Here is an 88,016-nt window from a genome sequence, read left to right as displayed (position 1 = left end):
CCAGAACCACTCACGCGGTCCCCGCTCGGAGGCGCTCATTTCGTTTTGTTGTGCTTCGTTCGTTGTGTCTTAATTCTTTCAGCCGTTCAAGTCCCTGTCAAATTGACCGGACCCGCTCGACCTGCAGGAATTAAGCCGCGCCCCCTTTCGGAGACAACCCCTCTAACTTACCAGCCCATCCGAACAGATGCGAAACCATCGAAGGATGACCCTGAAGGTAGTGGGATTTGCCGGGCATCTTCGAGGCTCTGGGAGCCCCCTCGATCGCCCTGCGGGAAGCAACTCTAGCAGCCTGCCGCACCCACTCAGGCCTACTCAGGTAATCAGGAGGTTCTTCCCTCACCACCGGACCCTCAAACCTCTCCCATCGACCTCCTGGTCGACACCCGGGGTCAAGCGGTCGGCAAGTCATCCGCAATCGTCCCCAGATACGAAGTACCTACGAGCAGACTGCGCTCTGGGAGGTGGCCGCAATGACCCGGTCGGAGTTCGACGACATCCGCGCGTTCCTCGCCGATGAGGCGACGCACGCCGGAGATCTGCTGCGAGTCGCCAGGACTCTGATCGACGACTTGGAGCACGCCCGCATGCGCGAGGCCGTCCTGCGCACCCACTACCTGCGCCTGCTGACGGCGGCGCGGGCGACGGTGGCGGCCGACACGGTGGACGCGCCCGATCCTTTGGCGTTCATCAAGCATGAGCTGGCCGAGCGCGGCCAGTTGCCGGAGGACGGGGAGGCCGTGCATCGCATCCTGTCCGACGCCCGTACGGCGGCCGCGCTGCTGGCCTGTCTGGAGCAGCCGGTCCCGCAGCGCCCGCGCGGCATGCGCCTGCGCCGCTGCGTCGGAACCGGCCGCACCCTTCCCCGATAGCCCCCTGCGCACGCGGCCGGGCAAGGCGTCGTTGCCGCCCGCTGACGCGATGCCGACTTCCGACATACCCGCCCTTGGCGGACCGCCTGTAAGACTTCGCATATGTGGCAGCGGGGGCTGAACTGGGCGGCAGTCGTCTTGGTTGGGATATTTGGCCTGATGTGGGTCGGCATCGTGATTTATGCCGATCATGGGTCATCCCTCTGGATGCGCATCGTGCAAGTCGTCTTCGGGCTCCTGCTGCTGGGCTGGGCCGTTCAGCGAGCGGTCCGGATGGTCAGCAAGGCGTGAAGAGCCATGGAAGACGACAACATCTATCGCATCAGCCGAGACATGGGTGACGATCCACAGACTTCGCTCGTGGACATGTACCAGGACAGGCTCCCCTACCGGCACCGGATCGCCGAGATCGACGACGAGGTCTCACGGGGAATCTCCCGATGGGTACGCGAAGAGGACCCACGCGAATCCGACACCTACGTGAACCCGTTCGAAGACCCCGGCCCCTACGTCGACGAGGACGGCTGGAACCGGTAACCCATCCCCGGCTCGGTCAGCAGGTGCACCGGATGCGCGGGATCGCGTTCGAGCTTGCGCCGCAGCTGGGCCATGTACTGGCGCAGGTAGTGCGTCTCCTTCAGGTAGGAGCTGCCCCAGACCTCGGTCAGCAGCTGGCGCTGGCTGATCAGCTTGCCTGGGTTGCGCAGCAGGATCTCCAGGAAGTGCCACTCCGTCGGCGTCAGGCGTACCCCTCCCGAGATCGTCTTGCCGGCGAGGTCGACGACGTGGTCACCCACCTGCACCGTCGCGTTCTCCCCGTCGTGCTGTCCCGTGCGGCGGGTCACCGCGCGCACCCGCGCGAGCAGCTCGTCGATGCTGAACGGCTTGGTCACGTAGTCGTCGGCGCCGGCGTCGAGGGCGTCCACCTTGTCGGTGCTGTCGGCGCGCCCGGACAGGATGATGATGGGGACCGACGTCCAGCCGCGCAGGCCCTGGATGACCTCCACGCCGTCTAGATCGGGCAGGCCGAGGTCGAGAATGACCAGGTCGGGATGCCAGTCGGCGGCCAGGCGCAGCGCCGTGCCGCCGTCGGGCGCTACCGCGACCTCGTACTGCCTGGCCGCCAGGTTGACGCGCAGCGCCCGCAGGATCTGCGGCTCGTCGTCCACCACGAGGACGCGCGTCACGTGGCCCGCCGCAGCGAGATCGTCATGGTCAGTCCTCCTCCGGGCGTGTCCTCAGGGACCAGCGTGCCGCCCATCGCCTCGGTGAGGCCGCGGGAGAGCGCCAGGCCGAGGCCCACCCCCGCGTGATTGTGGCGATCACCGAGCCGCTGGAACGGCAGGAACACCCTTTCATGCGCATCCGCCGGAATGCCGGGGCCCCTGTCGACGACCCGGATCTCCACGTACTCGCCGTGCCAGCTCGCGCTGACGAGCACGGGCTCCCCGTCCCGGCTGTAGCGGACGGCGTTGGCCATCAGGTTGACGAGGACCCGTTCGAGCAGCGCGGGGTCGGCCTGGAGCTCCGGCAGGTCCGGCGGGATGTCGCTCACGAGTCGGTCGCGCACGGGGCCGAGGTCGTCCACGGCGTGCGGCAGGACGTCCTCGATCGCCACCGGTTCGAGTCGCACGCCGAGTGCTCCGGCCTGGAGGCGGCTCATGTCGAGCAGGTTCGAGACGAGCCGGTTCAGCCTGATCAGCGACTCGTCGGCGGTGGCGAGCAGCTCGGCGCGATCTTCGTCCGACCAGGTGACGTCCGTGGCGCGCAGGCTCTCGACCGCGGCCTTGGCGGAGGCGAGCGGCGTACGGAGGTCGTGCCCCACGGCGGCGAGCAGCGCCGTACGCATCCTGTCGGCCTCGGCCAGCGGCTCGGCCCGGTCGGCGGCCTCCCGCAGCCGCTGCTGGCGCAGCGCGACCGCCGCCTGCGCCGCGAACGCCTCCAGCACCCGCCGGTCGCTCGCCTCCAGCAGCCGCCCGCGTGCGGCGAGCACGAGCCGGTCGTCGATCGCGACGTCGGTGTCGGCCGTTCCGGGGCTCGTGGCGGGCAGCCCGCCGGTGGTGGCCACGACGCGCCATTCGCCGGGCTCCTCATCCCGTTCCAGCAGGGTCACCGCGCTCAGCCCGAACGTCTCCCGCATCCGCGCCAGCAACGACGGCAGCGCCCCCTCACCCCGCAGCACGTGACCCGCCAGCGTGGACAGCACCTCGGCGTCGGCCCGCGAGCGCGCCGCGTCCCTGCTGCGCCTGGCCGCCAGGTCCACGACCGTGCTGACCATGGCCGCCACGAGGACGAAGATGGCCAGCGCCAGCACGTTCTCCGGCTCGGCGATCGTCCACGTGTGCAACGGTGGCGTGAAGAACCAGTTGAGCAGCCCGAACCCGAGCACCGCACCCGTCAGCGCCGGCCACATGCCGCCGGTCAGGGCGACACCCACGACGAGCAGCAGGAAGAGCAGGATCTCGCTGGGCAGCGACAGGTCCGTCACGCGGAGCCCGGCCGTGAGCAGCGGCATCCCGAGCAGCACCAGCGCCCATCCGGACAGCCGCCGCCTGCGGGTCAGCGCGGCCCCCGACCTCGGCCGGTAGCGGCCCGCCCCGGTCGCCTCGTGCGGGACCATGTGCACGTCGATCGACCCGGACAGCGCTGTCGTCGTGACGCCCACGCCCCGCGTGAGCAGCCGCTTCCTCCTCGACGCCCCGAGCACGAGCTGGGTGGCGTTCACGCCACGCGCGAACTCGAGCAGCGCGCGTGGCACGTCGTCGCCGACCACCTGGTGGTACGTCCCGCCCAGGTCCTCGACCAGCGCTCGCTGGCGCGCCAGGTGGGCGGGGTCCCCGTCAGTGGTCAGCCCGTCGGCGCTGGTGATGTGCACGGCCAGCAGGTCCGCGCCCTTGCCCTTGGCCGCGACGCGGGCGGCCCGCCGTACGAGCGTGTCCCCCTCCGGCCCTCCCGTGAGGGCGACCACCACACGCTCGCGCGCCTCCCACGTGCCCGCGATCGAGTGGTCCGTACGGTAGCGCCCGAGTTGCTCGTCCACCTTGTCCGCCACCCAGAGCAGGGCCAGCTCCCGCAGGGCGGTCAGGTTGCCGACGCGGAAGTAGTTGGCGAGCGCGGCGTCCACCCGCTCGGGCAGGTAGACGTTGCCGTGCGCCAGCCGCCGGCGCAGCGCCTCGGGCGACATGTCCACCAGCTCGATCTGGTCGGCCCGCCGCACCACCTCGTCCGGGATGGTCTCCCGCTGCGTCACCCCCGTGATCCGCTCGACGACGTCGTTCAGCGATTCGAGGTGCTGGATGTTGACGGTGGAGACCACGTCGATCCCGGCGTCGAGGATCTCCTCGACGTCCTGCCAGCGCTTGGCGTTGCGGGAGCCGGGGACGTTGGTGTGGGCGAGCTCGTCGACCAGGGCGAGCGTGGGGGCGCGTTCGATGACGGCGGCGGGGTCGAGCTCGGTGAACGTCGCGCCCTTGTACGTCATGGTCTGCCGTGGCAGGACCTCCAGCCCGTCGAGCAGGCGGGCGGTGCGGGCGCGGCCGTGGGTCTCGACGAAGCCCACGACCACGTCCTTGCCGCGCTCGCGGGCGCGGCGCGCCTCGCTGAGCATGGCGTACGTCTTCCCCACCCCGGGCGCCGCTCCCAGGTAGACGCGTAGCCGCCCTCTGGGCCTGCCTCCCATTCCTCCAGGTTAAGGCTGGTACGGCGGCGCGACCCCCCAGCCCCAGTGCGGCACCGGGGCCTGCGGCGGTGGCGTCGCGCCCGGCTGGGAGTTGTGTCTGGCCAGCCGGGTGCCCCATTCGATGTAGCCGGCGAACGCGGCCCTGAACTCGGGGTCGTCGGGCAGCCCGGCCTCGTCGGCCGCGTCCATGAGCAGGTTCACCCACCGGCGGCGCTGCGGCTCGGTGATCGCCTTGCCGAGGTGGTGGCGGAGCATGTTCGGGTAGCCGCCGCGTTCGCTGGTGTAGCGGTCGGGGCCGCCGAAGACCTCGCTCAGCCACATCGCCACGTGTTTCGGGTGGTCCGGGTCCATGTGCGCGAACAACGGGCCGATCAGGTCGTCCTTGACGACGCTGCGGTAGAAGATCTCGGTCAGCCGCTCGAAAGCCGCGGTGCCGCCCGCCCACTCGTAGAGTGTCGGTGCTGCCTTGTCGGTCACGTAATCATGTAATCACCGCGCTGTGCGGCGGACAACCCCTCGCGCGGGCGTTCCGGTGCCGGGGAAAAGAAAAATCCCCGGCCGCCGGATGATCCGGCGACCGGGGATTTCGTTTGGTAGCGGGGACAGGATTTGAACCTGCGACCTCTGGGTTATGAGCCCAGCGAGCTACCGAACTGCTCCACCCCGCGTCGGTGTGTTAGTACTTACTATACAGGCCCGGAGGAGTGCTTTGACCGCAACCCTCCACTCACACAGAAGCCCGGGTTTCCGTTTCCGGAACCCGGGCCTCCGAGCTGGTAGCGGGGGCAGGATTTGAACCTGCGACCTCTGGGTTATGAGCCCAGCGAGCTACCGAACTGCTCCACCCCGCGTCGTTGTCGTGCTCCTTAAGGCTATCGGGGACGCGGGGTGGGCGCAAACTGAATGGGCTAAGACGTGTTTCCGGTCGGCGATCCCGTCGGCGACGCCGTCGGGGACGCCGGCGGCGAGGCGCTCGGTGACGCTGCCGGCGAGGCCGTCGGCGACGCTGTGGGCGAGGCTGTGGGCGACGGCTGCGGCTGCTGCGCGTTCGCCCCCTCCAGCGCCTGCAGCGCCTCCTCCAGTCGCTTCTGGGCGTCGCCGTAGGCGTCCCAGTCGGGCGGGCTGGCCTGCAGGGCCTTCTGCGCGTCCGAATAGGCCTTCTTGGCGTTGGAGATCGCCGTGTTCAAGGCCGCGTTGGCCGTGTTGGGCTGGGCCTGTTGCTGATCACTCGGCTGTTGCTGTTGTTGCTGTTGCTCACCGCCGAAGACCTCCTGGAGCGCCTCCTCCAGTGTTCGTGCTACACCGATCTTGCTGCCGAACGACACCAGGACCCGCTGCAGGATCGGGTACGGCTCCTGCCCGCCGCCCGCGGCCACCTGGATGTACACCGGTTCGATGTAGACCAGGCCGCCTGCGTACGGGAGCGTCAGGAGGTTGCCGTAACGGACCGACGAGGCACCCACGCCGAGCAGGTTGAGCTCACCCGCGAACCGGCTCTGGAAGGAGTTTTGCGCCTGGCCGGGGCCGGGGATCGGCGTGCTGGACGGCATCCGCAGGATGCGCATGCGCCCGTAGTCGGAGCCGCCCGACGAGTCGACCGCCATGAACGCCGCCAGGTTGGGCCCCTGCCTCGGCACGAAGGTCGTGGTCAGCGAGAACGCCGGCGAGCCGCCCGGCATCGTGGTGGTGAGGTAGTAGGGCGGCTGCTTGATGTTCTTGTCGCCCTGGGTCGGGTCGCCCGGGACGTTCCAGAAGTCCTGGCCGCTGTAGAAGGCGGCCGGGTCGGTGATGTGGTAGCGCGACAGGGTGTAGCGCTGCACCTTGAACAGGTCTTCCGGGTAGCGCACGTGCTGGCGCAGCTCGGCGCTCATCTCCGTGGCCGGGCGTATGACGCCGGGGAAGGCGTTGCTCCAGGTCTTGAGCACCGGGTCGTTGTTGTCCCAGGCGTAGAGCTTGACCGTGCCGTCGTAGGCGTCGACCGTGGCCTTGACCGAGTTGCGCATGTAGTTGATCTTGTCGCTCGGCTGCTGGGCGATCACGCGGCGGTCGGTCGTCGTGTCGCGCGTCATGTCGCCGAGGCTCTCGCTCTGCGAGTACGGATAGTCGTTGGAGGTCGTGTAACCGTCGACGATCCACTGGATGCGCCCGTCGATGATCGCCGGGTAGGGGTTGCCGTCGAGCGTGAGGAACGGCGCGACCTTCTGGACCCTGTCCCGCGGGTGGCGGACGTAGAGGATCTTGGAGTTGTCGTTGACGTCGCCGGAGAGGACGATGTTGGCCTCGCCGTATTTGGCGGCGTAGAGCAACCGGTTGACGAACGAGCCGACGGGCACGCCGCCCTGGCCGGTGTAGGTCGTGTTCTTCTGGCCCGTGCCGCCCGTCTCCGGGTAGTCGAGCTCCTGCGGGGTGTTCGGGTTGCCGCCCGCGATGACGTATTCGGCGGAGGCCGGGTCCTCGCCGTAGTAGACGCGCGACTCCTTGAGCTTGGTGCTGTTCACCAGCGGGCCGATGACCGGCATGTCCTTGGCGTCGTAGGCGGGCAGGCCGCTGGAGTCGACCTGGTTGCCGGGCGCGGCGACGAAGCCGTAGCCGTGGGTGTAGACCAGGGCCCGGTTGATCCAGTTGTTCTGGCCCTCGGGCGGGCTGGTCAGCTCGCGGACGCCGACGACGTGGTCGATCAGCTTGCCGGTGCTGTCGGGATAGCGGTCGACGTCGAGCGAGTCGGCGAAGCTGTAGAAGCCCCTGATGCGCTGCGTCTGCTCGTACGTCGAGGACACCAGGGCCGGGTCGAGCAGGCGTACGCCGGAGACCGAGGTGTCGCCGTTGGCCTGGACCTTGGTCGGGTCGGCCTGCGCGTTGTAGGTCTCGACCTCGGTCTTGTCGACGTTGTACGCCTCCCGCGTGGCCGCGATGTTGCGCTGGATGTAGGCGGCCTCCTTGCCCTGCTGGTTGGGCTTGACCTGGAACTGCTCGACCAGCGCCGGGTAGACGCCGCCGATCAGGATGGCCGAGAGCACGAGGAGGCCGAAGGAGACCCCGGGCAGCATGCCGCCGGGGCGCACCACGCCCGCGAAGAAGAGCGCGGCGCAGATCAGCGCGATGATCGCGAGGATGGTCTTGGCCGGCAGCACGGCGTTGACGTCGGTATAGGAGGCGCCGTGGACGAAGCCCCGGTCGGAGAAGACCAGCCCGAAGCGGTCGATCCAGTAGGCGACGGCCTTGAGCAGCACGAAGATGCCCAGCAGCGCCGACAGGTGGATCCGGGCCGCCCTGGAGGCGTGCACGCCGGGCGACTGCAGGCGGAACCCGCCGTAGAGATAGTGCGTGATCGCCGCCAGCACGATCGAGATGATCACGGCGGTGAACAGGAAGTTCAGCACCATCCGGATGAACGGGTAGTCGAACATGAAGAACGAGATGTCCATCCCGAACAACTGGTCCTGCTTGCCGAACGACGCGCCGTTGATGAACTGCAGCCACGTCTTCCACTGCCCCGAGAACGAGGAGCCGGAGAAGAGGGCGAGCAATCCCATGCCGACGATGAAGATCAGCTTTCGGTGGGGATCGAGCGCCATGCGGTAGCGGTCGGCGCCGCTGCCCCCGCCGAACATCGCGGGCCCGAACATCGGCCGGGTCCGGAAGGCCAGCAGCATGTTGCCGCCCGCGATGCCGACCATCAGCACCGCTCCGACCAGGAACAGCACGATCTGGGTCAGCACCACGCCGCTGAAGACCGAGGTGAAGCCGGTCGAGTCGAACCACAAATAGTCGGTGTAAATACCGGAAAAAAGGAAGAACAGCGCAACAATCGCCACAAGGGCGATCGCCACAGGCAGAAGCAGTCGCGGTCGGCGGGGCAAGCGCATTGCCCTGCCGGCTCCTGGGGTCCGGAAGCTCAAGGCCAACCCCTCGTCGTAATGAAGAAACGGTCCGTGTCTGGCAACCTACACCGCGGTGCCAGCCCTACGACTAACGCACGGCGATCGCCAGAAGTTTCATCCGGCCTCGCATGCGGGCACGTTGCCCTTGCCCGTGCGCAGCGCGTCGAGCGCCTGCACGGCGTCGTGCAGCGTGTCCGCCCTGACCAGCCGCAGGCCGTCAGGGACGGCCTTGGTGGCCTCGGCGCAGTTTCCGGCGGGGGTCAGGAAGATCGTGGCGCCGGAATCCTTGGCGCCGACCATCTTCTGCGCGATCCCGCCGATCGCGCCGACCTCGCCGCCCGGGTTGATGGTGCCGGTGCCGGCGATCTTCTTGCCACCGGTCAGCTCGCCGGGCGTGAGCTTGTCGAGTATGCCGAGCGAGAACATCAGCCCGGCGCTGGGCCCGCCGACGTCGCCCACGTTGATGTCGACGTCGAACGGGAACTCGTAGCCGGTCTGCATCTTCACGCCCACCAGGGTCTGCCCCTCGGGACCGGCCACGGTCGGCACGGTGATGTCGACCTTCTCCTTGCCCCGCGTGACGTTGAAGGCGACGCTCTCGCCAGGTTTGTGCGTCTTGACCGTGTCGGCCACGACGGTGACGTCTTTGGCCGCCTTGCCGTCGACCGAGTTGATCTCGTCGCCCTTCTGCAGCTTGCCGTCGGCGGGCATGCCCTTCTCCGTCGAGGCGACCTGCACGAACGCGCGGAAGGTGATCTTGAGCTCGGTGAGCGCGGCGGCGGTGGCCGAGTCTTGGGAACTGGTCATCTCCACCGTGTTCTCCTCCTCGACCTCCTTCTGGGTGCGGTCGGGCGCGAAGATGGTCTCCTGGGGGACCACGGCCACGGTGGGGTCGAGCCAGCCGCGCAGGGCCGTCAGCAGGTCGATGTTGGCGGCGGGCCCGCCCTGGTAGGCCACCGTGACCAGGCTCAGCGCGCCGGTGGTCGGGTAGGTCTGCCTGCCCTTGATCGAGATCACGGGCTTCTTGTCGACCTCGCCGATGGTGTTCTCCGTCGGGCCGGGGCTCAGCACGACGTACGGGACCGGCCTGAACGCGCCAGTCACCCCGAGCGCGAGGACCAGGAATCCCGCGAGCAGCAGGGTCAGGGCGCGTCGTGACATGTCGATGAGCCTATTCGCCGGCGCCGACCCACTCGGTCTCGCCGTCGGCGAACACCTGATGTTTCCAGATGGGGACCTGCGCCTTGAGATCGTCGATCAGCCGGCGCGCGGCCTCGAACGCCTCGCCCCTGTGCGGCGCGGCGACGGCCACGATCACGGCCGCGTCGCCCAGCTCCAGATCGCCCACGCGGTGCACGGCGGCCAGCGCCGTCACGGGGAAGTCGGCCGCCACCTTCTCCGCGACCTGCCGCAGCTCGGCCTCGGCCGACGGGTGCGCCGAGTAGGAGAGCCGGGTCACCGGCTTGCCGTGATCCTGCTCCCGCACGGTGCCCACGAAGAACGTGGTGCCACCGGCGGCGTGGTCTCCCACGGCGGCCAGCACCTCGTCGACGGAGAGCGGGGTGTCGCGTATGCCGAGCAAGCGGATGACGTCCACGGAAAAAGCCTAACCTTTACGAGCGGCGCTTCTTACGCACCTGGCGAACGATCGCGGCGGTGCCGATGACGGCCACGGTGGCCCCGGCGGCGGTGAGCGTGGCCTCCTTGACCGGCAGGCGCCGGCCGACCACGGTCGTCCTCTTCTCGCGCAGTTCGAGGAGTTGCTCGAACTGCGGCCTCGTTCGTCCACGACGGCTTCCAGCCGGCCTCGCGCAGCGCCGCGCAGGCGACCACCCACGGGTAGACGACGTAGTGCAGATCGGTCGCGGGGGCCGGGGTGATGCCGAGGCGGTGCAGGCGCTGGGCCGTGCCGAACGTGAGCCCCGCCGGCAGTTCGAGGCTGCGGATGCCGGACAGCTCCTCGACCTGCTCCTGCTCCAGCCAGCCGTCGCAGCCGACCGCCACCACGCCGGTGACCACGCCCCGCGCGGCCAGTTCGAGCGCCGAGACCAGATCGTCGATGTGGCAGAACTGCCAGTGGGGGCTGCAGCCCTTGACGGTCAGGAGCCGGGGCGACTCGAAGTGGCGGGTGATCACGGTGTCGACGCCGGGGCCGACGACCGCGGCCGGGCGCAGGACGGTCACCTCCAGGCCCGGATGGCTGCGCAGCGACCTGCGTACGAGGGACTCGATCTCCAGGAAGTCGCCCACCACGCCGGTGTCGGGCTCGGCCGCCACGGGGGCGTCCTCCGGCAGCGGCACCTCGTTGTCGGGCGCGGCGCCGTAGACCATCGCGCTCGTGACCAGCACCACCCGGCGCACGCGCGCGGCCGCGCTGGCCGTCAGCACCGTCTGGGCGGCGCGCAGGTTGTACGCCCGCCGCTCGCCGGGGTCGGAGTCGACGGCGTAGTCACCGGCCAGATGGACCAGGACATCTATGTCGGAGATCCGGTTCGCCAAGAGCGGATCTCGTACGTCGATCACCCTCCACGTGGCTTCCTGGACGTCGCCGCGCTCGTCGTCGATGGCCACCACTCTGCGGAAATCCGCGGAGGATACGAGCCTTGCGAGCACTTCGCGGCCTAGGCCGGAGGCCGCGCCCGTTACGGCGACGACGGGTTGGCGCGGGCGTTTCGAGGTAGGCACCAGGTCCTCACTTTGCACTGATCCGCCGTAGGACGACTAACGTGGCGGATGTGGACTCCTCCATCCTGCACGAGGTAGAGCGGTGACTGACCTGCCAGGTCGCGAAAACGACCCCAACGAGAACCCGTTCGCCATGTTCGGCAACCCTGAGCAGATGGCTCAGGCGATGCGCCAGTTCGCCGACATGCTGTCGGCGCCCCAGGGTTCGGGCCCTGTCAACTGGGACATGGCGAAGAACATCGCCCGGCACGCCGTGGTCGCCCAGGGCGACCCGAGTGTCATGGAAGGCGAGCGCCGCCAGATCGTCGAGGCGCTGAGCCTGGCCGACCTGTGGCTGAACGAGGCGACGACGCTGCCCAGCGGCGTGTCGAACCCGCAGGCCTGGAGCCGGTCCGAGTGGATCGAGAACACGATCCCGATCTGGCGCAAGCTCTGCGAGCCGATCGCCGAGCGCATGGTCGAGACCATGGGCGGCGCTCTCGGCGGCTCCGGGCTGCCCCCGGAGGCCCAGCAGATGGCCGGGCCGCTGATGGGCATGCTGAAGCAAATGGGCGGCATGATGGTCGGCCAGCAGATCGGGCAGGCGCTCGGCTCGCTGGCCCGCGAGGTGGTCGGCACCACCGACATCGGCCTGCCCCTGTCCGACACGGCCGCGCTGCTGCCCGGCGGCATCTCCTCCTTCAGCGAGGGCCTGGAGATCCCGGCCGACGAGATCAGGCTCTATCTGGCGCTGCGCGAGGGCGCGCACCACCGGCTGTTCCAGCACGTTCCGTGGCTGCGCTCGCACCTGCTGGGGGCGGTCGAGGAATACGCCAAGGGCATCACGGTCGACACCTCGGCGCTCGAGGAGCAGATCCGCGGGCTCGACATCAACAACCCCGAGGCCATCCAGGAGGCGCTGAGCGGGGGCAACCTGCTCAAGCCCGAGGAGACCGAGCGGCAGAAGGCCGCGCTGGCGCGGCTGGAGACGATGCTCGCGCTGGTCGAGGGCTGGGTGGCGACGGTGGTCGACCAGGCCGCCGAGGGCAAGCTGCCCTCCGCCGTGGCGCTGGCGGAGACCGTACGCAGGCGGCGGGCGACCGGCGGGCCGGCCGAGCTGACGTTCGGGACGCTGGTGGGGCTGGAGCTGCGGCCCAGGCGGCTGCGCGAGGCCGGGGCGCTGTGGCGGGCGCTGGAGAGCGAGCGCGGCCTCGAGGGGCGCGACGCGCTGTGGGGCCACCCCGACCTCATGCCGACGGCCGACGATCTCGACGACCCCGAGGCGTTCGTACGCGGTGAGGCGGCCTGGGACATCTCCCAGCTCGACACCAAGCCCAACGACGAGGGTGATGACGACGGCGAGGGCGGCAAGAGTTGAGCCTGCACGCCGACGCGGTGGCGGTGCTGTCCTCGTGGACCGCGCCGACCGCCGAGGAAGAGGCGCTGCGCACGCAGTTCCTCGACCACCTGAGGACGCATGACGACGCGATGCTGCGCGAGTGCGTTCCCGGGCACCTGACGGCGACGACCGCGGTGCTGTCGCACGACGGCGCCAAGGTGCTGCTCACGCTGCACCCGAAGGCCAAGATGTGGCTGCCCATGGGCGGTCACTGTGAAATTTCCGACACGTCCCTCGCGGCGGCTGCCCTGCGAGAGGCGTGGGAGGAGTCGGGAATTTCCGGGCTTGAGCTGCTGCCCGGGCCGCTCGCGGTCGACAAGCACGCCGTGTGGTGCCATCCGCCGCAGAGCTGGCATCTCGACGTCGAATACGCGGCGGTGGCGCCTCCCGGTGCCGAGGCCGTGATGAGCGACGAGTCGCTCGACCTGCGCTGGTTCGCCGTGGACGAGATCCCGGAGCTGTCCGACGAGGCGACGCGGCGGTTGGCCGCACGTGGACAGGCCGCGCTCAGCTCGGGTGCACGCGTGCTTGGCTAGAGTCCATTGGGTCGTTCCAACTGGGGGGCTTGTGTGGAGACTTCGGCGGTCGGCGGCACCATCGTGACACCCGTACGCAAGCGCCGGAAGTTCCCCGCAACGGCGTTGACCTGGGTGGCCGTGACCCCGTTCGCGGCCTGGGCGGTGGCCAGGGTGGCCGGGCTGGAGCGGGGCTCGCTGCCCACACAGCTCATGACCGCCACCCCCTACGCCGCGGCGGGCTCGCTGGTCCCCCTCCTGATCGCCGCCGTCGGCCGCAAGCGCGCCGCGACCGCCGTCGCGCTGCTCGCGACGACGGCGCTCGGCTTCAGCGTGCTGCCCAGGGCGCTGGGCACCGCGGACAGCGCGGGCGGCAGGCCGCTCAAGGTCATGACGATCAACATGTTGTTCGGCCGGGCCGACATCGCGACGATCATGCGGCTGGTCCGCGAGTTCGACCCCGACGTGCTGAGCACCCAGGAGCTGACCCCCGGAGCGGTCTCCGACCTCGACACGGCCGGGCTCAAGGAGCTCATGCCGCATCGCGTGCTCCAGGACGAGTGGAGCGCGGGCGGGAGCGGGATTTACTCCAAACACCCGGTCGAGGCGTTGTGGGACCTGATGCCGCCGGTCGGGCACCAGATGCCCGCAGCGCTGATCTCGCTGCCCGGGGGCCGGCCGATCGAGTTCATCGACGCGCATCCGTTCCCGCCGCTGGGCCCGCAGGTCAGCGAGTGGAACCAGGCGCTGGCGGCCTTTCCCTCCGCCTCCGCCGACCGGGTGCGGATCATCGCGGGCGACTTCAACGCCTCGCTCGACCACGCCGCCATGCGCGGGCTGCTGTCGCGGGGCTACAAGGACGCGGCCGACCAGGTGGGGGCCGGGCTGATCCCGACCTGGCCGGCGAACAAGCGGGTGCCGCCGATCATCACCATCGATCACGTGCTGGTGGATCAGCGGGTGGGGGTGCGGGAGGTCAGCGTGCGCGACGTGCCGGGCACCGACCACCGGGCCGTGCTGGCCGAGCTCACCGTGCCCTGATCAGGGCCCTGGTGTTCTCCCAGCCTTCGAGGCCGGGGTCCAGGCGTTCGACGTCCTCGCGCGTGCGCAGGCGGTGCCAGCCCGGGGTCGTGGCGACCTTGCGCGGGCCGGGGGCCTGGGCGCGCAGGTCTTTGACCACGTCGTACGCGTCCAGATCGGGCTCCGCCCAGGCCGGCAGGGGCAGCGCGCAGGCCATGGCCACGGCTCCGCCGTTCTCCGCCGGGCAGATCGCGATCTCGGCCCGGCCCAGCTCCCTGAACAGCTTGCCGACCAGCAGAGGCGGCAGGTCGGGGGCGTCGGCGTTGATCACGGCGGCCTGGTCGGCCTGGAGGCGTCCGAGCGTGAGCTTCAGCGGCTCGCCGTCAGGGATGGTGATCACTTCGGTGCCGGGCCAGACGATGTCGTCCAGGCCGGGGACGCTGGTGATCAGCACCGGGGTGACGAGCTCGAGGCCCGCGACCATCTCGTAGGTGTCCTCCGCCACCGCCTCCAGGAACTCCCTGGGATCGACGCCCGGTGGCGCTGCCTGCGCCATGTGCTGTCTCACCAGGACCGCGACGATGCGGGTCAACACTCCTCCGGTGCCGTGTGGGCCGCGGCGGAGAACCCCTCGAGGAACCCGCGGGCCCGCTCCGCCTTGGGATACTGTTCTACCAGTGCCCAGAACTTGGGCCCGTGGCTGGGCACCAGCAGGTGCACCAGCTCGTGGATGATCACATAGTTGATGACCCACTCGGGCAGGCCCTTGAGCCTGGTGGAGATCCGGATCGTACCGGTCTCCGGGGTGCACGAGCCCCAGCGGTGCTGCTGGTTGTCGACCCAGCGCACGCTCACCGGGTCGGGCTCGCCGTCCAGGTATTTCGCGGACAGCTCCTTGGCCCGCTCCAGCAAAATCTCGTCGGTCGGCCTTCGCCGTTTTTCCTTCGCGGCCAGCCGATCCAGCATCCGGCTCACCCATTCATCCGCGTCTTCGCCGCTCAGCCAGGCGGGCAGGAGCACGATCGTCTTGTCGCCGTCGCGGTAGGCGGAGACCGTACGCCGGCGACGAGAACTGCGACGAACCTCGACTGTCTCGGGGGGCACATATGCACGGTAGCCGAGACTGGCGAAATTCCACAGAGGGTGGACGTTGTTTCTGCTGGTCAGATGATTAAGAGCCGGTGAATTTGGGCATGCGCCTTTCCCGATGGGCGGCCAGGCCCTCGATCATGTCCGCGGAGGCCATGGTCACGGGCTGGGCCAAGGATTCCCACCTCAGGGCGGCTTCCATGTCCTGATGGTCGTGGTTCAGGGCCACTTTGGTGAGCCTGGTAGCAATCGGAGCGTTCTGCGCGATCTTCGCCGCGATGCCCTGAACTTCCGACATTAGGTCATTTTTCGGGAAAGATTGATTTACTAGCCCTTTATCTACCGCTTCCGTCCCGGACATGCTGCGACCGGTCAGCAACATCTCCCGCGCCACGCCCGCGCCGGCCCTCCTGGGGATCAGGTACGTGGCCGCCATGCCCGGGTGCAGCCCCAGCGACGTGAACGGGGCCAGCAGCTTGGCGTCGTCGGCGGCGTACACGAGGTCGCAGGCCAGCGCCACGCACAGACCCGCCCCCACGGCCGGGCCGTTGACGGCGGCGATCGTGGGGATCTCGAGCTCTGCGATCATCAACCAGGTGCGGTAGAAGGCCAGCATGCGGTCACGCAGCCGCGGCACGGTCTCGGCGCCCCGCTCCCCGATCCACGACAGGTCACCGCCGGACGAGAAGGCCGTCCCGGCACCCGTGACGACGAGACAGCGGGCCTCGCGGTCGGCGGCCAGCTCGGACATGGTTTCGCGCCACTGGGCCGTCATGGTGTCGGTCATGGCGTTGCGCATGTCGGGGCGGTTGAGGGTGATGAGTACGACTCCGTCGTCTTTGCGATCAACCAAGAGCTCGTTCATGCGGGGAAGCGTAACCCGCCCGCCGCACGTTCGATCGCCCGCGACCACCTTCCTGCACCCTTCCCCACCGCCTTTGTGAGCCGGCTGGACCGCCTCCACTGAGCCCCCGCTCGTCCACAGGCTGAGCCGCCCCGCCCGTAGTTATCCACAGCTGCAGCGGAACCCTCTCGGGATCTTGTTCAGGCGTGGAAACCTTTCCCGCCATGAGGCCACGTGTGAAGCCCACCCTCCGGCATATCGTCCGCGACGAGCACGCCATGCAATACGGCGTGCACCCCCTCCGAGCAGTCATGCTGAGCGGCTTCACCCAACCCGTCCTCCAGTGGATCGAGGGCCTCGACGGCACCCGCGACCTGGAGTCCGTCCTGCGCGACGCGGCCCTCGCCGGCCTCGACGAGGACCGTGCCCGATCCCTGCTCGACCAGCTCACCGCCCAGGGCGCCCTCCACGACGCCGCGGCCGGCCCCGGATCTCTCCGCGACCTCCCGCTGGCGGAGAGGGACCGCCTCAAGCCAGAGCTCGACGCCCTCGACCTCGGCTCCACCGCGCCGGACGGCATGATCGCCCTGTTCGAGCGCCGCCGGGCGTCGCGGGTGCGCGTCTACGGGGCCGGCCGGGTCGGCGCGCAGGTCGTCGCCCTGCTCGCGGCCGCCGGGGTGGGCAACATCCGGGTGATCGATCCGGGCAAGACCCGTCCGGCGGACATCACGCCCGGGGGCCTCACGTGGGCGGAGGTCGGCATGCCCCGTGAGGCGGCGGCGGTCGCGGTCGTCAGGAGACTCACCTCGGGCGGCCCGGCATCCGCCGAACCCGACGAGCTCGACACCGCCCCCGCCGAACCCACCGCACCAGACCCGACCCGTGGAGCCACCGGACCAGGCCGCCGTACCGGTGTCACCACCCCACCCGGCCAGGCAGCCCCCGCCGCCGGCAGGGCTGGAGGGGTCGCCGGATCCGCAGCCGGCGCCACGGGGAAGCGCGGTGCCTACGACGACCACGGTTCGAGGAGGCCACGGGAACCGGTGAAGGGGCGTGACTCCCGGAAGGCAGCCGGCTCACCGACCCAAGCCGTGGGGCCCGCGGTGCATCCCACCGAGCGGGCGAGCGACGACACCGGGGAATCCGGGAGGTCCTGCGAATCGTTCCGACCCACGGTGAACGCGCTGGCCGGTGGGCCGTACCTCGCGGACAGGTCCGACCGCCCCGACCTCGTCATCCTGGCACCGGTCACCCCTCTCGACGGGGTGCTGATCAACGACCTCAACTCCTTGCGCATCCCCCACCTCCTGGTGTCCGCCTTCGAGGGCCATGGGACGGTCGGCCCGCTGGTCCTGCCCGGGACCACGGCGTGCCTGCACTGTCTCGACCTGACGCGGCGCGACCGGGACCCCGACTGGCCGATCGTCACCGCCCGGTTGGGCGGCTACCCGCCCGGCGAGATCGCGTGTGACGTGGCGCTCGCGACCGCCGTCGCGGCCGGGGCGGTCGGCCATGCGCTTGCTCATCTCGACGGCAGGGAGTCCGCTGTGACCAACGGCACAATCGACGTAACCCCTGATTGGCGCTGGAAAAGGCGGTCGTGGAGGGCCCACCCGCAATGTCGTTGTATGCGAAACAATCCATATTCGCTAAGAATGGTCATGGCACCCAACCGCGACTGACGTGCTCAGAGGACGACCACGAAGGGGGGAAGCGGTATCTCGCCGAGGTTCCGCGCATCAGTGTGAGCGATCTTCCGCGCCGTGCTGTCACGCGTTCGGCCAAGCTGGCAGCCCTTCCACTCGGCTTCGCGGGCCGCGCCGCCCTCGGGTTGGGCAAACGTATCGGCGGCAAGCCGGCGGAAATCGTGGCCCAGGAAGTGCAGCAGCGCACCGCCGAACAGATCTTCAAAGTGCTCGGGGAACTCAAGGGCGGCGCGATGAAGCTGGGCCAGGCGCTGTCGATCTTCGAGGCGGCGCTGCCACAGGAGATCGTCGGGCCCTATCGCGCCACGCTGACCAAACTGCAGGACGCGGCGCCGCCGCTTCCCGTGTCCACGGTCCACAAGGTGCTGACGGAGCAGCTGGGTGACGACTGGCGGGAGCACTTCCTGTCGTTCGACGACCAGCCGACGGCGGCCGCCTCGATCGGCCAGGTGCACCGGGCCGTGTGGCATGACGGCAGGGAGGTGGCCGTCAAGATCCAGTACCCGGGGGCGGGCAAGGCCCTGCTCGGCGACTTCGCGCAGCTCGCGCGCCTGGGCAAGCTGTTCGGCGTGCTGCTGCCCGGTCTCGACATGAAGGCCGTGCTGAGCGAGCTGCGCGAGCGGGTCGCCGAGGAGCTCGACTACCTGCGGGAGGCAGAGGCTCAGCACGCCTTCGCCCTGGAGTTCCACAACGACCCCGACTTCCACGTGCCGGACGTGGTGGCGGCGAACGAGATGGTGCTGGTCAGCGAGTGGATGGACGGCACACCGCTGTCGCGCATCATCACTGAGGGCACCCAGGAGCAACGTGACCGGGCCGGCCTGCTTTTCGTCCGCTTCCTGTTCTGCTCCCCCGCCCGCGTCGGGATGCTGCACGCCGACCCCCATCCGGGCAACTTCCGCATGCTGGCCAACGGCAAGCTCGGCGTCCTCGACTTCGGCGCCGTCAACCGGCTGCCGGACGGCTACCCCAAGGCGTTCGGCCAGCTGACGCGCATCTTCAACCAGGGCGACATGGAAACCGTCACGGCCGGCCTGCGGCAGGAGGGCTTCATCCGCGAGGGCATCGAGATCGATCCTGACGCCCTGCGTGCCTTCCTCGCGCCGTACGTGGAGCCGACGGCGGTGGAGGAGTTCACGTTCAGCCGGGAGTGGCTGCAGGCGCAGGCGGCCAGCGTCACGGACCTCCGGCCGACCAACGTGATCCGCCAGCTCAACCTGCCGACGTCGTACGTCCTCATCCACCGGGTCCATGCGGCGGGCATCGGCGTGCTGTGCCAGCTCGGCACCACGGCCCGGTTCCGGGACGAGGTGATCCGCTGGGTGCCCGGCTTCGCCGACGACCCCGACCACGACCCCGACCCCAACGACGAACCCCTGGCCATCGGCTAAGCACACTTACGTCAGCCCCGCCCCGGTCGTTTCCGTCCTCACGACGTGCAGGCAGTCCACGGGTCGAGAACGCCTCCGGCGGTTCCGCCAGTCCGGAGTTGCCGCCGGTCCCGGGATTGCCGACGGTTCCGGGGGTACTGGGTCTGGGAGTGAGGGGTGCCCAGGCAGCCTGGCCACGATCACAGCCTCGTGGGGCCGACAGCCATCCCTGGGCCGGTCCCCGTAGCGGTCTCCGAGCCTGTGCGGCGCTTCTGATCATCCTTGCCACCGTGCTCGGCCGGGATCCGCGCCCCCATGGCCTGACGAACGCCGAGACCCGCACCGTCGGGCAAGGGACGCACTCCCACGCCGAGACCCGCACCGCCGGGCAAAGGACGCACTCCCACGCCGACGCCTTCCGCAGGGGCTGAGGGTCGCCGACCTGCGAGGACGGGGCGCCCCTGTGCCGGATGAAAGGCGCTGAAAGGGCGTTGCAGGGGATTTCCAGCACCGCTCGACACTCTGGCGTTGCTCGGGGCCGAACAACCGGCCCCATCACCCGGAGGAAACCCCCATGTCGAGCTCGTCAACCCCCGTCCGCCTGCTGGCCGGTCTCGCGTTCATCGCCGCGACGTTCTCCTTCACCGCCCTGGACGTCGCGGCCACGCCCCAGGCCGCGTACGCCGCCAGCTTCCCGGACGGGAAGATCACCCGGTCCGAGGTGCTGGCACGCGCCCAGAACTGGGTCGACCGCAACGTCCGCTACAACCTGACGCGCTGGCCCAACACCCTGGTCACGGACGCGGAGGGGGACAACAAGTACGGGCCGGACTGCTCCGGCCTGGTCTCCATGGCCTGGCACATCACCGCGAACTCCGGCAAGGGCGGCAACAGCACGGTCGATTTCGAAGGCTATTCCGGAAAGATCACCCTGGGGAGTCTCCACGACCTCAAGCCCGGGGACGCGATCCTCCGCGACGGGCACATGGAGCTCTTCGCCCGATGGAAGAACGAGCAGGACCACTCCCAGGGAGCGTGGACCTACTCCCTCAACGGCGGCAACGACTCCGACGGCGACGGATGGGAGGACGACTGGGCCAAGGGCCCGGCCGTCAACTCCCACGGCAAGCGCGGGGACGAGTCGTGGGCGAGCATGCAGACCTACACGCCCATCCGGTACCGGAACATCGTCGACGACCACGTACCCGTACGCGGCGCGGACTTCAACGGTGACGGTATCGGCGACATCTTCTCCGAGACGACCGGCACGCTGACCATCTGGAACGGCAAGGGCAGCAACAACTTCACCACCCACCAGGAAGTCGGCGGCGGCTGGGCGGCCTTCAGCAAACCCGCCGCCGGCGACTTCAACAACGACGGCATCGGCGACCTGGCCGCCATCAAGAACGGCAGCACCCTGCACATCTGGAACGGCCAAGGCAACAACACCTTCAGCACCGCCCACGAAGTCGGCGCCGGCTGGGGCCCCTACGACGGCACCCTGACCTCGATCGGCGACGTCAACCGCGACGGCCACGACGACATCGCCGCCATCAAGGACGGCAGCACCCTCCACGTCTGGAACGGCCAAGGCAACAACAAGTTCGGCCCCGCCACCCCCATCGGCCCCGGCTGGGCAGCCTTCAGCAAGCCCATCGGCGGCGACTTCAACAACGACGGCATCGGCGACCTGGCCGCCATCAAGAACGGCAGCACCCTGCACATCTGGAACGGCCAAGGCAACAACACCTTCAGCACCGCCCACGAGATCGGCGCCGGCTGGGGCCCCTACGACGGCACCCTGACCTCCCTCGGCGACGTCAACCGCGACGGCCACGACGACATCGCCGCCATGACCGACGGCACCCTGCACATCTGGAACGGCGAAGGCGACAACAACTTCGGCCCCGCCACTCCCATCGGCCCCGGCTGGACCCCCTACTTCTAACCCGGCGATCGAAGGGCCGGATCCTCGGGATCCGGCCCTTCGGTCTGCCCGGACGAGGTGACCCCGAGTTCGTCTCCCTCACGCGCGTCGTGGCCGGCGAAGACGGCCGTCGCCTCGGCGATCACGAGCTCCGCCGCCGTGGTGTCGCCGCGCGCGGCCAGCACGGCCGCCAGATCACGCTTGGCGCGCGCCACGGGAAGCGGCGTCCGGAGCTCCTCCGAGATGGCGATCGACTGCATGAGGTGGGCCTCGGCGAGATCCAGCTGGCCGTTCGCCAGATGGAGCTCGCCGATGGTGCGCTGCATGAGAGCCTCGCCGTACCGGTCGAAGTGGCTTCTGCACACCTCCAGGGCGTCGAGGAGCTGCGACAGGGCGGCGGCTCCGTCACCCTGCCGGATCCGCACCTTGACGAGAGACTGCACCGCGAAGGCGGCCATGAGCGGGTCGCCGGCGCGGAACATGTCCAGGGCCCGGGCGCTCAGCTCGACTGCCTCGGCGTAGTGGCCCAGGGCGCGATGGACGAGGCTCGTGGTGCGCAGCGTGAGCGCCTCGCCGCGCCGGCTGCCCGCCCGGCGGTAGGCGTCCAGCGCCTGGTCGAGCAGCGGCCACGTGGCCTCGTACTCGCCGAGTTCGAGATGGATGGCGGCGGCCATCCGCGAGGTCGCGCCGATCGCGGAGTGGTCGCCCAGCCGCCGGAAGATCGCCGCGGATCTGGTCAGGTACCCGAGTCCCTCACGCAGCCGGCACTGTTCGCGGCAGGCGGTGCCCATGCCCGCGAGGGCGACGGCCTCGCCCCTGACGTCTCCGGTTTCGGCGAACAGCGGCAGGGCCGCGGACAGGTACTCGTGCACCTGGTCGAAGCGGTCCAGCTTGTAGTGGATGTGGCCCAGACCGGCGAGCAGGACCGCCTCGCCGGCCCGGTTCCCGGCGCGCCGGGCGGCTGCCAGCGCGGCCTCATGGCTGGTGCGCCATTCGCTCAGCCGGTTGGCGTTGAATACGTGCGAGAAGGACAGCGCCGCGGCCAGGTCGCAGGCGGCGACGTCCAGGTCCAGCGACGCGGCGCGGGACACGGCCACGATGAGACAGGGCGCCTCGGCGTCCAGCCAGGCGGCCGGATCCGCAGCCGCCCGGGCGGCGACGAGGTCGTCGACCGGGCGGGCGGACGCGTAGTCGCCGCGCAGGATGACCTCTCCGGAGGGCACGCGGGAGTCGATCCTGTCGATGAGCCAGAGCCAGCTGCCGAGGGTGCGCGTCACGGCCGCCGACCGCTCGTCCGCGGTGTCGTACGCCTCGGCGCATTCCGCCGCGAAGACCCGCAGGAGATCGTGCAGCCGGTAGCGGGGCTGCCCGGTGGCGTCGATCGCGGCGAAGTCGACGAGCTGGGCGTCCACCAGGCGCTCGGCGATCTCTTCAGCGTCCGCCGCCGGCACGTCGAGAAGCGGAGCGATGAGCCACGGCGCGAAGTCGGGCACCCCCAGCAGACCAAGCCGGCGAAACGCCGCCCTGCCCTGCTCGTCCAGAGCCCGGTAGCTCAGGCTGACGCTGGCCCGGACCTCCACGTCCCCGGCGGTGAGCTCGTCCAGCCTGCGGCGCTCGTCGGTGAGCCGGGCGGCCATGGTGGCCAGAGGCCAATGCCGCCGCGTGGCCAGGCGCGCGCCCACGGTCCGCACCGCGAGGGGCAGCAGGCCGCACAACCGGACGATCTCACGGGCGGCTCCCGGCTCGGCGGCGACGCGGTCGGCCCCGGCGACGGCGCCGAGGAGGGCGAGCGCGGCCTCACCGTCGAGCATGTCGAGGTCGGTCAGATGCGCGCCGGCCAGGCCGGCGAGCCGTCCCCGCGAGGTGACCAACACCGCGCAACCGGCCTCGCCGGGCAGCAGCGGCCGGATCTGCTGCTCGTTCCGGGCGTCGTCCAGCACCACCAGCACCTGTCGCTGCGCCAGCAGGCTGCGGTAGAGGGCTGCCCGCTCCGCCGGCGACTCGGGCTGGGCCTCGTGCTCGACGCCGAGCGCGCGCAGGAAACGGCCGAGCACCTCCTGCTCGGTGGCCGGGGTGTCGCTCGTGCCGCGGAGATCGGCGAAGAGCTGGCCGTCCGGATAACGATCGGCGACCCGGTGCGCCAGGTGGACCGCCACGGCGCTCTTCCCCACGCCGCCCTTCCCCGAGATGATCACCACGGGCGGTGCCGTACGGCTCGCGGCCAGCATCGGCGTCAGCTCTCCCACGACGTCGGCCCGGCCCGTGAAGTCCGGCACGTCCGGTGGCAGCTGCTTGGGCACGAAGTGCCGCCTGAGATACGGGGGCGCCGCGCCGGACAGGGCCGGATCACCCCGCAGGACGGCCTCCTGCAACGCGCGTAACTCCGGGCCGGGATCGAGGCCCAGCTCCTCGGCCAGCGTCGTCCGCCCGTCGTCGAAGACCGACAGGGCCTCGGCCGAGCGGCCCAGCCGGTACAGCGTCGTCATCAGCTGGCCGCGGATTCGCTCCCGTGTCGGATGGGCGGCGACCAGCGCGGTGAGCTCCGCCACCAGGTCGCCGTGGCGGTCCAGGAGCAGTTCGGCGGCGATGCGTTCCTCGATGACGGTCAGGCGGAGCTCCTCCAAGCGAGCCGCCTCCGCCTGAAGGGCCTCGCCGATCCCGCCCAGCGCGGGACCGCGCCACAGCGCCTCGGCGGCGCGCAGCGCCTGCTCGGCGTCCTCGTGCCTGCCCTCCTCCGCGGCCAGCCGTCCGTCCGCGACGAATCGCTCGAACAACTGGAGGTCGAACCGCTCGCCGTCCAGGAGCAGCAGATAGCCCGGAGGGCGGGTCACGATCGCCTCCGGCCGCAGCCTGCGCCGCAAGGAGGAGACGTACGTCTGGACCAGCTCTCTGGCGGTGCCGGGAACACGATCGCTCCAGATCAGGTCCACCAGCCGATCGACCGACACCACCCGCCCGGGGCTGAGGAGCAGCGACGCGAGGAGTGCCCGCGGCTTGGGCCCGCCCAGCGCCACCCGTTGCGCTCCGTCCCACACCTCGACGGGCCCCAGCAGGCGAAATTCCATCGATACCTCGCATCCGTGGAATTGCAGCGAACTTACAGCGGGGCCCCTCATGCTCGATCGAAACACGAGTGAAGGACCGTAAGACATGACAGATGAATCGATCGTGCTGATGTCGGACCGCCGGCTCCTGGCCATCCCGGTGATCGAGTGCGGTGAGCCGCTGTTCGACCTGCGCAAGGTGCCGGAACTGGCGCTCGACGACCGCCAGGCCGACGGCGCCGGCGCGTACGCCCGGCTACGCATCGGCCTCGTCGATCGGCTGCTGTCGGTGAACGAGCTCCTGCCCGCGAAACACCGGCTGCTGGTCGTCGAGGGCTACCGGCCCCTGGCGCTGCAGCGGCACTACTTCACCCGGTACGCCGCCGAGCTCCGCGACGCCAACCCTTCGTGGAGCGAGGAGCAGGTCCACACCCAGGCCAGCCGCTCGCTCGCGCCGCCGGAGGTGGCGCCGCACGTGTGCGGGGCCGCCGTCGACCTCACGCTGATCGACGCCGACGGTGCCGAGCTCGACATGGGCACCCCCGTGAACGCCGGACCGGAGGAGAGCGGCGGCGCCTGCTACACGCACCATCCGGCGATCTCCTCCCAGACGCGAGCCAACAGGCGTCTGCTCGCTCAGGCCATGAGCGCGGCAGGCTTCATCAACTACCCGACAGAGTGGTGGCACTGGTCTTACGGCGACAGGTACTGGGCGCTCACGACGGGTGCCCCCGCGGCCCTCTACGGGCCGCTCGACTGGAACGGCTCATAAGAGCTGGCACGCCGGGGCCCCCGCCGTGATGCCCGCGCCCGCAGCCAGGGTTGCGCGGTACGCCACCGTACGACGTTCCGGTATATCGCTGGTATGTCGCACCCGGCGCCGTCGGGCGACACGCCCGTGTCCTGGGCACGCCCGGATCACGGGCACGTTTCCCGTCATGGGCACCGGCCGCGTCCGTGAGGATGCCTGTGCCATCGGGCTGGCCTCACCCGTTTCAGGGGAAGGCGGCTTGGGGAGATGGCGGGAGTTCCGGGATTCCACTGTCAAGCAGTGACTACTCTGTGTAAGTATACGAGTGCAAACCGTTACTCTCTCTTGGGAGAACACCAATGCACCGACCCGTGCGGCTGTTGGCCGCCACCGCCCTGGCGACCCTGGGCCTGCTCGCCGCCGCACCCGCCGCGAACGCCGTCCTCGATCCTGCTCGTGCCGGCGAGTGCCTGGCTGCGAGCGCCGGTGAACTGACGACCATGGTGGATCCGACCGCGGCGGGCACGCCTGCCGAGGTTCCCGCCATGCACTGCATCACCACTCCTTGATCGCACGACAGCGTCGTGCAGCGCGCCGAGCGGTCGCGGCACCGTCGTGGTGGCCGCGGGCAGGGCGCGCGTGAGTCTGGTGATTTGACCGGGCTGTCCGCCACCACCGTTCCCGTCAGGTTTTCGATCTTCCGCACGGACCTCATGGGTGGCGGCGGCGGGCAGCTCGCCGGCCGGCCGGGCACTCGCTCGCACATGCCCTGCCGGCCGGTACCATCCCCGCGGCTTGCCGTTCAGGGTGCGAGTCGTGCCTGTTCGGGGTGGGGCGTTCAGGTGAGGCCGGACAGGAGGGCTTGGACGCCGTCTTTGAGAATGCGCTCGCCCTCCTCGCCGGAGTTCAGGAACCAGCCGGGGAGCGGGCTGCGAAGCGAGCAGGTCAGCTCGATGCCGACGAGGCCGTGGATCGTGGTCCACACCAGGTACGCCGAGCGCTCCGGGTCCGTCGCCCGGATGAGGCCGGCCTCGGCCGCTGCCGAGGTGGCGGCGGCGAGCGGGTCGAAGCACAGGCGCAGGGCGTCGTTGCGCTGCTCGGGCGAGGGGTCGAAATCCGGGACCGGGCGCTCGAACATGAGCGCGAACAGGGCAGGGTCGGCCAGGGCGAACTGCCTGTAGCCGTACGCGACCCCCATGATCCGGGCCAGCGGATCCGTGCGACCGTCCAGGGATCGGGTCATCGCCTCGTGAAGGAGGTGGAAGCCGTGCTCGTAGATCGCTTCCAGCAGGCCGGCACGGCCGCCGAAGCAGGTGTAGATGCCCATCGTGGAGGTGGCGGCGGCGTCGGCCACGCGGCGGAGGGTCAGGTGGAGCGCGCCCTTCTCGCGTAACACGCGCAGGGCCGCGTCGAGCAGGTCCTGGCGCAGCGCGCCGAGTTCTTTCGAGGTGCTTACGGCTCTCGGCACCCTCTCACCATATCTGGCGATAACGAGCATCATAACGAGTGTTATCACCGAGAAGAACAAGAGGGAGGACGCCCTACATGAGTGTTCATCGGGTTGCCGCGGTGGCGGGGTTCGCCTGCGCCGTGTTGCTGTTCGTCAACTCCGCCCGTCGCGCTGGATACCTGCCGGAGACGGCGCTCACCCATGCCATCGCACCGTTCGGGGCCCTGACGGGATTACTCGCGATCACCGGCATCTACCTGCTCATTCGCCGCACTTCCGGCACGCTCGGGCTTGTCGGATACGTGCTCAACTCGGCCGGGCTGGCCGGGGCGTTCGCGATCGAGTACACGCTGCACTTCGTCTTCCCCTACCTCGGCGGCGGCGTCGTGAGCGGGCTGCTGACCGGGGGCACCGGGCGGGCGTTCCTGGTCACGTCGGTCGTCCTGCTGGTGGGGGTGGTGACGTTCAGTGCCGCCGCGATCAGGAGTGGGGCCATGCCCGTGGTGGGCGTGCTGCTCTACGCCGTGGGCATGGTGCCCGGGTCGTTGCGGAACGTGGTGCCGTTGCCGGTCTATCTGGCCGGGCTGGTGATGGCGGGGGTCGGGGTCGCCTGGATGGCGGCGCGGCTCTGGTCGGCCACGGAGCTTGCGGAATCTCAGGCGTCCAAGAGGTCTGGAAGGTCCGCGATGCCTTCGGCGTCCTGATCGTCCGCAGCAGCCACGGCGTCCGATGCCGCAGCGCGGTGGCGAGCGATCGGTGCGGCGGGGCGGGTGGTCCGTCCGTGGGAAGGCACGGCCGGGAAAGAGAAGAGCCGGGCGCCGGCCGGCGCCCGGCTCTCAGGAGGGATCCGAACCGGAGATCCTGCGCCGGCGGCAGGATCTCCGGGGTCAGATCTGGCGGCTCAAGGCCCTGCGAAGGCGGTCGTTCGCCCGCTTGACCTCGCGCCGCGCCCGCTGCACGCGACTGACGCGCAGGATGAGGCGCTGTTCGGCCGCCTCGCGGTGGAGGGTTTGTATTCGGTCATTTACCAAGTCATGAATCAGATCCGGCACGGCAAGGCTCCTCGTCGAATGAACGCTCATCGGTTTGTTCACTTTCTGGTGGTAGGTCCGGTGTTCAGGCAGCGACCGGGTGCTTGCGGGGACGCCCGCGCGGACGCTTACGGGGAACGATCGTTCCCCTGAGGATCAGCTCGCCACCCCAGACGCCCCACGGCTCCTCGCGCTCGAGCGCGCGGGCCAGGCAGGCCTTCTGGATCGGGCAGCCGCCGCAGAGAGCCTTGGCGAACTCGACGTCCTCCGGCGACTCGGCGAACCACAGGTCAGGGTCGGTACGACAGGGGATCTTGGCTTCGTCGATCAGGTCCATGATCGTCTTCGCCCCCATCTGCTTCTCCTTTTGATCGATCTTTTTGATCTTGGTCGGGCACCTCGTAGGTGGTCGGGGATCACGGACAAACAAGAAGGCCGCGGATCCTGTGTGCGGATCCGCGGCCTGGAGGCGGTTGCTTGCCGGTCAGGTTATGACCGGAGCATCCCTCCAGGGTTGCGGACCGCACAGTCCACCCTTGGTGAGCTGGCTGGTCGGCAGTTCGATACGTGCGTTGTAGACAGGAGCGCCTTGCTTCACGACAGCGGCACCGAAGTGGGCGTGCGCATAGAAGGCGGCGGCCTGGCTACGGGCAGACTTCTCCTGCCGCGGCTTGGCGGGACCATCGACGAGTCTCACCAGGTCACGGCATGCGGAGGCGCGCCACTGCGTGGCCGACATCTTGATGCTGATCACCGGGGCTCACCTCCACTCTTGGGATCGTCGGAACAGGAGTGTCCGACTCGCTTGACCATGACCCTAAACCGGGAACCCGGGAAGGGGCAACATATTTTCTACCTGCGATTTCGTGTCTACTTCATCACGCGAATCATGGCTTCCTGGACGACCGAGACCACGAGTTCACCTGACGCCGTGTACATCTCCCCGCGGGCGAGCCCCCGGGCCCCCGCCGACCACGGGGACTCCTGAGCGTAGAGGAGCCAGTCGTCGGCCCGGAAGGGGCGGTGGAACCACATCGCGTGGTCCAGCGAGGCGCCCATGACGTTCGAGGCGCCCCAGGCCATGCCGTGTGCCAGCAGTATCGTGTCGACCAGCGTGAAGTCGGAGGCGTACGCGGCCAGCACCACGTGCAGGAGCGGGTCGTCGGGCAGGTCGGCGTGATAGCGGAACCACACGTTGGTCTGGGCGCTGCGCAGCTCCGGGTTCGCGTACGCCTCCCAGGTGAGCGGCGAGGCGTACCTGGCGTCCACCGGGCGGGGGCGCGAGAGCCAGTCGCGCAGGTCCGGGTTGTCGCCGACCAGCTCGTACATCCTGTCCTGGAACGTCGGCAGCGTCTCCGGGTCGGGCACCGCCGGCATCGTCAGGGCCTGGTGCTCCACGCCCTCCTCGAAGACGTGGAACGACGCGGACATCGTGAAGATCGCCTTGCCGTGCTGGACGGCCACGATGCGGCGCGTGGTGAACGAGCGGCCGTCGCGGAGGCGTTCGACGTTGTAGACGATCGGGATGGACGGGTCGCCCGGCCGGATGAAGTAGGCGTGCAGGGAGTGCACGTTACGGTCCTTGGGCACCGTACGGCCCGCCGCCACCAGGGCCTGCGCCGCCACCTGGCCGCCGAAGACACGCTGGATGCGCTCCTCCGGGCTCCTGCCCCGGAAGATGTCGAGCTCGATCTGCTCCAGGTCGAGCAGGTCCAGCAGCTCCTTCAGCGCCTCGTTCACGCGTCCGTCCCCCTTGTGTTTTCCGATTCTGGGACAAGTCTGACGTGTCGCCCATTCACGCCCAAACGTGGGCCTGGCTTGTCTGATGATTCCCTGTCGCAGTTTCGCCGTTGTTACGGCACCCGGCTACGAAGCGCGGCACAGGGCGAGGACGGCCTCACCGTACCGGTCGATCTTGACCTTGCCGACCCCCGCGATCGACAGCAGCTCCTGCTCCGTGGCCGGGGCCCGCTCGGCGATCGCCTGCAGCGTCACGTCCGTGAAGATGACGTAGGGGGGCACCTTGCTCTCCTTGGCCGTGGCGGTGCGCCACGACTTCAGGCGTTCGAGCAGGGCCTCGTCGTAGTCGGCCGGGCAGGTCGAGCAGCGGCCCAGCTTCTGCTCGGCCGCGACCACCAGCGTCTTGGCGCACACGCGGCAGCTCACCGGCGCGGCCACCTGGCGGCGTTCGCGGGTGGACGGGGCCACGCGCGGCGGCGACGAGGCGCGGCCGGTGAGGCCGTCGAGGAAGCGGGACGGGCGGCGGCTCTTGCGGCCCCCGGGCGCGCGGGCCAGGGCCCAGGAGAGCGAGAGGTGCTCCCGGGCGCGCGTGACGCCGACGTAGAGGAGGCGCCGCTCCTCCTCGATCTGCTCGGGGGTCTCCGCGTAGATGATCGGCAGCATGCCGTCGGTGACGCCGACGAGGAACACCGCGTCCCACTCCAGGCCCTTGGCGGCGTGCAGCGAGGCCAGGGTGACGCCCTCCACGGGGGGCGCGTGCTGCTCGGAGGCGCGGCGTTCGAGCTCGGCCACGAACGCGGGCAGGTCGGCCCCGTCCGCCGCCATGTCCTCGGCCAGGTCGGCCAGGGCCTTGAGCGACTCCCACTTCTCCCTGGCCTTGCCCCCGCCGGGCGGGGACGGGGTCAGGCCGATGCCGGCCAGGATGTGGTGCACCTCGCCGGCCAGCGGCTCACCGGCCGCGGAGCGGGCCGCGCCGCGCAGCAGGACGACCGCCTGGCGCACTTCCGGGCGTTCGAAGAAGCGCTCGGCGCCGCGCAGCACGTAGGGGATCTCGGCCTTGGCCAGAGCCTCCTCATACGACTCCGACTGTGAGTTGACGCGGAACAGCACGGCTATCTCGCGCGACGGCACGCCCTTGTCGAGGAGCTTCCTGATGGCGCGGGCCACGCCGGCGGCCTCCGCGGGCTCGTCGTCGTAGTCGTTGAACACCGGCCGGGGGCCGTCGGGGCGCTGGGCCACCAGCTCCAGGCGGTGCGGGGACTTGCCCTTGGCGATGACGAGGTTGGCCAGATCGACGACCTGGGGGGTGGAGCGGTAGTCGCGTACGAGCTTGATGACGGCCGCGTCGGGGTGCTCCACCGCGAACCCGGTCAGGTAGCGCGGGCTGGCGCCGGTGAAGGAGTAGATCGTCTGGTTGGGGTCGCCGACCACGCAGAGGTCGTCGCGGCCGCCGAGCCAGGTGTCGAGCAGCAGCTTCTGCAGCGGGTTGACGTCCTGATACTCGTCGACCACGAAATAGCGGTATTGCTGGCGGATCTGCGCCGCCACCTCCTGGTGCTCGGTCATCACCGCCGCGGTCAGCTCGAGGATGGTCTCGAAGTCGACGAGGTGACGCTCGCGCCTGATCCGCTCGTACGACTCGTAGAGCCCGGCCACCTCGTCGGCCGCGATCGGCGGCGTGCGGTGATATTTGGCGGCCGCCGCGACGTAGTCTTCCGGGCCGATCTGGGTGACCTTGGCCCACTCGATCTCGGAGGCGATGTCCCGCAGCTCGGAACGGTCGGGGCTGCGGCGGACCTGGCGGCACGCCTCGGCCAGGACCGGGAGCTTCGACTCGATGACCGACGGGGCCTCGCCGCCGATCACCCGCGGCCAGAAGTAGGTGAGCTGGCGCAGCGCCGCGGCGTGGAACGTGCGCGCCTGGACGCCGGGGGCGCCGAGCGCGCGCAGCCGCTGGCGCAGCTCGCCCGCCGCGCGTGTGGTGAACGTCACGGCCAGGACGCTCTGCGCGTCCACGACTCCGCTGCGGACCGCGTACGCGATGCGGTGGGTGATCGCCCTGGTCTTGCCCGTGCCCGCACCCGCCAGCACGCACACCGGCCCGCGCACGGCCTCGGCGACCGCGCGCTGCTCGGGGTCGAGTCCGATCAGTACGTCGTCCGAGTTGTTCACCCGTACATCCTTCCAGCCGGTGGCGGTGAAGCACCTTATTCTGGCAACATGCGGGCCGACGTATGTTCCTAGTCATCGAGATGCAAAGAACTGGTCTCTTCCCCCACAATGGGGCCGACCACGTGCATGGGGGAAAGGAAGGCCGTGCGAACAGCGGTTTCCGTGAGCGTTCTCGCGCTCGCTGCCGTCGTGCTCACACCAGTCACCGCGAGCGCGGCCAAGGACCCCGCCCCCGGCCCCACGGTCAGCAACCCCGTGGACGCTGAGGGGCTCGGCGGGTTGTCCGTGGAGACCGTCCAGTACGGCTCCCACCAGCGCCAGAGCATGGACGTCTGGTGGACGCCCGACGGCCAGGAGCGGCCCGGGATCTTCCTCGTCCACGGCGGCTGGTGGTCCAGCGGTGACAAGAGGTACATGAAGGAGATCACCCGCGGCTACGCCGAGATGGGCTACACGGTCTTCAACCTCAACTACCGCCTCTCCGGCGACGCCGCCTGGCCCGCGCAGCGCACCGACGCCCTGGCCGCGATCGCCATGGCGCGCAAGCATGCCGACAAGTGGGCGTTCGACGCGGGCAACTACGTGCTGGTGGGCTTCTCCGCGGGCGGGCACATCGCGGCGGCCGTGGGCACGTACGGCGACGGCATCAACGGGCTCAAGGGCGTGGTCGGGCTGTCCCCGATCATCTCGCCGCTGCGCGCCTACTCCGACGGCGAGAAGGCCACCGACCCCAACAAGCGCAAGCTCCGCACGGCCGCCATCAAGCTGGCCGGCGGCTGCGCGCCCAAGGGCAAGTGCTCGCGCGTCTGGGCGAGCATGGAGGTGGCCTGGCACGCCAGCCGCAAGGACGCGCCGATGCTGACCATCCATTCGGCGGAGGAGTTCGTGCCGCCGGTGCAGAGCCAGCTGCTCAAGCAGATGCTCGGGCAGGTGGGCGTGCCGGTGACCGTGTTCACGGCGCCGGGGGTCAACCACAGCTCGCCGCTCTACCGGGAGCCGGGTGTGGCCGAGCGGGTGCAGGCGTGGATCGCCGAGCGGATCGGGTAGGGGACCGGACCAGGCAGATCCGGGATTAACCAGGCACCGGGCGTTGTTGCACCGATCGCCTGATTCCTTGACCTTGGAGGGTGTCCCGAGATGGCGCTCACGATCTACAGCACCACCTGGTGCGGCCCGTGCAAGCGGCTCAAGTCCCAGCTCGCTCGCGAGGGCATCAGCTTCGACGAGATCGACATCGAGCGTGACCCGTCTGCCGCCGACTTCGTGATGAGCGTCAACAACGGCAACCAGGTGGTGCCGACCGTCGTGATCGACACCCCCAACGGTCGCGTGGTGCGGACGAACCCCTCGGCCATCGAGGTCAAGGCACTGCTCGAAGCGGCCTGACGGTCACCAGTCGCCGACGAGCTCGCCGCCGTACCAGGTCTCGATGAGGCGGCGGGCGATCGACACGGGAGGCGGCAGGCGCAGCTCGCCCGACTCCAGCGCCCGTGCCATCTCCTCCCTGGAATACCAGTGCGCCTCGGCGATCTCGTCGGCGTCGGGGGTGAGCGCGGTCGTCATCGCCTCGGCGAAGAAGCCGAGCATGAGGCTGCGCGGGAACGGCCAGGGCTGGCTGCCGAGATAGCGCGGGTTGGTGACGACGATGCCGACCTCCTCCGCGACCTCGCGGACAACGGCCGCCTCCAGCGACTCCCCCGGCTCCACGAACCCCGCCAGGATCGACAGCCGACCCTCGGGCCAGTGCGGCCCGCGGGCCAGCAGGCAGCGGTCGTCCGCGTCGCGGACGAGCATGATCACGGCCGGGTCGACGCGCGGGAAGTGCTGGCTGGAGTCCTGCGGGCAGACGCGGATGTGGCCGCCGGCCGCGACGTCGGTGCGGCTGCCGCAGCGCGGGCAGAACTCGTGCGTCGAGTGCCACGCCTCCAGCGCCACGGCGTAGACCAGCAGGCCCGCGTCGCGGTCGCCGAGCAGGCCCCCCGCCTGGCGCAGCCCGGCCGCCACCGGCTGGCCCTCCGGCGTGTCACGCAGGGTCATCGGGATCGTGACGCGGCCGTTGAGGTCGCCCTTGGGCAGGCCCGGCAGCGGCGCGGCCACCGCGAAGTAGGCGACCCCGTCTTCGAGGCCCAGCAGGTAGCGCGGCCCCGGTGGCGCGTCCGCGGGCGTGAACAGCACCGCCTGCACCTCGTCTCCCGACCGCCGCACCAGCGTGTGACCGTTGTCGATCACCAGCACCCTGGTCGCGGGATCGGACCACGCCCGCTCCAGCCACCCGTCGTCGGCCCGCAGCGCCGAGGACCGGTCGATGGTGCCGCGTGCGAGGAGCAGCGGTCCGATGAGTTGCTCTTCCGCGGTCGTCTCCACTGGCCGCCCCCTCCTGAATCCCATGTCATCCTATGACCTCGCAGTTAGCCGGCGATTACGGTATCCGGGCACCGGGGTGATCTCTCGGGGGCTAAGATCGACGAGTTAGGTTAGCCTTACCTGATTCTTCGGGGGTGCCTTCGCGTTGCGGCTCTACCTGACCGCGCTCAAACCAACCGATTCCGTGACGGACGGCTTCCTGCCGGCGGCCCGGGCACTCGGTTGCGAGGTCACGATCCTCACCGACCGGCCCGAGCACCATCCGCACGCGGTGGCGTGTGACGTGCGGGACCCGCGCGCCCTCATCGACGCCGTCGAACACCTCGGCAGGCCGGACGCGATCTTCACCAACTCCGACCACCTGCAGGCGGAGACCGCGCTCGCCGCATCCTACTTCGGGCTGCCGGGCAAGGACTGGCGGGCGTGCGCGGCGGCCAAGAACAAGTTCCTGACGCGGCGCAGGCTGGCGGAGGCCGGGGTCGAGCGGGTGTTCTCCGTACGGCTGGGGCCCGGCGACCCGGTGCCGGAGCACCCGCCGTACCCGGTCGTGCTGAAGCCCCGCGAGGGAGTGGCCAGCGAGGACGTCATGCTCGTCGAGAGCGACCTGGCCGGGGCGGTGGCCGAGGTCAGGCGGCGGCGGCCGGGCGAGGCGCTGGTCGTGGAGGAATACCTCGAAGGGCCGCTGCGGACGCTGGAGACGCTGGGGGACGACGGCGGGCTGCGGGTGCTCGGGGGGTTCGAGACGACGCTGGGGGCGTTGCCGTACTTCGTGGAGGAGCGGCTCGACTGGGCGCCGCCGGACGGGTCGCACGGGCACGTGCTGGCGGCGTTGCGGGCGCTCGGGGTGGGGTTCGGGGCCTGCCACACCGAGTACGTGCTCACCCCGGCCGGGCCCCGGATCATCGAGGTGAACTACCGGGCGATCGGGGACCACTGCGACTTCCTGCTGGGTGAGGTGCTCGGGGTGCCGCTGTTCGAGTGGATCCTGCGGGTGCACCTCGGGCAGCGCGTGCCGGCCGTGCCGGACGCCGCCGGGAGGCACGCGAGCGCGGTCAGCCTGGTCGCGGACCGGCCCGGGACGATCAAGGACGCCCCCGGGCACGAGTCCGTGGTCAGCGGCGACGTGCGGCTGTGGCACCGGCCGTTGCGCGAGGTGGGGGACGTCGTCTCCCTGACGCGTACCAACCGCGACTACCTGGGCGTGGTGCGGGCGGTCGGGCCCGATCGGGCGCGGGTGGACGCGGCCGTGGCGGAGTACCGGGCCGCGCGGCCGTGGGTGGTCGAATGAGCGCTCGGGAGGCGTACCTGGCCGCCCGGGTGCTCGACGCGCTGCTGCGCGAGGACTACGGCGGGCTGGCCTCCCGCGTCACCAGGACCAAGGACGGGGTCGGGCTGCTGCTGGCGGACGGGCGGTGGGTCCGGCTGGCACCCGGGGTGCTGTTCCAGGACTTCGTGGTCGCGCCGGACGAGCGGCTGGGGCTGGAGCAGGTGCTGGAGACGCTGGTGGAGCTCGCCCACCCGGCGGACTCCGAAGGGGTGGCGGCCTTCTTCGAGGAGTGCCTGGCCGCGCTGGCGGCGCTGGAGCTGCACGACGGGGTGGCGGAGGAGGTGCTGCGGTCCGGGCCCTCTTACGAGACGCTGGCCGCCTTCGTGGACCACCCGGTCCACCCGACTTCGCGGGCTCGGGTGGGGCTGTCCGAAGACGATCTGCGGGCGTACGCGCCGGAGTTCGGGCCCTCGTTCGAGCTGCGGTGGGCGGTGGTGCCGGGCGCCGCCGACCGGCTGCCTCCCGACGTGGCGCCGCCGTTCGCGGACGACCTCGATGACGGCGAGGCGCTCTTCCCGGTGCATCCGCTGGCCGTGGACGAGGTACGGAAGATCGACGGGGTGCGGGTGCTGGACGAGACGGCCGTACGGGTGCGGCCCACGCTGTCCATGCGGACCGTCGAGGTGAGCCCGCGCGTGCATCTCAAGCTGCCCCTGCCCATCAGCACCCTGGGCGTCAGGAACCGGCGCTCGATCAAGCCGGGCGTGCTGGCCGACGGGGCCAGGGCGGAGCTGCTGCTGCGCGAGCTGGCCGACCCGGACGTCGTGCCGGCCGACGAGCAGACCCACGCGCACGCCGGGCACGAGTATCTCGCCTGGATGGTCCGGCGGCTGCCCGAGGGCGAGATCGTGCCGGTCGCCGCGCTGGGCGCGCCCGGCGTGCTCGACGGGCTGGGCGACGTGCTGCCCGACTATCTGCGGCTGCTGCTGCGGTGGAACGTCAAGCTCTTCGTACGCTACGGCGTCGCCCTGGAGGCCCACCAGCAGAACCTCGCCCTGGTCCTGGGCGGCGACCGCCTGCGGCTGCTGGTCAAGGACAACGACGGCCTGCTGGCCTCGCCTTCGCGGCTGCGGGCGGCCGGGGTCGAGGTGCCGGCCTTCGCCGACGAGCGGATGCTGACCGACGACCCCCACGCCCTGGCCGACGTGTTCGTGACCATCACGCTGCACCTGGCCGCCGCCGCCGTGACGTTCGCGGCGCTGCCGCACGACCGGGCCGCCGCGCTGCTGCGCGACACGCTGGCCGAGGCCCTCGACGAGTACGGCGACGACCCCATGGCCAGGCTCCTGCGCGCCCGGACGCTCGACGCGGCCCGGCTCACCGGCAAATCCATGATCACCGCCGGGACTCTGGTGTCCAAGGAACGTTCCGGCGCGCGCGACATCAACAAGTTCTACGGCACCAGCGGGCCGAACTACCTGAGGAGAGCCTGAATGCCCGGACTAGCCATCGACGCGCCCTCCGGCCTGGCCGAGGAGGCGACGCTGGCGGCCCTGCTGCGCTGCTGCGTGCGGGAGGTGGCCGGGCCGCGCGGGTTGGTGTGGCCGGCACCGCCGTACCTGCTGCTGCGGGTGGCGGGGGTGCTGCTGCGGGCCCGTACGCACGGCGGGGCGGCCCTGCGCTTCGCCGGCCGGCCCGAACGCCTGCGGGCCGGCGCCTGGCAGCCGCTGTCCACCGACGAGCTGGTCGGCCTGGTCGAGGCGGAGCTGCAGGGGAACAACGGCGAGTTCGCCGGGCAGGTGGCGGCCAGCAGGGACGCCGTGGCGGCGATCCTGGGCGCCCGGGCCGGGGCCGTGCCGCCCGCCGATCCCTGGCTGGCCTCGGAGCAGGCGCTGGTGTACGGGCACCCGTTCCACCCCAGCCCCAAGGCGCGCGGCGGGGACGGCTGGCTGCGGTACGCCCCGGAGGCGCATGCCGAGTTCCCCGTCCGGCTGCTCGGCGTGCGGGAGGACGTGCTGGCCGAGCAGGGCGACGTGGCCGCGCTCGACGCGATGGGCCGGGCGCCCGCCGGGTACCGGGTGCTGCCGGCGCATCCGTGGCAGCTCGACCTGCTGCGGCCGGCCCTGGGGAGCGAGCTGCTCGACCTGGGGCCGGGGCCCGTCGTGGTGCCGACCTCGTCCGTACGCACCGTCTACGCCCCCGCGGCGGAGGTCTGCCTGAAGTTCTCCCTGGACGTCCGGATCACGAACTGCGTGCGGAAGAACGCCTGGTACGAGCTGGCCGGCGCGGTGGAGCTGACCGGACGGCTGACGCCCGTCTTCGAGAAGGTGGCGGCCGAGCACCCCGCCACCCGCTGGCTCCCCGAGCCCGGCCACCGGTCGGCCGCCCTGGGCACCCGGCTCCACGAGGGGCTGGGGGTGATCGTCAGGCAGAGCCCGTGGGCCGTCTGCGACCCTGGCGTCACCCCGGTCCTGGCCGCCGCCCTGGACGCCCCCGTGCACGATCCGCTCGCGTGGTGGCGGGCGTACGTGACGGTGGTCGCGCTGCCGGTCCTGGAGCTGTACTTCACGCACGGCGTGGTGCTGGAGCCCCACCTGCAGAACGTCCTGGTCGGCCTGGACGCCTCCGGAACGCCCGCGCAGGCCGTCTTCCGTGACCTGGAGGGCACCAAGCTCGTCACGGGCCGCCACGACCTCGGCGGCCTGCATCCCGAGGTGGCCCGCGCGCTCAGCTACGACGCCGAGCGCGGCTGGGCCCGCGTGGTCTACTGCCTGCTCGTCAACCACCTGACCGAGATCGCCGCCACGGTCGCGGGAGAGGACGACGGGCTGCTGCGCGAACTGTGGCGGATCGCCCGCGACCTGCTCGCCCGCCAGGCCGCCGGTCTGGGCCGGCCGCTGCCCCTGTCGAACCTGCTGGCGGGCGCGCCCCTGCCGGCCAAGGCGAACCTGGGGGTGCGCTGGGCCAGGGCGGCCGACCGCGCGGCCGGTTACGTCCCGATCGCGAACCCGCTCGCATGATCGGGCCGCGCGTCCAGGAGGCCGCTCTGGGCCTCGCGGAGGTCCCGGCCTACGTCTATGACCTGCCGGCGCTGGACGAGCACGTCGCGTCCGTACGGCGGGCGCTGGGGGCCACCGAGCTGTACTACGCCGTCAAGGCCAATCCCGACGCCGAGCTGCTGCGGGTGCTGGCGGGGCACGTGGACGGATTCGAGGTGTCGTCGGCGGGCGAGCACGCGCACGTGACGGGCCTGTTCCCGGGCATGCCGGTGGCGCTGGGCGGGCCCGGCAAGACCGACGCCGAGCTGCGGCTGCCGCACCACCGCCTGCACGTCGAGTCCCCGAACGAGCTGCGCCGCCTGCTCGGCACCGGGCTGGAGGCGGACGTGCTGCTCAGGCTCAACCCGGACCTGCCGGTCGAGGGCGCGGCGCTGACGATGAGCGGGCCGTTCGGGATGGACGAGGCCGGGGTGGCGGAGTGCCTGCCGCTGTTCGGCGACCGCGTACGGCTGCGCGGCCTGCACGCCCACCTGGCCAGCGGGCTGGCGGCGCCGCAGCTCCTCGGGCTGGCGGGCGCGCTGCTGGACAACGCCTACGAGGAGGTCAACCTGGGCGGCGGGATGGCGGTCTCCTACGCCACGCCGGAGTCCAGGTTCGACTGGGCGGCCTACGGGGCGGGGCTGGCCGGGCTGGGGCGGGGCAGGCGGCTGCGGATCGAGCCCGGGCGGGCGCTGACCGTCTACTGCGGCTACTACGTGACGAAGGTCGTGGACGTGAAGCGGGTGCGCGGGCAGGCGTACGCGATCCTGCTGGGCGGCACGCACCACCTGCGCACGCCGGTGACCAAGGGGCACGACCAGCCGCTCCACGTCCTGCGTACGGGCAAGGGCGGCGTGGCCGGCGAACCGGTCACGTTCGTCGGCCAACTCTGCACCCCAAAAGACCTTTTTGCCCGAAATATCGTGACTTCGGTGGGGGTCGGGGACACCGTGGTGTTCGAGATGGCCGGGGCCTACGCCTGGAACATCTCGCACCACGACTTCCTCATGCACCCGAAGCCGGCTTTCCACTATCTAAGAGCCTGACACCCTCGATGAGCGCGACCAGGCCGTCGGCGTCGAGCAGGTCGACCGGCCGCACGGTGCGGTTGGCGCGTACGTAGTGGAAGGCCGCGCCCACCTGCTCCAGCGGCACGCCCGCCAGGTGCGACCAGGCCAGCCGGTAGGCGGCGAGCTGCACCGTGGCCGCCTTCGCCGCCTTGCCCCTGGGCGGCTGGCCGGTCTTCCAGTCGACCACCTCGTAACCGCCGCCCGCCCGCTCGAAGACGGCGTCCATCCGCCCGCGCACCAGCCGGTCGGCGATCATGGTCTCGAACGGCACCTCGAGATCGACCGGCCGCCGGTCGGCCCACTCGCTCTCCTCGAACCGCTCCTGCAGCTCGGCCAGCCGCACGTCGGCCTCTTCGAGCTCCTCGTCGTAGAGCTCGAAGTCGTCGATCAGCCGCTGCTGGTCCCACCGGGTCTCCAGCCACTTGTGGAACGAGGTGCCCCGGCGGGCCAGCGGCGCCGGCTTGACCGGGACCGGCCGGCGGATCCTGCGGGCCAGCTCGCGCGGGTCGGCGGCCAGCGTGACCAGCGACGACACGGTCAGCTTCATGGGCAGCTCGACGGTCGTCGCGGGCTTGCGCCGGTGCAGATCGCGCTCGCGCAGCAGCAGGTCGGTGTCGCGCTCCCAGGCGCGCAGGCGCTCCTCCTCGTAGGCCCGCAGCGGCTCGTCCTCGTCGTCCGGCCCGAGCGTGCCGGCCAATGCGTCCTCGACCAGGCGGGCGCCGTCGAGCACGGACTCGTAGCGCAGCCCCTCGGGCGTGACCGGCCAGGTGGCCTCGGCGGGCTCGGCAAGCAGCGGGTTGGTCGCGCCCTCGGCCAGGTCGCCGGCCCAGAACGAGATCCGGTCGGCGGTGTCGCGGATCTCCAGCAGGAAGTCGGACGGCTCCAGGGGCTTGGTCGCGGTGCCCCACCGGTAGCCGGAGGCGATCAGGTGGTAGTGGGCGCGGGTCACGGCCACGTACGCGAGCCTGCGCTCCTCCATCAGGTCGCGCTCGCGGCAGAGCTCGTCGAAGGCCGCCAGCTCCTCCTTGCTCAGCCCGCTCAGCCGGGGCAGGTCGGCGGCGTCGCCGCGCAGGGTGTAGGGGAGCTTGCGCGGGTTGTCGGTCCAGCGGCTGTTCATGACCGGCGTGGCGGGGAAGATGCTGCCCGTCGCGATCGTCCCCTTCGAGCTGACGAGCTGCGACAGGCCGGGCACCACCACGATCGGCCACTCCAGGCCCTTCGAAGCGTGCACGGTCATCAGCTTGACGCTGTTGCTCTCGCCGACCCGGCCCGCCTCCAGCCCGAACTCCTCGCTCTCCGCCGCCTGCAGGTAGGCCAGGAACGCCCCCAGCGTCGGGTCCTCCGAGTCGCCCGCGAACCTGGAGGCCGCGTCGAGGAACGCGTCGAGATCCGCCCGCGCCGCGAACGCCCCCGCCGTGCCGCTGCGCGCGGCCACCTCGACGTCGAGGCCGAGCCTGCGCTCGACCTCGGTGATCAGATCGGGCAGCGGCTGAGCGGTGTGCGCGCGCAGGTGGCGCAGCTCGTGGGCGAGCGCGACCAGCCTGGTGCGGGCCAGCGGCGAGAACGGCTCCAGCCACGCCTCCCGGTCGGGCAGCTCGTCCAGCGCGTCCACCAGGCTGCCGCGCTCCTCGGCCAGGTCGGCCACCACCTGGTCGAGCGGGTCTTCCTGGCGGCGGCTGTCGCTCAGCTCGCGGGCCAGCTCCCTGGCGCGCTCGCCCAGCACCCGCAGGTCCGCCGGGCCGATCCGCCAGCGGGGGCCGGCCAGCAGCCTGGCCAGCGCGTCGCCGGCCGTGGGGTCGTACAGGACGCGGAGGGTGGCGACGATGTCGTTGACCTCGGGCACGGTGAGCAGGCCGCCGAGGCCGACGACCTCGACCGGGATGTCGCGGTCCTCGAGGGCCCGGCGCAGCGCGGGGAACTGCGAGCGCTTGCGGGCCAGGATGGCGACGTCCTGCGGCTGCACGGCCAGCGTCTTCTTGCGCTCCCTCTCCCCCCAGGGCAGGCCGTCGGGGGCGACCTCCTGGCCGAGCATCTTGGCGATGCCGTCGGCGATCCACCTGGCCTCGTCCTCGGCCGTCTCGTGGAAGGCGCAGGTGACGCGGCCCCGGTCGACCCGGTTGGGGCCGGGGACCAGGACGGGGACCTCGCGGGCCTCCATGCGGAGCGGGAGCTGCACCCGGGCGGCGACGTCGAGGACGCGGTCGCCGTTGCGGAAGCTGACGCTGAGCTGGCGGACCGGGGCCGGGTCGCCCGTGCCGGTGCGGAAGTCGCGGGAGAAGCGGCGCAGGTTGCCGGCGGAGGCGCCGCGCCAGCCGTAGATCGACTGGCACGGGTCGCCCACGGCGGTGACCGCGTGGCCGCCGCCGTAGAGGGAGCGCAGCAGGACGAGCTGGGCGTGGCTGGTGTCCTGGTATTCGTCGAGCAGGACCACGGAGTAGCGGGAGCGCTCGATCTCGCCGACCTCCTTGTGGCCGGCGGCGATCCGGGCGGCCAGCGACATCTGGTCGCCGTAGTCGATGACCTCGCGCCGGCGCTTGAGCCGTTCGTACGCCTCCACCAGCGGCAGGAGCTGCTCCCTGGCCGCCTGGACGGTGAGCGGCTTGCGCTGGGCGAGCGTGGTCCGGCCGGGGAGCAGGGCGTGCCTGTCCTGCAGCCACTCCCCCACCCGCCGCACGTCGGAGCCGGCCCGCAGGTGCTCGGACAGCTCGCCCGCCAGCTCCAGCAGGGCGGCCGTGACCGACGGCGGGCCCAGCTCGATCTTGTCCATCGGCCCGTCGTACATCGCCACCACCCGCGAGGCGAGCTGCCACGACACGGCCGGCGTGACCAGGCGCATGGTGGGCTCCAGCCCCTCGCGCAGGGCGTGGTCGGTGACCAGGCGGGCGGCGTAGGCGTGGTAGGTGGACACGGTCGGCTCGTTGTCGAGCGCGCCCGGCGCGACCAGGCCGGCCTCCGCCAGGCCGTTGAGCCGCTCCCTGACCCTGGTGGCCAGCTCGGCGGCGGCCTTGCGGGTGAAGGTGAGCCCCAGCACGTTCTCCGGTTTGACCAGGCCGTTGGCGACCAGCCACACCACGCGGCCGGCCATGGTCTCGCTCTTGCCGGAGCCGGCGCCCGCCATGACGACCATCGGCTCCAGCGGGGCCTCGATGACCTCCGCCTGCTCGGGGGTCGGGGGCAGGACGCCGAGCTTGCCGGCGAGTTCGGCGGGGGTCAGCACACCTGGCCCCCGTTGTCGTTGACCGGGCAGCTCGCCCTGGCCGCGCAGGTGCGGCAGCCGTCGTTGACCTTGGCCTGGAAGAACGGGCCGGACATGCCGGTGGCCACCGTGTCGACCAGGTCCGCGGCCCAGCCGGGATCCTGGTCCTCGGCCAGCGCGCCCTGCTTCTGCTCCAGGGCGTCGTTCTTGCCCGCCGCCTTGCCGAGCTGCACCAGCGCCGCGCCGCCCGGCTCGGTCATGCCGTGCCGGGCGAACGCGCCCAGCAGCGCGGCCAGCTGGTAGACGCCGAGCTGCGGGTGGCGGTCGAGATCGCCGGCCTTGGGCTTGGAGCCGCCCGTCTTGAGGTCGATGATCACTGCGCGGTTGTCCGAGTCGCGCTCCACGCGGTCGACCCGGCCCTTGATCTGGACGCCCTCCGAGACCATCGCCGTGAACGCCTCCTCCAGGGCCACCAGCTCGCGCGGGTTCTCCTTGTGCCAGCGCAGGAACTTGCCGATCATCTGCTCGGCCACCTGGCGCTGCTTGCGGTTGTACCAGACGCCGCCGAAGTCGAGGTCGCTCCAGATCTGGTCGAGGCGGTCGCCCAGGAGGTCTTCGCTGGGCAGGTCGGTGGCCGCCAGGACGGCCAGGGCGTGGATGACGTTGCCCAGGCCCTGGGCGGTGCTGGTGCCCGCCGCGCCGACCGCCGTCTCCAGCAGCCAGCGCAGGCCGCACTTGGTGAAGCTCTCGACCGCCGAAGGCGAGATGCTGACGATCCCGTCGGGCCAGCTCAGGGGGCGGTCGTCGGAGATGGGGGTGAGGGCGTACCAGTCGTTGGGGTGGGCGCCCTGGACCCCGGCGGCGGCCAGGCGGGCCAGCTGTCGCGCCGCCTTCTGCCGGAGCCTGCCCGGTTTGGTGGGGTCGGTCACCGCGCTGCGGAGGTCGGCGACCAGGGCGGACATGTTCAGCCAGCGGGCCCGGTCGTCCACCGTGGCCGTCTCGACCGCGCCCGGCATCAGCTCCGACAGGAACCTGGACGGGCGCTCGTCGGTGTCCTCGCCGCCGACGGCGGTGACCACGAGCCTGCGCCTGGCCCTGGTGGCGGCCACGTAGAACAGCCTGCGCTCCTCGGCCAGCAGCTTGGAGGCCAGCGAGGCGGCGCTCGGCTCGGCGCCCTCCACCACCTCCACGAGGTCCTCGACGCCCAGCATCGACCCGCGCAGGCGCAGGTCGGGCCAGACGCCCTCCTGCACGCCCGCCACGACCACGACGTCCCATTCGAGGCCCTTGGAGCGGTGGGCGGTCAGCACGCGTACGGCGTCGCCGTCGGGGGCCCGGTCGGCCAGCGTGTCGCCGGGGATCTCCTGGGCGGCCAGGTCGTCGAGGAACACCTCGGGACCCGCCATCGGCATCCGGTCCACGAACCTGGCCGCGTGGTCGAACAGGGCCACCACGGCGTCGAGGTCGCGGTCGGCCTGGGCGCCCCTGGGGCCGCCCGCCAGGCTCTGGTCGGTCCAGCGCGCGGCCAGGCCGCTGCCCTGCCAGACGGCCCACAGCAGGTCTTCGGCGGTGCCCTCCTGCCGGGCGGCCTCGCGGGCGTCGGCCAGCAGCTTGGCCACGCGCTCGGCCGGGAGGGCGATGTGGGGCTCGACGCGGGTCAGCTCGCGGACGTCCTTGACGGCGGCCACGAGCAGCTCGCCGGACGAGCGCGGCTTGACGGGCAGCGGCTCCGCCTCGTCGGCGGTGGCGCTCAGGGCCTCGTTCTCGGCGATCTTGAGCGCGCGGCGGAGGCGGCGTACGCCGATCATGTCGGTGCCGCCGAGCGGGCCCGTCAGCAGCTCCTCCGCCACCCCCTCGTCGAGCTGCGACGGGTCCAGCGCCACGCGCAGCATGGTGAGCAGCGGCCGCACGCCCGGCTCCTGCGCGATCGGCACCTCGTCGCCCGCGATCATGGTCGGCACCCCGGCGTTGACCAGCGCCCGCCGCAGCAGCGGCACCTGCCGCTTGGCCGAGCGGACCAGCACCGCCATCCGGTGCCAGGGCACCCCGTCGATCAGGTGGGCGCGGCGCAGCGTGTCGGCCACGATCGCCGCCTCCTGGCTGGTGCTGTCGGCCAGCAGCACCCGCACGTCGCCGGGCTCGGCGTCGGGCAGCGGCAGCAGGTCGCGGTGCCCGTGGCGCTGGTCGTGCTCCGGCGCGGGGGCCACCGGCAGCCTGGCGGCCACCCGGCGGGAGGCCTCCAGCAGGTCGGCGCCGCTCCTGCGGCACACCCGCAGGGCCAGCACCGGGGCCTCGCGGCCGTGGAGGGTCCTGAAGCGCTCGGGGAACTTCATGATGCCCTGCACGTCGGCGCCCCGGAACCCGTAGATCGACTGGTCGGGGTCGCCGACCGCGACCAGGTCGCGGCCGTCGCCGGCGAGCTGGGTCAGCAACAGCTCCTGGGCCGGGTCGGTGTCCTGGTATTCGTCCACGAACACCACGTCGTGCGCCGCCCGCTCGCGCTCGCGCACCTCGGGATCGGCCAGCAGCGCGGTGGCGGCCCCGATCAGCTCGGCGTAGTCGTAGGTCTCCTCGGGGGCCAGGTCGAACCGGTCCTGGTAGCGCTCGGCGAACCGCCCCACCGCCACCCAGTCGCCGCGCCCGTGCAGCCGGCCGAGCGCGACCAGCCGCTCGGCGTCGAGCCCGCGCTCGTTGGCCCGGGACAGGAAGTCGCGCAGCTCCTCGGCGAAGCCGCGCGTCTTGAGCGGCTCGCGCAGCGACACGGGCCAGCCGGGCGCGCCGTTCTCCAGCTCGCCGTGGAGCAGCCGACGGATCTCCAGCAGCTGCTCAGGGCCGGTGAGCAGGCGCGGCGGGGCCTTGCCCGCCAGCACGGACTCGCGGCGCAGCAGCGCGTAGGCGTAGGAGTGGAAGGTCAGGGCGAGCGGGGTGCGGGTGGTGCGGCGCAGCCGCGCGGTGACGCGCTGGCGCAGCTCCTCGGCGGCCTTGCGGCTGAAGGTGAGGATGAGCACGCGCTCGGGGTCGAGGCCGCGCCGCTCGATCCGGTCGACCACGCTCTCGACGATCGTGGTGGTCTTGCCGGTGCCCGGACCTGCGAGAACGAGGAGGGGACCGCTCCGGTGCTGGACCACGGCACGCTGGTGCTCATCGAGCTCAGGCGGCACATTCGGCCCCCCGCCACCTCTTCGCACCAACCGCCAGGTCTGAGCACTCACAGCACTAGATTCCACCAGACCACAGGGGTAGATCGTGCCGACTTGCCCGGTCTCCCCTCGCGATCCGCCTAAGGTATCGAGGCAAATGCCAGATTTAGCGGTGACACGCCGGGGGCTTGTTCGCCACCAGCGTCATCAGAACCGCGATATATCTTGACAGCGCTTGGACGCGATATATCGTCTTTTCATGACGAAGACCGGCAAGGGGTACAAAGGCATCGGCATGGAGGGCGCCATCGCCCGCTGGTACGCCACCAGCAACGGCAAGGCCCTCGCCAGGTACGACGAGCAGGTCGCCAGGACCCGGGAGTACGCCGCGAAGGGGGCCAGGATCCTGGAGGTGGCCCCCGGCCCCGGCTACCTGTCGATCGCCCTGGCCAGGACCGGCGACTACACGGTCACGGGGCTCGACATCAGCGAGACGTTCGTCGCGATCGCCCGCGCCAAGGCGGCCGAGGCCGGCGTGGAGGTGGACTTCCGGCTCGGGAACGCCGCTGCGATGCCGTTCAACGACGACAGCTTCGACTTCCTCATCTGCTGTGCCGCGTTCAAGAACTTCTCCGACCCCGCCGGGGCGCTGCGGGAGATGCGCCGGGTCCTGCGGCCGGGCGCCTGCGGGCTCATCGTCGACCTGCGCAAGGACGTGTCCAGGCAGGCCGTGGACGACGACGTGGCGCGGATGCGGATGGGGGCGATGTCCAGGGCGTTCACCAGGCTCGCGCTGCGGTCGTTCCTGCCCCGGCGGGCGTACACCAAGTCCGCGTTCGAGGCGCTGCTGGCGGATACGGGGTTCGCCTCGTACGAGGTCAGGCAGTCGCCGCTCACCCTGGAGGTCGAACTCCGGACGTGACTTCGCCCGATTTCCCACATACGGAGCGTGTGGCCTTGTAACGTAGGGTCAACATTTCGCCTCGTGCGGGGGTCGATCGCATGCGATGGCAGGTGCACTCCGAGAAGTCCCTCTACACCGACGAATGGCTGGACGTCCGGGTTGCGGACGTGGAGTTGCCCGACGGGCGCCATCTCGATCACCGGCTCGTCCGCGCGGCCCCCGGGGCGGGTGCCGTCGTCACCGACGACAAGGACCGCGTGCTGCTCATCTGGCGCCACCGCTTCATCACCGACAGCTGGGGCTGGGAGATCCCGCTCGGGCAGGTCGACGACGGCGAGATGCCGCGGGCGGCCGCGGCGCGCGAGGTCGAGGAGGAGACCGGCTGGCGTCCCGGGCCGCTGCGGCCGCTGCTGTCGATCCAGCCGAACAACGGGATCTCCGACGACCTGCACCACATCTACCGGGCCGAGTCGGCCAGGCACATCGGGCCGCCCTCCGACCCCTGGGAGGCCGAGCGGGTGGAGTGGGTGCACCTCGCCGGGGTGCGCAAGCTCATCGACAACGGGGAGATCGTCTGCGGGACCAGCATGTCGGCCCTGCTCTACCTGCTCGCCGAGAGCCTCCCGGAGCACACCGTGCCGAAGGCGGCGGACCTGGCCTTCGACACGGGCTACGACCCGGGCCGGAGATATCTCCTGCCCGACGATCTTCCCGAACTCTTCTGAGGGCGCCTCAGGAGAAGAGGTGGTCCACCACCCGGGCGGTGGCCTTGCCGTCGTCGCGGGGGGCGAACGTGGCGCGGAAGGCGTCGTAGCGGTCCGCGTGGGCCGCCGCCACCTCGTCGATCGACCGCAGCGCCTCGACCACCTCCGCCGACGTCGACAGCAGCGGGCCGGGCGCCTGCTCGGGCAGGTCCACGTAGAGGCCCCGCTTCGAGGAGTATTTCGCCAGGTCGTAGCCGTAGAGCACGATCGGCTTGCCGGTGGCGGCGAAGTCGAACATGACCGAGGAGTAGTCGGTCACCAGCACGTCGGCCACGAGCAGGAGATCCGCGATGTCCGGATATGTGGTGACGTCGCGGGCGATGTCGGGGACGGCGGGCATGGCCTGCATCGGGTGAGCGCGTACGAGGATCTCGTGGTCGGCGCCCAGCGCCTCGCGGGCCTTGGCCAGATCGAGCTTGACCATGGCGTTCTTGCGGTCGTAGTCGCGCCACGTCGGCGCGTACAGCACCACCCGCTTGCCCGGGACCAGCCCCAGCCGCTCGCGCACGGCCGCGGCCAGGGTGTCCCGGTCTGGCGAGTTGAGCACGTCGTTGCGCGGCAGGCCGCTCTCGAGGATCTCGCCCTTGTAACCGAACGCCTTGCGCAGCACCGGCGTGGCCCAGGGCGACTGCGACAGCAGCAGGTCCCAGCCGCGCACCTCGGCCGCCTGGCGGTGCCAGATCGGCGGCCTGGGGTCGCGCTGCATGTGGGGCTGGTCGTTGCCGATCAGCTTGGCCGGGGTGCCGTGCCACGTCTGCACCACCACCTGGTCCTCGCGGGCGCGGAACCAGACGGGCAGGAACGAGTTGGTGATGACGTGGCGGGACCTGGCCAGGGCCTCGTGGTGCTCGCGGCTGCCCGCGCGGACCGCGGTCGCGCCGCCGGGCGGCACGAAGGCGCCGTCCTTGACGATCCAGATGTGCTCGCGGTCGTCACCCCTGCGCAGCCGCTCCTCGTAGATGGCGCGGACGCTGTCGGCGTAGAGGCGGCCGTCGTTGACGACGTAGACGGTCGAGTCGCGCAGCGGCTCGGTGCGCTGGGCCGGGTAGAAGACGCGGCGCAGGACGTGGGTGCCCGCCACCCCGCGCTCCTCGGCCGGCCTGGCCTCCTCGACCGTGATCACCGGCACGTCGAAGCGGGTCGAGATCATGCGGTAGACGTGGCCGCCGAGCGTGCGCGGAGCCTCGTCCAGGCTGCCCAGGGCCGCGTGGTCCATGCGCAGTGGAACGATCTCACCCGACGGGTGACGCAGCGACAGGTTCCAGGTGCCGGAGGACAGCGGCACGGCCTCGCCGAAGCGGTCCATGGACGCGGGCTCGACGCGTACGGAGAACTCCTCGCCGGAGCGCTCCATCGGCAGCCAGTAGGACAGCCCCGACCGGTGCCGCAGCGTCAGCGTGCGGGAGCCCTCGGCGTCGGGGTAATGGCCGCGCAGGACGAGCGCCTCGCCCTCCCAGAGCGCCGAGGTGATCACCGGGCGGATGCGGTGGGCGGAGACGACGACCCGGTCGCGGCGGTCGCCGAGCACGGTGATCTCGCGGTCGCCCACGGGCGTGCGGGTCTCCGACGCGTCGGCCAGCATGACGGAGGCCGCCGGGTCGCCCTTGGGCTCGACCCAGAGCCGCCGGCCGTCCTTCTCCTGGAGGAGGGTCGGCACCGCCAGCCCGACCAGCACCTGCGTGCCGTCGCCGGACGGCGTGAAGTCGGCCGCGATGCGGTGGCCGCCCAGCCTGGCGTGGCCCTTGGTCACCTGGCGGCCGGGCAGGAAGATCTTCAGCTCGAGGCGGTCGCCGTCGACGGACACGCCGGTCAGCTCGGCCCGGTTGGGCTGGAGCACGACCTGCAGCGCCCGGTCCGACGTCCAGACCGGCCGGACCCACCAGCCGGGCTTCAGCTTGAGCCCCGCGGGCCGCTCGGGGCGGCCGATGGAGGAGCCGCGCAGCAGGCCCGTCGCCCGCGCGCCCCGGCTCCAGAACACGATCTCGGCCCGCCACGTCGTCGCGTCGGGCACGGAGGGCCGGTGGCGCATGCGGCGGCGCACGCCGTGCACCACGCCGCGTACGGCGCCGCGCCAGCGCAGCGGCCAAGGGCTCAGCTCGGCGGTGAAGCCGGACCAGTCGTAGTTGCAGCCCGGCTCGCGCGCGCCGTGGGTGGCCTCGGGGGCCAGGACCCGGCGGGTACGCATGCGGATCGGCGGCAGCCAGCGCGGCCCGCGCAGCACCACGGTCGCCCAGTTGAACCGGCGGCTGCGGACGGAGAGCCCGGCCAGGTAGGCGAACCCGGACACGCGCAGCTTGCCGTCGGCCCAGACGATGTCGTCGATGTGGGTCACCGGCACCAGGTCGGAGCGGCGCAGGCGGTAGAGGTCGGGCGGCAGCTCGTCGCGGAAGGGCAGGTCGGCGTACCAGCTCAGGCCCTTGCGGATGCGCTTGGACGGCTCCGCCGCAGCGGCCACCACCGTGGCGAGCGTCTCGCCGTCGACGAGCTCGTCGTCGGGGCGGTGCTCGATGAGGTGGCAGACGAGCCGGCGCGCGACCGGAAGGTCGCGTTTGACCCCCGCGTCCACGCCGGCGAGGTAGGGGCGTACGAGATCGAGCATCTCGCGCCGCCGGGCGGCGCCGCGTTTGACCGCCAGCTCGATGCGCGACCCCAGGGGGCCGCTGAGCGCCTCGGCGTCGAACGCCGCGTCGCGACCGCCAGGGCCGACCGCTCGCATGACCGCCTCGAGAGGCTCGCCACGATCGCAGAGATCCTGGACAGCCTTCAGGCGGTCGGCGAGCGACTCGCCGCCCTGGCTTTGGGCTGTGACGCCGGTGGCCATAGGGGTGGCACCGCCTTTCGGGCCGCCATCAAGTGTTCTGCCCATGGTAATGGGAGTCACATGTCACAGAATCGCCCGTTCGGCGAAACAGCAGGTCAACAGGGTTACTGAAAATCGCCTGAACGCCCGTCCCACCTCGCCAGGCGCATGTCCACCCGCTCGCCGCGCAACGGGGTGCCCTCCTCGCGCCAGTGCGCGAGGCATCGTTGCAGGTGGTCAGGGGCGGCGCCGCTGCCGTCGGCGTGTACGACGCGCCACCACGGAACGCCGCCGCCCCAGGTGGACATGACCTTGCCGACCTGCCGGGGGCCGCCCTCACCGAGGTATTCGGCGATGTCGCCGTATGCCATGACCTTGCCGGGCGGGATGCGTTCGACGAGTTCGAGCACCCGCTCCACGAAGGGGTTCACGGGCTCCATGCGGCCGGGCCGGCGTCGATGATCTCATGCAGCTTGCCGATCTCCATCACGGTGCCGGCCGTGGCGACCTCGATGATGCCGTCGCGCAGGGCGTACACCTCGCCGTCCTCGCCCACGAGCCGGGCGCCGAGCGCGGTCGACAACCTCAGCAGCTGGGCCAGTTGCCAGTCGGAGCCGGGCTCGCCGACGAGGTGGCCCTCCCAGCGCGCCACGGCGTGCCTGCCGCCCGCATGACCGGCCACGATCTCGTCAGATCCGCGCAGCTCGAAACCGGCCGGCGCGATGGCCTTCGCGAGCTCCGCGAAGGCGAGTGGCGACTCACGCACCACCCGCAGCTCGTATCCCATGACGGGGGACCATAGCGGATCTTCACGCATCGCGCTGATCGACTCTTACTCCTCGCGCTGGTCGAATCCGGGACCCTTGCGCTGATTGAGCACGACGATGCCGCCGCAGAACACGATCAGCGCCACCAGCACCCCGCCCCCGTACAGCCACATCCGCCACGGATCGGCCCCTGGCCGGGTCGGCACGGGCGAGTCCTCGCCCTGGCCGAAGTGCTCCATCCCGGGCACGACGCTGCGCTGGGCGCCGGTGAGGCGCTCGGCGGCGTTCAGCGCGGCGGCGGCGTCCACCACCCCGAACCCGGTCTCGTCGTCGTATCCGGCCGCGGGCCGGCCCCTGGCGCTCGATGACAGGGCCTGGGCGACCTGTTCCGGCGGCAGGTCCGGGTAGCGCGCCTTGATGAGCGCGGCCACGCCGGCCACGAGCGCGGCGGCCGAGCTGGTGCCCTCCGACAGCTCGTAGCCGCTCTCCCGCTTGACCACGGGCACGTCCACGCCGGGCGCGGAGACCAGTACGGACACGTTGTCGCTGCTGAACGTGGCCCGCCTGCCCTGCTTGTCGGTGGCCGCCACGCCGATGACCCCGGGGTAGCCGGCCGGGAAGCTCCAGTAGGAGGTGCCCTTCTCCTTGGCGTACGGGGTCTGGCCGTCGTTGCCCACGGCGGCGACCAGGACGACGCCCTTGCCCAGCGCGTACGAGACGGCCTCGCGCTCGGACCTGAGCGGGCCGTAGGAGCCGATCGACATGCTGACGACCTGGGCGCCGTGGTTGGCGGCGTACCGGAGGGCGCGGGCCAGCGGGCTCTCCGCGGACGCCCCCTCCTCGTCCAGCGGCGGCATGGCGTAGCCGGGCTCGTCGATGACCATGGGCAGGGACAGGATGCGGGCGCCGGGGGCGACGCCGACGAAGCCGTCGTCCTCGCCGGAGCCGGCGATCAGGCCCGCCATGGCGGTGCCGTGCTTGCCGGGCGGCAGCTCGCGGTTCACCGTGCCCGAGGTCATGTCGGGGCCCGCGCTGACGCGGCCCTTCAGCTCCTTGATCTCGCCATCCACGGCGCTGTCCACAACGGCGACGGTGACGCCCTCGCCCTTGGTGACGGACCAGGCCTGCTCGACGTTGAGCGCGTCGAGCACCCACTGCTGCTGGTCCCGGACAGGATCGGCCGCGGGACCCGCGAAAGCGAGCAGCGCGGCCGTGAGCACGCGTACGGCGGTCAGCACACGTTCCCCTGGGTGCAGGGCGGCACCTTGGGCGGGTCCGCCAGGAAGTAGGCGATCTGGTTGCCGACGGACTTGGCGGCCGGCCACAGCTCGCTGTGCAGGATCTCCTCGGGCGCGATCGCGGCCCTGGTCCGCCCGTCGGCGTAGCCCGCCGTGGAGAACACGATGTACGGCCCCGCGCCCACCCAGCCGGTGCGCTGGCGCTGGTCGGGCCCGAACCGCTCGCTCACCGTCCCCGGGAAGGCGACCGGCAGCACGCCCACGCGGTCGTCCTGGCTGAGCTCCTCGGTCGCCGAGACCCTCGACTCCTCGTCCTTGAGCACGGCCACGCCGACCGTGATGACGAAGGAGGCGGTCTGGTCGACGTACGTGGCCCGCAACATCGTGACGCAGCCGTGGCTCTGCAGCACGCCGGCCACGGAGGCGTCCACACCCTTGGCGCACTCGGTCTCGGGGGCGATGCCGACGCGCCTGGCGTACTGCTGGGCACGGTCGAGCCCGAGGTATTTCACCTCTTCGGGAAACACGCCCGTGGCCGGCCAGGCCTGCCAGCGCCGGGCGATCTCCTCCTGCTTGTACTGGTTCTGCTCGGCGGGCGTCAGCGGTCGCGAGCGCGTCTCGGCGAACAGGCCGATCGTGCCGAGCAGCACGACGACGGACGACACGGCGATGATGACGCCGAGCAGCGCCACGAAGACGCGGCGGTAGCGGATGCCCTGCTGGAGCGCGCCCAGCTCGGCCCGCTCCTTCGCCTCCGTGCGCCTGCGGGAGTCCGCCGCCGGCCACGAGCGCACTCGTGAACGGCGGCCGGTGGGGGCGCCGAGCGGATTTCTCCGCTCCTGCGTGGCTTCTCCCCCGGCGCGCGGTAGCCCTGAGGTCGACCTACGTGCCTTCACCACCGCCTCGTTCCCGCATTCGCGTCGTGTCTATTTCGTCCCCCTAAGTGGACGGATCATGCGTCTTGTGAGATGTGTGCCCGGCGCACGCGCCTGACCAGGATGAATATGACGGCCAGCGACGCGAGCGCGCCGGCGGCGGCCCCGGCGGCGATGGCCGCGTAGACCGTGACGCGCCTCTCGTCCCGCTTGACCACCTCGACGGGGCCGGCCCGCCCACCCGCCAGCGGGCGGGCGGGATCCTGGGCCTCGGCGCCCTTCGCGGTCTCGGTGTGCCCGGCCAGCCGGGAGGCCTCGGACAGGGCTCTGGCGGCGTTGACGACGCCGAAGCCGGTGCCGGTGTCGTAGCCGCCCGGAGGCCGGTCGGTGGCGCTCTCGGTCAGGGCACGCGCCACCAGCGGCGGCGACATGTCCGGAAATTTGGCTTTAACTAGGGCAGCGACGCCCGACACGAGCGCGGTGGCCTGCGAGGTGCCCCTGCCGACCCAGTACTCGTCGCCGGGGCCCGCGCCCATGATGTCCACGCCCGGCGCGGCCACCAGCACCGAGGCGTTCCAGTTGGAGAACGTGGCCCGCCGCAGCCGCCGGTCGGTCGCGCCGACCGAGACGACGCCGGGGAAGGCGGCCGGGTAGGAGTAGGGGGCGAAGTCGCCGTCGACCTTCCTGTCGCCGTCGTTGCCCGCGGCGGCGACCAGCACGACGCCCTTGGAGATGGCGTAGCGGATGGCCGCCCGCTCCTCCCGGGTCGCCAGCTCTTTGGAGATCGACATGTTGATCACGTCTGCCCCCTCGTCCACCGCGTAGCGGATGCCCCGGGCCACCACGTTCTCGAAGCGCTCCGCCGAGTTGAACTCCCGGAAACCCGGCTCCTCGTCCTCAAGGATGACCCTTACCGACAGTACGTCCGCTTCGGGCGCGACGCCGATGATCCCCCGTTTTCCCTGGGGCCCATGACCGTGCCCGGCGATCAGCGACGCCATGTACGTGCCGTGCAGCCTGCTCGGAGCGGTCCCCGGCGGGTTGGCGCCCTCGGTGAAGTCCTTGCCCACGCGTACGGACCCGGCCAGGTCCCGGTGGCGCGGATCGACGCCGGAGTCGAGCACGGCCACCGTCACCCCGGCGCCCTTGCTGGTCCGCCACGCCTGCGCGAGCTCCAGCGTCCTGATCACCGCCTGCTGCCCGCCGCGCACGTCGTCGGCCCGCGCCGGAGGCGCGGTCAACAGCAGCGCCCCGGTCACCGCGACCGCCGCACCTCGCCTCAGCACGCGCCCGCCCCTGCCCCGGATCAGCACCGCCACTCCTCGGAGGCGCAGTCGGGCATGCTGGGCGTGCTCAGATCGGCCAGCACGTGCTCGGAGATCTCGGTCGCGAACGCGAAGATGGCCGGTCGCTGCTCGCCCGCCGCGACCGCGGGCCGGCCGTCCACCTGACCGGCCGTGGTCAGCACCAGGTACGGGCCCGCCTGCCGGACCGACCCCGCCTGCCGCACGGCGGGCGTGAACCGGTCGGACACCGTGCCGGGAAAGGCCAGCGGCCGCAGCCCCGGCGAGGGTTTGCCGCTGTCGTCGAAGGCGGATTTGGCGCGTACGGCGCCCAGCTCGTCGCGCAGCGCCACCACGCCGACCGTGACGAGCACGCCGCGCAGCGCGTCGATGTAGGTGGCCCGCAGCACGCCCTTGCAGCCCGCCTTGCGCAGGGCCTTGACCGCCTTGGCGTCGACCGAGTCGCCGCAGGCGGTGTGCGGGGAGATGCCGATCCTGCTGGCGCGCTCCCGCCCGCCCTGCTCGGCGGAGTAGGGCAGCGTGGCGGGGAAGATGCGGCCGGTGGGCCAGGTGCGCCAGCGCTCGGCGACCTCGAACCTGGCCGCCGCGTGCAGCTCGGCCGTGCTCGGCCCGCGGGTGAGCTCCGTGCCCGCCGCGCTGCCCGCCACCCCGGCGGCCACCGCGCAGATCAGCGTCAGCGCGGAGGCCACCACGAGGGTGGGCCAGGGACGGGCGGAGTTCACGCCATCGACCTTAATAGGGACGTCCGGGGAACATCCCCAGAAACCCCTAGTAGCTGGGCAGGCTGGGGTCCACGGTCTTGACCCAGCTCAGCACGCCGCCGCCCACGTGGACGGCGTCGGCGAAGCCGGCGCTCTTGACGACCGCGAGGGCCTCGGCGGAGCGCGCCCCGGACTTGCAGTGGAGCACGATCTTCTTGTCCTGCGGCAGCTTCTCCAGGGCAGAGCCGTTGAGGAACTCGCCCTTCGGGATCAGCGTGGCGCCGGGGATGGAGACGATCTCGAACTCGTTCGGCTCGCGGACGTCGACGACGTAGATGCTCTCGCCGCGGTCCATCATGCCCTTGAGCTCCATCGCGGTGATCGTGGAGCCGCTGGCGGCCTCGGCGGCCTCGTCGGAGATCGCGCCGCAGAACGCCTCGTAGTCCTCGAGCAGCTCGGTGACCGTCGGGTTCTTGCCGCACAGCACGCACTCGGGGTCCTTGCGGACCTTGACGTCGCGGTACTTCATCTCCAGGGCGTCATAGATCATCAACCGGCCGACCAGCGGGTCGCCGATGCCGGTCAGCAGCTTGATGGCCTCGTTGACCTGGATGGACCCGATCGACGCGCACAGCACGCCCAGCACGCCGCCCTCGGCGCACGACGGCACCATGCCGGGAGGCGGGGGCTCCGGGTAGAGGCAGCGGTAGCAGGGCCCGTGCTCGGCCCAGAACACGCTGGCCTGGCCGTCGAAGCGGTAGATCGAGCCCCAGACGTACGGCTTGCCGAGCAGCACCGCGGCGTCGTTCACCATGTAGCGGGTGGCGAAGTTGTCGGTGCCGTCGACGATGAGGTCGTAGCCGGAGAAGATCTCCATGACGTTCTCGGTGGTCAGGGCCGTGTTGTGGATCACGACCTCGACCAGCGGGTTGATCTCGCGGACCGACGCCGCGGCGCTTTCGGCCTTCAGCCTGCCCACGTCGGACTGGCCGTGGATGATCTGGCGCTGCAGGTTGGACTCATCGACCACGTCGAAGTCGATGATGCCGAGGGTGCCGACGCCCGCCGCCGCGAGGTACATCAGCGCGGGCGAGCCCAGTCCCCCGGCGCCCACACACAGCACCTTGGCGTTCTTCAGCCGCTTCTGCCCCGCCATGCCCACGTCGGGAATGATGAGGTGGCGTGAGTAGCGGCGCACTTCGTCGACGGTCAGCTCTTCGGCCGGCTCGACCAGCGGTGGCAACGACACTTTCTACGCTCCCGGAGCTCGCGTTTTCAGGGGGTCTTGTCCCCACTGTGAAACCTAGCTCGGCAGTGGGGCATTCCCCAATCGAGTCTCACCGATCAGACGGCGTGCTTCCGCCGCCACGACCCGCGGTATCTCCATCATCGCCACGTGTCCCGCCGTCGGCAGCAGAACGAGCCTGACCTGCGGGAACGTACGGTACGCCTTCCTGGCCATGGCCGGGCGCACCAGGCGGTCGTGGCGTCCGTGGACGATCAGGGTCCGCGCCCGGACCTTGGCCGCCTGGCGCCAGAGGCTGCGCTCACCGCGGCGGAAGTATTCGGTCACGATGCCCCGGGCCGAGCCGATCATGGCCTCGCCCGCGTAGGGGAGGTCGTCGCGCCTGCGCTGCTCGTCGATGGCGTCGCGCAGGCGCAGGGGGTGCACGGCGTCCATGTTGGCCCAGACCATGGCCATGGACGCGGTGATGCGCCGCTCGGCTGGGATCAGGCGCAGCCTGGACGCCACCCATTCGCCCAGCATGGGCACCGCGGCGCAGGCCACGCGGACGGGGCCGTACCTCGGGAGCAGGTCGGGCAGGGCCGGCGAGATGAGCGTGAGCGAGCGGACCAGGTCGGGGCGGGAGGCGGCGACCTTGACCGCGATCGCGCCGCCGAGCGAGTTGCCGAACAGGTGGGCCGGCCCCGTGTGCTCCAGGAGGCCGATCACGGCTCCGGCGTGGCCCTCGACCGTGTAGTCGCCGTCGGCGGGCGTGGGCGAGAACCCGGCGCCGGGCAGGTCGATGGCGTGGCCGGTGACGGTGTCCTTGAGCTCGTCCATGAGATCGGTCCAGTTGGTGGCGGCCCCCGCCAGCCCGTGCACGAACACCGCCTGCTCGGCTGGTCCCTCGGGGGTGGACCGGACGTGCACCGAGCCGATCATGCGTCCCGGCCAGTGTGGGATCGGCTCCGCGGCCATGCTTCTCCTCCTCGTTCCTCGAACGCTTCTTCTCGTTACCCAACGATAACCATCGCCTCTAGAGGCGGCCTGGATTCCGTACATCTGGGTATTTACGTGATTTTTCTGGACAGCAGAGCCGATGCCTCGCAAGCACCGACAGGGGGTACGTCATGCCCACCACCCGTATCGCCGCGGGCCTCGTGGCCGCGGCCCTCGCCGGCGGCGGGCTCGTCATCGCGGGCGACGCGCGCCCGGCGAGCGCCGTGACCGTGCTCGACCGGCCCGGCTGCAAGTACCGCATCGTACGCGTCAAGAACCGGCTCAACGTCCGGGCGACCCCGCGGGGGCGGATCGTGGACAAGCTCTATCCCGGGGACCGTACGTGGGGGAGCTGCGAGAAGTTCGGGAGCTGGCGGCGGATTCACGGGACGGACATCGGCCGCCGCGGCTTCGCCTTCGGCCACCACCTGAAGAAGATCGGCAGGCGCTAGCCCCCGCACCCAGATCGTGGGCGGCCGGCCCGCCCACGGTCTCCAGCACGAGCCGCGCGCCCAGCACGCCCCCGCGCATCCCCCGCCCGGCGTCCCCGGCGTCCCCGGCGTCCCCGCCGCGCCGCCTCGCCGCCGCGGCCGACCCTGTCCGACCCAACTGCGCAACCCGGACATATCCACCTAGTTCTGCGCATAGATGTCTAATCGATCTCATGACACCCCAAGGGTGTGGCAAAAGTCCTCGTCCGCCGTTTGCAACGGCCTTCGCCGGAAAGCATGACGGTACCCAGCGTGACGTCGCGGGCACACACCGTCAACGGCGGTCGGCCGGCGATCACGTCACCGCCGGGAACCACGCAACGCGATGAACATCATCAGAGGGCGCGCATTATCCGCCGGCCCTCCACACGATGATGGCCACCGCCGCGCCCAATAACGCATTCCATCGGCGAGCGCCCGGCACGCATCACCATTATGGACGAACACGACCGGCCTCATCGGTATTAGCGTCGCGGCCGGCGTGTCGGCATTCATTCGCCCACGGACTTTGACGCCCAGGGCGATATCGCGCTCACGCGGACGCCATTACTGGCGCGCCATTACAGCCGATGGCCGCCCGGTGAGCCGCTCATCGCCGCTCGCGCTCACCGCTCATTGCGTGCAATTCGGACATATCATCTCTTTTCATTGGATAAATGTTTAATGCAAGCAATAAGATTGTTAATGCAGAGCAAAATGGAGTCGTATCTGTTTGCCCGTCCATCGCCCCGGAAATGACTTGCCGTGGATGACTCTTCAGCAGCCGTCCAAGATCAGTTTCCTGACAATCCGGAAACGCCGAGAACGGGGCAATCGATCCTTTAGGGGGAAAACGCAATGCCCAAGCTCAAGAGTGTTATCGCAGGCCTCGCCATCAGCACGGGACTGACCGGCGGCATGGTCAGCATGGGCGCGGCAACCACCGCGGCCGATGCGGCCACCCAGATCAGCACCGGCGCGTCCGTCCTCGCGTCGGACGGCTGGGGCTGGGGACGTCACCACGGCCACCACGGCCGCCACCACCAGCGGTGCAACAGGGGCGGTCACCACGGCGGCGGCTGGGGCTGGGGCGGCTGGGGACACCGTCGTCACCACCGCGGCACAGTCTGCATCATCGTCCGCAACCACAACCACAACGACAACGGTCCCGTGCACGAGCACCGCCGCCACGACGACGACGGGAACCGCTGGTAAATGACCGTGCGTTGATGGCAGGGATGAGTGCCCGTCCTTTCGGCGGGTTCTCGGGAGCGGTCCGCTATTTCGCTCGCGGTTCGGCCTGAGGTTTTCATTTCTCCTCGTCTCCACGGCAACTTGGTGAGGGCTCTCCCGGCAACGGCCGGGGGGCCCTCGCCGCGTCGTTTCACCGGCCTTCTCCTTTTCTTCTTTTCCTCGGCCGTCCCGGCATGCGCGGGATCGTTTCCATGCGGAGTGCCATGCGGATGCCTAGTGTCGGGCAAAACTGGGCAATTCCGGTTTGTGGGGCTTTCGGCTGGAAATATGCAGGGTGCGGATGATTTGCTAGTCGTCATCCGGGTTGTTTCCCTGGCAGGTCCGGCCGGTTTCTTTTGTGCCGGGCTGGTCGGGGGAGCGGCTGGTACGGGGCAATCGAACCTTTAGGGGGAACACGCAATGCCCAAGCTCAAAAGTGTTATCGCAGGCCTCGCCGTGAGTACGGCGATGACCGGTGGCGTGGTGAGTGCGGGGGCGGCCACGACCGCGTCCAGCGCCGGCGCCAGTGCGGCGATCCAGGCCGGCAGTGGCACGTCCGTCCTGGCCGGGCACGGCTGCTGGCGTCCGCGCTGCGGCTGGGGCTGGGGGTGGAACCGCGGCAAGCGCTGGGGCCGCCACCACCACGGCCTGGGACGGGTCCGCATCGTCATCGTCAACCGGAACCACAACGACAACGGTGGGCACCGCCACCACCACGACAGGTGGTAGAACCCCCACCACAGCCTGAGCCCGCGGCACGACAGCCGCGCATCCGAAGGGACCGCCAAGGCTGAATAGTCCGCCGAGGCGACGAACTCAGGCCACACCATGAGTGCCCGTATTCACCGGGCTGGACGTCCGCCCCTCCACACGAAGCCCGGACGTCCACCCACCGAATACGGGCACTCAGCACGTCCCCCCACCCCGCTCCGTCACCCCCACCCCGACGTGACGAACGCCCCCTCCGACGCAAGGCAACTCCAGCACCCCACCCGAACCGCCGGACGCGGGCACACGCACCGGGCCGCCACCCGCCCGCCCGGCGGGAGTCCCTACCTCGGCCGCCCCCCGCATGACCTGGACACAAGACGATCCCGGCGACGTCCTGCCAACCCCCCGGGCCCCGCACCGCGGGCAAGACGCCCGCAGCCTCCGTGGCTGACCACGTGTGCTCCACACCACAGCCTTCGTCCAGGCAGACACAACCTGCCGGCGATGCAGCCTGACCGCGCTGCTGGGCTTCCCCCACACGACAGGCGCACAGGAACGCCCCCAGCCACGTCGGGCGCAGGCCCTCAGACCGGGACGGTGCCGACCCGGCCGGGACGGGCGCGACCGCGGATCCGGCCTGGGTGCCGTGCTCCGCAGCACCCACGCACAGCGTCCACGGTCGGAGCCACCCGCAGCACAGCTCACCAAAACCTCAGCAGGACGGCCCGGCCTGCCGCGCTGAATACACTCCGATACCCACCAACAAAAACGCACCAAGCCCCAGAGAGGCGAAAAGTGCCCGTATTCGGTGGGGACGTCCGTACGTAATGCGGAGGGCGGACGTCGTCCCGGTGAATACGGGCACTAATTGGTGCGACCTCAGCCGATCGCCCTATTCCACGGGCTCAGGCTGTGGTGGGGGTTCTACCACCTGTCGTGGTGGTGGCGGTGCCCACCGTTGTCGTTGTGGTTCCGGTTGACGATGACGATGCGGACCCGTCCCAGGCCGTGGTGGTGGCGGCCCCAGCGCTTGCCGCGGTTCCACCCCCAGCCCCAGCCGCAGCGCGGACGCCAGCAGCCGTGCCCGGCCAGGACGGACGTGCCACTGCCGGCCTGGATCGCCGCACTGGCGCCGGCGCTGGACGCGGTCGTGGCCGCCCCCGCACTCACCACGCCACCGGTCATCGCCGTACTCACGGCGAGGCCTGCGATAACACTTTTGAGCTTGGGCATTGCGTGTTCCCCCTAAAGGTTCGATTGCCCCGTACCAGCCGCTCCCCCGACCAGCCCGGCACAAAAGAAACCGGCCGGACCTGTCAGGGAAACAACCCGGATGACGACTAGCAAATCATCCGCACCCTGCATATTTCCAGCCGAAAGCCCCACAAACCGGAATTGCCCAGTTTTGGCACGTCAAGTCCACAAGGAAAGAAGCAATACAGTGGGGAAACGACGCGGCGAGGGCCCCCCGGCCGTTGCCGGGAGAGCCCTCACCAAGTTGCCGTGGAGACAAGGAGAAATGAAAGGCTCAGGCCGAACCGCGAGCGAAATAGCGGACCGTTCCCGATATCCCGCCGAAAAGGCGGGAGCTCATCCCTGCGCCATCAACTCACGGTCGTTTCACCTAGGCGTTTCGGTACGGTTCCTGTCGTCCCGGTGGTCCCTGTGGTGCTCGTGGTGATTACGGTTGTAGTTGCGGTTGAAGACCTTGACCTTCAGGCGGAGCTTGTGGTGGTGGTGACGACGGTGTCCCCAACCCCAGCCGCACCGGCGCCAGCCCCAGCCGCAGCTGTTGAGGACGGAGGTACCGGTGCTGATCTGGGTGGCGGCACCAGCGCTGGCCGTGGTCGTCGCGGCGCCCACACTGACCACGCCACCGGTCATCGCCGTGCTGATGGCGAGGCCTGCGATAACACTTTTGAGCTTGGGCATTGCGTTTTCCCCCTAAAGGATCGATTGCCCCGTTCTCGACGTTTCCGGATAAACCAGAAACAGGTCTTGGACGGCTACTGAAGAGTCATCCACGATATGTGTCATTACCGGTAGAAGCACGGGCAAACGGATACGACTCCATTTTGCTCTGCATTAACAATCTTATTGCTCGCATTAAACATTTATCCAATGAAATAGCACGAAATATCCCGATATGTCCTAATTGATGATCGCTTGGCCGCCGGCCGTACGAACGCGTGGACCGGCGAACTCGCCCGCCGTCCCGGCTCCGAGCCCGCCGCCACGGGCGCCCAGGGACGACCTGGCGTCCTCCAGGCAACGAGCCCACCGGGAGGCGGTGGCACGGCACGTCCCCCTGCCGGACGACACCGCACGCGAGTTCAAGCGCAACCTCCCCCGTCACCGCCCGCACAGGGAGAAGGTCGTCAACTGGCCGGACCCGGTCGTCCGATCACGCCGGGGCCCGTACCTGCGGGCCTGACCCCGCACACACACCACCGGCCACGCGCCGCGCGCATGCCGGCCGCCGCTCAGCTCGAAATGCCACAGCACCGGCTCGCATGGCTCTGGAGGCACACAGACGGACCCACGCCAGTGCGCGGGTCCTGGCTCGAAGGCGCACGGAACGTACGCGCCACAGCCGCCGTGGGAACCTCACCGTCCGAGGGACGGCAGTGGGGAAGGTGCTACGCGGACTTGCGGGTCTTCCGCTTCGCCGGGGCCTTCTCCTCGTCCTTGTCCTTGCCGGCGGCCGCCGTCTTCCCGGCCGCCTTCTTCGGCTTGGCCGGCTCACCCTCGCGCTCCCGCTTCGCCGCCTCCACGCTCGCCCTCAGCGCCGCCATGAGGTCCACCGCGGGCCCGGCCTCCTCCTCCTCGCGGGCGGGGATGACCTCCTTGCCGGCCACCTTCGCCTCGATGACCTGCTGCAGGGCCTCGCGGTAGGTGTCGTGGTACTCGCTCGGGTCGAAGTCCGACTCCATGGTGGTGATGAGGGACTCGGCCATCTTGAGCTCCTGGGCGCGTACTTCGATGTCCTCCTCCAGGAAGCCGAAGTCCGGCGTGCGGATCTCGTCCGGCCAGAGCATCGTCTCCAGGACGAACACGCCGTCCCTGACCCGCAGCGTGGCCAGCGACTCCCGCTGGCGCAGTGCCACCTTGACCACCGCCACCTGGCCCGAGCTCTCCAGGGCGTTGCGCAGCAGCACGTACGGCTTCGCCCCCTGCGCGTCGGGCTCCAGGTAGTACGACTTGGCGAAGTAGATGGGGTCGATCTGCTCCGCGGGCGTGAACTGGAGGACGTCGATCCGGCGGGACGTGGTCAGCGGCAGGCCCTCGAAGTCCTCGTCGGTGAGCACGACGATCTCGCCGCTCGCCAGCTCGTACCCCTTGGCGATGTCGGAGTAGGGGACCTCTTCGCCGTCCTGCGTGCACACGCGCTTGTAGCGGATCCGGCCGCCGTCCTCGCGGTGCACCTGGTGGAACGTCACGTCCTTCTGTTCGGTCGCCGAATAGAGCTTTACCGGGATCGTGACCAGCCCAAAGGAGATCGCACCCTTCCAGATGCTGCGCATGGGCACTCCTCAGCTCTCAACGGCCTCACCGATGGGCACATACCCGTCATGGGGCAACCAATGCCATACCCAATCGAACCAATGCTTGCTGTACCTGGGGAACTACCCTCCGATCCCGACCGGTACGGCTTGGAGGTCAAGTGGGACGGCATCCGCGCGCTCATCCATGTTGACGGTGGGATGAGAGTGACGGGCAGACATGGGGTGGAGTACACCCGGCGATATCCAGAAATTTCGGCGTTCGGGGTCAAGAACGCGATCATCGACGGCGAGGTCGTGGCCCTCGACCCCCGCGGCCGCCCCAGCTTCGAACGGCTCCAACATCGCATGCACCTCACCGACCCCGAGCCGGTCATGCTGGAGCTCTACCCCATCACGTACATGCCGTTCGACCTGCTCTACCTCGACGGCACCCCGCTGTTCGACCTGTCCTACCGCGACCGCCGCGCGCTGCTCGACGAGCTGGACATCGGCGCGCCCCCGTACTTCCCCGGCGACTCCGGCCTGCTCGCCGCCACGTACGAGCAGGGCCTCGAAGGCGTGGTCGCCAAGCGCCTCGACTCCCCCTACCGGGCGGGCACGCGCTCCCCCTGGTGGATCAAGGTCAAGAACCTGACCGCCCGCGAGGTGGTGATCGGCGGCTGGAAGCCCGGCAAGGGGCGCCGGTCGGGCGGGGTCGGGTCGCTGGTCATGGGGGTGTTCACGGACGCGGGTCTGACGTACGTGGGCCATGTCGGCACCGGGTTCACCGACGCCGTGCTGGACGAGCTGTACCGGAAGCTGCTGCCCCTGGAGATCCCGCACAGCCCGTTCTCCAATCAGGTTCCGTGGCGTAATCGATGGGTTAGGCCTGATCTGGTCGGGGAGGTGGCCTACACGATGTGGACCGACGAGCAGCGGCTGCGGCACCCCGTGTGGCGCGGGCTGCGCCCCGACAAGCTCCCCGCGGAGGTGAGGCTATGAAGGTGCCGGTCAAGGTGGGCGGGCGCGAGCTGACGCTGAGCAACCTGGACAAGATCCTCTACCCCGACTACGGCTTCACCAAGGCCGAGGTCATCGACTACTACAGCCGCATCGCGCCCGTACTGCTGCCGCACCTCCAGGGCAGGCCCCTGACCGTCAAGCGTTACCCGAACGGCGTCACCGGCCAGTTCTTCTTCGAGAAGAACGCCCCCGAGCACACCCCCGGCTGGGTCAGGCGGGTGAACCTGCCCGCCCCCGGCAGCACCAAGAACCGCGAGACCATCGACTTCGCCGTGGTGGACGACCTGCCCACGCTCGTCTACTACGCCAACCTCGCCGCCCTGGAGCTGCACGTGCCCCAGTGGCGCGTGGACGCGGACGGCACGGCGCTGCCGCCCGACACGCTGGTGTTCGACCTCGACCCCGGGGCGCCCGCGACGATCGTCGAGTGCACGCGGGTGGCTCTCATGCTGCGCGAGGTGCTGAAGGCCGAGGGGCTCACCGCCGTGCCGAAGACCAGCGGCAACAAGGGCATGCAGCTGTACGCGGACTGGGACTGCCGCGAGGAGCCCTCCGCGTTCGCCAAGAGGCTGGCCCAGTTCCTGGAGAAGGAGCATCCCGGCGAGGTCGTCAGCGTCATGACGAAGAAGGCGCGGCCCGGCAAGGTGTTCATCGACTGGAGCCAGAACAACCCGGCCAAGACCACCGTCGCCCCCTACTCGCTGCGGGCCAGGGAGCAGCCGACCGTCTCGACACCGCTGACCTGGAAGGAGGTCGAGGGTTGCGAGCGGCCTGAGGACCTGGTCTTCACCGCGCCCGAAGTACTCGCCAGAGTGGAGAAGCGCGGCGACCTTTTCGGCCGGGCGTAGGCTGGACCCGTCCACACCGAGAGGGGGACCGAGATGTCGGAGATGGACATACGCGGGGACGAGAGCCCTTACCTCGAAGAGGAAGAGGGGGAGCTGTCGATCGAGACGCCCGAGGCCGACGCGGCCGAGCAGCACCGCGACATGCTCCAGAGCGTGGGCCGGCTGCGCCGCGAGCTGCCGCTGGACGTCGATCCCGCCGACGGGGCCGATCAGGACCGCGTGGTGGACCTCGACGATGACGACTACCGCTGAGCCCGGCCCGGCCGCGCCGACCTGAGCGCGTGACCCGAGCGAGGGGCCGAGCAAGTGGCCTGCGCGAGGGGCTCCCCCCGCTGACGGCCGTCGCCGAGCGGTGGCCTACCCGCACGTAGGATGTCCGCACAGCCCGCTGAGAGACCAAAATGGAGACCCGCGTGACCGCAACCCCGGATGCCAAGCCCCGGGGCACCCGGCTGCCCCGCCTGGCCCGCCGCCGGCAGCTTCTGAGCGCCGCGCAGGAAGTGTTCGTGGAGAACGGCTATCACGCGGCCGCCATGGACGAGATCGCCGAGCGGGCCGGGGTCAGCAAGCCGGTCCTCTACCAGCACTTCCCCGGCAAGCTGGAGCTCTATCTGGCGCTGCTCGACCTGCACGTCGACGACATGGTCAACCGCTGCCGGGAGGCGCTGGCCTCCACGCACGAGAACAAACTGCGCGTGCAGGCCACGTTCAGCGCGTTCTTCGACTTCGTCTCCACGCAGGGCGAGGCGTTCCGCCTGGTCTTCGAGTCCGACCTGCGTAACGTCGCACCGGTGCGGCAGCGGGTCGAGCGCTCGCTGCAGGAGTGCGCGGAGATGGTCAGCGAGCTCATCCAGGAGGACACCGGCTGCACCAGCGACGAGGCACACCTGCTGGGGGTCGGCCTGGTCGGCATGGCGGAGGTGAGCGCCCGCTACTGGGTGACCACCCACGGCTCCATCCCCAAGGACGCGGCCGAGCAGTTGATGGCGCGGCTGGCCTGGCGCGGCATCAGCGGATTTCCGCGTACGGCATAACCCGTTCGCTGGGCGCGATCATTCGCGTTTTCACGGGTACGAGCGACGACGATGGGATGGAGCCACCCCGTCGACAAGGGAGCCACCATGGAAGTCAAGATCGGCGTACGCTCCGTACACCGCGAGCTCGTTGTTGAGACCGACCTGAGCGCTGAGCAGGTCGAAGAGGAGATCAGAAACGCGTTGTCCGTCGATCGCGGCGGCGTGTTCGCGATCACGGACGCGAAGGGCAGGCGGGTCGTGGTGCCGGTGGCCGCGCTCGGGTTCATCGAGATCGGTGAGGACGAGTCCAGGCCGGTCGGATTCGGCGGCACGCTCTAAGGCTCACAAGCGGGGGGTACGGCTCAGTCGCCGTACCCTTCACGAGCGCTCCCCAGCACCCTTCACGAGCGCCCCGGCCTCCGGCGAGACGGGCTCAGCCCCGGGTCCGTGGCCCGCCGAGCCGGCACCCCCGAGGCTTTCGGCGCCGGGAGACGTGATGACGCCTCAGCTCGGTGGCCGGACAACCCGCGCTCTCCCTCCGCAACACGGCGCGCGAGGTCCAGCGATTCGGCCCACATCTCGTCAAGGAACTGCCGTAGCGGCGCGAGGCCCTCATGCCTCGCACGGTACAACCGTTTCGTGCCCTCGCGCCGCTCGATGACCAGACCCGCTTCTTCGAGCACCCACAGATGCCCGAAATGACGGACAACGGCCGGGGCTTCAGAGGCCCATCGCGGCCATGCGCTTGTTGTGGGCCTCGGTCAGCTTCGCGAAGAGCCGGGATATATCGGTCTGGCCCTCCCCCAGCGACTCCATGAGCAGCAGCGCCAGCTCGGGCCGCGCCGAGGCCACCTGCTGCCCCTGGCTGAGCGCCTCCCCCACCAGCCGCCGCGCCCAGAGCGCCAGCCGCCCGGCGGACGTCGGCTCCGCCTCGATCCCCGCCCTCACCCGGTCGACCGTGAACTGCGAGCGCTCCCCGTCCACCAGCACCTCGTCCACCAGCCGGGCGATCGAGGGATCGAGGTGCCTGGCCGCCTCCCGGTAGAAATCGAGCGCGATGCCGTCGCCCACATATGTCTTGACCAGCGCCTGCAGCCAGTCGGCCGGCCTCGTCTGCGCGTGCCAGGCGTCCAGGGCGCCCACGAACGGCGACATCGCCGCGTCCGGATCGGCCCCCAGCTCGGTCAGCCGGTCGCGCAGGAGACGGAAGTGGGCGTACTCGGTCACGGCCAGCTCGCTCAGCGCCGCCCGGTCGGCCAGCGAGGGCGCCAGAGTGGCGGCGTCCTCGGTCATGCGCGCGTAGGCGCTAAGCTCGGCATAGGCCAGCACACCCAGCAGGTCGACGACTCCAGGAGACTCCTTCATGGAAGGCAGCGTACTTCGGAGAATCTTCGGGAACATAAGCAAGCTCGGTCAGCGTTGTGGTATCGAGTACACTGCTCTGTGAAAGTGCGACCGCACTGTGTTAATTCGGGGGATTCCCCCGATTACCCCCCGATTCCCCGGGTGCGCGGTCGCTGATGACGCGAGAGGGCTGGCTCTACCGCGAGGACCCACGACACGGGGCCGTTTTCGGCCCGTCGGTCCCGGCAGGCCCGCCTTCATTTGAGACTGAGGCAGGCCACGCTGACGACTTTCCGAGACCTCGGAGTCACACCAGAGATCGCCGATGCCCTCGAGACCGAGGGTATCGTCACACCGTTCCCCATCCAGGAGATGGCGCTCCCGCTCGCCCTGACCGGCCAGGACCTGATCGGCCAGGCACGCACGGGCACGGGAAAAACCTACGCGTTCGGCATCGCGATGCTCCAGAGCATCGGCAAGCCGCGCAAGAATCGCAAGAAGCCCCGCGGGCTGGTCGTCGTACCGACCCGTGAGCTGGCCACGCAGGTCAGCGAGGACCTCGTGACCGCGGCCGGCAAGCTCGGTTCCCGGGTCCTGACCGTCTACGGCGGTCGCGCGTACGAGCCGCAGATCGAGGCGCTCAAGGCCGGGGTCGACGTCATCGTCGGCACCCCCGGCCGCCTGCTCGACCTGGTCAAGCAGAAGCACCTCGACCTGAGCCAGGTCACCTCCCTCGTCCTCGACGAGGCCGACCGCATGCTCGACCTGGGCTTCCTGCCTGACATCGAGCGGATCTTCAAGCTGATCCCCGCGGAGCGGCAGACGATGCTCTTCTCGGCGACCATGCCGGGCGAGATCGTCGCGCTGTCGCGCAAATACCTCAACCGCCCGACGCACGTACGCGCCGAGCACGAGACCGGCGAGAACGAGACCACGCCGCAGGTGCGCCAGATCGTGTGGCGCACGCACCGCATGGACAAGATCGAGATCCTCGGCCGGCTGCTGCAGGCCGACGGCCGCGGTCTGACCATGGTCTTCTGCGAGACCAAGCGGGCCTGCGACATGGTCGCCGAGCAGCTCGACACGCGTGGTTTCGCGGTCGCGGCCGTCCACGGCGACCTCGGCCAGGGCCAGCGCGAGCAGGCGCTGCGCGCGTTCCGCAACGGCAAGATCGATGTGCTGGTGGCCACCGACGTGGCGGCCCGCGGCATCGACATCGACGACGTCACCCACGTGGTCAACTACGACTGCCCCACCGACGACAAGACCTACGTGCACCGCATCGGCCGCACCGGCCGGGCCGGGCGCACGGGCATCGCGGTCACGTTCGTGGAGTGGGAGGAGCTGACCCGCTGGAAGATGATCAACCAGATGCTCGGGATGGACTTCGCCGAGCCCATGGAGTCCTACTCCACCTCGCCGCACGTCTACTCCGAGCTCGCGATCCCCGAGGGCACCAAGGGAGTCCTGCCGCACGCCAGTCGTTCGCGTGCGGGGCTGTCCGCGGAGCGCATCGAGGATCTCGGGGAGACCGGCCGGACCCGCACACGTGGCGGGCGACGCCGTGACGAGCGTGACGAGCGCGAGGAGCGCCCTGCCCGTACGTCTCGCCAGCGCCGCCGCACCCGCGGCGGGAGAGAGCTGACCGAGACCGCACCCGTCGAGAGGCCGGAGGTCGAACTCGTGGATGCCAAGACGGAGGAGACTCCAGCCATCTTCACAACGGACGAGATCCAGGCGGCCACCGAGCCCAAGCGTGCCCGTGCGCGCAGGGGCGCGGCCTCCACGGCCATCGAGCAGGCTCTCGCCGACGCCCCCGAGGCGCCGGTGAAGCGGGTCCGCTCGCGCCGGGCCGCCGCCGAGGCGCCCGACGAGGTGGCGCCGGCCAACGGCACGCGCTCGCGCGGTCCCGCCGCCGAGGCCCCCGCCCAGGAGGCCGAGGAGGCGGCGCCGGTCAGGCGCGCCCGCACCCGCCGCACCGCCGCCGTATCGGAGCCCGTCGAATCGATCGAGTCGGTCGAGCCGATCCAGCCGGCCGCGATGGTCGAGAAGGTCACGGAGCCGCCGGCGGCGCCGGTGGCCGAGCGCCGGACCGCACCGGCGGCCGAGCGGCAGACCGCACCGGTCGCCGAGAGCCGGCCCGAGCCGGTCGCACGGCCGGAGCCGGAGCTCGAGCCGAGCTTCCTGTCGACGCCGCCTCCGCCGGTCCGCCGGGAGCCGGAGCGGATCATCCCGCCCAGCCCGTTCGCGGTGATCTTCCAGTCACCCGACCTGGCCACGGACGACGACGACATCGCGCCGTCGGCCGCGACCGAGCGGAAGCAGCAGCGCCGCCAGCCCCGTGGTGGTGGCGGCCCCAACCGCCGCCGCACGAGCTGACCACCGCTCAGGCACGTCACGAGAGGCGCGCACCCAGCCGGGGTGCGCGCCTCCCGCGCTTTCAGGGCAGCGCTTTCAGGGCGGCGCTTTCACGGCAGGGCGCGGCGCATGATCGGCCGGGTGGGCGAGCGGCGCGCCACCTCCTCGAACCCCGCCTCCTCGAAGAGCGAGCGCCACCCGTGGTACAGCTCCCCGGCGGGCAGCCGCTTCTCCGTGTCCTTCGGATACCCCTCCACCACCCGGGCCCCCTGCTCCGCCGCGTACGACACGGCCCCCTCCAGCAGGGCCTCGGCCACGCCCCGCCCGCGACCGCCCCGGGCCACGTAGAAGCACGTCACCGACCACACCCCGCCCTCACCGGGGTCGGCGGGCCTGGTGACGGACGACCGGAGGAGCCGTACGTGCTCCTCACGCGGCGCCACGGCGCACCACCCCACAGGAGTGCCCTCCAGGTACGCCAGCACCCCAGGCGCCCGCTCAGAGCCTTCCACGAGGTCCTGGAGGCGGTCCCTGCGCGCGCCGGCGGGCATCGCGCCGAACTCCGCCCCGGCGACCCGGAACCACATGCACCAGCACCCGGAATAGGCCCCGTTGGGCCCGAAGACCGTCCGCACGTCGTCCCACGAGGTGGCGGGCCGGATCTCAAGATCGCGCATACCTCACAACTCCTCAGAACTCGCACCAGCGTAATGGCCATGCCGGTGTCGAGGCGCTGACCTCTGGGTATTGTTGCCCCACGTGAGTACGCCGCGATTCCTCGACCTGCCTCCAGGCGTTGCACCACAGAAGATCGAGACGCCACAGGGCACGTTCGCGGCCCTGGAGGCGGTTCCGGTCAGTGGTGTGGTGGAGCGCTGGCCGGCGCTCCTGGTCCCCGGCCTGACGGGCAGCAAGGAGGACTTCATCGCGGTCCTGATGACCCTGGCCCAGTCGGGCCGCCGGGTCGTGGCCATCGACCTGCGCGGCCAGTTCGAGACCCCCGGCCCCGACGATCCGGGCGCCTACACGTGCGCCGCCCTGGGCGCCGACGTCGACGTCCTCGCCCAGGTCATCGGCGCCGGCGACCCCGTCCACCTGGTGGGCCACTCCTTCGGCGGGCTGGTGGCCAGGGAGGCCGTCATCGACGGGCGCACGAAGTTCGCGTCGTTCACGCTCATGGGCTCCGGGCCGGCCGCGATCGAGGGCCGGCGGGCCGGCAACGGCCGGAAGATCATGGAAGAGGTGCCCGTGCTCGGCCTGGAGCACGTGTGGCACAGCAGGTTCGAGCCGGAGGCGCTGGCCGGCGACGTGCCCGACGAGATCCTGCGGTTCCTGCACAAGCGCCTGCTGGCCAACTCCCCGACCGGCCTGTCCTGCATGGCCGAGCAGGTCCTCACCATGCACGACCGCACCGACGAGCTGCGCGAGATCGAGGTGCCCACGCTCGTGCTGTACGGCGAGCACGACGACGGCTGGCCGCCCGAGGCGCAGTCGGAGATGGCCGCCAGGCTCGGGGCCGAGTGCGTGGTCGTGCCGGGCGCGGTGCACTCCCCCGCCGTCGAGGCGCCGGAGACGACGGCGGCGGCGCTCGTCCGGTTCTGGAACGCGGCCGAGAGGCATTATTTGGACACGCGGTCCAATGCCATGTAATCCTTCACTTACTATGACGAGGCTCGAAGACATCGTCGTCCAGCCGCCGCAGAGCGCGACCTGGCAGGTGCACATCGACCGCTCGATGTGGATCGGCGGCGTGCGCGGTCTCATGCTGCAGGCGTTGCACCCGCTGGCCATGCTGGGCGTCTGGCAGAACTCCAACTTCCAGGAGGACCCGTTCGGGCGGCTGCGCCGCACGGCCGACTTCGTGGGGCGGGTGACGTTCGGCAGCCCTCAGGAGGCCGACGAGATCGGCAGGCGCGTGCGGGGCATCCACAGGGCGCTGCGCGTCCACGAGCCCGGCAGCGGGCGGACCCATCGGGTGGACGACCCGGAGCTGCTGCTGTGGGTGCACTGCGCGGAGGTGTCGTCGTACCTGGAGGTGGCCAGGCGCGGCGGGCTGGCGCTCAGCGAGCGCCAGGCCGACCGCTACCTCCACGAGCAGCGCAAGAGCGCCGCCTACGTCGGCCTGCACGCCGACGACGTGCCGGGCACGTGCGCGGAGATGGACGCCTACTTCAAGCAGGTGCGCCCCGCCCTGCGCGTGACGCCGGAGGCGGCCTCGACCGTGCGGTTCCTGCTGTGGCCCAGGCTGCCGCGGGAGCTGCGGATGTTGTCGCCCGGCAAGCCCGCCTACTTCCCCTTCGGCGCGCTCTGCTACTACACGCTGCCCGACTGGGCCAGGCGCATGTACGGCGCGCTGCCCGAGGTCCCCCGGGCGACGGTCACGGCCGCGCTGAGGGCGTTCCGGCTGAGCATGAACGCGCTGCCCGAGCCCGTGCACGACCGCGCCTTCATGCCGGCCACCAGGGACATGCTGCACGCCTCCAGGGAGCGGCTGCGCGCGGCGGGCTACGACGTCGACAGGGGGCTCAAGGGCCTGACCGACCCCCGTCGCTGGCCGAAGGCCGCCTGACGGGCAGCAGCACCGCCCCCGCCAGCACGACCGCCGACGCCCCCGCCATCGCCCAGCCGCCGCCTCCCAGGCCGGCCCGGTCGAACAGCACCCCGAGCAGGGCGGAGGCGGTGGCCGCGCCGACATACCTGGACGCCTGGAAGACCCCCACGGCCGCTCCCGTGTCACGCCGGTCGGCGTGCACGAAGACCAGCGAGTTCAGCGCGAACTGGCCCAGCGCCGCCGCCACCCCCAGCACCGCCCCGGCCACCAGCACCGGCCCCACCGAGTCCGCCGCCGCCAGCACGCAGGAGCCGCCGAGCAGCAGCGCCGCGCCGGCCACCAGCACCGTGCGCATCCCGGCCCGCGCGGCCAGCCACACCGCCACGGGCGTCATCACGATCCCCAGCCCGGCCAGCGGCAGCACGAGCAGCCCCGCGAGGTGGGCGGGCACGCCGGCCGTGCTCTGGGCCCACAGCGGGACCGCGAAGAAGGCGACGTAGAAGGCCACGTTGGTGAGCGCGAACTGGCCACAGGTGGCCAGCAGGCCGGGGCTCAGCCGGGGCAGCAGCGTCGCCTCGCGGGCTCCGTCCACGCGTACCCGGGGCAGCCACCGCAGGGCCGCGACCAGCGCGACCACCGCGAGCGGCACGTTGACCAGGAAGATCGCCCGCCATCCCCACAACGAGATCAGGACCCCGCCGAGCACCGGACCGGTGGCGGCGCTGGCGGTGAGGACCATCGAGATCGTCGCGATCACCCGCGGCGGCGGCCGGCCGTCGTCGCCCGGCATCGCGGCCTGGATGATCGACATCCCCGCGGGCATCGTCGCGCAACTCCCGAACGCCTGCAGCAGCCGCGCCCCCAGCAGCACCGGGAACGACGGCGCCAGCGCGGCCAGCACGCCGGTGACCGCCATCGTCACCAGCCCGCAGCAGAACACCAGCCGCGGCCCGAACCGGTCCCCCAGCGTGCCCATCAGCGGCGGCGCCAGGATCCCGACCAGGTAGAAGCCGGCGGCCAGCCAGGTGACGGCCGCGATGCCGACGTGGAACTCGGCCTCGACATGAATGAGCGCGACGGCGATCATCGACGAGTTCAGCGGGTTGAACAGCGTGCCCAGCGCCACTGCCGCCGGTAATCGCCCTTCGCGTCTCACATGGCGTCCTTTATTCGGCCAGGCCGTCCCAAGGTTGGCGGTCGGGCCCCGCGGCCCGCCCCTGAGGGCAGTGGCGGCGGAAGTCGCACCAGGAGCAGATGGGGCCGGGGCTGGGCGCGAACAGCTCGTCGATCTCGTCCGGCACCGACGCGGGCCCGACCGGCTGCCGGTCCCCGGCGGGGCGGCGCTGCCCGGAAGGCGACACGACCTCCCGGTAGCGGTCGTCGGCCGCCGCGGCCTCCGCGGCCAGCTCCTCGGCGCGGCCGAGGTGGCGGGCCAGGGACTCGTCGGTGTGCCGCCACTCGACGATCTCGCCGGTGGGCAGGTGGTGGAGCTCGACCGTGTGGCACGGCGTGCGCATCATCGTCGAGGCTGCGACCGCGTAGATGGCCAGGGCGAGCGAGGATCGGGCGTCGTCCTGGGTGAGCGGGCGGCGGCCGGTCTTGTAGTCGACCACGACCAGCTCGTCACCGCGCCGGTCGAGCCGGTCGATGCGGCCGGACACGGCGATGGCCTTGGTCCGCGTGGCGACCGTGCGCTCGACGCCGACCGGGTCGTCGGACGGATCTAAGGTCGCGACATATCCGGACACGAGGTCGCGGGCGCGGCCCAGCCAGCGCCCCGACTGCTCCTCGTCCCTGAACCCCTCGGTGATCCACCCGTTCGTGACCAGGATGGCCGCCGTCAGCGGGGTCCGCCGCTCGTACGGCTCCCGCCACCAGCCCGCCAGCGCGTTGTGCACGCTCGCCCCGACGCTGTTGTGCGCCCAGGCGGGCCCCTTGGACGGCTGCGGCCGGTCCAGATAGGTGAACCGGTAGCGGCGGCGGCAGTCGAGCCAGGTGTTCAACCGCGACGGCGTGCACGAATAGAGCCGCCGCGGCATCCCCTCCAGCGGCAGCTGCCCCTGCACGCCGCTCATCCGGCGTGCCCGGTCGCCAGGCGCCGCACCCTACTCGTCGCCCGGGCCGAGCTTGATCCCGGAGATCCTGGTGCCGTCGGTCAGCGGGCCGTCGTCCTCGCCTTCGGTTTCGACGCGGGTCAGGGAGCCCGACACCCAGTCGTCGAAGTGCGGCTCGAGGTCGCCGATCGTGACCTCGTCGCCGTGGGTGGCCAGCACCCGCGTGTCGCCGGGCAGCGTGAACAGCCGCCCGCCGATCGAGGTGAGCTGGTCGGCCAGGGCCGGGTATTCGCCGCCGATCTTGCCGGGGCCGTCGGCCTGCAGGGCCTTGCCGCTGAAGACCGCTCCGAGCGCCTCGCAGTAGAGCGACACGCCGCCGGGCGTGACGCCGGGCGTCTCCATGACATCGAGCTGGACGTCGGCCACACCGAAGATGCCGTCGTCCTCCATGTCGATGTCGGGCCAGGTCTCCCGCCAGGTCTCCCGCCACAGGGGCTTGTCCTTGGGGTGCAGGGCGACCACGGCCTCGTCGCGGCTGGCCACCTCGATGGCCGCCCCGACGTGGTCGGGCAGGCCCGCCGTGCAGATGACGGCCAGCACCTCCCGCTCGCCCACCTGCTCAAGGATCTTCTCGGCGTCACGCGCCGCGTCGATGACGATCACTTCGTCGTCGTCACCCACGATCCAGGTGTTGTTCTCGACCTTGTGCTCGGTGCCGTCGATGTCGACGACTCCCTCGGTCACCACTCGCTCGATACGCGCTGTCACGCCTCCGAACTCTAGCCCGTCTGCATGACAGCGCGAATCGCGTACGCGCGTGCTAATCCTCAAGTCTGGGTGAGAACGCCCCGAACGGCACATCCAGGTCATGATCGCGGGCGTCGAGCAGCGACAGCTCGGCGAGCGCGATCACGCAACCCGCGTCGGCCGGCCAGGCGATCGCCCACAGCCAGTTGCCCAGCGCCTCGCCCGCGTAGACGGCGCGGTCGTCCTCGCCGTCCACGCACCACAGGGCGGTGGGATGGCCGAGGACCGTGATCTTGGCGTTCGGCGGTCCCGCGTCGAACCCCTCTCCGGGGTCGGGCCCGTCGAGCCCCGCGAACGCCGCGCCGAGCCCGATTCCCGGCTCCTCGGCGATGATGATCAGATCGGCCGGTCCTTCCATCAGCGACGGCCCGGTCAGCGCGACCAGGCTCGCTCGGGCGCCGGTGCGCTGGTCGCCCACCTCGCCGAAGCCGGTCACCAGCCAGCCGGCGGGCAACGGCCACGGCAGCCACACGGGCACGACGGAGGACTTGCGTATCGCCTCTAGCGCGGTGCTGGTCGGCGGCCACGGAGGCTGATACGGCAGGACATCACCGTGCGCATCACATCGAAACGCACTCGACCAGGCGCTCGGCCCGTGAAGCGGGCCAAAACACCGTGGGCAGGTTGGAGCCGCTCTCACAACTACCCACGTTGCTTTCTCCGGCACGGCCACGTCAAGACCGCTACCCGTTATCCCGTCGTAATCTTGGTCATGTGCGCGTAAATTGTGTCGGCGCGATCATTTTCGACGCCTCTGACCGGCTCCTTCTCATCAAGCGCGGCCACCCGCCGGGCATGGGGCTGTGGTCCGTCCCCGGGGGGCGGCTGGAGCCTGGGGAGACCGACGAGGCCGGCGTGTGCCGTGAGGTGCTGGAGGAGACGGGGCTGGAGGTCGAGGTGGGCCGCCTGGCGGGCACGGTGGACCGGCCGGGGCCGGGCGGGGTCACGTACGTGATCCGCGACTACCTCGCCACCGTGTCGGGAGGGGTGCCCGCCGCCGGGGACGACGCCGCCGACGTGCGCTGGTGCGACCGCGCCGACCTGGTACGGCTGCCGCTGTCCGAGGGCCTCCTGGAGTCGCTGACGGCGTGGGGCGTGCTCCCGCCGAGCTGAGCCGGGAGCTCGGCCCACCTATCGGTTGGACGTCAGGCTGGAGGTCCACAGGATCAGGTGGTCGGCGCTGTACGTCGTGGACCGGCCGAGCGCCACGACCTCCGACCCCGCCACGGCCACCGCCGACAACCACTGCGTCCCCTGGCCCGCCAGGCGGTCCTGGGTGAGCCCGATGCGGTTCCACGACAGCCCGTCCTGCGAGGTCCAGGCCGCGCTGTCGCCCTCGCCGGGCACGCCGTGCCAGCCGACGGCAACGAGGCCCTCCTCCGCCGCCGCCAGGTCGTACACCGCGGCCGCCCGGTCCGCCGGGAGCCAGGCCGTCTGCCAGGTCCGGCCCTCGTCGTCGGAGACGGCGGCGAACGCGTGCCGCGTCCCTCCCGTCAGGGCCGTGCCGATGGCCACCAGCTTGCCCTGGTAGGTGGTGACCCGGCGGAGCCCGGCCGACGTCGCGCCCGGAGGGGACACGCGGTCGCGCGCGCTCCAGTTCACGCCGTCCTCCGAGTGCCAGACCACGGTGGTCTCCTGGTCGGCGTTCCCGGAGCCGCCCACCGCCACGTACCCGTCGCCGGTGGCGATGGCGTCGTGGACGCGCACGCCCGAGCCGCCATGCGGCAGCTTCTTCGACCGGGTGTACTTGCGCATGTCGGGGGTGAACCACATGGCGGCGCCGAGGGTGCCCGACTGGTCCTTGGTCTCGCCCGCCACCACATAGCCCTCCTTGCCGACCGTCACCACGTGGGCCCGCAGGTAGGGCTGGTCGGGCCGGCGAGCCAGGTCGCCGGTGGCGTTCACCTTCCTCCAGCTCTCGCCGTCCTCGGAGGTGACGAGGAGGGGGTCGGCGACGGCGACGTTCGTCTCGGTGCCACCGACCGCCAGCCAGCCGCGGCCGCCGTGCGCCACGTCCTCCAGCGTCTGCCTGCCGGTGCCGCCCAGGCTCATGGACTTCCAGCTCTGCCAGTTCTTGATCGTCCACAGGCCGGCGTCGCCCGAGGCCGAGCCGACGGCGACGTACCGGCCGCCGGCGCCGGCCAGCGCGTTCGTCTCGCGGGCGATCCTGGTCAGGCCCTCGACCTCGCCGAGCGGCACCCGGGAGACGGAGCCGCGCGGGGGCGCGGTCATGAGCACGAGCTGGTTGTCGACGTCGGAGGCCGCCTGGTCGCCGCCGGCGAACAGGGTGCCGCCGGAGATCGTGAAGCCGCGCAGGGTCGCCCCCCGCAGGTCCCCGAGGTCGGTCCGCTTGGCCCAGTCACTCCCGTTCGCGGTGGTCAGGACCGCGTACTTGCCGATCACGGACTGCGCGATCGCCGCGACGCCCGTCGGGTAGGAGATCAGCGACTCCACGCCGGGGCTCTCGGGGCCGAGGCCGCCGATGGAGCCGCACTGCGACCACTGCGCCCCTGTCGGGGAGCAGTAGACGCGTACGTCGCCCTCGACCGTCCGCCGCCGCGTCGGCACCAGCACGAAGCGCTTGGGCAGCACGGCGACCATCCCGGCACGCGGGGCGAGCGCCTCGGGGAGCTGGAAGCCGGTCGCCTGCCAGTTGCGCCCGCCGTCGGCCGAGCGCAGCACCCGCGATCCCTCGCCGTCCGCGGGTACTCCGATGGCCACGACCGTGTCGCCCTTGGCCACCACGGCCTTGATCTCCCGGACTCCCAGCTCCCTCGTCTCGATTCGCTCCCAGGTGGCGCCGTCGCCGGAGCGCCAGGCCGCGGGGCCGGAGCCGCCGTCGGCGCCCGTCGCACGTCCCACGGCGACGAACCCGGAGCCCGTCCTGGCGATGTCGTCGATGTGGTCACCCGCCCTGAAGGCGGACCCGGACTCCTCGACGGCCGTCCAGCTGAACCCGTCGGTGCTGGTCCACAGGCCGCGCTCGCCGGAGACGTCGTCGCCGCCGCTGGCCAGCCAGCGGCCGTTCCCGCCGACCACGCGCCGGACCGTGGGGGTGGAGGCCCGGTTCACCTGGCCGAGCTGCCAGTTCTTGCCCCCGTCGGGGGAGAACAGGAAGAGCGGGCGCGGGGTCGGGCTGGTCGTGTCGCTGCCGACCGCGACCACCGCGCGGCCCACCGAGGTCATGTCGTTGAGCTTCTGGTTGGCGCCGACGCCCGCGGCGGGGACGGTGAACAGCTCGTCCCCCGACCGGCCGGTGCCCGCCGCCAGGCTCAGGCCCGGGGCCTCGTCGTCGCTCCACTGCCACACGAGCACGCCGGTGGCCACCAGGACGGCCGCGGCCACGGTCAGGACGACCGGGACGGCCCTGCTGCCCCGGTGGACGGGGCTGGACCGGCGTACGGCGGCGGGGGCCGGGCCCCTGTGGTGGCGGCCGCTCGACCCCTGGGGGCGCGGCGGGCCGGTCGCGACGAGCAGGTCGGGCCGGGTGGGACGGCCCGCCGGGGGCCGCCCGACGCGCCGCACCTCCGGCTCGTCCGCCGTCTCCTCCTGCCCGGAGGGCTCCTGGTCGATGTCCTGGGAGGCGGCCACGTGGGGCTCAGGCGCCTCGGAGACCGGCTCGGGAACGGGTTCGGTGCCGGGCCCGGGGGTGGGCTCGGGGGCGGGCCCAGGGATGGTCTCGGAGGCGGGCGGCTCCGAGGTGGGGTCCGCGGAGAGGGGCGCGCCGGCGACGAGCTTGTCGGGCCGGTTGACGATGCGCCTAGGCCGGCGGCGCGGCTCCACCTCGGGCTCGGCCGTCGGTGAGCTGTACGGCCGGCGCCCCTTGGGCCACTCCTGCGGCTCCTCCTCGGGTACGGGCGCGGCGAACGGCGGCATCCCCCAAGGTGAGGTCAGCGGTAAGCCTCTGGCCCGATCATCGGTGGGACCGGGCGGCGAATGGCTGATCCTGGGCTCTTCGGAAGGATGTGGTTCTGAAGCGCCCTCGGAACGCGGGTCGTCGTCTTCCGGCGGTCGCCGTGGCGGTTCGCTGGGGCCGGAGGCCACGCGCCGTACCTCCTAGTCAAACGAGTCGTACAGGTAGATCTCGGCCGGGTCGCGGACCGTTCCAGGAGGGTCCGGGAGGGACCCGCGCCGGCCGACAGCATCCAGACCAGCATGACTCAGCCGGAATAGCGAGACCTCTCTAGCGAGATTCCCGGCACCTCTCGCCTGATTTATTCCGAAATAGTGCTAATCGCCCGCTTTTTGGCTAGATACATCACACCAAACGCATACACCCCGAGCTGCACCACGGTTCCCGTCAACGCCTGCCAGGGCACCGGCACCTTTCCCTGATCCAGCGCGTCGTCGAGGTTCCCGGCGGCGGAGCTCACCCCGAAGGCCACCACGTTGTTGATCACGTGCAGGGCGATCGGGGCCTCCAGGCCACCCGTACGCACCGCCAGCCAGGCCATGACGGCCCCGAACGCGAACACGTCCAGCAGCCCCGCCCAGGAATAGCCGTGCAACGACGCGAACAGCGCGGACCCGATGACGATGGCCCAGACGGGATTGCGCACGTGCGCCCCGACGGCCTGCATGAACCAGCCGCGGAAGACGTACTCCTCCGCCGCCGCCTGGAACGGCACCAGCACCACGATCACGATGAGCAGCGGCAGGAACACCTGCCACCCGGCCCACCCAAACATGTCGGCGTCCAGGCCCGAGACGCTCAGCGCCACCCACTGCGCGCCCTGGCCGAGCGCCAGCGCCAGCACCGCGACCCCCACGCACCGCATCATCCAGGACCAGCGCAACCTGCCCGCCACGGACGAGAGCGTCCCGGGCCGGCGCCGCTGGACGAACGCCGCCGTGCCGAGCACGAGCAGGAGCACGGGCGCGATCGACAGCAGGGTCATGGCCAGCCCGAGAGGCGTGCCCTCCGGCATCCCGGACGCGTCGACCGGCGAGGGGAGGCCCAGGATCCCGGCCAGCACCACGAACGCGACGACGACCACGACGCCGATCATGACGAACCCGGCGCCGACGACGAGCGTACCCACTATCGCGCGCCACGGACGGGCCGCGGCGTTCCTGGCGAGGTGGTCGAAACGAGCCCCACGAGGAGCCGGCAGGAACCAGGACGGCGGCTGCCCGTACGGATGAGCGGGCACCTGGGTGCCGTACGGCGGATATTGAGGCCCTGGATTCTCCTGCATCTCTCCATTCTGTCCGCTTGGTGCGCATTAGTTCACAGACGGCCCGCCGTTTTAGGCGGATGCTCGGAGGCGTAAGCATTTCGACCCTGGGAGCAGTCCATGTCAAGGCTGGGACCTTTCATCACCCTCGCGGCGGGAGCAGTGCTCGCCGTGGGGCTGGGTGTCGCCAGCATCACCGCGACACCGGCGGCCGAGAACCCGGCCGCCAACACCGCCGCGGAGGCGCCGTCGGTGGAGGAGGGCACCACCGAGCAGAACTCCGCGGCACCGTCCCCCTCACCGACGCGTACGGAGGCGCAGAAGATCGCCAAGGCCGACTACGGCGGCCGGGTGAAGGGCAACGGCGCTCTCATCGCGATCTCGATCAGGAACGGCAAGGCGGTCGGCTACTTCTGCGACGGCAGGACCGAGGCCTGGTTCAAGGGCGACGAGGCGGCGGGCACGCTGCAACTGAAGGGCGTGGCCAACGCCGGCTCCAAGATCTCGGCCGCACTCGGCGGCGGCCAGGCCAAGGGCTCGGTGTCCGTCGGCGGCAAGAAGTGGAGCTTCGTCGCGCCCACGGTGGTCAAGCCGTCGGGCCTGTACCGGGCCACCGCCGTGGTCAGGGGCGCCAAGCTGCGCGCCGGCTGGATCATGATCAAGAACCCGAACGGCGGCTACTACCAGGTCGGCGCCGCCTTCGCCGGAGAGGAGCAGCTCGACATCCCGCGGCTCGACAGCGAGCAGCCGACCGCACCAGTGACTGTCGACGACACCACGGTCTACCCCGAGGACGTCGACGGCTTCATCGAGGAGATGCAATGACCGCCGTCCACCAGCAACCCTCCCGCAGCCTGACCCCGTTACTGGTGCCGCTGCTGGCAGGCGGCCTCGTGGTGCTCGCGCTCGGCGTGTACGGGCGGGCCCACACGCCGACCGGATTCGCGGTCGGCGTGGCCGGCTTCTCCGCGGCGCTGCCGATGAAGGTGTGGCTGACGACGGGCGCGTTCGTGCTGGCGATCGTGCAGGTCGTCTCGGCCCTGTCGATGTGGGGCAAGCTCGGGGTCACCATCCCGCCGGCGGTGCACCGCTGGTCGGGCCGGCTGGCGTTCCTGCTCACGATCCCGGTCGCCTTCCACTGCCTGTACGCCCTCGGCCTGCAGTACGACGTGCCCCGCGTGCTCGCGCACTCGCTGCTCGGCTGCTTCTTCTACGGCGTGTTCACCGCGAAGCTGCTGTCGCTGCCCAAGCGCAACACGCCCGGCTGGACGCTGCCCGTGCTCGGCGGGCTCGCGTTCACGGCGCTGGTGGGCCTCTGGCTGACCTCGTCGTTCTGGTTCTTCACCGCCGTCGGGTTCAAGGTGTGAAGCTCGTCGTCCGGGTGAGCCCGGCCGCCCGCCCCTTGGCGGCCACGACGAGCGCCATCTTGCGCGAGGCCTCGTCGATCATCTCGTCACCCAGCATGACCGCGCCGCGCTTCTCCACGGAGGTGTAGTACTCGTACGCCTCCAGGATGAGCTCGGCGTGGTCATAGTCCTCCTGCTCCGGCGAGAACACCTCGTTGGCCGCGTCCACCTGCCCGGGATGGAGCACCCACTTTCCGTCGAACCCCAGCGCCGCCGCCCTGCGCGCGACCCGGCGGAAGCCTTCGACGTCCTTGATCTGCAGGTAGGGCCCGTCGATCACCTGCAGGTCGTGCATCCGCGCGGCCATGAGCAGGCGCATGAGGATGTAGTGGTAGGCGTCGCCCTCGACGTAGCCGGGCGGCTGCTCCCCGACGACGAGCGTACGCATGTTGACCGAGGCCATGAAGTCGGCCGGGCCGAAGACGAGCGTCTCCAGCCGCTCGGAGGAGCCGGCGATGGCGTCGGCGTTCACCAGGCCGCGCGCGTTCTCGATCTGCGCCTCGATGCCGATGCGGCCCACTTCGTAGCCCATGGTCTTCTCGATCTGGGTGAGCAGGGTGTCCAGCCAGACGACCTCGGTGGGGTCCTGCACCTTGGGCAGCATGACGCAGTCGAGGAACTCCCCCGCCCCTTCGACGACCTCGATCACGTCCCGGTAGGTCCACTGCGTCGTCAGGTCGTTCACCCTGACCACGCGCGTCTTGCCGGACCAGTCGCCCTCCCGCAGCGCGGCGACGATGTTGGCCCGCGCCTCCTCCTTGGCCAGCGGCGCGACGGAGTCCTCCAGATCGAGGAAGACCTCGTCGACGGGCAGGGTCTGGGCCTTCTCCAGGAACCGCGGGTTGCTGCCCGGCACGGCGAGCACAGAACGTCGTGAGCGCATGCGCACACGCTACTCGGCGATCATCCGGGTGAAGTCGCCCGCTCCTCTAACGGGCCCGGGAGCCCGACGGTTACAGTCGGATCCGTGAGCGACAACACCGCGGCCGTCGAGGAGGGCGCCAAGAAGTCCGGCATCCTCTGGCTCACCCTCGACCGCCCCCGCCTGGCCTGGCACGCCTGGCACGACGGCGCCATCTACCTGGTGACGGGGGGCGAGGAGCAGCAGTTGCCGGGGCTCGACGCCCTCGACCGCGTCCACGTCACGCTCCGCAGCAAGGACAACGGCGCGCGGCTGGTGGAGTTCGAGGCCGCGGTCGCGGCCGTCGACCAGGCCGCGGCGGCCGACGTCGTGGCGGTGCTGGCCAAGGAACGGCTCAACGCCCGCGACAGCGAGCACCTGCCCGAGCGCTGGGCCCGCGAGTCCACCGTCTGGCGCCTCACCCCCGAGCGCTGACCGCCTCCAGGTCCGGCACGGGCTCCGGCTGAGAGGCCGAGGTGGCGGTCTGGGCGAGCAGCGCGCCGGAGAGCACGATCAGGCCGCCCACGATCTGGAACGCGCCGAGCGTCTCGCCGACCAGGGCCCAGGCCACGATGGCGCCGCCGATGACCTCCAGGGACGCGACGGTGGCGCCCACCGCGGCCGACAGCCGCCGCACGGCGTTGACGCCCAGGATGTACGCGATCACAGTGGCGATCAGCACCATCCACAGGTACGCGGCCAGCACCGGCAGCGTCACCCCGCCCTCCGGGGCGGCCGAGACCGTGAAGGCGCTCCACGGGATGTCCCACGGGCGGGAGAACGGGATCAGCACGACCGCCGCGCCGGTCATCCCCCAGGCGATCAGGCCCAGCGGGTCCACGTCGTCGCCGAAGCTATCGTTCATCAGGAAATATCCGGCGCAGCACGCCCCGGCCAGCAGGCCGAGCAGCAGGCCCAGCGCGTCCAGGCGCAGCCCCTGCCACGCCTCCACGACGATCGCCAGGCCCACGACGGCGACGACCGCGCCGACGTACGCGGCCCGTGCCAGCCGGAGCTTGCGGACGAACCGCACCCAGGCCACCACCATCACCGGCGCCATGAACTCCAGCAGCAACGCGACCCCCACCGGCAGCCGCGTGATCGCCACGAAGTACAGTGCCTGCACGCCGGCCACCGCCATGACCGCGTACAGCGCGAAGAACGGCAGCCTGGCACTGGGGATCCGCAGCGCCCGCGGCCGCACCACGGCCAGCACCGCCACCAGCAGCAGGCCCGCCCCCGCCATCCGGGTCCACACCGCCTCCATAGGCGCCAGCCCGGCGGCTATGAGGTATTTCGCCATGGGTCCCGAGAACGCGAAACAGACCGAGGACACGAACGCGAGCGCGAGTCCCGCATACCTCACCGCACACCCCCGCCAAGTAATTACCGTTAAGCAGGTTTGATACTGACATGTCCGGCGTTCCTGGCGCAATGGGGCAGCACTGTTAGCCTGGCCACGTGCAGATCTTCGTGGCCCGGTTGGCGGGGACACCGGTCTTCGACCCGGCCGGCGACCAGATCGGCCGCGTCAGGGACGTCGTGGTGGGGCTGCGCATCGGCGGCCGGCCCAACGTCCACGGTTTCGTCGTGGAGGTGCAACCGCGCCGCCGCGTCTTCCTGCCCATCACCCGCGTACGCCGCATCGAGGCCGGGTCCGTGGTCTTCACCGGGCGGCTCAACATGCGCAGGTTCGAGCAGCGCGGCACCGAGACGCTGGTCATCGGCGAGATGCTCGACCTCACCGTGAGCCTCGGCGACGAGCCCATGACCGTCTACGACGTGGCCATGGCGGAGATCAAGCCGTCCACCTGGGAGATCACCAAGGTCGCCGTCTACAAGGGCCGGCGGCGCGAGCCGCGGACCGTCGACTGGGGCGAGGTGTCGGGCTTCGACAAGCTGCAGAAGGACCAGGGGGCGGCCGGGCTGATCGCCGCGTTCGAGTCGCTGCGGGCCGCCGACATGGCCAGCGCGCTGCACGACCTGCCCAGCAAGCGGCGGGTCGAGATCGCCCGCGCGCTGAACGACACCCGGCTGGCCGACGTGCTGGAGGAGCTGCCGCCCGACGACCAGATCGGGATCCTCGGCACGCTGGAGCCCGAGCGCGCGGCCGACGTGCTGGAGGAGATGGGCCCCGACGACGCCGCCGACCTGCTGAACGACCTGCCGGAGGAGAAGGCGGCCGAGTTGCTGGCGCTGATGGAGCCCGGTGAGGCCGAGCCGGTGCGGCGGCTGCTGACATACCCGGAGACCAGCGCGGGCGGCGTGATGACCAGCGAGCCGGTGATCCTGCCGCCCAGCGCCACGGTGGCGGAGGCGCTGGCGCACATCAGGCAGGGAGACCTGACGCCCGCCGTGGCCGCCCAGGTCTACGTCACCAGGCCGCCGACGGAGACGCCGACGGGCACGTACCTGGGGGTCTCGCACTTCCAGCGGCTGCTGCGCGAGCCGCCGTCCACGCTGCTCGGCGGCGTGATCGACCCGTCGATCGACCCGATCAGGCCGGACTTCACGCTGCGCGAGGTCACCTACTACCTGGCCAACTACAACCTCGTCGCCGCCCCCGTCGTCGACGAGCTGGGCCGGCTCGTCGGCGCCGTGACGGTGGACGACGTGCTGGACCACATGCTGCCCGAGGACTGGCGCGAGAGGGCCGACCGTGACGTCTGACCGACTCGACCAACCGCGGGCCCTGCGCCGCTCGCTGCGCCCGCACTACGACCCGGAGGCGTTCGGCCGCCTCTCCGAGCAGATCGCCCGCTTCCTCGGCACCGCCCGGTTCATCGTCTACATGACCGTGTTCGTGGCGGTCTGGGGCATCTGGAACGTGTTCGCGCCCGCCAACCTCAAGTTCGACCCCTACCCGTTCATCTTCCTCACGCTGATGCTGTCCCTGCAGGCCAGCTACGCCGCGCCGCTGATCCTGCTGGCCCAGAACCGGCAGGACGACCGCGACCGCATCCAGTACGAGCAGGACCGCGAGACCGCCGAGCGCAACCAGGCCGAGATCGAATATCTGACGCGCGAGATCGCGGGCCTGCGCCTGGTGCTGAACGAGGTCGCCACCCGCGACTACCTGCGCTCGGAGCTGGGCAAGCTGCTGGAGGAGCTCAGGAACACCCCTGAGGAGCGCCGGTGAGGTCGAGCCTGGCGAGCATCGCCCGCACCTGGGCGATCTCCCCCGACCCCAGCAGGTCGAGGAACTGGGTCCTGATGCCGCGCAGGTAGGTCGGCGTCGCCTCGGCCAGCCGCGCCGCCCCGCGATCGCTCAGCACCGCGTAGAGCCCGCGGGCGTCGTCGGCGCAGGCCTCCCGCGTGACCAGCCCATCTCGCTGCAGCCGGTCGATGAGCCTGGTCAGGCCGCTGCGGGAGAGCAGCACGCGAGCGGCGAGGTCGTTCATGCGCAGCCGCCGCTCCGGGGCCTCCGCGAGCTGCATGAGCACCTCGTACGAGGCCAGCGGCAGCTCGTGGGCGACGAGCAGCTCCGCCTCCAGGTGGCGGGTGATGCGCACCTGTGCACGCTGCAACATGCGCCAAACCGTCAGTTCCTCTACGGTCAGGCCCTCGTCGCCCAGAAGAGTCACGGAGTAACCTTAGACGTTGTTGCACAGACATCTAACAGTGCGGATTAACCCAGCGAGGGCTCCGGTTCATACCATGGAGGGGCATCCTCGCTGGCGCCCAGCGCCTGTCACACATATACCGACAAAGGAGGGACGGCACTCCCTCGTGCCGAGACTTCGATGGCACCAACCCAGGAACTGGTGACGGCGGCACTGTCCACCGTCATCGACCCCGAGATCCGTCGCCCGATCACGGATCTCGACATGGTCAAGAGCATCGAGATCGCTCCCGACGGGGCGGTGCGCGTTGGCGTCTACCTCACCGTGGCCGGTTGCCCGATGAAAGACACCATCACCCGCGACGTGACGAACGCCGTCTCCAAGGTCGAAGGTGTGACGGGCGTCAAGATCGAACTTGACGTCATGAGCACGGAGCAGCGCAAGACGCTGCAGACCAAGCTGCGGGGCGACCGCGGGCCGGAGAAGGAGATCCCGTTCAACCAGCCGGGCTCGCTGACCCGCGTGTTCGCGGTGGCCAGCGGCAAGGGCGGCGTCGGGAAGTCCTCGGTGACGGTCAACCTCGCCGCCGCCATGGCCTCCAGCGGCCTCAAGGTCGGCATCGTCGACGCCGACATCTACGGTCACAGCATTCCTCGCATGCTGGGCGCCGCCGAGCGGCCCACGAAGGTCGAGGACATGATCATGCCGCCGGTGGCCCACGACATCAAGGTCATCTCGGTCGGGATGTTCAAGCCCGAGGGCAACACGCCGGTGGTGTGGCGCGGTCCGATGCTGGACCGGGCGCTCCACCAGTTCCTCGCCGACGTCTATTGGGGCGACCTCGACATCCTCCTGCTCGACCTGCCTCCGGGCACCGGCGACATCGCCATCTCGGTGGCCCAGCGGCTGCCGTCGGCGGAGATCCTGGTCGTGACGACGCCACAGATGGCCGCCGCCGAGGTGGCCGAGCGGGCCGGCTCGATCGCGGCCCAGACCCACCAGCAGATCGCCGGCGTCATCGAGAACATGGCGTGGCTGCCCTGCCCCCACTGCGACGAGCGCATCGCGGTGTTCGGCGAGGGCGGCGGGCAGACGGTGGCCGACGCGCTGACGCGTACGCTGGGCGCCCGGGTGCCGCTGCTCGGTCAGGTGCCCATCGACCTGCGGCTGCGCGAGGGCGGCGACGAGGGCAAACCGCTGGTGCTGACCGAGCCGGACGCCCCGGCGGCCGCCGAACTGCGCAAGATCGCGGCTGACCTGAGCAAGCGCTCCTCCAGCCTGAAGGGCCTCCAGTTGGGCCTGGCACCGCGCCGCTGAGACCGAACGGGCCCGCTCCCTTTGGGGGCGGGCCCTTTCGCGTTCGTGAGGGGCTTCTCAGGTCGCTTCTGAGTCGTACGGGGGCAATTCCCCATAATTGAGCTCATCGACCGGCTCGGGCACGTAGGGAGCCGTCGTGGCGGGTTCCAGCTCGCGCGACTTGTCGGTGTTGTTCCAGTCGTCCTCGATGTCGTCGAGGAGATGCTTACGCACGAAGTTGCGCGGGTTGAGGTCGGCGGGATCGAAGTTCTGGAACTCCGGCCCCAGACCGGCGCGCAGGTCGTCGCGCGCGTTGTTGGCCATCCGGCGCAGGTTGCGCAGCGTCCTGCCCGCCTGTGAGGCCGCCTGGGGCAGTTTTTCCGGACCGAAGACGAGCAGCGCGATCACGATCAGCGCTCCGATCTCCATCCACCCGAGTCCGAACACCGTGAGCTCCTACCGCAGTCCAACCTCTCCGAGGACAACCCCGGCCTATCCACAGACTAAGGGCTCCTGGGGGTAGGTCGGTCGTCTCCCCTAGGTCATATCACCGGCGGGAACGACCCCCCACCCGCCCCGCTCAGCTCACCCGGCAACGGCCTTCCGCCCGAGAAACGGCCGCGCCGCAGGAGGCGGATGCCTGCTGCGGCGCGGTGGGAAAGCGTGGCGGTGCGGTCAGGACGGCGTGGGCGTCGGCTCCTCGTCGGCGACCACCACCAGCGTGGCGGTACGCTCCTGCCCCGCCCGCTGGTACTTGATGGTGATCTTGGCCCCCGGCGACTTGCTGCGGATCAAGGCGATCAGCTCGTTCCCGTCCTGCAGCGCCAGCCCGTCGATCTCCAGGATCACGTCACCGGCCTTCAGCCCCGCCTTCCCGGCGGGCCCGTTGGCGTCCACCGGCTGCTGCCCCCCGGCGGGCTCCGAGGCGATGCGTACGCCCTGCCCCCGGTAGTCCTTGTCCAGGACG

83 protein-coding genes, 2 tRNA genes and 1 pseudogene (1 of these 86 cut by a window edge) are annotated in these 88,016 nt (G+C 70.8%); 39 read left to right on the top strand and 47 right to left on the bottom strand.

Annotation, left to right across the window (positions count from 1 at the left end):
• Positions 1 to 473: 473 nt before the first annotated feature.
• The 3 genes from ACTWPW_RS15730 (at position 474) to ACTWPW_RS15720 (ending at position 1,409) form a co-directional block, all read left to right on the top strand.
• Positions 474 to 872 (top strand): hypothetical protein, encoded by a 399-nt coding sequence (locus tag ACTWPW_RS15730; RefSeq protein WP_443169110.1) that lies wholly within the window; start codon positions 474 to 476, stop codon positions 870 to 872.
• A 159-nt stretch (positions 873 to 1,031) separates the two neighbouring features.
• Positions 1,032 to 1,163 carry a hypothetical protein gene (locus ACTWPW_RS15725; RefSeq protein ID WP_443169109.1) on the top strand — a complete coding sequence of 44 codons (132 nt, stop codon included), beginning with the start codon at positions 1,032 to 1,034 and terminating at the stop codon, positions 1,161 to 1,163.
• A 6-nt stretch (positions 1,164 to 1,169) separates the two neighbouring features.
• Positions 1,170 to 1,409 carry a hypothetical protein gene (locus ACTWPW_RS15720; RefSeq protein WP_375113494.1) on the top strand — a complete coding sequence of 80 codons (240 nt, stop codon included), beginning with the start codon at positions 1,170 to 1,172 and terminating at the stop codon, positions 1,407 to 1,409.
• On the opposite strand, the gene ACTWPW_RS15715 is transcribed toward ACTWPW_RS15720, so the two are convergent.
• From ACTWPW_RS15715 to ACTWPW_RS15675, 9 genes and pseudogenes are all read right to left on the bottom strand, one after another.
• Complete coding sequence (locus tag ACTWPW_RS15715; protein ID WP_443169108.1) at positions 1,379 to 2,059, bottom strand: response regulator; 681 nt, start codon at positions 2,057 to 2,059, stop codon at positions 1,379 to 1,381. The genes ACTWPW_RS15720 and ACTWPW_RS15715 overlap by 31 nt on opposite strands.
• Positions 2,056 to 4,551 (bottom strand): DUF4118 domain-containing protein, encoded by a 2,496-nt coding sequence (locus ACTWPW_RS15710; protein WP_443169107.1) that lies wholly within the window; start codon positions 4,549 to 4,551, stop codon positions 2,056 to 2,058. The genes ACTWPW_RS15715 and ACTWPW_RS15710 overlap by 4 nt, the downstream gene beginning before the upstream one ends.
• 9 nt (positions 4,552 to 4,560) lie before the next feature.
• Positions 4,561 to 5,028 (bottom strand): group II truncated hemoglobin, encoded by a 468-nt coding sequence (locus tag ACTWPW_RS15705; protein WP_364137091.1) that lies wholly within the window; start codon positions 5,026 to 5,028, stop codon positions 4,561 to 4,563.
• A gap of 114 nt (positions 5,029 to 5,142) precedes the next feature.
• A tRNA-Met gene (locus ACTWPW_RS15700) sits at positions 5,143 to 5,219 on the bottom strand.
• 106 nt (positions 5,220 to 5,325) lie between these two features.
• Positions 5,326 to 5,402, bottom strand: a tRNA-Met gene (locus ACTWPW_RS15695).
• Between the two features lie 57 nt (positions 5,403 to 5,459).
• Positions 5,460 to 8,417 (bottom strand): UPF0182 family membrane protein, encoded by a 2,958-nt coding sequence (locus ACTWPW_RS15690; RefSeq protein WP_375113491.1) that lies wholly within the window; start codon positions 8,415 to 8,417, stop codon positions 5,460 to 5,462.
• Between the two features lie 129 nt (positions 8,418 to 8,546).
• On the bottom strand, positions 8,547 to 9,593 hold the full coding sequence (locus ACTWPW_RS15685) for a YlbL family protein (protein WP_375113490.1): 1,047 nt from the start codon (positions 9,591 to 9,593) through the stop codon (positions 8,547 to 8,549).
• A gap of 10 nt (positions 9,594 to 9,603) precedes the next feature.
• Positions 9,604 to 10,029 carry a molybdenum cofactor biosynthesis protein MoaE gene (locus ACTWPW_RS15680; protein WP_364137085.1) on the bottom strand — a complete coding sequence of 142 codons (426 nt, stop codon included), beginning with the start codon at positions 10,027 to 10,029 and terminating at the stop codon, positions 9,604 to 9,606.
• A 16-nt stretch (positions 10,030 to 10,045) separates the two neighbouring features.
• A pseudogene (locus ACTWPW_RS15675) lies at positions 10,046 to 11,120 on the bottom strand (NAD-dependent epimerase/dehydratase family protein).
• A gap of 130 nt (positions 11,121 to 11,250) precedes the next feature.
• Here ACTWPW_RS15675 and ACTWPW_RS15670 point away from each other — a divergent pair.
• From ACTWPW_RS15670 to ACTWPW_RS15660, 3 genes are read left to right on the top strand one after another with little or no spacing between them, the layout of a single operon-like run.
• Complete coding sequence (locus ACTWPW_RS15670; RefSeq protein WP_375113511.1) at positions 11,251 to 12,474, top strand: zinc-dependent metalloprotease; 1,224 nt, start codon at positions 11,251 to 11,253, stop codon at positions 12,472 to 12,474.
• A complete protein-coding gene (locus ACTWPW_RS15665) occupies positions 12,471 to 13,031 on the top strand; it encodes an NUDIX hydrolase (protein WP_443169106.1) in 561 nt (186 codons plus the stop codon). The genes ACTWPW_RS15670 and ACTWPW_RS15665 overlap by 4 nt, the downstream gene beginning before the upstream one ends.
• A 33-nt stretch (positions 13,032 to 13,064) precedes the next feature.
• Positions 13,065 to 14,051 (top strand): endonuclease/exonuclease/phosphatase family protein, encoded by a 987-nt coding sequence (locus ACTWPW_RS15660; RefSeq protein ID WP_443169105.1) that lies wholly within the window; start codon positions 13,065 to 13,067, stop codon positions 14,049 to 14,051.
• Here the strand turns inward: ACTWPW_RS15660 and ACTWPW_RS15655 are convergent.
• The 3 genes from ACTWPW_RS15655 to ACTWPW_RS15645 all read right to left on the bottom strand — a co-directional run bounded on the left by ACTWPW_RS15655 (position 14,038) and on the right by ACTWPW_RS15645 (position 16,032).
• The gene (locus ACTWPW_RS15655) at positions 14,038 to 14,622 is read right to left on the bottom strand and encodes a DUF2064 domain-containing protein (protein ID WP_443169104.1); all 585 of its coding nucleotides are present in this window, start codon (positions 14,620 to 14,622) and stop codon (positions 14,038 to 14,040) included. The genes ACTWPW_RS15660 and ACTWPW_RS15655 overlap by 14 nt on opposite strands.
• The gene (locus tag ACTWPW_RS15650; protein WP_364137078.1) at positions 14,619 to 15,134 is read right to left on the bottom strand and encodes a M48 metallopeptidase family protein; all 516 of its coding nucleotides are present in this window, start codon (positions 15,132 to 15,134) and stop codon (positions 14,619 to 14,621) included. Before ACTWPW_RS15650 ends, ACTWPW_RS15655 begins: the two co-directional genes overlap by 4 nt.
• A gap of 67 nt (positions 15,135 to 15,201) precedes the next feature.
• Positions 15,202 to 16,032 carry an enoyl-CoA hydratase/isomerase family protein gene (locus ACTWPW_RS15645; protein WP_443169103.1) on the bottom strand — a complete coding sequence of 277 codons (831 nt, stop codon included), beginning with the start codon at positions 16,030 to 16,032 and terminating at the stop codon, positions 15,202 to 15,204.
• 155 nt (positions 16,033 to 16,187) lie between these two features.
• On the opposite strand from ACTWPW_RS15645, the gene ACTWPW_RS15640 reads away from it, so the two are divergent.
• The 3 genes from ACTWPW_RS15640 (at position 16,188) to ACTWPW_RS15630 (ending at position 20,987) form a co-directional block, all read left to right on the top strand.
• Entirely contained in the window at positions 16,188 to 17,645 is a 1,458-nt protein-coding gene (locus ACTWPW_RS15640; RefSeq protein WP_443169102.1) for a ThiF family adenylyltransferase, read from the top strand.
• 62 nt (positions 17,646 to 17,707) lie between these two features.
• The gene (locus tag ACTWPW_RS15635) at positions 17,708 to 19,060 is read left to right on the top strand and encodes an ABC1 kinase family protein (protein ID WP_375113484.1); all 1,353 of its coding nucleotides are present in this window, start codon (positions 17,708 to 17,710) and stop codon (positions 19,058 to 19,060) included.
• Between the two features lie 553 nt (positions 19,061 to 19,613).
• Complete coding sequence (locus ACTWPW_RS15630; protein ID WP_443169101.1) at positions 19,614 to 20,987, top strand: FG-GAP repeat domain-containing protein; 1,374 nt, start codon at positions 19,614 to 19,616, stop codon at positions 20,985 to 20,987.
• On the opposite strand, the gene ACTWPW_RS15625 is transcribed toward ACTWPW_RS15630, so the two are convergent.
• Positions 20,984 to 24,031, bottom strand: a complete 3,048-nt coding sequence (locus ACTWPW_RS15625; RefSeq protein ID WP_443169100.1) for a BTAD domain-containing putative transcriptional regulator — start codon at positions 24,029 to 24,031, stop codon at positions 20,984 to 20,986. The two genes, ACTWPW_RS15630 and ACTWPW_RS15625, sit on opposite strands and share 4 nt — an antisense overlap.
• Positions 24,032 to 24,116: 85 nt before the next feature.
• Here ACTWPW_RS15625 and ACTWPW_RS15620 point away from each other — a divergent pair, with 85 nt between their 5' ends.
• A complete protein-coding gene (locus tag ACTWPW_RS15620) occupies positions 24,117 to 24,782 on the top strand; it encodes a M15 family metallopeptidase (protein ID WP_443169099.1) in 666 nt (221 codons plus the stop codon).
• 338 nt (positions 24,783 to 25,120) lie between these two features.
• Entirely contained in the window at positions 25,121 to 25,330 is a 210-nt protein-coding gene (locus tag ACTWPW_RS15615; protein ID WP_443169098.1) for a hypothetical protein, read from the top strand.
• A 269-nt stretch (positions 25,331 to 25,599) separates the two neighbouring features.
• On the opposite strand, the gene ACTWPW_RS15610 is transcribed toward ACTWPW_RS15615, so the two are convergent.
• Complete coding sequence (locus ACTWPW_RS15610; protein ID WP_443169097.1) at positions 25,600 to 26,229, bottom strand: TetR/AcrR family transcriptional regulator; 630 nt, start codon at positions 26,227 to 26,229, stop codon at positions 25,600 to 25,602.
• A gap of 77 nt (positions 26,230 to 26,306) precedes the next feature.
• Here ACTWPW_RS15610 and ACTWPW_RS15605 point away from each other — a divergent pair, with 77 nt between their 5' ends.
• On the top strand, positions 26,307 to 26,915 hold the full coding sequence (locus ACTWPW_RS15605) for a hypothetical protein (RefSeq protein WP_443169096.1): 609 nt from the start codon (positions 26,307 to 26,309) through the stop codon (positions 26,913 to 26,915).
• Positions 26,916 to 27,098: 183 nt separating this feature from the next.
• On the opposite strand, the gene ACTWPW_RS15600 is transcribed toward ACTWPW_RS15605, so the two are convergent.
• From ACTWPW_RS15600 to ACTWPW_RS15580, 5 genes are all read right to left on the bottom strand, one after another.
• A complete protein-coding gene (locus ACTWPW_RS15600; protein WP_375113475.1) occupies positions 27,099 to 27,305 on the bottom strand; it encodes a hypothetical protein in 207 nt (68 codons plus the stop codon).
• A gap of 22 nt (positions 27,306 to 27,327) precedes the next feature.
• Positions 27,328 to 27,597, bottom strand: a complete 270-nt coding sequence (locus ACTWPW_RS15595) for a WhiB family transcriptional regulator (RefSeq protein WP_080045300.1) — start codon at positions 27,595 to 27,597, stop codon at positions 27,328 to 27,330.
• A 129-nt stretch (positions 27,598 to 27,726) separates the two neighbouring features.
• Complete coding sequence (locus ACTWPW_RS15590; protein WP_443169095.1) at positions 27,727 to 27,996, bottom strand: hypothetical protein; 270 nt, start codon at positions 27,994 to 27,996, stop codon at positions 27,727 to 27,729.
• A 116-nt stretch (positions 27,997 to 28,112) separates the two neighbouring features.
• Entirely contained in the window at positions 28,113 to 28,982 is an 870-nt protein-coding gene (tesB, locus tag ACTWPW_RS15585; RefSeq protein WP_364136425.1) for an acyl-CoA thioesterase II, read from the bottom strand.
• Between the two features lie 126 nt (positions 28,983 to 29,108).
• Positions 29,109 to 31,154, bottom strand: coding sequence for an ATP-dependent DNA helicase UvrD2 (locus ACTWPW_RS15580; protein ID WP_443169094.1), 2,046 nt, complete (start codon positions 31,152 to 31,154; stop codon positions 29,109 to 29,111).
• 162 nt (positions 31,155 to 31,316) lie between these two features.
• Here ACTWPW_RS15580 and ACTWPW_RS15575 point away from each other — a divergent pair, with 162 nt between their 5' ends.
• Both ACTWPW_RS15575 and ACTWPW_RS15570 read left to right on the top strand, forming a co-directional pair.
• On the top strand, positions 31,317 to 32,201 hold the full coding sequence (locus ACTWPW_RS15575; protein ID WP_443169093.1) for an alpha/beta hydrolase: 885 nt from the start codon (positions 31,317 to 31,319) through the stop codon (positions 32,199 to 32,201).
• A 90-nt stretch (positions 32,202 to 32,291) separates the two neighbouring features.
• On the top strand, positions 32,292 to 32,540 hold the full coding sequence (locus ACTWPW_RS15570) for a mycoredoxin (RefSeq protein WP_364136431.1): 249 nt from the start codon (positions 32,292 to 32,294) through the stop codon (positions 32,538 to 32,540).
• 3 nt (positions 32,541 to 32,543) lie between these two features.
• Here ACTWPW_RS15570 and nudC read toward each other — a convergent pair whose 3' ends face one another.
• Entirely contained in the window at positions 32,544 to 33,518 is a 975-nt protein-coding gene (gene nudC / locus ACTWPW_RS15565) for an NAD(+) diphosphatase (RefSeq protein ID WP_375113471.1), read from the bottom strand.
• A 145-nt stretch (positions 33,519 to 33,663) separates the two neighbouring features.
• Here nudC and ACTWPW_RS15560 point away from each other — a divergent pair, with 145 nt between their 5' ends.
• The 4 genes from ACTWPW_RS15560 to ACTWPW_RS15545 are packed head-to-tail and all read left to right on the top strand — an operon-like array spanning position 33,664 to position 38,869.
• A complete protein-coding gene (locus ACTWPW_RS15560; RefSeq protein WP_443169092.1) occupies positions 33,664 to 34,806 on the top strand; it encodes a siderophore biosynthesis protein in 1,143 nt (380 codons plus the stop codon).
• A complete protein-coding gene (locus tag ACTWPW_RS15555) occupies positions 34,803 to 36,278 on the top strand; it encodes an IucA/IucC family protein (RefSeq protein WP_443169091.1) in 1,476 nt (491 codons plus the stop codon). Before ACTWPW_RS15560 ends, ACTWPW_RS15555 begins: the two co-directional genes overlap by 4 nt.
• Positions 36,279 to 37,805 carry an IucA/IucC family protein gene (locus tag ACTWPW_RS15550; RefSeq protein WP_443169090.1) on the top strand — a complete coding sequence of 509 codons (1,527 nt, stop codon included), beginning with the start codon at positions 36,279 to 36,281 and terminating at the stop codon, positions 37,803 to 37,805.
• Complete coding sequence (locus ACTWPW_RS15545; RefSeq protein ID WP_443169089.1) at positions 37,802 to 38,869, top strand: type III PLP-dependent enzyme; 1,068 nt, start codon at positions 37,802 to 37,804, stop codon at positions 38,867 to 38,869. Before ACTWPW_RS15550 ends, ACTWPW_RS15545 begins: the two co-directional genes overlap by 4 nt.
• Here ACTWPW_RS15545 and ACTWPW_RS15540 read toward each other — a convergent pair.
• On the bottom strand, positions 38,829 to 42,110 hold the full coding sequence (locus tag ACTWPW_RS15540) for an ATP-dependent helicase (RefSeq protein WP_443169088.1): 3,282 nt from the start codon (positions 42,108 to 42,110) through the stop codon (positions 38,829 to 38,831). The genes ACTWPW_RS15545 and ACTWPW_RS15540 overlap by 41 nt on opposite strands.
• Positions 42,104 to 45,250, bottom strand: coding sequence for an ATP-dependent helicase (locus ACTWPW_RS15535; protein ID WP_443169087.1), 3,147 nt, complete (start codon positions 45,248 to 45,250; stop codon positions 42,104 to 42,106). The genes ACTWPW_RS15540 and ACTWPW_RS15535 overlap by 7 nt, the downstream gene beginning before the upstream one ends.
• A 238-nt stretch (positions 45,251 to 45,488) precedes the next feature.
• Between ACTWPW_RS15535 and ACTWPW_RS15530 the strand changes: the two genes are divergently transcribed.
• A complete protein-coding gene (locus ACTWPW_RS15530) occupies positions 45,489 to 46,151 on the top strand; it encodes a class I SAM-dependent methyltransferase (RefSeq protein WP_443169086.1) in 663 nt (220 codons plus the stop codon).
• Between the two features lie 80 nt (positions 46,152 to 46,231).
• Complete coding sequence (locus tag ACTWPW_RS15525) at positions 46,232 to 46,858, top strand: NUDIX domain-containing protein (protein ID WP_443169085.1); 627 nt, start codon at positions 46,232 to 46,234, stop codon at positions 46,856 to 46,858.
• Between the two features lie 7 nt (positions 46,859 to 46,865).
• On the opposite strand, the gene ACTWPW_RS15520 is transcribed toward ACTWPW_RS15525, so the two are convergent.
• The 9 genes from ACTWPW_RS15520 to ACTWPW_RS15480 form a co-directional block, all read right to left on the bottom strand.
• Complete coding sequence (locus ACTWPW_RS15520) at positions 46,866 to 49,613, bottom strand: CDP-glycerol glycerophosphotransferase family protein (RefSeq protein ID WP_443169084.1); 2,748 nt, start codon at positions 49,611 to 49,613, stop codon at positions 46,866 to 46,868.
• A gap of 209 nt (positions 49,614 to 49,822) precedes the next feature.
• Positions 49,823 to 50,137 (bottom strand): MGMT family protein, encoded by a 315-nt coding sequence (locus tag ACTWPW_RS15515; protein WP_375113461.1) that lies wholly within the window; start codon positions 50,135 to 50,137, stop codon positions 49,823 to 49,825.
• Positions 50,125 to 50,484 (bottom strand): hypothetical protein, encoded by a 360-nt coding sequence (locus ACTWPW_RS15510; protein ID WP_375113460.1) that lies wholly within the window; start codon positions 50,482 to 50,484, stop codon positions 50,125 to 50,127. Before ACTWPW_RS15510 ends, ACTWPW_RS15515 begins: the two co-directional genes overlap by 13 nt.
• Positions 50,485 to 50,529: 45 nt before the next feature.
• The gene (locus tag ACTWPW_RS15505; RefSeq protein WP_375113459.1) at positions 50,530 to 51,702 is read right to left on the bottom strand and encodes a S8 family peptidase; all 1,173 of its coding nucleotides are present in this window, start codon (positions 51,700 to 51,702) and stop codon (positions 50,530 to 50,532) included.
• Positions 51,696 to 52,496, bottom strand: a complete 801-nt coding sequence (locus ACTWPW_RS15500; RefSeq protein WP_443169083.1) for a hypothetical protein — start codon at positions 52,494 to 52,496, stop codon at positions 51,696 to 51,698. The genes ACTWPW_RS15505 and ACTWPW_RS15500 overlap by 7 nt, the downstream gene beginning before the upstream one ends.
• Positions 52,497 to 52,654: 158 nt before the next feature.
• A complete protein-coding gene (mycP, locus tag ACTWPW_RS15495) occupies positions 52,655 to 53,890 on the bottom strand; it encodes a type VII secretion-associated serine protease mycosin (protein ID WP_375113457.1) in 1,236 nt (411 codons plus the stop codon).
• On the bottom strand, positions 53,884 to 54,603 hold the full coding sequence (locus ACTWPW_RS15490; RefSeq protein WP_443169082.1) for a hypothetical protein: 720 nt from the start codon (positions 54,601 to 54,603) through the stop codon (positions 53,884 to 53,886). The genes mycP and ACTWPW_RS15490 overlap by 7 nt, the downstream gene beginning before the upstream one ends.
• 46 nt (positions 54,604 to 54,649) lie before the next feature.
• On the bottom strand, positions 54,650 to 55,831 hold the full coding sequence (gene moeZ / locus ACTWPW_RS15485; RefSeq protein WP_364136465.1) for an adenylyltransferase/sulfurtransferase MoeZ: 1,182 nt from the start codon (positions 55,829 to 55,831) through the stop codon (positions 54,650 to 54,652).
• Between the two features lie 54 nt (positions 55,832 to 55,885).
• Complete coding sequence (locus ACTWPW_RS15480) at positions 55,886 to 56,785, bottom strand: alpha/beta fold hydrolase (RefSeq protein WP_375113455.1); 900 nt, start codon at positions 56,783 to 56,785, stop codon at positions 55,886 to 55,888.
• A gap of 152 nt (positions 56,786 to 56,937) precedes the next feature.
• On the opposite strand from ACTWPW_RS15480, the gene ACTWPW_RS15475 reads away from it, so the two are divergent.
• From ACTWPW_RS15475 to ACTWPW_RS15465, 3 genes are all read left to right on the top strand, one after another.
• Positions 56,938 to 57,258: a hypothetical protein gene (locus ACTWPW_RS15475; RefSeq protein ID WP_443169081.1), complete on the top strand. Its 321-nt coding sequence runs from the start codon at positions 56,938 to 56,940 to the stop codon at positions 57,256 to 57,258.
• An 876-nt stretch (positions 57,259 to 58,134) separates the two neighbouring features.
• Complete coding sequence (locus tag ACTWPW_RS15470; RefSeq protein ID WP_375113453.1) at positions 58,135 to 58,491, top strand: hypothetical protein; 357 nt, start codon at positions 58,135 to 58,137, stop codon at positions 58,489 to 58,491.
• A gap of 474 nt (positions 58,492 to 58,965) precedes the next feature.
• On the top strand, positions 58,966 to 59,238 hold the full coding sequence (locus ACTWPW_RS15465; RefSeq protein WP_375113452.1) for a hypothetical protein: 273 nt from the start codon (positions 58,966 to 58,968) through the stop codon (positions 59,236 to 59,238).
• 906 nt (positions 59,239 to 60,144) lie between these two features.
• On the opposite strand, the gene ACTWPW_RS15460 is transcribed toward ACTWPW_RS15465, so the two are convergent.
• Together ACTWPW_RS15460 and ACTWPW_RS15455 are read right to left on the bottom strand one after the other, a co-directional pair.
• Entirely contained in the window at positions 60,145 to 60,417 is a 273-nt protein-coding gene (locus ACTWPW_RS15460) for a hypothetical protein (RefSeq protein WP_375113452.1), read from the bottom strand.
• Positions 60,418 to 60,840: 423 nt separating this feature from the next.
• Positions 60,841 to 61,152 (bottom strand): hypothetical protein, encoded by a 312-nt coding sequence (locus ACTWPW_RS15455; RefSeq protein WP_375113451.1) that lies wholly within the window; start codon positions 61,150 to 61,152, stop codon positions 60,841 to 60,843.
• 226 nt (positions 61,153 to 61,378) lie between these two features.
• Here ACTWPW_RS15455 and ACTWPW_RS15450 point away from each other — a divergent pair, with 226 nt between their 5' ends.
• Entirely contained in the window at positions 61,379 to 61,654 is a 276-nt protein-coding gene (locus tag ACTWPW_RS15450; RefSeq protein WP_443169080.1) for a hypothetical protein, read from the top strand.
• 205 nt (positions 61,655 to 61,859) lie between these two features.
• Here the strand turns inward: ACTWPW_RS15450 and ku are convergent, their stop codons facing one another.
• Positions 61,860 to 62,744 carry a non-homologous end joining protein Ku gene (gene ku / locus ACTWPW_RS15445; protein WP_375113450.1) on the bottom strand — a complete coding sequence of 295 codons (885 nt, stop codon included), beginning with the start codon at positions 62,742 to 62,744 and terminating at the stop codon, positions 61,860 to 61,862.
• Between the two features lie 48 nt (positions 62,745 to 62,792).
• Here ku and ligD (ACTWPW_RS15440) point away from each other — a divergent pair, with 48 nt between their 5' ends.
• The 5 genes from ligD (ACTWPW_RS15440) (at position 62,793) to ACTWPW_RS15420 (ending at position 65,931) form a co-directional block, all read left to right on the top strand.
• Complete coding sequence (gene ligD, locus ACTWPW_RS15440; protein ID WP_443169079.1) at positions 62,793 to 63,707, top strand: non-homologous end-joining DNA ligase; 915 nt, start codon at positions 62,793 to 62,795, stop codon at positions 63,705 to 63,707.
• On the top strand, positions 63,704 to 64,576 hold the full coding sequence (gene ligD / locus ACTWPW_RS15435) for a non-homologous end-joining DNA ligase (protein WP_443169078.1): 873 nt from the start codon (positions 63,704 to 63,706) through the stop codon (positions 64,574 to 64,576). The genes ligD (ACTWPW_RS15440) and ligD (ACTWPW_RS15435) overlap by 4 nt, the downstream gene beginning before the upstream one ends.
• Positions 64,577 to 64,618: 42 nt before the next feature.
• The gene (locus ACTWPW_RS15430) at positions 64,619 to 64,828 is read left to right on the top strand and encodes a hypothetical protein (protein ID WP_375113447.1); all 210 of its coding nucleotides are present in this window, start codon (positions 64,619 to 64,621) and stop codon (positions 64,826 to 64,828) included.
• A gap of 161 nt (positions 64,829 to 64,989) precedes the next feature.
• Complete coding sequence (locus ACTWPW_RS15425) at positions 64,990 to 65,610, top strand: TetR/AcrR family transcriptional regulator (RefSeq protein WP_364138324.1); 621 nt, start codon at positions 64,990 to 64,992, stop codon at positions 65,608 to 65,610.
• Positions 65,611 to 65,697: 87 nt separating this feature from the next.
• Positions 65,698 to 65,931, top strand: coding sequence for a DUF3107 domain-containing protein (locus ACTWPW_RS15420; RefSeq protein ID WP_375113446.1), 234 nt, complete (start codon positions 65,698 to 65,700; stop codon positions 65,929 to 65,931).
• Between the two features lie 381 nt (positions 65,932 to 66,312).
• Here the strand turns inward: ACTWPW_RS15420 and ACTWPW_RS15415 are convergent, their stop codons facing one another.
• On the bottom strand, positions 66,313 to 66,957 hold the full coding sequence (locus tag ACTWPW_RS15415; RefSeq protein WP_364138330.1) for a ferritin-like fold-containing protein: 645 nt from the start codon (positions 66,955 to 66,957) through the stop codon (positions 66,313 to 66,315).
• Positions 66,958 to 67,308: 351 nt separating this feature from the next.
• Between ACTWPW_RS15415 and ACTWPW_RS15410 the strand changes: the two genes are divergently transcribed.
• Positions 67,309 to 69,315: a DEAD/DEAH box helicase gene (locus tag ACTWPW_RS15410; RefSeq protein WP_443169077.1), complete on the top strand. Its 2,007-nt coding sequence runs from the start codon at positions 67,309 to 67,311 to the stop codon at positions 69,313 to 69,315.
• A gap of 89 nt (positions 69,316 to 69,404) precedes the next feature.
• Here ACTWPW_RS15410 and ACTWPW_RS15405 read toward each other — a convergent pair whose 3' ends face one another.
• Positions 69,405 to 69,971, bottom strand: coding sequence for a GNAT family N-acetyltransferase (locus tag ACTWPW_RS15405; protein ID WP_375113444.1), 567 nt, complete (start codon positions 69,969 to 69,971; stop codon positions 69,405 to 69,407).
• Positions 69,972 to 70,053: 82 nt separating this feature from the next.
• Between ACTWPW_RS15405 and ACTWPW_RS15400 the strand changes: the two genes are divergently transcribed.
• Both ACTWPW_RS15400 and ACTWPW_RS15395 read left to right on the top strand, forming a co-directional pair.
• Positions 70,054 to 70,944, top strand: a complete 891-nt coding sequence (locus ACTWPW_RS15400; protein ID WP_364118675.1) for an alpha/beta fold hydrolase — start codon at positions 70,054 to 70,056, stop codon at positions 70,942 to 70,944.
• A gap of 13 nt (positions 70,945 to 70,957) precedes the next feature.
• The gene (locus ACTWPW_RS15395) at positions 70,958 to 71,863 is read left to right on the top strand and encodes an oxygenase MpaB family protein (RefSeq protein ID WP_375113443.1); all 906 of its coding nucleotides are present in this window, start codon (positions 70,958 to 70,960) and stop codon (positions 71,861 to 71,863) included.
• Here the strand turns inward: ACTWPW_RS15395 and ACTWPW_RS15390 are convergent.
• Genes ACTWPW_RS15390 through ACTWPW_RS15375 form a run of 4 tightly spaced genes read right to left on the bottom strand, consistent with a single transcriptional unit; the run spans position 71,820 to position 75,346 of the window.
• Positions 71,820 to 73,001 carry an MFS transporter gene (locus tag ACTWPW_RS15390; protein WP_443169076.1) on the bottom strand — a complete coding sequence of 394 codons (1,182 nt, stop codon included), beginning with the start codon at positions 72,999 to 73,001 and terminating at the stop codon, positions 71,820 to 71,822. The genes ACTWPW_RS15395 and ACTWPW_RS15390 overlap by 44 nt on opposite strands.
• 10 nt (positions 73,002 to 73,011) lie before the next feature.
• Positions 73,012 to 73,920, bottom strand: coding sequence for a RecB family exonuclease (locus tag ACTWPW_RS15385; RefSeq protein WP_375113441.1), 909 nt, complete (start codon positions 73,918 to 73,920; stop codon positions 73,012 to 73,014).
• Between the two features lie 30 nt (positions 73,921 to 73,950).
• The gene (locus tag ACTWPW_RS15380) at positions 73,951 to 74,667 is read right to left on the bottom strand and encodes an MBL fold metallo-hydrolase (RefSeq protein ID WP_375113440.1); all 717 of its coding nucleotides are present in this window, start codon (positions 74,665 to 74,667) and stop codon (positions 73,951 to 73,953) included.
• A 52-nt stretch (positions 74,668 to 74,719) separates the two neighbouring features.
• The gene (locus ACTWPW_RS15375) at positions 74,720 to 75,346 is read right to left on the bottom strand and encodes a DUF6758 family protein (RefSeq protein WP_375113510.1); all 627 of its coding nucleotides are present in this window, start codon (positions 75,344 to 75,346) and stop codon (positions 74,720 to 74,722) included.
• A gap of 74 nt (positions 75,347 to 75,420) precedes the next feature.
• Between ACTWPW_RS15375 and ACTWPW_RS15370 the strand changes: the two genes are divergently transcribed.
• On the top strand, positions 75,421 to 75,819 hold the full coding sequence (locus ACTWPW_RS15370; RefSeq protein WP_443169075.1) for an NUDIX hydrolase: 399 nt from the start codon (positions 75,421 to 75,423) through the stop codon (positions 75,817 to 75,819).
• Positions 75,820 to 75,837: 18 nt separating this feature from the next.
• On the opposite strand, the gene ACTWPW_RS15365 is transcribed toward ACTWPW_RS15370, so the two are convergent.
• Entirely contained in the window at positions 75,838 to 78,582 is a 2,745-nt protein-coding gene (locus ACTWPW_RS15365; protein WP_443169074.1) for a hypothetical protein, read from the bottom strand.
• 338 nt (positions 78,583 to 78,920) lie between these two features.
• On the bottom strand, positions 78,921 to 79,904 hold the full coding sequence (locus ACTWPW_RS15360) for a lysostaphin resistance A-like protein (RefSeq protein ID WP_443169073.1): 984 nt from the start codon (positions 79,902 to 79,904) through the stop codon (positions 78,921 to 78,923).
• Positions 79,905 to 80,003: 99 nt separating this feature from the next.
• Between ACTWPW_RS15360 and ACTWPW_RS15355 the strand changes: the two genes are divergently transcribed.
• On the top strand, positions 80,004 to 80,708 hold the full coding sequence (locus ACTWPW_RS15355) for a hypothetical protein (protein ID WP_375113436.1): 705 nt from the start codon (positions 80,004 to 80,006) through the stop codon (positions 80,706 to 80,708).
• Entirely contained in the window at positions 80,705 to 81,250 is a 546-nt protein-coding gene (locus ACTWPW_RS15350) for a DUF6529 family protein (RefSeq protein WP_364118695.1), read from the top strand. Before ACTWPW_RS15355 ends, ACTWPW_RS15350 begins: the two co-directional genes overlap by 4 nt.
• Here the strand turns inward: ACTWPW_RS15350 and ACTWPW_RS15345 are convergent.
• Positions 81,240 to 82,172: an HpcH/HpaI aldolase/citrate lyase family protein gene (locus tag ACTWPW_RS15345; RefSeq protein ID WP_375113435.1), complete on the bottom strand. Its 933-nt coding sequence runs from the start codon at positions 82,170 to 82,172 to the stop codon at positions 81,240 to 81,242. The genes ACTWPW_RS15350 and ACTWPW_RS15345 overlap by 11 nt on opposite strands.
• An 84-nt stretch (positions 82,173 to 82,256) precedes the next feature.
• Between ACTWPW_RS15345 and ACTWPW_RS15340 the strand changes: the two genes are divergently transcribed.
• Positions 82,257 to 82,625, top strand: a complete 369-nt coding sequence (locus tag ACTWPW_RS15340; protein WP_364118699.1) for a hypothetical protein — start codon at positions 82,257 to 82,259, stop codon at positions 82,623 to 82,625.
• On the opposite strand, the gene ACTWPW_RS15335 is transcribed toward ACTWPW_RS15340, so the two are convergent.
• On the bottom strand, positions 82,609 to 83,556 hold the full coding sequence (locus ACTWPW_RS15335) for an EamA family transporter (RefSeq protein ID WP_375113434.1): 948 nt from the start codon (positions 83,554 to 83,556) through the stop codon (positions 82,609 to 82,611). The two genes, ACTWPW_RS15340 and ACTWPW_RS15335, sit on opposite strands and share 17 nt — an antisense overlap.
• Positions 83,557 to 83,651: 95 nt before the next feature.
• Between ACTWPW_RS15335 and ACTWPW_RS15330 the strand changes: the two genes are divergently transcribed.
• Positions 83,652 to 84,860, top strand: coding sequence for a magnesium transporter MgtE N-terminal domain-containing protein (locus ACTWPW_RS15330; RefSeq protein ID WP_375113433.1), 1,209 nt, complete (start codon positions 83,652 to 83,654; stop codon positions 84,858 to 84,860).
• Positions 84,850 to 85,329: a DUF1003 domain-containing protein gene (locus ACTWPW_RS15325; protein ID WP_364118705.1), complete on the top strand. Its 480-nt coding sequence runs from the start codon at positions 84,850 to 84,852 to the stop codon at positions 85,327 to 85,329. The genes ACTWPW_RS15330 and ACTWPW_RS15325 overlap by 11 nt, the downstream gene beginning before the upstream one ends.
• Here the strand turns inward: ACTWPW_RS15325 and ACTWPW_RS15320 are convergent.
• Entirely contained in the window at positions 85,301 to 85,720 is a 420-nt protein-coding gene (locus ACTWPW_RS15320) for a MarR family winged helix-turn-helix transcriptional regulator (RefSeq protein WP_443169072.1), read from the bottom strand. The genes ACTWPW_RS15325 and ACTWPW_RS15320 overlap by 29 nt on opposite strands.
• Positions 85,721 to 85,933: 213 nt before the next feature.
• On the opposite strand from ACTWPW_RS15320, the gene ACTWPW_RS15315 reads away from it, so the two are divergent.
• On the top strand, positions 85,934 to 87,070 hold the full coding sequence (locus ACTWPW_RS15315) for an Mrp/NBP35 family ATP-binding protein (RefSeq protein WP_364118709.1): 1,137 nt from the start codon (positions 85,934 to 85,936) through the stop codon (positions 87,068 to 87,070).
• Positions 87,071 to 87,127: 57 nt separating this feature from the next.
• On the opposite strand, the gene ACTWPW_RS15310 is transcribed toward ACTWPW_RS15315, so the two are convergent.
• Together ACTWPW_RS15310 and ACTWPW_RS15305 are read right to left on the bottom strand one after the other, a co-directional pair.
• A complete protein-coding gene (locus ACTWPW_RS15310; protein WP_364118711.1) occupies positions 87,128 to 87,496 on the bottom strand; it encodes a sec-independent translocase in 369 nt (122 codons plus the stop codon).
• A 228-nt stretch (positions 87,497 to 87,724) separates the two neighbouring features.
• Positions 87,725 to 88,016, bottom strand: partial view of a S1C family serine protease gene (locus tag ACTWPW_RS15305; protein ID WP_375113431.1) — the 3' end only. The gene runs 1,541 nt beyond the window's last position; 292 of the gene's 1,833 nt are visible here — the last part of the coding sequence; its start codon lies off the right edge, out of view; its stop codon occupies positions 87,725 to 87,727.

The organism is Nonomuraea sp. KM90 (assembly GCF_052246675.1).
Lineage (GTDB): Bacteria > Actinomycetota > Actinomycetes > Streptosporangiales > Streptosporangiaceae > Nonomuraea.
This window is presented reverse-complemented; position numbering and strand designations above follow the sequence as displayed.

Bases quoted from the DNA above. Each gene is read 5' to 3' on its own strand.
- ACTWPW_RS15730 (WP_443169110.1), top strand. From the start codon at position 474: ATGACCCGGTCGGAGTTCGACGACATCCGCGCGTTCCTCGCCGATGAG.
- ACTWPW_RS15725 (WP_443169109.1), top strand. From the start codon at position 1,032: ATGTGGGTCGGCATCGTGATTTATGCCGATCATGGGTCATCCCTCTGG.
- ACTWPW_RS15720 (WP_375113494.1), top strand. From the start codon at position 1,170: ATGGAAGACGACAACATCTATCGCATCAGCCGAGACATGGGTGACGAT.
- ACTWPW_RS15710 (WP_443169107.1), bottom strand. From the start codon at position 4,551: ATGGGAGGCAGGCCCAGAGGGCGGCTACGCGTCTACCTGGGAGCGGCG.
- ACTWPW_RS15690 (WP_375113491.1), bottom strand. From the start codon at position 8,417: ATGCGCTTGCCCCGCCGACCGCGACTGCTTCTGCCTGTGGCGATCGCC.
- ACTWPW_RS15685 (WP_375113490.1), bottom strand. From the start codon at position 9,593: ATGTCACGACGCGCCCTGACCCTGCTGCTCGCGGGATTCCTGGTCCTC.
- ACTWPW_RS15670 (WP_375113511.1), top strand. From the start codon at position 11,251: ATGTTCGGCAACCCTGAGCAGATGGCTCAGGCGATGCGCCAGTTCGCC.
- ACTWPW_RS15640 (WP_443169102.1), top strand. From the start codon at position 16,188: ATGAGGCCACGTGTGAAGCCCACCCTCCGGCATATCGTCCGCGACGAG.
- ACTWPW_RS15630 (WP_443169101.1), top strand. From the start codon at position 19,614: ATGTCGAGCTCGTCAACCCCCGTCCGCCTGCTGGCCGGTCTCGCGTTC.
- ACTWPW_RS15625 (WP_443169100.1), bottom strand. From the start codon at position 24,031: ATGGAATTTCGCCTGCTGGGGCCCGTCGAGGTGTGGGACGGAGCGCAA.
- ACTWPW_RS15620 (WP_443169099.1), top strand. From the start codon at position 24,117: ATGACAGATGAATCGATCGTGCTGATGTCGGACCGCCGGCTCCTGGCC.
- ACTWPW_RS15615 (WP_443169098.1), top strand. From the start codon at position 25,121: ATGCACCGACCCGTGCGGCTGTTGGCCGCCACCGCCCTGGCGACCCTG.
- ACTWPW_RS15605 (WP_443169096.1), top strand. From the start codon at position 26,307: ATGAGTGTTCATCGGGTTGCCGCGGTGGCGGGGTTCGCCTGCGCCGTG.
- ACTWPW_RS15595 (WP_080045300.1), bottom strand. From the start codon at position 27,597: ATGGGGGCGAAGACGATCATGGACCTGATCGACGAAGCCAAGATCCCC.
- ACTWPW_RS15570 (WP_364136431.1), top strand. From the start codon at position 32,292: ATGGCGCTCACGATCTACAGCACCACCTGGTGCGGCCCGTGCAAGCGG.
- ACTWPW_RS15555 (WP_443169091.1), top strand. From the start codon at position 34,803: ATGAGCGCTCGGGAGGCGTACCTGGCCGCCCGGGTGCTCGACGCGCTG.
- ACTWPW_RS15550 (WP_443169090.1), top strand. From the start codon at position 36,279: ATGCCCGGACTAGCCATCGACGCGCCCTCCGGCCTGGCCGAGGAGGCG.
- ACTWPW_RS15545 (WP_443169089.1), top strand. From the start codon at position 37,802: ATGATCGGGCCGCGCGTCCAGGAGGCCGCTCTGGGCCTCGCGGAGGTC.
- ACTWPW_RS15530 (WP_443169086.1), top strand. From the start codon at position 45,489: ATGACGAAGACCGGCAAGGGGTACAAAGGCATCGGCATGGAGGGCGCC.
- ACTWPW_RS15525 (WP_443169085.1), top strand. From the start codon at position 46,232: ATGCGATGGCAGGTGCACTCCGAGAAGTCCCTCTACACCGACGAATGG.
- ACTWPW_RS15520 (WP_443169084.1), bottom strand. From the start codon at position 49,613: ATGCGAGCGGTCGGCCCTGGCGGTCGCGACGCGGCGTTCGACGCCGAG.
- ACTWPW_RS15515 (WP_375113461.1), bottom strand. From the start codon at position 50,137: ATGGAGCCCGTGAACCCCTTCGTGGAGCGGGTGCTCGAACTCGTCGAA.
- ACTWPW_RS15510 (WP_375113460.1), bottom strand. From the start codon at position 50,484: ATGGGATACGAGCTGCGGGTGGTGCGTGAGTCGCCACTCGCCTTCGCG.
- ACTWPW_RS15480 (WP_375113455.1), bottom strand. From the start codon at position 56,785: ATGGCCGCGGAGCCGATCCCACACTGGCCGGGACGCATGATCGGCTCG.
- ACTWPW_RS15475 (WP_443169081.1), top strand. From the start codon at position 56,938: ATGCCCACCACCCGTATCGCCGCGGGCCTCGTGGCCGCGGCCCTCGCC.
- ACTWPW_RS15470 (WP_375113453.1), top strand. From the start codon at position 58,135: ATGCCCAAGCTCAAGAGTGTTATCGCAGGCCTCGCCATCAGCACGGGA.
- ACTWPW_RS15455 (WP_375113451.1), bottom strand. From the start codon at position 61,152: ATGCCCAAGCTCAAAAGTGTTATCGCAGGCCTCGCCATCAGCACGGCG.
- ACTWPW_RS15450 (WP_443169080.1), top strand. From the start codon at position 61,379: ATGATCGCTTGGCCGCCGGCCGTACGAACGCGTGGACCGGCGAACTCG.
- ku (WP_375113450.1), bottom strand. From the start codon at position 62,744: ATGCGCAGCATCTGGAAGGGTGCGATCTCCTTTGGGCTGGTCACGATC.
- ligD (WP_443169079.1), top strand. From the start codon at position 62,793: ATGGGGCAACCAATGCCATACCCAATCGAACCAATGCTTGCTGTACCT.
- ligD (WP_443169078.1), top strand. From the start codon at position 63,704: ATGAAGGTGCCGGTCAAGGTGGGCGGGCGCGAGCTGACGCTGAGCAAC.
- ACTWPW_RS15430 (WP_375113447.1), top strand. From the start codon at position 64,619: ATGGACATACGCGGGGACGAGAGCCCTTACCTCGAAGAGGAAGAGGGG.
- ACTWPW_RS15420 (WP_375113446.1), top strand. From the start codon at position 65,698: ATGGAAGTCAAGATCGGCGTACGCTCCGTACACCGCGAGCTCGTTGTT.
- ACTWPW_RS15415 (WP_364138330.1), bottom strand. From the start codon at position 66,957: ATGAAGGAGTCTCCTGGAGTCGTCGACCTGCTGGGTGTGCTGGCCTAT.
- ACTWPW_RS15410 (WP_443169077.1), top strand. From the start codon at position 67,309: ATGGCGCTCCCGCTCGCCCTGACCGGCCAGGACCTGATCGGCCAGGCA.
- ACTWPW_RS15405 (WP_375113444.1), bottom strand. From the start codon at position 69,971: ATGCGCGATCTTGAGATCCGGCCCGCCACCTCGTGGGACGACGTGCGG.
- ACTWPW_RS15395 (WP_375113443.1), top strand. From the start codon at position 70,958: ATGACGAGGCTCGAAGACATCGTCGTCCAGCCGCCGCAGAGCGCGACC.
- ACTWPW_RS15385 (WP_375113441.1), bottom strand. From the start codon at position 73,920: ATGAGCGGCGTGCAGGGGCAGCTGCCGCTGGAGGGGATGCCGCGGCGG.
- ACTWPW_RS15365 (WP_443169074.1), bottom strand. From the start codon at position 78,582: ATGCCGCCGTTCGCCGCGCCCGTACCCGAGGAGGAGCCGCAGGAGTGG.
- ACTWPW_RS15360 (WP_443169073.1), bottom strand. From the start codon at position 79,904: ATGCAGGAGAATCCAGGGCCTCAATATCCGCCGTACGGCACCCAGGTG.
- ACTWPW_RS15355 (WP_375113436.1), top strand. From the start codon at position 80,004: ATGTCAAGGCTGGGACCTTTCATCACCCTCGCGGCGGGAGCAGTGCTC.
- ACTWPW_RS15350 (WP_364118695.1), top strand. From the start codon at position 80,705: ATGACCGCCGTCCACCAGCAACCCTCCCGCAGCCTGACCCCGTTACTG.
- ACTWPW_RS15345 (WP_375113435.1), bottom strand. From the start codon at position 82,172: ATGCGCTCACGACGTTCTGTGCTCGCCGTGCCGGGCAGCAACCCGCGG.
- ACTWPW_RS15320 (WP_443169072.1), bottom strand. From the start codon at position 85,720: ATGTTGCAGCGTGCACAGGTGCGCATCACCCGCCACCTGGAGGCGGAG.
- ACTWPW_RS15315 (WP_364118709.1), top strand. From the start codon at position 85,934: ATGGCACCAACCCAGGAACTGGTGACGGCGGCACTGTCCACCGTCATC.